The following is a 113,285-nucleotide window of genomic DNA, read 5'->3' on the forward strand; positions in this document are numbered from 1 at the left end:
TGTCTGACAATTCCCGTCGTCGTCCGGAGGGCGGCCTCGCGGCGTCAGGTGCGTGCTCTCGGCGTGCCGGGCGTAGGCCCTCGTACTGGACGTACTTGGGTCTGCGCCCGGTGCGGCGAGAGTGCGTGCATGGCGTCGCGAGGCGGACGGGAATTGTCAGACAGGCCCTAGCCCGGCCCGGCGACCCGCTGCCCCGGTGACCCACCGACCCGCCGGCTCAGCCCGCCAGCTCAGCCCGGGCCGCGACGAAGGCGTCCACCGCTCGGTTCACGTCGTCCGTCGAGTGGGCGGCGGACAGCTGGACCCGGATCCGGGCCTGCCCCTGCGGGACCACCGGGTAGGAGAAGCCGATCACGTACACACCGCGCTCAAGGAGCAGGTCGGCCATCCGGCCCGCCACGGCCGCGTCGCCGATCATCACGGGGGCGATGGCGTGGTCGCCGGGGAGGATGTCGAAGCCCTCCTCGGTCATCCGGCGGCGGAACAGGGCGGTGTTCTCGGCGAGCCGGACCCGCAGGTCGTCCGCCGCCTCCAGCAGGTCGAGGACCTTCAGCGAGGCCGCCGCGATCACCGGGGCGAGGGTGTTGGAGAAGAGGTAGGGGCGGGAGCGCTGGCGGAGCAGGGCGACGATCTCGGCGCGGGCCGCGACATAGCCGCCGGAGGCACCGCCGAGGGCCTTGCCGAGGGTGCCGGTGACGATGTCGACGCGGTCCATCACGCCGTGCAGTTCGGGGGTGCCGCGGCCGGACGGGCCGACGAAGCCGACGGCGTGCGAGTCGTCGACCATGACCATCGCGTCGTAGCGGTCGGCGAGGTCGCAGATCTCACGGAGCGGGGCCACATAACCGTCCATGGAGAAGACGCCGTCGGTGACGACCAGCCGGCGCCGGGCGCCCTGCGCCTCCTTCAGCTGTCGTTCCAGGTCGGCCAGGTCGCGGTTGGCGTAGCGGAGGCGGCGGGCCTTGGAGAGGCGGATGCCGTCGATGATCGAGGCGTGGTTGAGGGCGTCGGAGATCACCGCGTCCTCCTCGCCGAGCAGGGTCTCGAAGACACCGCCGTTGGCGTCGAAGCAGGAGGAGTAGAGGATCGTGTCCTCCTGGCCGAGGAACGCCGACAGACGCGCCTCCAACTCCTTGTGGACCTCCTGGGTGCCGCAGATGAAGCGGACCGAGGCCATGCCGTAGCCCCAGCGGTCCAGGGCCTCGTGCGCGGCGGCGATCACCTCGGGGTGGTCGGCGAGGCCGAGGTAGTTGTTGGCGCAGAAGTTGAGGACCTCGCCGGGGCGGCCGCCCGCGGTGACGGCGACGGTCGCGGACTGCGGGGTGCCGATCACGCGCTCGGGCTTGTGCAGTCCGGCAGCGCGGATCTCGTCGAGGGTGGCGCGCAGGTCGTCGCGCACGGAGTCGAACATCATCAGTCCTTGGGAGTCGTCAGCGGGTCCGTCAGCGGGTCCGTCAGTGGGTCCAGTCGAGGATGACCTTGCCGCCGCGGCCGCTCGCCGCGTCGGCGAAGGCCGCCTCGAAGTCGCGGTAGCCGTAGCGGCCGGTGATCACGGGGGCGAGGTCGAGTCCGCCTTCCAGCAGCACCGACATCGCGTACCAGGTCTCGAACATCTCACGGCCGTAGATGCCCTTGATGGTGATCATCGAGGTGACGATCCGGGCCCAGTCGACGGAGAACTCCTGGGCGGGCAGGCCGAGCACGGCGATCCGGCCGCCGTGCGTCATGTTGGCGATCATGTCGCGCATGGCCTCGGGCCGGCCGGACATCTCCAGGCCGATGTCGAAGCCCTCGCGCAGTCCCAGCTGCCGCTGCCCGTCGGCGATCCGCGCCTGCGACACGTTCAGGGCGAGGCTCACGCCGATCTTACGGGCGAGTTCGAGGCGCTCCTCGCTGACGTCGGTGATCACGACGTGCCGGGCGCCCGCGTGCCGGGCCACGGCGGCGGCCATGAGACCGATCGGCCCCGCACCGGTGATCAGGACGTCCTCGCCGACCAGCGGGAAGGAGAGCGCGGTGTGCACGGCGTTGCCGAACGGGTCGAAGATCGCGGCCACGTCGAGGTCGACGGGGACCCGGTGCACCCAGACGTTGCCGGCGGGCAGCGCGACGTACTCGGCGAACGCGCCGTCCCGGCCCACGCCGAGGCCGACCGTGGCGCGGCACAGATGGCGCCGCCCGGCCTGGCAGTTGCGGCACTTGCCGCAGACGAGGTGGCCCTCGCCGCTGACCCGGTCGCCCACCTTGATGTCGGTGACGTCCCGGCCGGTCGCCGCGACCTCGCCGACGAACTCGTGCCCGACCACGAGCGGAGTGGTGATCGCCTGCTTGGCCCAGCCGTCCCAGGCCCGGATGTGCAGATCGGTGCCGCAGATGCCGGTCCGCAGGACCTTGATCAGTACGTCACCGGGACCGACCGCGGGCTCCGGCACGTCCGTGAGCCACAGCCCGGGCTCCGCCTTCTGCTTGACCAGCGCCTTCAACGCTACGGCTCCTGTGCGTGAGGTCCCGGCCGCGGGGTCGCCGAGGCGGCCCGCGGCCGGGGAGGGGGGTGGAATCTCACTGCAATCTGCCGCACCCGGGCGCATCGGTCCATCGAGGATTTCTTAAGCGCCGCCACAGCTCCGCTTCACACCCCCGGAACGCCCGGCAGGACAGGGCTAGTCGAGGCGGGAGACCTGGTAGTGGGCGATGCGCCAGTCTTCGTCCGTCCGGATGATGAGGACGGAGAGCGTGACGTCCAGCGGGGGCCGGTCCGTGAACGAGAACTCGACGGCCAGGTAGCCGAGGACCACGCCGTCGGCGGGCCGCCTGGTCTCCAGGACGCGGTACGTGGCCTTCATGCCGAGGGGCTGGGAGTCGTAGTAGGCGGCGACGCCCTGCCGTCCGACGCTGTAGGGGTGCAGTCCCTGGAAGACGGCGTCCTCGGTGAACTCGGCCGCGACGCGCTCGGGTCGGTGTGCGCCGACGGCCGCCTTCCACCGGTCGAGCACGGCGCTCAGGATCGCGGTGTCGTCCGTCGTGCTGGTCATGTCCGCTCCTTGGTGGTGACGTGGTGACATGTGATGCCGTGTCGTGCTGTGTCGTGCCGTCAGTGTCCGGCGCTCATACCGCCGTCGACGTGCAGGATCTCGCCGGTGACGAACGGCGCGGTCTCCAGGAAGAGGACCGCGTCGACGATGTCGCTCACTTCACCCATCCGGCCGACCGGGTGCAGGGCGGCGAGGAACTCGTGGGTCTCGGCCGCGTGCATCGGGGTCCTGATGGTGCCGGGCGACACCGCGTTGACGCGGATGCCACGGGTGGCGTACTCGATCGCCAGGGACTTGGTCGCGGACTGCAGGCCGCCCTTGGTCAGCGAGGCCAGGGCGGAGGGGACCCGGGCGTCCGCGCTGTCGACCAGGCTGGTGGTGATGCTGACGATGTGCCCGCCGCCCTGGGCGAGCAGGTGCGGGACCGCCTGCTGGGTGAGGTGGAAGAAGCCGGCGACGTTGATGCCGGTCACGGCGGCGTAGTCCGCGGCCGTGTAGTCGGTGAACGGCTTCGCGACGAAGACACCGGCGTTGTTGACCACGGTGTCGATACGGCCGAACCGCTCGACGGCGGCGGCCACCACCCGCTCCGCAGTCGCCGGGTCGGCGATGTCGCCCTGGACGGCCAGGACGCCGGCGTCGTCGGCCGGGGCGATGGTGCGCGAGGTCGCGACGACCGCGAAGCCGAGCTTGCGGTAGCCCTCGACGAGGGCGGCACCGATGCCCTGCGAGGCGCCGGTGACGATCGCGACCTTCTGCTGCTGCGTGCTCATGATGACCTTCTCCGTAGTGGCTGACCGGTTACTAGCCGACCGGTCGACTATTTGGAAGGTAGGCCGGGTCCTTCGGGGGTGCCAGGATCGGCTTCCTCCCTGCTGGGAGGCACAGGCTCGCAGCGCAGCTCAGCCGTGGAGCGCGTACGGGTCGCCGGCGGGCAGCCAGGCGTCCGGGGCGTGGATCCCGAGGTCTCCGACGTCCTCGCACAGGGCGTCGACGGCGGCCAGGACGCCGGCTCGGTCCTCGCTCGCGCGCCAGACCAGGGACCAGGTCCAGTACACCTTCGGCGCGACGATCTCGCGGCGGACCAGGTCGGGCGGGAGCGGAGCGGTCTGGCCCTTGGGCGAGTTGAGGACGGGCCGGGTGCAGCGCCGGACGTGGTCGAAGTAGGCGGGGCCGGTGACGGCACCGTCGGAGATGCGCACCGCGCGGGCGCCGACGGTCTGTGTGAGCTCCTCGGCATACCCGTTCCAGGAGGCCCAGGAGGTGATGTCGTCGTCGATCAGGACGTCGGTGTCCCGGGCCGGCAGGTCGCTCGTGTCGGTGCCCTTCGCGACGGCGTACAGCCGGTCCGCGCCGATCAGCCGGGCCCGCAGCCCGAGCCGTTCGAGGTCCTCCGTACGCACCCAGCAGACGGCGAGGTCCAGGCTGCCGTCGGCGACCCGGGCGGCCTGGGTGTGGGAGGGCGCGACCCAGGCGTCCACATGCACCCGGGCCACCGCGGCCGTCCGCGATCCGAGGTCCGGCGGAAGCCAGTTGGCGTACCCGAGCCGTACCGGCTGGGAGCCCGAGAGCCGGCCCGCCCGGCGCTTGAGGTCGTCGGCCCGCTCCAGTAGGTCCCGGGTGTGCGGGAGCAGCTCGGCGCCGGCGGGGGTGAGGGAGACCGAGCGGCGGTCCCGGTCGAACAGCCGGACGCCCAGGTCCCGTTCGAGCGCCTTGATCTGCTGGGAGAGCGAGGGGCCCGCGATGAGCAGCCGCTCGGCGGCCCGGCCGAAGTTCAGCTCCTCGGCGACCGCGACGAAGTAGCGCAGCTGGCGCAGTTCCACGCGCGTCATGCTACGCGCGCTGGGAGGCTGCGCCTCTCAGCAGCGAGTCAGCCGGTCGTGGCACCGTTGCCGGCTGCGGCGCACGATGGAGTCAGCGACAACGGAGGGAGCACATCGTGCGAGAGTTCCTGGTCGAGATCACCACCGACATCCCCGAGGGAACGGGCCAGGACGAGGTCGACCGGCGGCGGGCGGCCGAGGCGGTCCGCGCCGGGGAACTGGCCGCCACCGGCCACCTGTTCCGGTTGTGGCGCCCGGTGGGCGAGCTGCGCAGCATCGGCGTGTGGCTGGCGGACGACGAGGCGGAACTCCACGAGAAGGTGCTGGGCACCCTGCCGCTGCGTCCGTGGATGACGCTCACCGTCACCCCGCTGGAGCCCCATCCCAACGACCCGGGCCGGGCCGACGGCACCCGATGACCGCACTGAGCGGAAGTACGGCCGCCGCCCTCGGCTCGGCCGTGCTGTTCGGCGCCACGTTCCTGGGCGTGAGCAGCCTCGCCCTGGCCACGGGCGCGCAGTTGCGCTTCCCGCGCTCCGTCGCCCTGCTGACCGGCGGAAACTCCGTCGGCCAGATCCTCGGCCCCCTGGTGGTCGCCCCACTGCTGCGCCACGGCCGCCACCAGGCCCTGCTGCCGGCCGCCCTGGTGGTCCTCGCGGCCGCCGTGCTGCGGATCGGTTTCCCACACCACATGGGCCGGGACCACACAGTGCCGGTACGACAGCGGCAACCGGCCGGGGCCGCCACCCGCTCCTAGGCCGCTGTCACGCCGAGCAGGGCCCGGCAGTTCTGCCAGAGCGGGCTCAGCCGCCCGGTGCTGTTGTACAGCTTGGCGAACATCACCTGGCCCTCCAGCTGGGCCACCACCGCCCGTGCCGCCTCTCTGGTGTCGGTCACGCCCACGTCGCCGCGCTCACGGGCCTCGGCGACGACCGACTCCACCATGTCGACCTGGGCGTCGAAGATCTCCTGGAGCCGTCCGCGGACCGCCTCGGTCTGGTTGCTCAGCTCCAGGGCGAGGTTCCCGAACAGACAGCCCGCCACGGTCCCGCAGCCCCGCTGGCCGGCGAGCTGGCCGGCCTCGGTCTCCTCAAGCAGCCGCCGCAGCCGCCGCAGGGGCTCCGCGTCTCCGGTCAGGGCCCGGGTCCAGTCGCGCTTCTGGGCGGCCCAGTGCTCGTCGACGACCGCGAGCGCGAGGGCCTCCTTGGACTCGAAGAAGTAGTAGAAACTGCCCTTCGGCACCCCGGCCGCCTTGCAGATCTCGGCGACGCCGAGCGCGGAGTAGCCACGCCCTTCGATCAGCGAGCGAGCGGCGTCGAGGATCTTCCGCCTGGCGTCACTGGTACGTCCCATGCCACCAGGGTACGGAGGTACTAGACCGGTCGGCTAGTGAAGGGGGTGTTCCCGTCGTCACAGCAGCGGCAGACCGTCGGCCTCGCGCCGCTCGATGCGGGCCACCAGCTCCGCCGCCGACGACTTGATCGTCTCCAGACCGGGCCGGCCCCAGGGCCGCGGCTCCACGTCGACCACGCACACCGTGCCGAGCACCGTCCCCGTGCTGTCGATCAGCGGGGCGCCCAGGTAGGAACGGATGCCGAAGTCGTCGACGACCGGGTTGCCCGCGAACCGCGGGTAGTCGCAGACATCCTCCAGGACCAGTGCCTTGCGCCGGACCACCACATGGGGGCAGAAACCGTGGCCGCGGGGCAGCTCCCGGCCCAGTACCGGTGTGCTGCCGTCGGGCCGCACCACGGGCGGTGCCACGTCTGGCAGGTGCAGACCCGCGAAGAACTGGCGGTTCACGTCGATGAAGTTGACCATGGCGTACGGCGCCCCGGTGACCTCGGCGAGCCGGTCCGCGTAGACGTCGAGGGCAGGGTCCGGGTGTGCGCCCAGGCGCAGTTGGCCCAGACGCCGGGTGCGCTCGGGTGCCTCCTTGTCCTCGGGCGTGAGCAGCAGCCGGCCGGCCGGGCGCGACGGGTCGTACCTCATGCGCGGGCTCCGTCGCAGTGGACGTGGGTCATATACGGGCTCCGTGAGGGGTGTTGGGGGTTCACATGTGGGCGCCGTGGCTCGGCGCGGAGACCGGAGCGTGGGCGATGAGATGGCGGACGAGGGTGAGGAGGGTCTGGACGCCGGAACTGGAGATCCGGGCGTCGCAGCGGACCACCGGGACCTCCGGGTCGAGGTCGATGGCGGCGCGCACCTCGTCGGGGTCGTAGCGGTACGAACCGTCGAACTCGTTGATGGCGACGATGAAGCCGAGGCCGCGCTCCTCGAAGAAGTCGACGGCCGCGAAGCAGTCCTCCAGGCGGCGGGTGTCGGCGAGGATGACCGCGCCGAGCGCGCCCTCGGACAGCTCGTCCCACATGAACCAGAACCGCTCCTGTCCGGGCGTGCCGAACAGGTAGAGGACGTGTTCCGGGTCCAGGGTGATGCGGCCGAAGTCCATGGCCACGGTCGTCTCGACCTTGTTCTCGATCCCTTCGAGGCTGTCGGTCGCGGCACTGACCGTGGTGAGGAGTTCCTCCGTGGACAGCGGGGCGATCTCGCTGACCGCGCCCACGAAGGTGGTCTTGCCGACCCCGAACCCACCGGCCACCAGGATTTTCAGCGCGGTGGGAAAGGGATCAGAGCTGTCGTCGTAGTCCATCGAGCACTGCCTCCAGGAGGGACCGGTCAGTGGGGTTGTGGTGGAACACGGGGGGCTTGGCGGTGAGCGCCCCGCAGTCGACGAGGTCGGAGAGCAGCACCTTGGCGACCACGGCGGGCAGTTTGAGGTGCGCGGCGACCTCGGCGACCGAGACGGGGGCACGGCACAGGTCGAGTGCCTGCGCGTGCTCGACGCCGAGGTAGCCGAGGGGCGTGGACCCGGTCGCCATCACCTGCGACATGAGGTCGAGGGCGATGCTGGGCTCGGTGCGGCCGTTGCTGACCGTGAACGGGCGCACGAGGCGTCCGGCCGCGTCGTCGAGCCAGGGCCCGTCGCCGGCTGCCGCCACCCTCAAGGCCTCATCGCCGTGGATTCGACGGCGTGCTGCCGGGGCGCGGTGACGAGGTAGGGGCGGACGCTCTTGACCAGCATCGCCATCTCGTAGCCGAGGACGGCGGCGTCGGCCTCCCGGCCCGCCAGCACGGCGAGGCAGGTGCCGGAGCCGGCGGTGGTGACGAACAGCAGCGTCGAGTCGAGTTCGACGACGACCTGGCGGACGTCCCCGCCGTCGCCGAACCTGACGCCCGCGCTGCGGCCGAGCGAGTACAGGCCGGAGGCGAGCGCCGCCATGTGGTCGGCGCTGTCGGGGTCCAGGCCGTGGACGGACTTCACCAGCCCGTCGCAGGACAGGAGCACCGCGCTGGTGGTGTGCGGTACGCGCTGCACTAGGCCGCTCATCAGCCAGTCGAGGTCGGATACCTGGGCGGTCGGCGCATCGCTCGCCATGGTGGATCGACTCCTTGGGGTACGAAGGTCTGCGGGAGCGGTGGGGGTGGGGGTGGAGACGGTGCTGGTCATCCGGCCGGTGCGCTCCCGTCGGGCCGGGTGGTGAAGTCGGAGGTGTGCACCGGGCGCAGGGCCTGGGAGTACGACTGGGGTCGGGACGCGGACGGGGTGTCGGCGGGGTCCCGGTGTGTCCGGCTCATGTGTGTGGGGGACATGTGGTCGGTGGCCGCCGGGTGACCTGTGGTCATGAGGTCCGGGGTCTTGTGATCCGAGGCCGTGTGGTCGGAGGTCAGGTGGTCGAAGGTCATGTGGCCTGCAACCAGGGGCTCCGGCGTCATGGGGGCCGGCGTCATGCGGTCCCGGGCCGACTGGTCCGGGGCTGTGTGGTCGGGAGCTGTGTGGTGCGGAGTCAGGTACCCGGCCTCCATGTACGTCACGTCCGCATGTGCCGCCCCCGTGTGCGTGGCATCCATGTGCGTGGCATCCATGTGCGTGGCATCCATGTGCGTGGAGTCCAGGTGCGTGGCATGGGATGTGTTGGTCGGCTGCTCGCCGGATCCGTCGCCGGCGGCCCTGTCGGCGAAGCCCGTACCGGTGAACCCGTCATGGAGGGATGCGCCACGTGTCCCGCCCACGGACTCGGCGGCGGTCGGCTCCGCCTGGGTGGCCTCCAGGTGCTGCTGGGCTTCGGCGAGGCCGATGCCGCGCTGGAAGGCGGCCATCAGGCCGGGGTCGTGTCCGGCCGGGACCTCGTTTTCCTGGCGGGGAGCCGGGCCGCCGCGGAGCTGGGGAACGATGTGCTCCTGGGCGCGGCGGCGCGGCAGCTGGGGTTTGCCCATGGTGCCGCGCACGGCGCCGACGCGCGGCACGGGCGGGCTGCCCGCGTGCTCGGCGACCGTGGACCGGTCCTCGGGCCGGATGCCGGGCAGCGCCTCGGCGGGGTTCGCGCGGGTCTCCTGGACGCCGCGCACCGGCAGCGGCGCGGGATCGCCCCCGTGCTGCGCGTGCCGGCGGCGGCCACCGGCGGCGGCCGTGGCGGCGGGACCTTGCTGCTGCCCGGGCCCTCGGCCGGCCGGCGAACCGCCGGCGGCGGCCCGGTTTCCGGCCCCCGTGTCCGGTCCGGCGGCGCCGCCGGGCCGCACGCCCTCCAGTGCCCCGGTGCCGTGGGACGGCCGTGCTCCCGCGGCTCCGGGCGCACCGCCACCGGGCGCACCCGGCGCGCCGCCCCCGGTCGCCGTGGAGCGCGGCTGCGGTAGGGCGGCGGGTGCACCGGGCGCGCCCGGTGCCGTGCCCAAGAGGCCCTGCGGGACGACAAGGACGGCCTGGACGCCGCCGTAGATGTTGGTCTGGAGGCGGACGTTGATGCCGTGCCGGCGGGCGAGCTGGGAGACCACGAAGAGGCCGATACGGCCGTCGGCCAGCAGGCTGGCGACGTTGACCTGGTCGGGGTCGGCGAGCAGGGCGTTCATCTTGGACTGCTCGCCGACCGGCATGCCGAGTCCGCGGTCCTCGACCTCGACCGCGAGGCCGGAGGTGACGAGGTTGGCGCGGAGCAGCACCTGGGTGTGCGGGGCGGAGAACACCGTGGCGTTCTCGACGAGTTCGGCGAGGAGGTGGATGACGTCGGCGACGGCGTGCCCGCGCAGTTCGCCGTCGATCGGCGGGACGAGTTTGACCCGGGAGTACTGCTCGACCTCGGCGATGGCGGAGCGCAGCACCTCGGTCATGGAGACGGGGTTGCTCCACTGCCGCCGGGAGACGGCGCCGCCGAGGACGGCGAGGTTCTCGGCGTGCCGTCGGATGCGGGTGGCCAGGTGGTCGACGTGGAAGAGGCCCTTGAGGAGGTCCGGGTCCTCGATCTCGTTCTCCAGTTCGTCGAGGATCGAGATTTCCCGGTGCACGAGGGACTGAAGGCGCCGCGCCAGGTTGACGAAGACCTCCAGCTTCTGTTCGCTGCCGGCCTGGCTGGAGAGCTGGGCCGCCTGCACGACGGCGGTGACGGCGCCGTCGTGCGCGCGGGACAGGTCGGCGGCGAGCAGCTCGAAGTCGTCCGCGTCCTCGGGCGGTCCGCCGCGCGGCTTGCGCGGGGGCGGGGTCTCGCCGCGGCGCAGCGCGTCGACGAGGGCCAGCAGATCGGCCTCGCCGCGGGCGGCGTTGCGGCGCAGGGCGGCGACGCGGTCGCTGACCGAGCGGGCGGCGCGATCAGCGGCCACGGCGGCGATGACGATGCCCGCGGCCGTCACCGAGACCGCTCCGGCGAGCACGGCCAGCAGGGTGAGGCTGGGCCGGGCGCCGGTGGAGCGGACGGTGAACAGGACGGCCGCGCAGCCGCTGAGCGCCACCGCGACCGGTGGCAGTACCGCCAGACGCATGAGCTGAGGCCGTATGTGGGTCTCGGGCAGCGCGGGAACGGGTCGGGCGACCGGCCGTCCGTGCCGGCCGCCCTCACGGCGGTCGGCGCGGGCGGCCGGTGCACGGAGGTGAGACATCTGCGTCCTCGTACTGGTCCGTCGGGCCTGGTTCCTCGCGCGGGTCGCGCGAGTTGGGCATGCGCCATCGCAGTGCCGGCCGAGGGGACCGCAAAAGAATTCGGCACCGCCTCGCCCGACGGGCACTCACAGTAGTCGCCACGGCATCATGTGCGGTGGGCAGTTGACAAAGTCCCCCGGAGATGGTCCCGCTCTGGTATGAGCCGTCGTACGAAAGACCGATGACCCCCTCGGCACTCCTCTCCCGAACAGTCATGGACCGATCCGACCTGCTCAGAAACGGTCACACGCGGAGGACGTGAGCCGGGGCTCCCGCCGCTCCGTCCCGCTCGCCGACCCCCGGTCCGCACGCCCGCGACAGGTCGGTCCGGACGCCCGCAGGGGCTTCCGCGCCCTCTCCGCCACCTCCAGATCATCACTCACGGTGACCCCTTTGGCCTCGACTGCTCTTCGTCGGTGCGTGGCGCGGGCCGTCGTGGGCGACGACGCCCGTCACCGCGTCGGTCGCGGCCCGGGTCAGGTCCGGGCGGCTCAGGACCTCCGCGCTGTCGATGAACTGGTCCACCGCGCCGGCCTTGCGCAACGCCCGTATGTCCGGGTCCTTGATGCGGGCGCTGAGGGCCCGGGCGAAGCGGTCGGCGCGCAGCACCCGGAAGGGCCGGGCGTGGTAGGTGCGCGTGGCCGGGTCGACCCGGTCGGTGAGCTCCAGTTCGTTGTGCAGGTGGGCGACGATCTCGTACGCCTGGACCAGATGGCGCTCGCGCAGGTGCCAGTCGGTGGCGGCGAGGACGGCGGTGAGTTCGGAGGTGAGCCGCGGGGCCGCGGGGGTGCGGGCGAAGGCGCTGCCGAGCCACTTGCCGTACGGCGGGTAGCGTCGGTCCATCAGCAGGGAGAGCCGCATGAGGTCGCGGACCAGGCGGGAGGCCTCGACAGCGGAACCCAGTTCGTCGCCGACCTCGCCGCAGCGGCCGACGAAGGCCTCCTCCTGGGCGATGCGCTGCCACTGGCAGGCGAGGACGTGGAGCCAGAGGTCGTGGGGGTACCAGCGCAGGGCGGTGCGGGCCGGGGTGAGCGTGTGGAGGCCGTCGTGGAACACGGCGCCGGCGGTGACCTCGGCGAGGAGCTGGGTGGGCAGGGCGAGCCAGTGCGCCGGGGTGACTCCGGACGCGGGGTCGAAGCCGAGGGTGGCGCGGAACCAGGAGGCGACGCCGGTCACTTCGACGCGGTGGTGCACCGGACCGTCGGTGACCCGCATGACGCGGATGTCCCGGTCCCCCGTGGCGGCGAAGTGGGTGGGCCAGCCGTGGAATGTCTTCGGGAGGTGTTCGGCGAGCACATGTCTTATGCGTCCGGCGTGGCGGCTCACATCGTGGGAGTGCAGGAACAGCTGGAGCCGCGGCCCCCATTCGTGGTCGGCGGAGCGTTCGGTGTCGTAACCGAGCACTTCGGACCCCGCGCCGATGCGGGCCGCGGAGTGGGGTATGCCGGGAGCGGCCTCCTCCAGCAGTGGGCGTACGGCCTCGGTGTAGAAGCGTCGGGAGAGCTCAAGTCCCGGTAAAAAAGCAGGGCTTGGCATATGTGCATGGCTCATGACGATGCCCCTGCCCAGGTTGTGCAGGGGCATGCACGCCATTTTCACGCCACCGCCACACCGGTGGCGGCGTCACAGGCCCTTCGTCACGGATTCCTCGCCGCTCGCGCCCGCCGCCCCACCGTCACCGGCCGCCCGCGAGGTCGAGGTCACACTTCGCCCGCGAGGTCGAGGTCCCCCTGCCCGGGCGCGGTCTCCGGCCGCTTCTCGCCGCGCCAGGTCCGGCCGATCGGCGCCGAGACCGTACGCCACCACGGGTCCGCGGGCAGCTTGCCGGACGGCTCGAAGGGCTCGCCCGGACGCGGCAGCGCGACCGCCTGGCCCGCCTCGTCGCCGGCGTCCTTGGTCCACTCCCCCGGCTCGGCCCAGGCGTGCGGGGCGAGGTTGAAGGTGCCCCAGTGGATCGGCAGCAGCACGCCGTGCGGCTGCCCGCCCTGGAGGTCGAGGTGGGCGCGCATGCCCTCCTGCGGCGTCATGTGTATGTCGGGCCAGAACTCGCTGTACGCGCCGATCTGGATCATCGTCACATCGAAGGGCCCGTGGTCGGCGCCGATGTCCTTGAAGCCGTCGAAGTAGCCGGTGTCACCGCTGTGGTAGATCCGGTGCTCCTCGCCGGCCACGGCCCAGGACGCCCACAGGGTGTGCTGGGTGTTGCGCAGCCCCCGGCCGCAGAAGTGACGGGCGGGGGTGGCCGTCAGGGTGAGTCCGCCGACCTTGGTCTCCTCGTGCCAGTCCAGCTCGCGCAGCCGGTCGGCGGAGACGCCCCACTGTTCGAGATGGGCACCGACGCCGAGCGGCACGGCGAACAGGGTGTCCGTGCCGGCCAGTGCCTTGATGGTGGGCAGGTCGAGGTGGTCGTAGTGGTCGTGCGAGATGACCACCACGTCGACGGGGCCCAGCGCGGCCAGCGGCAGCGGCGCCGGGTGCAGCCGCTTGGGCCCGGCGAACGGGAACGGGGAGCAGCGCTCGCCCCAGACGGGGTCGAACAGGACTCGGTGCCCGTCGATCTCCGCGAGGACGCTGGAGTGGCCCATCCACGTCACGCGCAGGCCGGTGGCGGCGGGCCTGCCGAGGTCGGCGACGGTGGTGGGGTACACCGGGATGGTGCCCCGGGGAGCTCTGCGGGCGCGCTGCTCCTTCTCGAAGTAGGTCTTCGCGAACTCCAGCATCGACCCCGAGGGCCGCATCCGGGTGGTACCGCCGGGGTTCTGGAAGACACCGTCCTTGAAGTGCGGGGAGCCCTGGATGCGGGCCAGGCGCTCGCCGCCGGGGTCCGCGCCGAAGGCAGCGGGCCGCAGCGCGCGGAGCCCGGAGCTCAGGGATCGCAAACCGGTCACGGTACCTCCAGTGGTGTCGCCGAGGTCCCCATTATGGTCGGCCCTTCCGACAGTCGGCGTTGACACCGCACCATCCGCCTCCCAATACTGACCCACTGTTCAGTAGCACCGTTTCTTCACACAGCTCCCGAGGAGCCCCCGTGACCGCTCCCCTGATGTCCCTGGTCTGGACCGACCACGTCACCGGCCGCCAGGGTTTCCTGGTCGTCGACCGGCTGGTGCGGGGCGTGGCCAGTGGCGGTCTGCGGATGCGGCCGGGCTGCACCCTGGAGGAGGTCACCGGACTCGCGCGCGGCATGACGATGAAGGAGGCCCTGCACTACAACCCCGAGGCCCGCTACATCCCGCTGGGGGGCGCCAAGGGCGGCATCGACTGCGATCCGCAGGACCCCGGGGCGTACGCCCTGCTGGTCCGCTATCTGCGCGCCATGCGGCCGTATGTGGAGAGTTCCTGGACCACGGGCGAGGACCTGGGGCTCACCCAGGACCTGGTGGACCGGGCGGCGGCCGAGGCGGGGCTGGTCTCCTCGGTCCAGGCCGTGTATCCGCTGCTGGACGACGAGGCGGCGGCCCGGCGGCGGCTGGCGGACGCCTTCGCCGTCGAGGTGGACGGGATCGGTCTCGACGAGCTGGCCGGCGGCTGCGGGGTCGCCGAGTCGGCGCTGACGGCCCTGGACCGGGCCGGGGTGCCGTACGCGGGCACGCGGGTCGCCGTGCAGGGCCTGGGCACGATGGGCGGGGCCACGGCGCGGTTCCTCGCCCGCGCGGGGCTCACCGTGGTGGCGGTCGCCGACATCAAGGGCACGGTCGCCAACCCGGCGGGTCTGGACGTCGAGGCGCTGCTGCGCGCGCGGGACGCGTACGGCACCGTCGACCGCGCGGTCCTGCGCCCCGGTGACGTGGAACTGCCGGGTGACGCGTGGCTGTCCGCCGACGCGGAGGTGCTGGTGCCGGCGGCGGTGTCGTACGCGATCGACACCGGCAACGAGCACCTGGTCACCGCCCGCTGGATCGTGGAGGCGGCCAACATGCCCGTGCTGCCCGCGGCGGAGGAACGGCTCACCGCGCGCGGGGTGACTGTGCTGCCGGACGTGGTGGTGAACTCGGGCACCAACGCCTGGTGGTGGTGGACCCTGTTCGGCGACATCGGGCCCGACGCCGACGAGGCGTTCGCCCACACCCGCCGCTCGATGCGGGCGCTGGTGGAGCTGATGCTGGACCGCGCGGAGTCCGACGGTACGACCCCGCGGGCCGCCGCCCATGCCCTGGTGACCGACCGGCTGCCGGTGATCGCGGAGCGGTACGGCTGGTATCGGTGACGCGACGCGTGCTCAGCGTCGCCCGGCCCTGAGGGTGCGGAGCAGGGCCAGCAGCAGGGCCAGGAGGGCCGTGAGCGCGGTGCCCTGCCAGCCGACGGCGTCGAGCAGGGGCGCGGCGACGGCCGTGCCGACGGCGCCGATCGTGAAGTACACCACGAGGTAGACGCTGCTGAGGCTGCCGGAGCGGGCGGGGTCGAGGGCGATGACACGGCTCTGGTTGGCGGCCTGGGCGGCGAAGCAGCCGGCGTCGAAGAGGGCCAGGCCGAGGGCGGTGCGCCACGGGGTGTCCAGGCCCGTGGCCAGCAGGGCGGTACCGGCCGCGGCGACGGCCATGGAGACGCCGATCACCGTGCGCGGGCCGTACCGGTCGGTGAGGCGGCCGGTGAACGGGAGCGCGGCGAAGCCGAGCAGCCCGGCCAGGCTGTAGAGGCCGATCGCGGCCGGGCCGAGGGAGTGCGGTGGCTGGGCCAGGTCCAGGGTGAGGGCGATCCAGACGAGGTTGAAGGCGAAGTACCAGAGCGCTCCGGTGGTCACCGCGCGGCGCAGCCGCGGCTGCTGCAGGAGCAGCGGCGGGAGGGCGGTCAGGGTGGCACGGTAGCCGCGGGAGGCGTGCGGCCGGTGCCGGGGCAGGAGCGTGGCCGCGGCGAGCGCGCCGAGCAGGGCGAGGGCGGCGAAGACCAGGAGCATCCGACGCCAGCCGAGGGCGTCGGTGAGGGCGCCGCCCGCCAGCCGGCTGAGCAGGATGCCGGCCGACATGCCGGCGGCCACGAGGGCGACGCCGGTTCCGCCGCGGCCCGGCCGGGCATGGCGGCCGGCGATGTTGCCGGCCTGGGCGGCCACGCTCGCGGCGGCGCCGATGAGCAGATAGGCGGCCAGGAGCACGGACGCGTCGCGCGCGGTCGCGGCCAGCGCGAGGGCCGCGGCCAGGGCGGTGAGCTGTGCGGTGACCAGGCGGTTGGGGGCGAGGTGGTCGGTGAGCGGCAGCAGCAGGGCGAAGCCGGTCATGCAGCCGGCGAGCGCGGCGGTGGGCACCAGGCCGATCACGGAGAGCGGCACGTCGAGGTCGGCGGCGACCGCGGTGAGCGCGGGCTGCACGGCGTAGTTGTTCGCGATCGCCGTCCCGGCCACGGCGGCCAGCAGGAGCGTGCCGCCGCGGGGCAGCGTCCGGCTCACGGCCGCGCGTCGCGGGTGAGGACGACGGCGTAACGGCACTCGGCGCCGGTGGTGTTGGCGAAGACGCGCTCGGCGGGCGCGCCGAGTTCGATGGTGTCACCGGCGTCGAGTTCGTGGACCGTGTCGCCGTCGTGGAAGGTCAGCCGGCCGTCCAGGACCCAGACGAGCTGCCGCACGAAGGCGAAGGCCGCCGCCGGATACGGGACGCGGGCGCCGGCGGGCAGCCGGATCTCGGCGATCTCCGCCGGGAAGCGCGGGCCGGTGATCTGGCGGCGCAGGTAGCCGGTGCCGGGGTCGCGCCACTCGGCGGCGTCGGTGACACGCCGCACCCCCGGGGTGTCGGCCACGGGCTCCTGCGCGCCCTCGGCGAGGGCCAGCAGCGAGGCGACGCTGAGCTGGAAGGCGGCGGACAGCTTGCCGAGCACGACCGCGGTGGGGCTGCTCTCCCCGCGCTCGATCCTGCTGATCATCGCCGGGGAGACCCCGGAGGCGTCCGCGAGCTGCGCCAGGGTCCAGCGGCGGCGCTCCCGTTCGGTGCGGACCCGGGCGGCGATCTGCCGTACCAGGGGATCCGCCGATGGTTCTACTATGTTGGACATGAATCCAATATACGAGAGAGGCGCGGTGACGGTACGCCCGGCCCGTCCCGGTGACGGGGAGGCCGTTCGCGCGATCCGCAATCACGCGATCGAGAACTCGACGGCCCTGTGGACCGAGACCCCGCAGTCCCCCGCCGAGGGGGCGGCCTGGTTCGCCACGCACCTGGAGCGCGGCTCGGCGCTCGTGGCCGAAGTCGCCGAAGCGCCGGGCGAGGTGGCCGGATTCGCGGTCTACGGCCCGTGGCGCGCGCTGGACGGCTACCGGCACACGGTGGAGAACTCCGTCTACGTCCGCGAGGGCAGGCACGGGCTCGGCATCGGCTCCGCGCTGCTGGGCCCCCTCGTCGCCGCGGCACGCGAGGCCGGCCACCATGTGATGATCGCCGGCATCGAGGCCGGGAACACCGCGTCGATCCGGCTGCACGACCGGTTCGGCTTCGAGCACGTCGGGACGGTCCGGGAGGTGGGCACCAAGTTCGGCCGCTGGCTGGACCTGACGATCATGCGGCTGCCGCTGTGACGGTCACGCGGCTGCCGCCCGCCCCGGGACGCCGACGCGGGCGGTGTGACAACCGATTAGGGTGACCGCGTGGCGAGAGTGCGGTTGAGTGTGGCCGAGCGGCGGGAGGAACTGCTGCGGGCCGCCATCGAGCAGATCGAGGTGCGGGGCGTGGCGGCGGTGCGGATCGCCGATGTCGCCTCGGCCCTCGGCGTGAGCAACGCGCTGGTGCTGTACCACTTCTCGACGAAGGAGAAGCTGGTCGCCGCCGCCTTCACCTACGCCGCCGAGGACGACCTGACGCATCTGCGCAAGCTCCTGGGCCGCCGTACGTCGGCGCTGCGCCGGTTGCGGGCGGCGGTGCGCTGGTACGCGCCGACGGGGCAGGCGAAGGGCTGGCGGCTGTGGATCGAGGGCTGGGCGGTGGCGTTGCGGGAACCCGCGCTGCGGGACGTCACCAAGGGCCTGGACCAGCAGTGGAAGGCGGCGATCGCCGAGGTCATCGCCGAAGGGGTGGCCGCGGGCGAGTTCCGGTGCCCCGACCCCACGGCGGCGGCGCTGCGGCTGACCGCCCTGCTCGACGGGCTCGCCGTCCAGCTGACCTCGTACCCGGGCGCCGTACCCCGCTCCCGAGCACAGGAGTGGGCGGACGAGGCCCTGGCGCGCGAACTGGGGCTCCCGGAGGAGAAGTAAGGGGCGGCCCGCAATGAGGCCACCCCTTACCCGTCGGCACCGCCTCAAGCCACGGAAGCGATCCGCATCTTGATGTCGTCCGGGGACAGCGCCCCCTTGGCCGTCACATGGTCGCCGGACGACTCGCCGCGCAGCCGGCGCCCGATCCAGGGCACCAGGTACTCACGGGCCCAGTGCACGTCGTCGCGGCGGACCTCCAGGGTGCCGCGGGGCGGCAGCGGCGGCCACGGCTGGTCCGGGTCGGCCGGCACCTCGACGCCGAGCACCTGTCCGGCGCGCAGCGCCACGCGCGTGTGGCCCTCGGGCGAGAGGTGCAGGCGGTCGCCGTCCCAGGCGCGGCGGTCCTGCACGGTCTTCAGGGACCACAGGTCCAGGACCGGGCAGCCGTACCGGTCGGCGATGGCCCGCACGTGCCCGTTGTACGTGGCGATCTTGCCGCGCAGATGCTTGAGGACGGGTACGCCCCTGGTGTCGAACCCGGTGGTCACCAGCACGGTGCCGACGGCCTCGGTCAGCTGGGCCACGGCCCGCTCGAACCGCTCGGCCACCTCGTCGGGGTCGGTGCCGGGGCGGATGATGTCGTTGCCGCCCGCGCAGAAGGAGACCAGATCCGGGGCGAGTGCCAGGGCCTGCGGCACCTGGTCCGCCACGATCTGGTCGAGCAGTTTCCCGCGCACGGCGAGGTTGGTGTACTCGAAGTCGCCCTCGGGCCGCCGGTCCGACAGCAGTACCGCGAACCGGTCAGCCCAGCCGACGAACGCCCCGTCGGGGCCGGGGTCGCCGACGCCCTCGGTGAAGCTGTCCCCCACCGCCGCGTACGACCCGATCACTGATGCATTGTCACTCTTCGAATCGTCTCCCACATCGGACCATGATTCACCTTCGGCTGTGACCTACGCGACCGTAATTAAGGGTTGACGTTCGGTGAGATAAGACACTTTTAAATACTTTGCCAAGCCTGGAATAAGGCTCTGATCAGCGGCGTTTACGTGTCGATCGCCAGACATTGAAGTCGCTGATCCGGAAGTGGCTCCAGGTGGTCCGGAACGCGAAGTGCCCGCTCGTATAGGGCTCCGGGTCGGTGTAGTCGAACACCAGCCGGCCGTTGTTCCACCATCGCACGGTCGGACCGTCGGAGACGATCTGGACGCGGTCGGGCCGGTTCGCGACGAGCAGCGGCTCGGTGTAGTCGCAGATCAACGGGCGCACGCCGGGCTCGCCGACGTAACGGCGCAGCCTGGTCGTCGTGTTGTAGTTCGCGCCGTAGCCCGCGTAGTACGTCGTGAGGTAGTCGTACTCGGCGAGCGCGCCGCCGCGCGGGGTGGCGAACAGGTCGTCCGGGGAGCGGACGTCGGTGGCGTTCCAGAAGTTGTTGAGGTCCGAGACACGGTCGTTGGCACCGCCCGCCGACACCGGTGTGGCGGTGTACTCCAGGACGTACGGCCCGTCGAGCCGCCGCCGGAACCATACGGTCGCACCGGCGGGCACGTCGACATCCAGGATCCCCTGCGCCGCGGTGACCGTGCCGCCCTGCTCCAGTTCCACGGACCACTGACCGAGGCCGTGGCGGAAGTCGTCGTGGGCGAGCAGCCGGCGGTGCCGGGGCGCGGCGCTCGCGGGCGCGGCGGAGGCCAGGGCCGCGAGGGCGGCTCCGGCGGCCAGGGCTCCGAAGGCTCGGCGGGTGGTCGTCATGCGGCGGTTTCCTTCCGGCGGGGCGGCAGTGGCGGACATCGCTGACAGAAAGCGCTTGCATCAACGGGGATCACTGTGCCGCCGTCCGCCGCCCGTGTCGATGCCCTGAGCACCCCTGCCACAAGAAGGAAACGCCGGAGGCCGGACCCGGGGATCGGGGGTCCGGCCTTCGGAGTGCGTGTCAGATCAGTGCGGGCGCCGGGTCAGCCGACAGCGAGGCCCTTCGAGCGGAGGTAGGCGACCGGGTCCACGTCCGAGCCGTAGTCGGGGGTGGTACGGATCTCGAAGTGGAGGTGCGGGCCGGTGACGTTGCCGGTGGCGCCGGAGAGGCCGATCTGCTGACCCGCGGTCACGGTCTGGCCGACCGAGACGGAGAGGGCGGAGAGGTGGCCGTACTGCGCGTAGTAGCCGTCGGCGAGCCGGATGACGACCTGGTTGCCGTAGGCGCCGCCCCAGCCTGCCGTGACGACCGTGCCCGCGCCGACGGCCTTGACCGGGGTGCCGGTCGGGACGACGAAGTCGACGCCCGTGTGGTAGCCGCTGGACCACATACCGCCGGCGACGTGGTAGCCGGTGCCGACGGTGGCACCGGTGACCGGAAGGGTGAAGCCGGACGCGGTCGCCGCCGAGTCGGCCGAACCGTCCGAACCGTCCGACGAAGCGGCCGAGGACGAGGTGGACGGCTGCGGGTCCGACGGCGTTCCGGAACGGGAGCCGGAGTCCGCGCCGTCCGTCGTGGCGGCGTGACGGCCGCCGAGCGTGAGTTTGAGGCCGGGGTGGATCAACGAGGGGTTGTCGCCGACGGCCTCCCGGTTGTCGGCGTAGAGCCGGTGCCAGCCGCCGCGGACGTCGTACTCACGGGCGATCTTCGAAAGACAGTCGCCGGGCACCACGGTGTAGACGCGGTGCGCGGAATGCACGGCGGAATTCTTCGCGGCCGTCTTCTTCACCGCGGTCTTCTCGACCGTCGGAAGTGACTGCGCGGCCTTTTCGAAAACGGACTGCGAGGTGGCCGCGTGGGCGCCGGCGGCCCCCATGAGCGGCAGCGCCAGCGCGGCGCCACCGGTTCCGGCGACGGCCATCGAGCGCGTGAGACGCTGGGACTTGGGGCGGCGGTGCTTACCCTTCGCGGGCATGGCGCATTCCTCTCCGACGCCTGCGAGGTGAGCTGTCGGGTTCGGGCTGGAGCTGCCCGGCCACGCACCATCGCGCGACTACACCCCAAGGACCTCCCTTTCGGATCAGCTCGGCGACGCGAGGCCTGGCACGCGCATCTGCCGCGTTGTCGTCGGTCGCCGACGTCCCCCAGCCTTCGGCCGGGAGGTGCCCCCACCGCGTCGACTCCCTCCTCCGCCTTGCAGCTGCACGCACCAGACCTCGCTCGGGTCGGCAGCGAAGCACCGTCCCTCTGCGCCGATCCGATCCGAAAGGCAGGCCCAGCCGTCCCGGGAACCGGAACAGGCGGTCATACCTGGTGGGTCCCCCGCTCCTGCCGGGCACGGGTGAGTGTGTGTGGGGACTCCGGGCGGCGGCAGGACTCGGCGTTCCGTCCGGAAGTGTGGCGAACGTAAGCGAGTGAGACGCACGCGGACAAGCGGTCGGTTCCGCCCGTCCGGGTTTTACTTGATCCGTTACCGGAAATCCCGGTCACCCTCCGTGAATTCCGGCCTATTCGGTTTTCCAACCTTCTTGCAAAGCACTGGAATTACGTGAGCATGACGCGCGACGGACGGTCACGAATATGACGCTCCTCACGCACGTCACGCCACGTCCCCTTATTCCAGAGCGAGTTGCAACGAAGACACCAATTCGGGCAGATGCATCAGATCCGACGGAGCCGGATGACCGACGCATCCAGGTCACCCTTCAGTCCGGTGCGCAGTCCGTGGTGCAACAGGACGGCACCCCGATGGACTTCGCCCGTTTCGAGGCATTCGTACGACGCCGCGGGGTCGAGGCCCTGCAGCCGCAGCGCCGGCGCCGGCTCGCCGTAGCTCTGGGCCTGCAGCCAGGCGAGGACGACCGTCTCGTCGCCGAGCGTGTACTGCACCGCGCTGAGCCCGCCGGCCGGCGGCCGCAGCCGGAACTGGTCGCCGCGCTGCACCAGGGGCCGGATCTCCTTGTAGAGCTCCACCCAGCGGCCGGCCTCGGCGAGCTCCTCCTCGGTCCACTGCGAGAGGTCGCCGCCGACCCCGAGCGCCCCGGCCATCGAGCTGACGAAGCGGAAACGCAGGCTGCTGACCCGGCCGTTGAGCTGGTGGTTCGGGCTGTCGGTGACCCAGGCGGACATCACCCGGGCGGGGTGGATCTGGCTGAAGCCGTGCTGGATGGCGAGCCGGTCCAGCGGGTCGGTGTTGTCGGAGGTCCACACCTCGTCGGTGCGGCTCATGATGCCGAGGTCGATCCGCCCGCCACCGCCGGAGCAGGACTCGATGGCGACGTTCGGGTGGGCCGCGCGGAGCCGGTCGAGGAGGGCGTACAGCCCGCGGACGTGGTCGACCCACAGGCGCTGCGGGTAGGGCTCGCCGGGCCAGCCCGCATCGGTGAAGCAGCGGTTGAAGTCCCACTTGACGTAGTCGATCGGGGCGCTGGACAGCAGGGTGTCGAGCTGCTCCCAGAGATACTCCTGGACGTCCTCGCGGGCCAGGTTGAGGACGAGCTGGTTGCGCAGTTCCGTCCGCTTTCGTCCCTGCTGGTACTGCACCCAGTCGGGGTGGGCGCGGTACAGGTCGCTGTCCGGGTTCACCATCTCGGGCTCGACCCAGATGCCGAACTGCATGCCAAGGGCGTGCACGTAGTCGGCGAGGGGCTTGAGGCCCTTGGGGAAGCGGTCCGGGTTGGGCGTCCAGTCGCCGAGGCCGGCCCGGTCGCTGGTGCGGGCGCCGAACCAGCCGTCGTCGACCACGAACAGCTCGACGCCGATCGCGGCGGCCCGCCGGGCGAGGGTGGCCTGCTGGTCCTCGGAGATGTCGAAGGTGGTGGCCTCCCAGGAGTTGAACAGCACGGGCCGGTCCCGGTCGGCGTCCGGGATGATGTACGCCCGCTGGTAGGCGTGCCAGGCACGGCTCGCCCCGCCGAAGCCGCCGTCGGTCCACAGGCCCGCGAAGACCGGGCTGGTGTACGACTCCCCCTCGGCCAGCATCAGCAGGCCCGAGTCGTCGTAACCGGCGCCGCCGGTGATCTGCACGCGCGCGTCCGGGAGTTGGGCGACGGCGATCCGCCAGGAGCCGGACCAGCCGAGGGCGCAGCCCCAGACCTCGCCGCGCTCCTCGGTGGCGTCGGTGTCGAGGGCGACCCAGGACAGGTGCTGGTGGCTGGTGTGGCCGCGGCGGCTGCCGATGACCTTCTCGCCGTAGGTGAGCGTGGCGCTGGTGAGGCGGGACTCGGCGGCCCAGCGGCCGTGCAGCTGGGAGAGCCGCCAGCCCTCGCGGTCGGGGAGCGTCCAGGCGGCGGGGTCGGCGCGCAGCAGCTCCACGCGCGCGTGCCCCTCGTTGCCGACGGTCACCCAGCGTTCCACGACGTCGCCGCGCATCCGGTAGTGCAGGGTGATGAGGATGCCGTCGTCCCGGAAGCGCAGCCGCAGCTCGTCGCCGTCCGCGCCGGCCTCCGTCTCGTAGGCCTCGAAGGCCCACTCGGTGCCGCGCCGCTCCTCGGTGCGCACGGACAGGGAGGGGCGGACGAACCGCGGCCCGCCCTCGACGGGGTACTCCTCCCGACCGTCGAGCGGGGACTCGAAGGCCCAGTAGCCGGGCAGCGCCCGGGTGCTGAGCTCCTCGGCGTCGGCGAGCTGGATTCTGGCGCCCCAGTGCAGGTGGAGCAGTTCGTCGGCCTCCGTGAGATGCAGCGCGTAGCTGCTGCCGGGGCCCGACAGGAGCCAGGTACGACCGTTTTCGGCGATGTCCACCATCGAGAAACCTCAAACCTCACACAGCTGCCAACAGATCCGCTCAAGCACCAACATCATCAAGGTCTGCGGGCTCCGGAAGCAAGGGCAACGGGCATGGAGGCGATGCCTGTGGACAACTCATTGCCCGTGGAAACCGATGTCGTATGGTCGATCCAGTGCCCGTCGACGAGCAGCGCCGACGGGGCCGACCGGGAGGAGCCCCCCGTGACGCAGCAGGTCCCGTCCACCGAGCCCGAGCTGGCCGGGGTGCGCAACTTCCGTGACGTGGGCGGCCTGCCGACCGTGGACGGGCGGCGGGTGCGGCCGGGCGTGCTGTTCCGCAGCGGGCATCTGGCGCACGCGACGGAGCAGGACGCGGAGTTCCTCGCCTCGCTCGGCCTGCACACGATCTTCGACTTCCGCAACGCGGCCGACCAGAAGCTGGAGGGCCCGGACGTCGAGCTGCCCGGCACGCGGAACGTGAACCTGCCGCTGACCGACCCGGCGCACGGCGCCGAGTTCTGGAAGATGGTCCGCGAGGGTGACATCGAGCAGCTGCACGGGCTCCTGGGGGACGGCAAGGCCGCGGCCCGGATGGTCAGCTCCTACCGCACGATCGTCAAGGAGCGCACCGACGAGCACTCCCGTGTGCTGCACTCGATCGCCGAGGACAGCGTCCCGGCGCTGATGCACTGCGCGGCCGGCAAGGACCGGGCGGGTATCTCCATAGCCGTGACGCTGCTCGCGGTGGGCGTGGAGCGGGACGCGATCCTCGCCGACTACCTGGAGTCCAACGCCAAGCACCGCCGCTACAAGGTGCGGCGCAGCGGCGGCGGGGACAGCGCGTACAGCCCCGAGGTGATGGACCTGCTGAGCCCGCTCTTCGACGCCCGCGCGGAGTACCTGACGGCGGCCTTCGAGAGCATCGAGGAGACGTGGGGCGACGTCGACACCTACCTGGAGCAGGGGCTGAAGGTGGCCCCGCAGACCCGGGAGCGGCTGCGCGAGCGCCTGCTCGACTGAGGCTCAGCTCTTCGCGCCGAGGGAGAACAGCAGGAAGAGGAACGCGGCCAGGACGTGCCCGAGGGCGATGTAGATGATCAGCCGGACCCACAGGGCCCGGGGGAACTTCTCCTCCATGTCGGTCATGGCATCTCTCCGGTGATCGGGCCCAGGCACAGCGCGGCCGTGGGACTCTGCAGCAGGGTGTGGACGAACAGGAGCTCGACACCGTCCTGGTCCTCGGCGGCCAGCCGGTGCGGGGTCAGCGAGTCGAAGTGCGCGCTGTCGCGGGGCGCGAGCACATGCGTGGCGTCACCGAGGCGCAGCCTCAGCCGGCCGCGCAGGACGTACAGCCACTCCTCGCCGGGATGCACCCGCACGATGTCGCCCTGGGAGCCGTACGGCACCCGGACGCGCAGCGCCTGCATCCCCCGGCCGGACGCCCCGGCCTGCCAGTACGTCCAGCCGCCGGCGTGGGTCGGCTCCATGTCGCCGGCGCGCACGATCGCGTCCCGGTCGGCGACGGTCTCGCCCAGCAGCTCCGAGACCGTCGTACCGTAGACACGCGCGAGCGCGAGCAGCATCGGCAGCGAGGGCTGCCGCTGCCCGGTCTCCAGCCGGGAGAGGTGGGCGGGTGACAGCCCCGCGTCCCGGGCCGCGGCCTCCAGGGTGAGACCGGCGCGGCGCCGCAGGGAGCGCAGCTGCGGGGCGACGGCCGGCAGGTCACCCACCGGCCCGCCCGTATGCTCTTTCTCGGAGGAGCTCATGCCTCCATTCAGCCGCAGCTTTGTCTCTGCGGCAATTTTCTTGCCTCAGAGACAAAAAGCTAGCGGTTGGCCACCGCCTGTTTGATCAGCGTCTTGCCGAAGTCCCACATCAGGCCGCCGCCGCTGTGGGCGTCGTCCATGACGTCCGTGAAGGCGTCCACGAAGCGGTCCACGTCCGTCTCGTCGACGATCAGCGGCGGGATGAGCTTGATCACCTCCAGGTGGTCGCCGGAGACCTGGGTGAGGATCCGGTGCCGTTGCAGCAGCGGTACGACGACCATCTGGGCGAACAGGCCCTTGCGGGCGGCCTGGAGCATGGTCCAGCGGCTGCGCAGCTTCAGCGAGCCGGGCCGGCCGAACTCGATGCCGATCATCAGGCCCCGGCCGCGCACGTCGGCGAGCAGCTCGTACTTGTCGGTCAGCGCGGCGAGCCGGGACCTGAGCTGCTCCCCCACTGCCCGGGAGTTGGCGACGATCTGGTCGTTCTCCATGACCGACAGGACGGCGAGCCCGGCCGCCATGGCCTGCGCGTTGGCGCCGAAGCTCGCCGAGTGGACCAGGACGCGGTCCATGGACGAGTAGACCTTCTTGAAGATCCAGTCCTTGCCGAGGGTGGCGCCGACCGGGACGTACCCGCCGGACAGCGCCTTCGCCACGCACACCAGGTCCGGTTCCACACCCTCCTCGTGCTGGTAGGCGTAGAAGTCGCCGGTGCGGCCGAGGCCGGTCTGCACCTCGTCGGCGATCAGCAGCGCCTTGTGCTTGTGCAGCAGCTCCTGGGCGGCGCGCAGGTAGCCGGGCGGGGCCTCGTGCACGCCCTTGCCCTGGATCGGCTCGACGATCAGGGCGGCGACATCGCCCTTCTTCAGTTCACGGGCGAGCGCGTCGAGGTCGCCGAGGGGGACGGCGGTGTCGGGGAGCAGCGGGGCGAAGCCGTCCCGGAAGCCGTCCTCGCCGTTGACCGACAGCGAGCCGGTGGTCAGGCCGTGGAAGGCGTGGTCGCAGTAGAGGACACGGGGTCTGCCGGTGGCGAAGCGGGCGAACTTCAGGGCTGTCTCCACCGACTCCGTGCCGCTGTTGCCGAAGAACACCCGGTCCAGGTGCGGGCTGTGCGCGAGGAGCCGCTCGGCGAGCAGTCCGGGCAGCGGCTGGCAGTCGAAGCGGGTGAGGTCGGCGAGCTGGGCGTCCAGGACGTCGTGCAGGGCCTTGCGGACGACGGGGTGGTGGCGGCCCAGGCCCATCACCCCGAACCCGGCGAGCATGTCCAGGTAGTCGTTGCCGTCCGCGTCCCAGAAGTGGGCGCCCTCTGCCCGCTCGTACACCTTGTCGAAGCCGATGGTGTGCAGCATGCGCGGCAGCTGATGGTTCAGGTACTTCCCGTGCAGCTCGTACCGCTCACCGCCACGCTCGGCCAGCAGCACACCGAGGTCGAACTCCTCAGTCATTCCTTCTCCTTGTAAGCGCCCTCACGGTCAGCGCCCCGTAGGGGCGCGGGGAACTGCGCGACCAGCCCAGACACCGCCGCACCCGCCACACGACCCCCTGCGGCACCCCCGTAGGCACTGTCGGCCCCCCGCCCCGCAAGACCGGACCCGATCCGCCCCGCGATCTCCACCGGCGTCAGCCCGATGTCGGCCAGCACCTCCCCCCGCTTCGCATGCGCCAGAAACTGCTCCGGAATCCCGAACCGCCGCACCGGCACGTCCACTTCGGCGTCGCCCAGCGCCAGCGCCACCGCCGCGCCGACCCCGGCCGCCCGGCTGTTGTCCTCGACGACGGCCACCAGTTCGTGCTGTGCCGCCAGACCCGGCAGCGCGGGATCCACGGGCTTGACCCACCGCGGGTCCACGACCGTGCAGCCGATGCCCCGGGCGGCCAGCAGCTCGGCCGCCTGGAGGCAGACCGGAGCCATCACGCCGACCGCGACCAGCAGCACCCGGGCGTCCTCCGCGCGGTGCAGGACGTCGATCCCGCCGACCCGATCGACCGCCGGGATCTCGGGCCCCACCGACTCCTTCGGGAAGCGGACCAACGTCGGCGCGTCGTCCACCGCGACCGCCTCGCGCAGCTGGAGCCGCAGCTGTTCGGCGTCGCGCGGGGCGGCGATCCTGAGGCCGGGTACGACCTGGAGGATTGACATGTCCCACATGCCGTTGTGCGACGCGCCGTCGACTCCCGTCACGCCCGCCCGGTCCAGGACGAACGTCACCCCGCAGCGGTGCAGCGCCACGTCCATCAGCAGCTGGTCGAAGGCACGGTTCAGGAACGTGGCGTAGACGGCGACGACCGGGTGCAGTCCCCCGGTCGCGAGGCCGGCCGCCGAGACCGCCGCGTGCTGCTCGGCGATGCCCACGTCCCACACGCGGTCGGGGAAGCGTTCGGCGAACTTGCCGAGGCCGACCGGGTGCAGCATGGCCGCGGTGATCGCCACGACGTCGTCCCGTTCCTCGCCGATCCGGACGATCTCGTCGCCGAACACCGAGGTCCAGGAGGGGCCGTTGGACGGCGCGAGCGGCTCGCAGGTGAGCGGGTCCATCACGCCGACGGTGTGGAAGTGGTCCTCCTCGTGGGCGAGGGCGGGTTCATAGCCGCGGCCCTTCTCCGTGAGGCAGTGCACCAGTACCGGCCCGTGGAAACGTTTCGCGCGCCGCAGCGCCGACTCGACGGCCTTGATGTCGTGGCCGTCGATCGGGCCGACGTACTTGAGGCCCAGGTCCTCGAACATGCCCTGCGGGGCGAAGGCGTCCTTGAAGCCCTTCTTCGCGCCGTGCAGGGACTCGTAGATGGTGTTGCCGACCACCGGGGTACGCAGGAGGACGTCCTTGCCCCAGGCCAGCACCTTCTCGTAGCCGTCGGTGGTGCGCAGGGTGGCGAGGTGGTTGGCGAGTCCGCCGATGGTGGGGGCGTACGACCGCTCGTTGTCGTTGACGACGATGATCAGCGGCCGGTCCTTGGCGGCCGCGATGTTGTTGAGCGCCTCCCAGGCCATCCCGCCGGTCAGCGCGCCGTCGCCGATGACCGCGACGACATGGCCCTTCTCCCCCTGCACCTGGCGGGCCTTGGCGAGGCCGTCGGCCCAGCCGAGTGCGGTGGAGGCGTGGCTGTTCTCGATGACGTCGTGCTCGGACTCCTCGCGCGAGGGGTATCCGGACAGGCCGCCCTTGCCGCGCAGCTTGGAGAAGTCCTGACGGCCGGTCAGCAACTTGTGGACGTAACTCTGGTGGCCGGTGTCCCAGAGGATGCGGTCGGCCGGGGACTCGAAGACCCGGTGCAGTGCGACGGTCAGCTCCACGACGCCCAGGTTGGGCCCGAGGTGGCCGCCGGTCCTGGCGACCGCGTGCACCAGGAACTCGCGTATTTCTTCGGACAGTTCACCGAGTTCCGCCTCGGACAGCGCCTTCAGGTCGCGTGGTCCCCGGATCTTCTCCAGAATCGTCACGCTCGGCCCCCTCTCGGTCCGTGCTGTTCAGCTCACCGTGACGGCGGGTGCTCCGGACCCGGCGCCGTCCTGCTCCATCTGTTCGGCGATCTTCATCGCTTCCTCGATGAGGGTCTCCACGATCTTCGACTCGGGGACGGTCTTGACGACCTCGCCCTTGACGAAGATCTGCCCCTTGCCGTTGCCGGAGGCGACCCCCAGATCGGCCTCCCGTGCCTCGCCGGGGCCGTTGACCACGCATCCCATGACGGCGACGCGCAAGGGCACTTCCATGCCCTCCAGTCCTGCCGTCACCTCGTCCGCCAGCTTGTAGACGTCGACCTGGGCGCGCCCGCAGGACGGGCAGGAGACGATCTCCAGGCGCCGCTGCCGCAGGTTCAGCGACTCCAGGATCTGGATGCCGACCTTGACCTCCTCGGCGGGCGGGGCGGACAGCGAGACGCGGATCGTGTCACCGATGCCCTGCGAGAGCAACGCCCCGAAGGCGACCGCGGACTTGACGGTGCCCTGGAACGCCGGGCCCGCCTCCGTGACCCCGAGGTGCAGCGGGTAGTCGCACTGGGCGGCGAGCTGCCGGTACGCCTCGATCATCACGACCGGGTCGTTGTGCTTGACGGAGATCTTGATGTCCCGGAAGTCGTGCTCCTCGAAGAGCGAGGCCTCCCAGAGAGCGCTCTCCACGAGCGCCTCGGGGGTCGCCTTGCCGTACTTCTCCAGGAGCCGCCGGTCGAGTGAGCCGGCGTTGACCCCGATCCGGATCGGCGTGCCGTGGTCCTTGGCGGCCCGCGCGATCTCCCGCACCTTGTCGTCGAACTGCTTGATGTTGCCGGGGTTCACGCGGACCGCCGCGCAGCCGGCCTCGATCGCCGCGAACACGTACTTCGGCTGGAAGTGGATGTCGGCGATCACCGGGATCTGGGACTTCTTCGCGATCGTCGCCAGGGCGTCCGCGTCGTCCTGCGTGGGGCAGGCGACGCGGACGATCTGGCAGCCGGACGCGGTGAGTTCGGCGATCTGCTGGAGGGTGGCGCCGATGTCCGAGGTGCGGGTCGTGGTCATCGACTGCACCGACACCGGGGCACCGCCGCCGACCGCCACCGGCCCGACCTGGATCTGCCGGGACACGCGGCGCTCGGCGACGGGCCGGGCCGGGACCTCGGGGAGGCCCAGGGAAATGGCGGTCATGCGGTCACTCCCGGTTCCCGGAGACCGTCTCGCGCATCGCGCGCAGCGACTCCTTGAGCGACCCCATGGTGGCGAGGACGGCGGTGGGCTCGTAGCCGCAGTGCGCCATGCAGTTGGCGCAGCGCGGGTCCTTGCCGCGGCCGTACTTGTCCCAGTCGGTCTCCTCGATGAGTTCGCGGTACGTCGGCACGTACCCGTCGCTCATCAGGTAGCAGGGGCGCTGCCAGCCGAAGAGCGAGTAGTTCGGGATCGCCCAGGCCGTGCACGGGAAGTCGACCTTGCCCTCCAGGAAGTCCAGGAAGAGCGGGGAGTGGTTGAGCCGCCACTTCTTGCGGTTGCCGCCCGCGAAGGCCTTCTTGAAGAGCTCGCGGGTCTGCTCCACGCCGAGGAAGTGCTCCTGGTCGGGTGCCTTCTCGTAGGCGTAGGCGGGCGAGATCATCATCTCGTCGACCTTGAGGTCGTCGTTGAGGAAGTTGAGCACCTCGATGATGGTCTGCGGAGTGTCCGTGTTGAAGAAGGTCGAGTTGGTGGTCACCCGGAAGCCGCGCCGCTTGGCCTCCTTGATGGCCTCCACGGCCTCGTCGAACACGCCTTCCTTCGCCACGGACTCGTCGTGCCGCTCGCGCAGCCCGTCGATGTGCACCGCGAAGGCGAAGTAGGGCGAGGGCGTGAACTTGTCCATCTTCTTGCGCAGCAGCATCGCGTTGGTGCACAGGAAGACGTACTTCCGCTTCGCCACCAACTGCCGCACGATCTCGTCGATCTGAGGGTGCATCAGGGGCTCGCCGCCCGCGATGGATACCATCGGGGCACCGGACTCCAGCACCGCCCCGACCGCCTGCGCGACCGGCATGCGCTGCTTCAACACCCCCGCCGGATGCTGGATCTTGCCGCAGCCCTCACACTTCAGGTTGCAGGCGAAGAGCGGTTCCAGCTCCACGATCAGCGGGAACTTGTCCCGCTTGCGGAGCTTCTGTTCGGCCAAGTAAGTAGCGACCTTGATCGACTGACGCAGCGGCATGGCCATCTGGCTCACCTCCGGGGGAGCAGCAAAGAACGGTGCCATTCGAAGAAAGCTGGAAGAACGGATCGAAGAACGCGGAAAGCAGATATTCCACCGCGCACCGTGCCGATCCGGACGAGTTCATGTTCAGGAGCGTCCACGACCACCCTTACGGCCGCAACAGGGCGCTCGCCCGCGCGTACGGCGCTCAGGAGCGTGGCCGCCGATTCCATGTCGACCGCGATTGCGCCGGTCGCGAGCAGATCTGATCGCTCGTGACCGCGGACGACGTGATCGGAGCCGGTGACGGGTCCGGTGTGGACAGTGCGGCCGGGCAGGGTCCGCACGAGCTCCTTCACGAGGAGCTCGGTGCCGACGCACGGGACACTGCCGCGGGGGTCCCGGGTCTCCTCGGCGACGACCAGGTCGCCGGGGTGCATCCCGGGGGCGAGCCCCGCGCAGAAGCCCGTCGCCAGCACCGCGGCACCGGCGAGTGCGGGATCGGCCAGGACCCGGGTGACGGACCGTTCCGCCGCCTTGGGACCCATGCCGGTGCGCAGCACGGTGACGGGGCCGCCCGCGCCCCCGCGTTCACCGGCGCGCAGGGCGAGGTGCTCGATGCCGAGTGCGCAGGCGATCAGCAGCGGGGCCGGCGCGGGCGTGGGGTTCATCAGTCCCCCTCGGCCTCGGGGGTGGGCTCGCCGTGCACGTAGCGGCCGAGCGCGGTGAGCGGGAAGACCTGCCGGTAGAGGTGGTAGTTGATGGAGAAGTCCCAGGGGAAGCCGGTGCCGGTGAAGTACGGCTCGTCCCAGGAGCCGTCCTCGCGCTGGGTCTCGGCGAGCCACCGGATGCCCCGCTCGACGGCCTTGGCGTCCTTCTCCCCCGCCGCGAGCAGCGCCATCAGCGCCCACGCGGTCTGGGAGGCGGTGGAGGCGCCGCGCCCGCTCCAGCCGTCGGCGTACTTGTAGGAGCGCAGGTCCTCGCCCCACCCTCCGTCCTCGTTCTGGACCTGCTCCAGCCAGGTCACCGCCCGCCGGATCGCCGGGTGCGAGGCGGGCAGCCCGGCCGCGGTGAGCGCGGGCACCACGGAGCCGGTGCCGTAGACGTAGTTGACGCCCCAGCGCCCGAACCAGGCGCCGTTCGGCTCCTGTTCGGCGAGCAGCCACTCGATGCCGCGCCGGGTGCGCGGGTCGTGGGACATGCCCTCGAAGGCGAGCATCTCCACGACGTGCGCGGTGACGTCGGCCGACGGCGGGTCGATGACCTCGCCGAAGTCGCAGAACGGCAGCCGGTTGGGGAACGGGCTGGTGTTGTCGACGTCGAAGGCGCCCCAGGCGCCGTTCTTCGACTGCATGCCGAGGTTCCAGCGCACCCCGCGCCCGATGGCCTTCTCCATCCGCTCGGGGTCGTGGTGCCTGACCCGGCGCAGGGCGAGGACCACCTCGGCGGTGTCGTCGATGTCGGGGTAGTTGTCGTTGTGGAACTCGAACGCCCAGCCGCCCGGGGGCAGTTGGGGCCGCTTGACCGCCCAGTCGCCAGGGCGGACGATCTGCTCGCCGAGCATCCAGTCGGCGGCCTTGACCAGCTGCGGGTGGTCGGCCGGCAGGCCCGCGTCGGCGAGCGCGATCGTCGCCAGACAGGTGTCCCACACCGGGGACTGGCAGGCCTCGATCATCCGGGCACCGTCCTCGCGCCACACGGCGTAACGATCCAGCGATTCCAACCCCGCGCGCATCACGGGGTGTTCGAGGTCGTAGCCGAGCAGGTACAGGGCGATCACCGAGTACACGGCCGGGGGCTGGATGCCGCCCCAGGCGCCGTCGTTCTCCTGGCGCTCGACGATCCAGCGGGCGGCGGACTTCAGGGCCGAGCCGCGCAGCCGGCCCAGCGCGATCCTGCGGTACCCGCGGACAACCTTGTCGAGTCGCTGGAAGACGCCCTCCCAGCTCGCCACCGGTGCCAGCGGCTGGGGCGGGTTCGGGTCGGCCGGGTCGGTGTGGAGCTCGTCCAGCGGGAAGGGGGCGGGGCGCACCGGGCGCTTGGCCGAGACCACGGTGAGCGGCACGATGGTCTGCCGGGCCCACTGGCCGAAGTTGTAGATGCTGAGCGGGAACCACTTGGGGAAGTACAGGAGTTCCGGCGGGAGTTCGGGCAGGTCCTCCCATTTCCACCAGCCGAACAGGGCCAGCCAGATCCGGGTGAAGACCCGGGCGGCGGCGATGCCGCCACGCTCGCGGATCCAGGCCGACGCCTTCGCCATGTGGGGTGCGTCCGGCGCGTCCCCGGCCAGCCGCAGGGCGACGTACGCCTCGATGGTGGTGGAGAGTTCGCCGGGACCGCCGTAGAAGGTGGCCCAGGTGCCGTCCTCGCGCTGCTCGCCGCGGATGAAGAGCGCCGCGGCGGCGGTCGTGGACTCGTCGCGGATGCCCAGGAACTGACGGAGCAGCAGGTCCTCGGCGTCCATGGTGACGTTGGTCTCCAGGTCGCCCTTCCACCAGCCCTGCGCGTCCTGCTGGGCGAGCAGATGGTCGGTGGCGCGCCGGACAGCGCGTGCGGCGGCTTCTTGTACCCCGGTCGCCACGGGGGTGGTGATCTTGGTGCTGGCCGAGTCGGCCCGGGGCGGCAGGGTGGCCCCGGTGCTTCCGTCGGTCGTCGCTGTCATGGCTTCCCCTTCGTGCAGTCGTGCGAAATCGTTCTGCTGTGGGTCCGCCGTCGGCCGGTGCTGGCTGCGCGCTCGCACCGGCCGGCGACTACGCGAGGGCTATTCGACCGATAATGATCATCTCTTTCGTACGACGACGAAGTCCGCGAGCGCCGTGAACTGTGCCCGTACCCGGTCGGGCATGTCGATGGCGTGCAGGGCCTCGATGGCGATGGTGTGCTGGCGACGCGCCTCTTGGGCGGTCCACTCGCGGCCGCCGGCCTCCTCGATGAGGGCGGCGCGGGCGGCGAACTCCTCCTCGGAGAAGTTCTCGAAGTCGCTGCTCTTGGCGTCGGCGGCGAGGATCTCGCCGAGCCGCTCGGAGGCGGGCCCGCCCGCGGCGAGCGCGGCGACGACCGGGAGGGACTTCTTGCGCTGGCGCAGGTCGCTCCAGGTCTGCTTGCCGGTGGCGTCCGGGTCGCCCCAGATGCCGAGCAGGTCGTCGACGGCCTGGAAGGCGAGGCCGAGGTGGTAGCCGTACTTCTCCAGGGTGTCGGCGGTGCGGTCGTCGGCGCCGCCGAGCACCGCGCCGATGGAGCTGGAGGCGGCGAGCAGGGCGCCGGTCTTGTTGCCCTCCATCTCCAGGCACTCCTCGACGCTGACCCGGTCGCGGTGCTCGTAGGAGATGTCCTGGGCCTGGCCGTCGATCAGGGCGCGGGTGGCGGTGGTGAGCCGACGGGTGGCACGGCCGGCCTCGACGGTGCCGAGTTCGAGGAGGACCTCGTTGGCGAGGGCGAACAGTGCGTCGCCGACCAGGATGGCCTGGGCGGGGCCGTGCACCTTCCAGACGGTGTCGCGGTGCCGGCGCTGTTCGTCGCCGTCCATCAGGTCGTCGTGCAGCAGGGAGAAGTTGTGGACGAGTTCGACGGCGACGGCACCGGGGATGCCGACCTCGGGGGCGGCGCCGGTGACCTCGGCGGAGAGCACGGCGAGCGCGGGCCGTACGGCCTTGCCGCCGTCGCCGTCGGCGGGGTTGCCCTCGGCGTCGATCCAGCCGAAGTGGTAGGCGGCCACGGTGTCCATGGGGGAGGCCAGGCGGTCGACGGCCGCCCGCAGTACCGGTGTGGCAAGGGTCCGGCCGCGCTCCAGGAGCGCGGTCACGTCCACCGCGTCGGCAGCCGTCTCGGCCGGGGGCACAGTGGGCACAGTTTCTCCTCTTGTTGCGGTACCGGGGGTGCGGGGACCTGCCGCCTGCTGATCGAGCGTCACGCCGCCTCCTCGAACTCGAAGAGGTGACGGGGGCGGGGCCGGCCCAGAGTGCTCAACGCGGCATCGGCCGCGCTGACACCGCTGCGGACCGCACTCTCCATGGTCGCGGGCCACCCGGTGGCGGTCCACGCTCCGGCCAGGTAGAGGCCGGGTGCCTTGGTGCGGGCGCCGGGCCGCAGCCGCCCGACGCCGGGGGCGGGGGCGAATGTCGCGGTGCGCTCCCTGGTCACGAAGAAGTCCTGCACCCCGGCGCCGCGTGCACCGGGCAACAACCGTTCCAGCTCGGGCAGATAGCGCTCGCGCAGGTCGGCCACGGGGGTGTCGATCTCGTCCTGGGCCGCCGACTGCGACAGCGCCAGGTACTGGCCCTCGCGCAGCCCGGAGGCGTGGGTGCGGTCGAACACCCACTGGACCGGGGTGCCGAGGGCCGCGAAGAACGGCTTGGTGAGCACCGTGCGGTCGTAGACCACATGGACGTTGAGGATCGGTGCGGTGCCGATCTCCAGAAGATTCCCGGGGGCGTCGAGGGCGCCGGCGGGCAGCAGGTCGTACGCCTCGCGCGGGGCGACGGCGAGCACGACGGCGTCGGCGGTGAGTGTCTCGCCGGGAACCTGAACGCTCCAGGTTCCGTTCTCGTTAGTGGAGACGGAGGTGACGCGTGTACGGACCTCGGTACGCACGCCCGCGGAGTCGAGCGCCTTGCGGGCCAGCCGGTCGTGCAGTTCGCCCAGCGGCACATGGGCCCAGCCGATGTCGGCCGCGCCCGGGTCGGACAGCAGACCGGTCTTGAACACCATCGCGGCGAGCCCCAGCGAGGCGTCGCCCGCGACCGCGTTGAGGGTGGCGACCCCGACCAGGTCCCACAGGGCCTCGACGGCACGCGCCGACTGGCCGTGGGCGGCCAGCCAGCTGCCGAAGTCCTGTGCGTCCAGGCTCGGATCGGCGAGGTCGAGCCCCTTGAGCGCGAGCGCGGCACGCCCGACCCTGGCCCGCTCGGCGAGCGAGAGGTGCGGATAGGCGGCCAGGCTGCGTCCCAGATGCAGGGGCACCGGCAGCGGGTCGCGACGGAGCCTGCCCAGGCGCCGCCCCTCCGGCTTGGCGAGGTCGAGCACGGGCACGTCGAGGCGGTCCTGCAGCGGTGCCAGCGCCGTGCCCTCGATGCGGTCGAGGAACCAGCGGTAGGCGGTGCAGCAACGCAGGTACACGTGCTGGCCGTTGTCCACGGTCAGGTCGCCGCGCTGGAAGGAGAAGGCGAGCCCGCCGAGCCGCGGCCTGCCTTCGAGCAACGTCACGCGCACCCCCGCGTCGGCGAGCGCGAGCGCGGCCGTGATGCCCGCGAGCCCGCCGCCGATCACGACGGCGGTGCGCCCGGACGGGATGTCGTCGTGCGTCCGTTCGGATCGCGTGCCGTCGGTCATCGTGCCGCCTCTCCTGGCCGCCCGCGGTGCCGGTGGAACGGGGCAGGGCGGGCCGTCGCAGTCAGGGACGCCATGCCGCGCCGGAGGGTTGCCTGCCGTTTTCCTCCGGTGGAGTCACCTTGGCCCACTTTGTCCATCAGGCGCGCCTCCTGACGGTCAGACGGGAGGTGTGGCGCCGGGTGTCGAGCCCGGACAGGCCGCGCACGGCGACGTACGCCTTCTCGCGTCCGGGCAGCGAGACCCGGCCGCGCAGCACCGCCTCCGGTTCGCGCTCGATGCGGTCGAGCAGGCGGCGGTAGATGCCGGCCATGGCGGCGACACAGGCGCCGCTGCGCCGGTCGAGCATGGGCAGCAGCCGGTAGCCCTCGGCGAAAAGGGCACGGGCGCGCCGTACTTCGAAGTGCACGAGGCCCGCGAAGTCGGAGCCCTCCGGCGGGGTCGGCCCGTGGAACCCGGCCGAGCAGCCGAACTTGGCGAGGTCGTCGGCGGGCAGATAGGTACGGCCGTTGCCGGCGTCCTCGCGGATGTCCCTGAGGATGTTGGTGAGCTGGAGCGCGAGACCGAGCGTGTCGGCGTACTCCGGCGCGCGCTCGGCGCCGCGCGCCCCGGGTTCCGTACCGAACACGCCGAGCGAGAGCCGGCCGATGGCGCCGGCCACGCAGCGGCAGTAGACCTTGAGGTCGTCCCAGGTCTCGTAGTGCTCGCCGCGTACGTCCATCAGCACGCCGTCGATCAGCTCGTCCAGGCCGCCGAGCGGGATCGGGAAGGCCTGGGCGGCATGCGCGAGGGCGACCGCGACCGGGTCGGTGTCGTCCTCGGCGACCCCGCCCTCCTGGACCCGGGCGAGCAGCGCCCGGGTGTCCTCCAGGCGGGCCGCCTTCACGTCGCCGGCCAGCTCGCCGTCGCCGATGTCGTCGACGCGCCGGGAGAAGGCGTAGAGCGCCGACATGGCACGCCGCTTGGGCGCCGGGAGCAGCCTGATGCCGTAGGCGAAGTTCCGTGCCTGCTGTCCGGTCACGGTCTCGCAGTAGCTGTAGGCGGCGAGTACCGGTGCGGACACATGTGTGGGAGAGTCCACGGTCCGGATCACCCCTCTCCTCGCAGAGTCACGCCCACCTCACGCAGCAACCGGCCCTTGCCGGGCTTGGGCGGGCCTGGAAGTACGTCGTATTCGGCGGCGGCGATCGCGTGGACCGCCGCCCTTCCCCCCGCCACGAACCCCGCGAGCAGCAGCTTCAACCTGCCGTGGACGCTACCCACAAGGGGGGCGCCTTCATTCAGGAGATCGCGGGCGCGTTGTGCTTCGTATGCAACCAGTGCACGCACCGATGCGCCTGCGGTTTTCCTGGCGAGATCCGCCTCCTGGACGTGAAAGCGCTTCATGTCCTCGGCGGGCAGATAGATCCGGTCGCGGCCGAGGTCCTCGGCCACGTCCTGGAGGTGTTCGACGATCTGGAGTGCGGTGCAGATCGAGTCGGAGAGCCGGGTCCGCTCAGAGGACGAGGTGCCGGTGACGGCGAGGACCAGGCGGCCGACGGGGTTGGCGGACAGCTCGCAGTAGGCGAGGAGGTCGTCGTAGGTCTCGTACCGCTTGACGAGCTGATCCTGACGGTTGGCGGCGATCAGTCCGAGGAACGGCTCGGGGGTCAGTTCGCAGCGGCGGACCGTGGGCTGAAGGCGGCGCAGCAGGGGATGGTGCGGGGTGGCGTCGAAGACGCGGCGCAGGTCGGCCTCGAAGGCGTCGAGCAGGACCAGGCGGTCCTCGGCGTCCTCCGGCGACACCCCCAGCAGCCGTGCGTCGCCGCCGCCGGGGGCCAGGTCGCCGTCGCCGATGTCGTCGACGAGGCGGGCGAAGCCGTACACCGCCATCAGGTCGTCGCGCCAGGCTTTCGGCAGGAAGAAGGGGGCCACGGGGAAGTTCTCGTCCGCGGCCTTGTCCAGGGTGCCGCGCTCCGGGTCCCCGGTGCGCACCGGGCCGGCTGCCGTCACCGTTCGCTGCCCGGGGCGGGGACGGCGCGGCCTGCGTTGAGCTGGGGAGTTTCCGTAGCCATTGCCGTCACATCTCCCGTTCTACACTGCCGACCCAATACGCACTATTTCGGACACGCCGCCCAGCAGTCCGCGGGGCGGCCCGGCGGAGGGTGTCGCGCATTATCGCCCCACTTGCCGCTTTCCGGGACCGGTACAGCTTACGTTGTACAACGCATCGAGGTTCGTCGGGGTGTCCCCCAGATCACAACAACACACCGATTGCCGTCAAGATTCCTAAGGCGAGCCGGAGTTGACGTTTCCTTTGCAGACGCCGGGCCCCACCGGAAAGGTTCCGGCGGGGCCCGGGGCGTGGCGGGCTACTTGCCCGTGAACTTCTCGTACTCCTGGAGCACCTCTTCGGTCGGGCCGTCCATGCGCAGCTCACCGCGCTCCAGCCACAGGACGCGGTCGCAGGTGTCGCGGATCGACTTGTTGTTGTGACTGACCAGAAACACCGTGCCGGCGTGCTCGCGCAGTTCGCGGATCCGGTCCTCGGAGCGCTTGCGGAAGGCCGCGTCACCGGTGGCCAGCGCCTCGTCGATCATGAGGACGTCGTGGTCCTTGGCGGCGGCGATGGAGAAGCGGAGCCGGGCCGCCATGCCGGAGGAGTAGGTCCGCATGGGCAGGGTGATGAAGTCGCCCTTGTCGTTGATGCCGGAGAACTCGACGATCTCCTGGTAACGGGCCCTGATGTCCTCGCGGGACATGCCCATGGCCAGGCCGCCCAGGATGACGTTGCGCTCACCCGTGAGGTCGTTCATCAGGGCCGCGTTGACGCCGAGCAGCGAGGGCTGGCCGTTGGTGTACACCCGGCCCTTCTCGGCGGGCAGCAGGCCGGCGATGGCGCGCAGCAGGGTGGACTTGCCGGAGCCGTTGGAGCCGATCAGGCCGATGGCCTCGCCGCGGTAGGCCACGAAGGAGACCCCGCGGACCGCGTGCACCTTGCGCACGCCCCGGTCGTCGCCGCGCTTGAAGATGCGGCTGAGGGCGGCCGTCGCGCTGCCCTTGCCGCTCTTGGCGCCGTTGACCCGGTAGACGATGTGCACGTCCTCCGCGATCACGGTGGGGATCCGCTCCCCCTGGCTCTGCTCCACGTCGTTCAGGTCAGCCACGGCCGTACCGCTCCTCCGCCTTCCAGAAGTACACGAAACCGCCGGCGAACACGACCACGGCCCAGGACAGGGCGACGGCCCAGACGTGCGGCGGCAGGTTCGAGGCGCCATAGCCGTCGATGAGGGCGAAGCGCATCAGGTCCATGAAGACGGTGGCGGGGTTCACCTGGAGGAGCGTGCGCGCCCACTCCGGCCGGCCCTCCATCATCTTGGTGATCGAGAACATCACACCGGACATGTACATCCAGGTGCGCAGCATGAACGGCAGCAGCTGGGCGAGGTCCGGGGTCTTGGCTCCCATCCGGGCCACGATCAGGGCCAGTCCCGTGTTGAAGAGGAACAGCAGGAACAGGATCGGGACGACCAGCACCCACGAAAGACCCGGGCGGCTGCCGAACCCGACCACCACGGCGACCATGACGATCATCGAGAACAGCAGCTGCTGGAGCTGCTGGAGCGCGAAGGAGATCGGCAGCGAGGCGCGCGGGAAGTGCAGCGCGCGCACCAGACCGAGGTTGCCGGAGATCGCCCGCACGCCCGTCATGATCGAGCTCTGCGTGAACGTGAAGGTGAACACGCCGGTGACCAGGAACGGAATGTAGATGTCCTGCGACATGCCACGGCTGGCGTGCAGGATGACGCCGAAGATGAAGTAGTACACGGCCGCGTTCAGCAGCGGCGTGGCCACCTGCCAGAGCTGGCCGAGCTTGGCCTGGCTGTACTGGGCGGTGAGCTTCGCCTGCGAGAAGGCCAGGATGAAGTGGCGCCGTCCCCAGAGCTGGCGTACGTACTCGACGAGCGAGGGGCGTGCGCCGCTCACCGCGAGCCCGTACCTGGCGGCGAGCTGCGCCGCCGTGAGGCCTTCGTCGGGCGACGGCACCGCGCTCACCGCGATCCCGCCGTCATGCGTTGTCTCACTCAAGGGTGGAAGCCTTCGTCTCCGGATCCGTCCGCGGATGCGCCTTCGGATTCGCCTTCGGATGCATCGTGGATGCGTCTTACGTTCGTCTTACGGAATTGTGCTATCGGACGCGACACGTCTCCGCCATCGGACACGTTCCCGCGGGCTTCCGCGCGCCGTGCGCGGCCGTTCCCGGGCGTGTCCGCACGCCGTACGCGCGGACACGCACCTTCGAGCTTGTCAGATCACCGGGGGACGGCCCAGTCGCGTGAGCTTCCACACGGTGCGCCAGCGCATCGGGCGGCGGGGTCCGCACGGGGTGGTCCAGCCCTCCCGGAAGCCGGCGAACCAGGCGTGCAGGGCCGGGCGGGAGGGGCGGCGCACCAGGGTCAGCAGCATCCACACCCCGAGGTAGACCGGGACCAGGAGGGCGGGCAGGTTGCGGCGGGCCAGCCAGACCCGGTTGCGGGCGACCATCCGGTGGTAGACCGCGTGCCGGGAGGGAGCGGTGGTGGGGTGGTTGAGGACCATGTCGGAGCGGTAGTCGATCATCCAGCCGGCGTCCAGGGCCCGCCAGGCCAGGTCGGTCTCCTCGTGGGCGTAGAAGAACTCGTCCGGCAGGCCGCCGACCTCGGCGAGGACCTGGGTGCGGACGGCGTTGGCGCCGCCGAGGAAGGTGGTGACCCGGGAGGAGCGCATCGGGTCGGAGGCCCGCAGCCGCGGCACGTGCCGGCGCTGGGTCTGCCCGGTGTCCGGGTCGGCGATGCGGAAGCTGATGATGCCGAGCCGCTGGTCGTCGGCGAAGGCCCGGCGGCACAGTTCGGCGGTGTCGTGCTCGGCGAGCAGTCCGTCGTCGTCGAGGAAGAGCAATATGTCGACATCGCGGCCGCTCGGGCCGAAGGCCTCTATGCCGACGTTGCGCCCGCCGGGGATCCCGAGGTTCTCGGGCAGCTCCAGGGTGCGGACGCCGTCCGGCACCTCCGGGACGGGCGAGCCGTTGCCGACGACGACCACCTCGACCCGCTCGCCGTCCTGCTTGGCGACCGAGTCGAGGAGGGCGCGCAGTTCGTCCGGGCGGTTGCCCATGGTGATGACGACCGCGCCGACCTTCAGCCCGGCGCTCACCGCAGCCTGCTCGACGCGAGGACCGAGACCAGGTGCAGCAGGGTCTGGAGCAGCGCGATGCCGGCCAGCACGGCGGTGCCGAGGCGGGTGAAGAAGAGGTCGCCGCGGACGTGGTCGACGATCGCGAGGACCAGGATCAGCAGGGACGCCTCGATGCCGAGGATCAGCCGGTGGAACCGGAGCAGGGCGGCGGCCCGGCGGGCCAGCGCCATCCCGGAGGAGCGCATCTCGGCGGCGGCCTCCTTGACCACCGGCAGCCCGGCCTGGTGGCGGGCGACGCCGACCAGGTCGGTCTCGGCCTTGATCAGGATCGCGCCGAGCGCGGCCAGGGTGCCGAGGAAGGCCCACAGCCAGTCGATACGGCCGCTGCCGAACAGGTCGGCGGCGCGCAGGCCGAGCCCGACAAGAACGGCCGCGTCAGTCAGATACGCACCCACCCGGTCGAGGTAGACCCCGCCCAGCGAGTACTGCTGCTTCCAGCGGGCGACCTCGCCGTCGACGCAGTCGAGCAGCAGGTACATCTGGACGCAGACCACGCCGAGCACGGCGCCCGTGATCCCCGGCACCAGCAGGGCCGGGGCCGCGAGCACGCCGAAGACGGTCATCAGGTACGTGAGCTGGTTGGGCGTGACCCTGGTGTTCACCAGGTAGCGGTCCACCCGCAGGGACACCTCACGCATGTAGAGGCGCCCCATCCAGTGCTCACCGCTGCGCCGGTCCTTGACCCCTGCGGGGTGCACGACCGGACGGAGTTCAGCTACCGATGGCCTTGACATAGTCGACGTAGAAGTCCTTGATCTGGTGGGTCTTGAGGTCGAGGTGTTCGAGGATGGTGTAGCGGCCGGGCCGGGTCTCCGGAGCGAACTCCACGACCCGGACGAACTCGTCCACGGTGAAGCCGATCTCCTCCGGCAGCACCGGCAGTCCGTGCCGGCGCAGCACATCGGCCATGTACACGGACTGCTCGTGGGCTCCGCGCAGGTACATCGCGAAAGCCGCGCCGAGCCCGCACTGCTCGCCATGGCTGGCGGCACGCCTCGGGAACAGCAGGTCGAAGGCGTGGTTGATCTCGTGGCAGGCGCCGGAGGACGGACGGGAGTCGCCCGACACCGACATGGCGATACCGCTGAGCACCAGCGCCTCGGCGAGGACCTGGAGGAAGTCGTTCTCGCCGATGCCGCCGGGGTGGCGCAGCACCGCCTCGCCGGCCTGCCGGGCCATGGCGGCCGCCAGACCGTCGATCTTCTCGCCGTTCACGCGGTGGGACAGCTCCCAGTCCGCGATCGCGGAGATGTTGGAGACGGCGTCGCCGATGCCCGAGCGCACGAAGCGCGCCGGGGCCTCCCGGATGACGTCGAGGTCGATGACGACCGCGATCGGGTTCGGCACACCGTAGGAGCCGCGGCCCGCGTCGTTGTCGAGGGTGGCGACCGGCGAGCACAGGCCGTCGTGCGCGAGGTTCGTCGGCACGGCGACCAGCGGCAGGCCGACCCGGGCGGCGGCGAACTTGGCGCAGTCGATGATCTTGCCGCCGCCGAGGCCGACGACCGCGTCGTAGTGGCCGGCCTTGATGTCGCCGGCCAGCCGGATCGCGTCGTCGAGGGTGCCGCCGCCGACCTCGTACCAGGTGGCGCCGGGCAGGCTCGGCGAGACGCGCTCGCGCAGCTTCGAGCCGGAGCCGCCGCTGACGGCGACGGCGAGCCGCCCCGAGTGCGAGATGCGTTCGTCGGCGAGCACGCCCGCCAGGTCGTCGAGGGCACCCGGGCGGATGTCCACGACGACCGGCGAGGGGATCAGCCGGGTCAGTACTGGCACGCGATCTCCCGTCCCCTGGCGAGATCGTCGTGGTTGTCGATCTCGACCCACCGGACGTCGCCGATGGGCGCCACGTCGATCCGGAAACCGCGGTTGACCAGCTCCTGGTAGCCGTGCTCGTAGAACTGCTGCGGGTCGGTCTCCCAGACCGCCTTCAGCGCGTCGGCCAGCTCGGGGGCCGCGTCGCCCTCGATGAGCGTGACGCCGATGTACTCGCCGGTGGCCTCGGCGGGGTCCATCAGCTTGGTGATCTTCGTCATGCCCTTGTCGGCGTCGACGACGACCTTCATCTCCTCGTCCGCGAGGGACTTCACGGTGTCCAGGGCGAGGATGATCCGCTTGCCGTCGCCGCGGGAGGCGAGCAGCGTCCGCTCGACGGAGACCGGGTGCACGGTGTCGCCGTTGGCGAGGATCACGCCGTCCTTGAGGGCGTCACGGCCGCACCACAGGGAGTAGGCGTTGTTCCACTCCTCGGCCTTGTCGTTGTCGATGAGGGTGAGCTTGAGGCCGTACTTGGCCTCCAGGGCCGCCTTGCGCTCGTAGACGGCCTCCTTGCGGTAGCCGACGATGATCGCGACCTCGGTCAGGCCGATCTCGGCGAAGTTGCCGAGGGTCAGGTCGAGCACCGTGATCGAGTCCTCTATCCCGGCGGGCCCCACCGGCACCAGCGCCTTGGGCAGGCTGTCGGTGTAGGGGCGCAGACGCCGTCCGGCGCCGGCCGCCAGCACGAGGCCGATCATGCGGGTTCTCCTTCATCGTGTACGGCGGGTGCCCCTGCGGACACCCAGAAGCGGATGCTCTCGACGAGCACCAGCCCGGCCACGGCCACGGCCAGGACCGTGAGCGCGACCTTGAACTGTGCGGCGGTGAGCGCCGCGGCCAGAACGGTGACCAGCAGCGTTCGCCCTTCCTGCCCCCCGATGGCGCGGACCAGCCAGGCCGGCGGCGCCCCGGCGTCGCCGCGGATGCGGTACACCGTGTCGTAGTGATGGTAGGCGACGGCGGCCACCAGGCCGAAAGCTGCAGGAAGGGCTCCGTTCACCCCGGATTTGCTTGCGAGGACCAGGACGGTGCCGTACTCGGCGGCCCGGAAGAGGGGCGGGACCAGCCAGTCGAGGGCGCCCTTGAGAGGGCCGGCCAGGGCCCGGCCGGAGGCGACGGCGTAGACGAAGGCGCCCACGACCGGCGCCCAGGTCACCCCGGAGAGAAGGGAGGCAGTGAGAACCGCCACTCCGGCGAGCGCCAGCACGAGCGGGGGGCCGAGCGGGGTACGCCCGCCGGTGCGGGACACGAATCCCGCGAGGGGGCCGTTGTCCGCGAGGTCCGCCAGCGCCTGCGCCGCCCGGTCGGTGCGCTTCGCCTTCCGGGTCAGCGACCGCAGGACCCGCCCTGCCGTGGTGTACGTGGCCGCGAAGGCGCAGCCGATCAGCAGTACAGAGAAGGTGATGCGGGGGGTCGTGGCCGCCGTGAGGACGGCTATCAGTGCCCATCGTTCGCCGATGGGCAGGACTATCATCCGGCGCACCCAGACCGTCCAGCCGACGCTGTCGAGGCGTCCGGAGAGGGCGGCGGTGGGGCTGGTGTTGGCGGTGGCGTCGTGGTTGGCCTCATTGAAGGAGAAGTCGACCACGTGCCGGCAGGTCTGGAGGATCATCGCGCCCAGTGCCAGCGCCCATACATCGTCGTGGCCGCCGCCGCGGGCGGCGCCCAGGGCGAGGCCCGCGTAGTAGGCGTACTCCTTGGCCCGGTCGAAGGTGGCGTCCAGCCAGGCGCCGAGCGTGGAGTACTGCAGGGAGTAGCGGGCGAGCTGGCCGTCGGTGCAGTCCAGGACGAAGGACGCGATCAGCAGGACGCCCGCGGCGACGAACCCGGCCCGGGTGCCGGTGGCCGCGCAGCTCGCCGCGATCAGGGCGGTGACCAGCGAGGCGGTGGTGACCTGGTTGGGGGTCAGTCCGCGCCTGGCGCACCAGCGGGCGAGGTACCGGGAGTACGGGCTGATGAAGAAGGTGGTGAAGAAGCCGTCGCGGGACTTCACGGCCGACTTCAGGCGTACGGCCTCGTCGTCGACGGCGGCGACGGCCTGCCGCGCCTCGTTGCGGGCCTGCGGGTCGGCGGGGACGGCGGCGACCAGGCTGCCGAGCTCGGGGTGGTGGACGTCCGCGTCCAGGGCGGAGACGAGACCGTCGACGGCGAGGGCGGTACCGCCGCCCGCGGAGGCTTCCCCGGCCAGCGCGCGGCTCAGGGCCTGACGGCCGGCCGGCTGGGCGGTGACGGCGCCGGGGATCGCGGCGAGCGGGAAGCGGGGGTCGGTGAGACCGAGCCGCAGGGCGTGCACATGACCGACGAAGCGGGCGTCGACGACGGCGACGCGCCGGTCGGCGGGGACGGCGGTGAGCAGGGCCTCGGTCTCGGCGGTGTCCGACGCCGTCCACACCTCGAAGCCGAGCGCCCGCAGATCGCTCTCCAGTGACGATCCGGGGACCGGCGGACCGGTGACGATGGCGGTCGACAACCGAACTCACTCCCTGGGTGCCGGCCTATGGGCGCCGGTCTGCTGCGTGGTCGAGCGGGGTGTGCCCGGTGGCCCCCGGGCGGCATTCGGCAGAGGTTAGCGGATGGTGAGGACTGCTTGTTCACCGGCCGTTCACGGCACGGTCGACCCACTCTGTCCCGGCCTTTGCCGAGATCATCATCCGTGATCCGGGCCCCGGCCCACAAACCGCGTTCACGGAACGGACATTGAGGACACCCGCCCGCGGGGCCGCGAGCGTCCACCCGCACGGCCCGACCCCTCACGGAAGGTAACTGAGGCTGCCCTGACCTGGGATTCGTTTCCGCAGGTCAGGGCACATGACAACGGTGTTCAGTGCCGCGTTGCCGGATACCCCCCACCCGTAGTTCACTGTGATCCCGGGCGGAACACAGGAGGCGTATCTCATGGGGGCAGGGCACGACCACGGCCACGGGCACACCCACGCGCCGGCCACCGGCACGGCCGCGGCGGCTTACCGCGGACGGCTTCGGGTGGCGCTCGCCATCACCCTCGGGGTGATGGTGGTCGAGATCGCCGGCGGTCTGGTGGCCGACTCGCTCGCGCTGATCGCGGACGCGGCCCACATGGCGACCGACGCGCTGGGCCTCGGCATGGCCCTGCTGGCGATCCACTTCGCCAACCGCCCGCCGAGCACCAACCGCACCTTCGGCCTCGCCCGCGCCGAGATCCTCGCCGCCCTGGCGAACTGTCTGCTGCTGCTCGTGGTCGGCGGATATGTGCTGTACGAGGCGATCCAGCGGTTCGTCACGCCCGCGGACACCCACGGCGGCCAGATGATCGTGTTCGGTCTGATCGGCCTGGTCGCCAACATGATCTCGCTCACGCTGCTGGTGCGCGGCCAGCAGGAGAGCCTGAACGTGCGCGGGGCCTTCCTGGAGGTGGCGGCCGACGCGCTGGGCTCGCTGGCGGTGCTGATCTCGGCGGTGGTGATCCTGACCACCGGCTGGCAGACGGCCGACCCGATCGCCTCGCTGGTCATCGGCCTCATGATCGTGCCGAGGACACTGAAACTGCTGCGCGAGACCCTGGACGTCCTGCTGGAGGCGGCACCGCGGGACGTCGACATGGCGGAGGTACGGACGCACATCCTGGCGCTTGACGGCGTGGAGGACGTCCACGATCTGCACGCCTGGACGATCACCTCGGGGATGCCGGTGCTCTCGGCGCACGTGGTGGTCCGCTCGGACGTGCTGAGCGCCATCGGCCACGAGAAGATGCTGCACGAGCTGCAGGGCTGCCTGGGCCACCACTTCGACGTGGAGCACTGCACCTTCCAGCTGGAGCCGGGCGGGCACGCGGAGCACGAGGCCCGGCTCTGCCACTGACCCCGTCACGGTCAGATACCGGAACGCAGCGCTCCGCACTCCCCCGGCGTCCTTGTGTTCGAGACCCCCGGACGGTTCCCTCCGGCACCCGTAGGGCACGATCAACTACCGGGTCCCTCTTCCGGCGTGCCCGTGCCGGGAAGTGCCGGGAGTGTCGGATTCGTACGGCAGACTTGGTGCGAAGACCGAGGCGAAGGATGGGTATGCCGATCACACCTGCCACCGCGACGCACAGCACGTCGGAAGGGACCGCAGACGCGATTTTCCTTGAACTCGTCGACGAGAAGGGTGTGACCATCGGCACCGCGGAGAAGCTGGCCGCGCACCAGCCGCCCGGGCAGCTGCACCGGGCGTTCTCCGTCTTCCTCTTCGACGAGCACGGCAGGCTGCTGCTCCAGCAGCGGGCACTGGGCAAGTACCACTCCCCCGGCGTGTGGTCCAACACCTGCTGCGGCCACCCCTACCCCGGTGAGGCCCCCTTCGCGGCGGCCGCCCGGCGGACCTTCGAGGAGCTGGGGGTCTCCCCGTCGCTGCTCGCCGAGGCGGGCACGGTCCGCTACAACCACCCGGACCCGGCCTCCGGCCTGGTCGAGCAGGAGTTCAACCACCTGTTCGTCGGCATGGTCCAGGCGCCGCTCGCGCCGGACCCGGAGGAGGTCGAGGCGACCGTCTTCGTGACGGCCGCCGAGCTGGCCGAACGGCACGCCGAGGACCCCTTCTCGTCCTGGTTCATGACCGTGCTGGACGCGGCCCGCCCCTCGGTCAGGGAGCTGACGGGCCCGTCCGCCGGCTGGTGAACCTCCTCAGGGCAGCGTCGCGGGTTTGAGCGGCAGGGCGGCCCAGATCACCTTGCCGCCGCTCGACGTGTGCTCCACGTCCACGACTCCGCCCGCCTCCCGGGCCACCTCGCGCACCAGCAGCAGCCCCCGGCCGCCGAGCCGGCCGTGGTCGGCCTCCAGGGCGGTCGGGCGGTAGGGGTGGTTGTCCTCCACCGACACCCGCACCCACTCGGCGCCGACGGCGACCTCGACGGCGAGCATCGGCGACAGCAGCGCCGCGTGCTTGACCGCGTTGGTGACCAGCTCGGAGACGATCAGCAACAGCCCGTACACCAGGTCCTCCGAGACCGGGACGCCCTGGCGCTGGAGCAGGTCCCGTACGGCGCGCCGCGCCTGCGGGACCGAGGCGTCCACGGCGGCGGCGGTGAACCGCCAGACTCCTTCGTACGGCAGCGGATCCGGCGGCGCAGCGCCGCCTCCCTCTGGACGCGGGTCGTGCCCACGCCCGTGGTTCTCCATCGTCCGGTCGCCACCCTCGCGCTCGATTGTCACCACACGTCGAGTGTTGGTAACGACCCGCTCCGCTCCGGATGACTGAACACAAGTCAGCAACTATCGAACGGATCTGACCGTTGGCGTATGACAAGGTCAGTTGTGGAGCGACTCTTGCCCTCCTCAGTGCCGACTTCGCGAACTATTCGGGTTGTACGGGTATGAGAACTTTCCGACGGGACGCGGTGCGGCTCCCCGGACACCACCGGAATTCCGCTCCACCCGGGCGCGGATACCATCCCGCACTATGGAGCCCCGCCTCGACCACCAGGTCAGAAACGCCGTTGCCACGGTAGTCATCGGCAATGCGGCCAAACGCAACGCGATGACCGCGGACATGTGGCGCGCCCTCCCGCCCCTCCTCGACGCCCTCGCGGCCGACCCCGCCGTGCGGGCCCTCGTCCTCACCGGCGAGGGCGGCACCTTCTGCGCCGGCGCCGACATCTCCGGCCTCCGGGGCTCCTCCGCCGAGGCACAGACCCTCGCCGTCGCGGCCGAGGAGGCGCTCGCCGCGTTCCCCAAGCCGACCCTCGCCGCGGTGCGCGGCCACTGCGTCGGCGGCGGCTCGCAGCTCGCCGCCGCCTGCGATCTGCGGTTCGCCGAGGAGGGCGCGCTGTTCGGGGTGACACCGGCCAAGCTCGGCATCGTCTACCCGGCCGCCTCCACCCGGCGCCTGGTGTCCCTCGTCGGCCCGGCCACCACCAAGTACCTCCTCTTCTCCGGCGAGCTGATCGACGCGGCGCGGGCGCTGCGCACCGGGCTGGTCGACGAGGTACTGCCGGAGGGCGAACTGGACAAGCGGGTGGCCGAGTTCACCCGGACTCTGGCGGCCCGCTCGCAGCTGACGCAGGCCGCCGCGAAGGAGTTCGCGAACGGCCGTACGGACCGGGACGCGCACTGGGCGGAGCAGGCACGCGGCAGCGGCGACACCGCCGAGGGCGTCGCCGCGTTCCTGGAGCGCCGTCAGCCGCGGTTCACGTGGGCTGTTCCCGGCCGACGATGAACCGGCTCGCCGAGCGGAGCAGCTCCACGACCTCGGCGGGCGCCTTCTCCGGGGAGCCGCGTCGTAGGGCGACTGCGGGTCCGTACTCGATCCCGAGCTGTACGGCCTGGGCGACGGCGTACGGGAGCGCCGTCCAGGGAGGCGGTACGGATGCGGTAGCTGCCCGGGGTATGGGTCTCGGCTCCCGCGAAGACCTCCACCGGGCCGGTGACGTCGAGGCTCTGGACACCGTCGAAGAGGACGACGAGAACGGTTCGCTGCGCCATGTCATCGATTGTTGGCCGGTCCGGTGATGGCCGCAATGACGAACAGCCCACCTTTCCTGCCATGCCGGACGGCGGAACGGGCAGGTATCGGGCCGGACACTGGAGTCCGTACCAACCAGTCAGTAGCGTGCCGCCCATGACAACCGCCGCCCTGGAGCCGCGCGCCGGCCGCCGCTGCCACACCCTGCTCAACTCCCTGCACGCGACCCACTTCTTCAGCCCCGAGCTGGCCGAGGAACTGGCCGCGCTCGGGGTCACCCACCCGCGGGCCGTCAACTTCGCGGTGCGGGCGGCCGCGCTGGGCGCGGTCGGGGCCGGCACGGTGACGGCGACGTTCTACAACTACAAGCACGAGCTGGTGGCCCGGCATGTGCCGGCCGTCTGGGAGATCGCCTCCCCGAAGGACGTCCTCGCCGCACGCGCGCGTGCCGTCGACGCGTCCATGCGGCGGCTGCTCGGCGCGGACGCGGTGGTCTCCGACGGAATGGCCGAGGCCGCGAGGCTCGCGCTGCGCGCCACCGAGGCCTGCTCGCGCTCCGGCCGCCCGCTGTACGCCGCGCACGCGGACCTGCCGGTGCCTCAGGAGCCCCACCTCGCCTACTGGTACGCGAGCACGCTGCTGCGCGAGCACCGCGGCGACGGGCACCTCGCGGCGCTGCTGGCGGCCGGTCTGGACGGGCTGGAGGCGGTGGTCACGCACACGGCGACCGGCAAGGGCATGACTCCGAAGTGGGTGTTCGCCACGCGCGGCTGGAGCCAGGACGACTGGGACGCGGCGGTGGCACGGCTGCGGGAGCGCGGGCTGCTCGACGCGACGGGTGAACTGACCGGGGCAGGGGTGGAGCTGCGGGCGGAGATCGAGGCGGAGACGGACCGGCTGGACCGGGCGCCGTACGAGCATCTGGGGGCCGAAGGGGTGGCCCGGCTGACGGAGCTCGCGGCGGGATTCGCGAGGGCGGCGGTGGCCGCGGGGGCTTTTCCGGCGGATCTTGTCGGCAAGGGGTGAGGGGGCCGGGTGTCGGTGTCGGGGGCCGGTTCGGCACCGCCGGACGACGCCGTCGGGGCTGAGCGCCGTTGCGGCGGATCAAAGGGAGCAGGCGCTCCAAGGGGTGGGCGATCGAGGAGGGCGGGCGGACCGGAAGGAGCGGGCGATCGCGGGGGGCGACAGTCGGTGATCCTTTGGTCTGGTGGGCGGCGGATTCGCTCGGGTGTGTGATCGGTTCCCCGGGTGGGCGACGGATTCACGGAGAGTCCGTGTCGCGGAAAGGCGCCCTGGGGCCCGGTTGTCGGTGTCACCTGCCACAATTGCGGCGCAACCTCAGTGGAGAAGGCGGTACGGGATCGTGACGACACCCGGGTCCCTGGTTCCAGGGTCCATCGAAGGCAGGATCGCCGAGGAGCTCGGCGTACGGGAGCGGCAGGTCAAGGCTGCCGTGGAGCTGCTCGACGGCGGTTCGACGGTGCCCTTCATCGCCCGCTACCGCAAGGAAGCGACCGAGATGCTCGACGACGCGCAGCTGCGCACGCTCGAGGAGCGGCTGCGCTATCTGCGGGAGCTGGAAGAGCGGCGGGCGGCGATCCTGGAGTCGGTGCGGGAGCAGGGCAAGCTCACCGACGAGCTGGCGGCGCAGATCCGGGGCGCCGAGACCAAGGCGCGGCTGGAGGACATCTACCTGCCGTACAAGCCGAAGCGGCGGACCAAGGCGCAGATCGCGCGGGAGGCCGGCCTGGAGCCGCTGGCCGAGGGGCTGCTCGGGGACCCGGGCGTGGAGCCGCTGGCGGCCGCCGCCGCCTTCGTCGATGCCGACAAGGGTGTCGCCGATCCGCAGGCCGCCCTGGAGGGTGCCCGCGCGATCCTCACCGAGCGGTTCTCGGAGGACGCCGACCTCGTCGGTGAGCTGCGTGAGCGCATGTGGGTGCGCGGCCGGCTCGCCGCGAAGGTGCGGGACGGCAAGGAGGAGGCGGGCGCGAAGTTCGCCGACTACTTCGAGTTCGCCGAGCCGTTCACCGAGCTGCCCTCGCACCGCATCCTGGCGATGCTGCGCGGCGAGAAGGAGGAGGTCCTCGACCTCGTCCTGGAGCCGGAGGAGCCGACGGAGGGCCCGTCCTCGTTCGAGGGGATCGTCGCCCACAAGTTCGGGATCGCCGACCGCGGCCGCCCGGCCGACAAGTGGCTGTCGGACACGGTCCGCTGGGCCTGGCGCACCCGCCTCCTCGTCCACCTCGGCATCGACCTGCGGCTGCGCCTGCGTACGGCCGCCGAGGACGAGGCGGTCGACGTCTTCGCGGCGAACCTGCGCGACCTGCTGCTCGCCGCCCCGGCCGGCACCCGCGCGACGCTGGGCCTGGACCCCGGTTTCCGGACCGGCGTGAAGGTGGCCGTCGTCGACGCCACCGGCAAGGTGGTCGCCACCGACGTCATCTACCCGCACGTCCCGGCCAACAAGTGGGACGAGGCGATCGCCAAGCTGGCCCGGCTCGCCAAGGAGCACGCGGTCGAGCTGATCGCGATCGGCAACGGCACGGCGTCCCGCGAGACCGACAAGCTCGCCGGTGAGCTCATCACCAGGCACCCGGAGCTGACGGTCACCAAGGTGATGGTGTCCGAGGCCGGCGCGTCCGTGTACTCGGCCTCCGCGTTCGCCTCGCAGGAGCTGCCCGACATGGACGTGTCGCTGCGCGGCGCCGTGTCGATCGCCCGCCGGCTCCAGGACCCCCTGGCCGAGCTGGTGAAGATCGACCCCAAGTCCATCGGCGTCGGCCAGTACCAGCACGACCTGTCCGAGATGAAGCTGTCCCGCTCGCTGGACGCGGTGGTCGAGGACTGTGTGAACGGCGTGGGCGTGGACGTCAACACGGCGTCGGCCCCGCTCCTCGCCCGCGTCTCGGGCATCACCTCCGGGCTCGCCGAGAACATCGTCGCCCACCGCGACACCAACGGCCCGTTCACCTCCCGCGGCCAGCTGAAGAAGGTGGCCCGGCTCGGCCCGAAGGCGTACGAGCAGTGCGCGGGCTTCCTGCGCATCCGCGGCGGCGACGACCCACTGGACGCGTCGAGCGTCCACCCGGAGGCGTATCCCGTCGTACGGCGCATGGTGAAGACGTCGGGTCAGGAGGTGGCCGCACTCATCGGCAACACGGGTGCGCTGCGCTCGCTGCGGCCGACGGACTTCGTGGACGAGACGTTCGGTCTGCCGACCGTCACCGACATCCTCAAGGAGCTGGAGAAGCCGGGGCGCGACCCGCGTCCGGCCTTCAAGACGGCCACGTTCAAGGAGGGCGTCGAGAAGATCGCCGACCTGTCCTCGGGAATGGTCCTGGAGGGAGTCGTCACGAACGTGGCGGCGTTCGGCGCGTTCGTCGACATCGGTGTGCACCAGGACGGCCTGGTCCATGTCTCCGCGATGTCCAAGACGTTCGTCAAGGACCCGCGGGACGTGGTGAAGCCGGGTGACATCGTCAAGGTGAAGGTCCTCGACGTGGACATCCCGCGCAAGCGGATCTCGCTGACGCTGCGGCTGGACGACGAGGCCGCTCCGCAGCAGGCGGGCCGACAGGGCGACGGCGGCGAACGGCGCCAGCGGGGCGGGCGTCCGCCGCAGCAGCGGCAACAGCAGCAGCGTCAGGGCGGCGGTGCTCGTCAGGCGTCGGCGACGCCGCCGGCGAACAGTGCGATGGCCGATGCGCTGCGCCGGGCCGGGTTGCTGGGCGGGAAGGACGGCAAGCGCTGAGGGTGCCTTGCGGGGGTGGTCGGGGAACTGCGGGTCCGTTGTGGCTGGTCGCGCAGTTCCTCGCGCCCCTTAAGGGGCGCATTTCGCCGGAGATCCGCGGGCCGGGTGACCGTCGGTGAACTTGAGGCGAAAGGGGCATGTCAGCTCGCCGCCGTATCTGTGCGTGCCCCATGATCGTGCATAGCGTTCGCCTCATGCGCACACGAGGTGGGAGGCAGTTGCTGTTGACCGGGCTACTGATGGCCGCAACAGCGGCCTGTGATTCGGGAGTTCACTATTCCGTTCCCGATACGCAGGTCAGTTCCCGGACGACGGCGCGGCCTGGCGCGGCCACGACGCCGGTCTCTCCCGCTCGGCGCCACGCCAAGGCCACCGCAGCCGCCGAGGCACCTGCTTCCAGCTCGACGGCCGCTCCCTCGAACACCCGGTCCCGCACCACCACGGCACCCAGCGCCCCCACCTGCACGACGCACGACCTCGCAGCCTCGGAGGGGCGGACCAGTCCTCAGGTGGGCGGCGGCCAGGGGTTCGCCGCGGAGATCGTGTTGCGCAATCGCTCGCACTCGACGTGCCGGCTGAGTGGTTGGCCCGGTCTCACCTTCTTCGGTGACGCCACCATCTACGTCTGTACGACAGCCGACCCCCCGGGCTGCAAGGGCGGGCCGGTGAGCACCTCGGGCACCCGCCCGTTCAAGGTCAGCAGGTCCGGAGCGGCCGCCCCGCCTGTCGTCCTGCTCGCCCCGGGTCACACCACGTCGTTCGTGCTGCACTCGAACGACTTGTGCATGGGGGTGGGCGCCCCCTACGGCGTGGACATCCGTCTGCCCGGCGGCTCCCGGCCGCTGCCCCTGGTGCCCGGTCCCAACCTCTCCCCCTGTGACGACAAGCTCGACGTCACCGCATTCGGCTCCACCGCCTGACCCAGCCGCAACCCGGCGCCGGACCGTGCCTGTCAGACGTATCCGCGGCGCTGTACGAAACCGAGCGCGGCCGCCCCCAGCGGGACGTTGAGCCAGAACGTGAGCAGCCGGTAGACCAGGACCGCCGAGGTCGCCGGGCCGGCCGGCACGCCGAGGGCGGTCAGGCCCGCGATGAGGCCCGCTTCGAGCGCGCCGAGACCGCCGGGGACCGGGGCCGCGTTGGCGAGCAGGCGGGCCGCCATGTAGGCGGCACCGAGCTGGACGAACGGGAGGTCGCCGCCGAGCGCGTGGAGGCTGAGGGCGAGCCCGACGATCTGGATGACGGGCAGGCCGAACATGCCGACCACGCCGAGGGCCAGCTTGGCGGGGTCGGCGGCGATCCCGGTGAGCGTCGTGCCCGCCGCGCGCAGGAACGGCCACACCTTCTCGCGCAGGAGGCGCCGGCCGGGCGGGGTCAGGCCGAGCAGCCCTCCGGCGGCCAGCACGAGGACGATCGCGGGCAGGGTGTACTTGCCGACGGGCAGGTCCAGATGCACCCCGCCGTGACGCTGTCCGGCCGCGGCGAAGAACACGGTGGCGACCACCACGTTGGAGACCGCGCCGGCCAGGCTCTGGAGCCCGACGGAGGCCGTCGCCGCGCCGGTCTCGATCCCCGTCTTCTGGAGATAGCGCAGGTTGAGCGCCATACCGCCGACGTTGCCCGGGGTGATCCGGTTCAGGAAGGAGCTGGCGAACTGCACCTGGTAGGTGGCCCGGAACGGCAGCCGCCCGGGGATGCTGCCCAGTTGCAGACAGGTCGAGAACCCCTGCGAGACGAAGGTGACGGGCACGACCGCGAGCAGCCACCACCAGTTGGCGTCGCGCAGCGCATGGAGGGCGGCCGGGGCGTTGGCGAGCTGTGGCAGCACGAGGTGGAGCACCAGGAACGCGCCGGCCAGGCCCAGGACGCTCTTCCAGGTGAACCGGGCGAGCGGGGCCGGTTTGGCGGCCGGGACCTCGCATGCGCCGCGCACCTCCGCGGCGAGGTCGTGCATCAGGTTCGGCCGGCCGCCGGGGCGCAGCGTGCGGCGCCGGGTGCCGGCCGTGGCCTCCCGGGCGCGGGCCTGGTCGTAGCGGGCCACCTCGCGGCGGGCGGGGCCGAGCAGGGCGAGCGGTTGCAGGTACGGCAGGGCGGTCGCGAGCCGTTCGGGGCCGAGGCCGGCCAGGGCGCAGGCGGTGGCGCGGGCCGGTCCGACGCGTACGGCGGTGGTGGCGAGCAGTTCGGCGAGGTCACTGCCCAGCGTCTCGGGCGGCGCGTTGAGCTGGGCCCGGGCGAACGCGGTGAGCCTGGGGCCGCCGTCCGGTGCGACGAGGATGTGCTCGGGGCGCAACGCCCGGTGCGCGAGGCGGTGTTCCTGGATGCGGGCCACGGCCGCCCAGGCCTCGCCGAGCAGGGTGTCGGTCAGCTCCTCGTCGGGGAGCGCGGACAGCGGACGGGCGTCCGTCCCGACCGTCACCACCACCGCACCGCCCCCGGCCACGGGGTAGGCGATGACGGGGTCGGCGACCCGGGCGCCGGTGCGGGCGGCGAAGACCAGCATGAGCAGTTCGTGCTCGGCGGCCCCGAGCGGCGTCTGCTCGCCGGGGTCGGCCGGGTGGCGCAGCAGGACGCGCCGGGCGAGCCGGTGGAACAGGTCGCGGCCCCGGTCCTCGGCGGCGAGGGCGCGTACGGTCAGCTGCGCGCCCTCGGCGGTCTGGGCGCCGTAGAGGACGCCCTCGCCGAGGAGCTGGCGGTCCGCCGGGAGTTCGCGGAGGGTGGCAAGGGGGATCCCGCAGGCGACCAGGGCGTCGGCCACGGCCTGGGCCGGCGGACGGTCGGGCGGGCCGCCTGCCATGAGCAGGACGGCCGATCCGGCGACGCCGCCGACGACCAGGGCCCCGAACGCGTCCAGCGGGACCAGCGAGGCGGCCAGCGCGCCGAGCGCGGCGCACCCGACGGTCAGGGCCCACAGCGTCCGCCGCCACGGCCGGGCCAGCCAGGGGCCCGCGGCGACGACCGCGGAGGCGCAGGCCGCCAGGTACACCGCCGACGGCCAGCCCGCGTGCACCAGTCCGCCACGGCCGACGAGCACCTCCGGCCACAGTTCGGGTCTGCTCTCGGCCAGCGCGAGCCGGGTGAGCGTCCAGCCGACGGCCGCGCCCAGGGCCGCGGCGGGCAGCACCCTCGACACCGCGTCGAACCGGCGCCGTACGACGAGGACGGCCAGGGCGGCGAGCGGTGCGAGCATGGCGACCGCCTGCACCGTGCCGAGCAGTGCGTCGCGCAGGTCAGGCGGCAGCGCGGTGGCCGCGCTGAGCAGGCCCTGCTGCGCCCTGCGGGCGAAGTCCCGGGTGGCGACCGCCACCAGGACCGTCAGGGCGAGGACGGCCAGGGAGACCAGCAGCCGCAGCAGGTCGGCCGCGCGGCGCACGTCCTGGGGCGGCGGGGCGTCGACGGTGGGCGCCGCCCCGCCGCTCCCGGCCGCGCCCACGATGTCGGAGGACAGCAGCATGCCGTGCCGGTCGGTCATGTCCCGCCCCCGGCGGGGTTGCGAGGACGGCCCATGCGCGCGCTCCTTCGGGCACAGGTCCGGCTCCCCCGGACGTCGGCCCATGGTTCCATGCGGCCGGAGTTCCGCGCCTCCGTCGAATGACTGTGGTCAGACGCAGTAGGCCGACGGATCATGTCTCCTTCGGAGGCTGGACGGTGCCGTTCATCCGGGCGCGGTTCTCCGCGAGCAGTTCCTGGACGCGCTTCTCTACCTCCACGGGGTCGACGCCGAGGGCACGGCCCATGTGGATGGACCACACCTCCGAGCGCACGTTGGTCTCGAAGTCCAGGTCGGCGCGGACGTTCTCGCGGGCGGCCTGCCGGTTCTGGCTCACCATCACGAACGTGGACAGGAAGATCGCCTCCAGGCTGACGATCATCGTGAGCAGCCCGAAGGGGAACGGGTCCCAGATCGCGCCTTCGCCGAACACGCCCTCGTTGCACACGATCCAGACCGCGAACCACAGGGCGTGCAGATACACGAACGTCATGGTTCCGGCGAAGGCGGTGATCGCGTCCGCGATGCGGTCCTGGGTGCCGCGCAATTGCGCGAGGACGTCCTGTTCGTTCACGATCCGTAGGGCCGGTCGCTTCGGTGTACCCATGGTCCCTCCCTGCCCTGTGTCCGATGATGATCGCAGCGTACGGTGCGGGGCCGACAGCGCCGTAGGGGGTGTCGGGTCGGGTAGTTCGGCGGCTGCGGGTGCGTGGGGGCTGGTCGCGCAGTTCCCCGCGCCCCTGAAGGGGCGCCTGCAGTTGGGGAGCTTCTAGCGTTCCGTGACCTTGCCTGCTGCAACTTCCAGGCGGCGGCTGACTCGGACCGCGTCCAGCATGCGGCGGTCGTGGGTGACCAGGAGGAGGGTGCCCTCGTAGGAGTCGAGCGCCGTTTCCAGCTGCTCGATCGCCGGCAGGTCCAGGTGGTTCGTCGGTTCGTCCAGGACGAGGAGGTTGACGCCGCGGCCCTGGAGCAGGGCCAGGGCGGCGCGGGTGCGCTCGCCCGGTGACAACGTGGCCGCGGAGCGCAGCACATGGTCCTGTTTGAGGCCGAACTTGGCGAGCAGGGTACGGACTTCGACCGGTTCGGTGTCCGGTACGGCCGCGCAGAAGGCGTCCAGCAGGGACTCGGTGCCGTGGAAGAGCTTGCGGGCCTGGTCGACCTCGCCGACCAGCACGCCCGAGCCCAGGGCCGCGTGCCCGGCGTCCAGCTCCACCCGGCCCAGCAGCGCGGCGAGCAGCGTCGACTTGCCCGCGCCGTTCGCCCCGGTCACCGCGACCCGGTCCGCCCAGTCGATCTGGAGGGACACCGGGCCGAAGGTGAAGTCCCCGCGCCGTACCTCCGCGTCCCGCAGGGTGGCGACGACGGCGCCGGAGCGCGGGGCGGCCGCGATCTCCATGCGCAGGTCCCACTCCTTGCGGGGCTCCTCGACGACGTCCAGGCGTTCGATCATGCGCTGGGTCTGGCGGGCCTTGGCGGCCTGCTTCTCGCTGGCCTCGCTGCGGAACTTGCGGCCGATCTTGTCGTTGTCGTTGGACGCCTTGCGCCGGGCGTTCTTGACGCCCTTGTCCATCCAGCCGCGCTGCATCTGCGCGCGGTCTTGGAGGGCGGACTTCTTGTCGGCGTACTCGTCGTAGTCCTCGCGGGCGTGCCGGCGGGCCGTCTCGCGTTCCTCCAGGTAGGCGTCGTAGCCGCCGCCGTAGAGGTTGATCTGGTTCTGGACCAGGTCGAGTTCGAGGACCTTGGTGACCGTGCGGGTGAGGAACTCGCGGTCGTGGCTGACGACGACCGTGCCGGCGCGCAGGCCGGTCACGAAGCGTTCGAGGCGTTCCAGGCCGTCCAGGTCGAGGTCGTTGGTGGGCTCGTCGAGGAGGAAGACGTCGTAGCGGGAGAGGAGCAGGGAGGCGAGGCCGGCGCGGGCGGCCTGGCCGCCGGAGAGGGAGGTCATCGGCTGGTCGAGGTCGACGGCCAGGCCGAGGGAGTCGGCGACCTCCTCGGCCCGCTCCTCCAGGTCGGCGCCGCCGAGGTCGAGCCAGCGTTCCAGGGCGGTGGCGTAGGCGTCGTCGGCGCCCGGTGACCCGTCGACGAGGGCCTGGGTCGCCTCGTCCATCACGCGCTGGGCCTCGGCGACCCCGGTGCGCCGGGCGAGGAAGTCGCGGACGGTCTCGCCCGGCCGCCGCTCCGGCTCCTGGGGCAGGTGGCCGACGGTCGCGGTCGGCGGGGAGAGCCGCAGTTCGCCCTGTTCGGGAGCGGTGAGCCCGGCGAGCAGCCGGAGCAGGGTGGACTTGCCCGCGCCGTTGGCACCGACCAGCCCGATCACGTCACCGGGCGCGACGACGAGGTCGAGCCCGGAGAAGAGCGAGCGGTCGCCGTGCCCGGCGGCGAGGTTCTTGGCGACGAGGGTGGCAGTCATCAGAACGCCGATCCTAATGTCCGCGGGGCAGGGCGGTCAGCGCGCCGTCGCCTGCACCAGGACGCTCCCGGCGGTGCGGGCCACCAGGAAGGACCCGCCCTTGGCCGTCCTGCCGTCCAGGGGGATGCGGTGGCTGCCGGGTTCCAGGACGCCGTCGAAGAGTTCGTGGACGTGGGGGCGGGAGAGCCAGTCCAGGCGGTAGGCCGTGAGCCGTACCCGGCAGGGCGAGGTGACCTCGATGCCGGCGGTGCCGTCGGAGGCGACCAGCCGGGCCAGCCGGCGCTGCGGGAGCGGGCTGCGGTCGAGGGCGTGTTCGATCTGGGCGACGAGGAGCGGGACGATCGGGGCGAGTCCGTCCACGTAGGCCACCGCCACGCCGGCCCGCTCGAACGCCTGGCGTACGGCGGTCCGCTCCGCCTCGCCGGCCGCGGGGCCGAAGGCGACGGCTGCGTAGCCGCGGAGTTCCTCGGCGGGGACGCCGTCGGCGTCGCGGGTGATGTCGGCGCCGATGCCGATGGTGCGCAGCGCTGCGGCCAGCTTGGCGAGGAGGGCGACACGGGGGCCGATCAGCAGCACCCGGCGGCCGGGCGGCGGGCCGGAGTCTTCGAGGAGGGCACCGAGGGCCTCGCGGTACTCGGGGCCGTGGAAGCGGAACGGGCCGATGCCGTGGTAGCCGTTGAGCTCCAGGTCGGCGTGTTCGCCGGTCTGCCAGGCGAAGTCCCGCCAGATGTAGTCGTCGCCGTCGTGCTCGATGACCGCGGTGACCGCGCCGCAGGCCAGGTCCTCGCACTCGGGGCAGCCGTAGACGACGTAGCGGCCGTCGGGCAGCGGGGCCTCGGACTCCAGTAGGAGGCTGCGGACCTGCGCGGTGAAGATCGCGGGCGGCACGTCGGAGGCGAGCGGGGAGACGGCGTCCAGGTCGGAGAGCTGGAACAGCAGCGGGTGACCGTCGACGACGAAGTCCACGAAGTCCCGGTGGAGCTGGTACCCGCCGTCGGCGAGGACAGCGCCGGCACGCATCGCCGGGGCCAGGCCGAAGGTCGCGTATGCGGCAGACATGCTGTGAGTATCCCCAGAGCGGGACGATCTGAGCGCGGCATGACATATTCCGCTAACGTCACGGTGTGCGGTCTGAGCTGAGTGACGAAGTGATCGTGGTCGGCGGCGGGGTCGTCGGACTGACCACGGCGGTGGTGCTGGCCGAGGGCGGGCGGCGGGTGCGGGTGTGGGCCCGGGAGACCGGCGGGCGTACGACCTCGGCGGTCGCCGGCGCGCTGTGGTGGCCGTACCGGATCGAGCCGGAGGCGCTGGTCGGGGAATGGGCGCTCGCCTCCCTTGTCGTGTACAGGGAGCTGGCGGCGCGGCCGGAGGAGACGGGCGTACGCCTGGTCGAGGGCGTACACGACGGCCTGCGGCTGGACGGGCTGGGTGCGTGGGCGGCTCAGGTGCCGGGACTGGCCGAGACCGCCGAAGGTCTTGCGGCCCGGCTGCCGTTGATCGACATGCCGGTCCATCTGGCGTGGCTGCGGAAGCGGTTGGAGCGGGCGGGCGGGACGGTCGAGGAGCGGGTGGTGGAGGCGCTGGACGAGGTGCCCGCGCCGGTCGTGGTCAACTGCACCGGGCTCGGGGCCCGTTCGCTCGTCCCGGATCCGGCGGTGCGTCCGGTGCGCGGGCAGCTGGTCGTGGTGGAGAACCCCGGGATCACCACCTGGTACACGTCCGACGAGGTGGCGGGCGGCGCGTCCGCGTACTTCTTCCCGCAGCCCGGCGGGCTGCTGCTCGGGGGTACGGCGGAGGAGGACGCCTGGTCGCTGGAGCCGGATCCGGAGGTCGCGGCCGGGATCGTGGCGCGGTGTGCGGCGGTCCGGCCGGAGATCGCCGGGGCGCGGGTGCTGGCGCACCGGGTGGGGCTGCGGCCGTACCGGGCGGCGGTCCGGCTGGAGCACGAACTGCGGCCGGACGGGCGGGTGCTGGTCCACAACTACGGGCACGGCGGGGCCGGCGTCACGGTCGCCTGGGGCTGTGCGCGGGAGGCGGCCGGGCTGGTGGACACCGGCCCGGCCGCCTGAGCGGTCAGCTCGCGGGGACGCGCTGGACGGTGCGCGGGGCGCGGACGCCGTGCAGGGCGGTCTTCTCGGGAGCGGTCCACCGGGCGGAGGTGGCGCGGGTGAACGCGGCCGCACCGCCGACCAGCGGGACCCTGGCCGTCGTACGGGACAGGTCCACGGTGAGCGTCGGGGTGGTGGACGGCGGATCGATGAGGTCCTTGTCCGTGCCCGCGACGATCAGCGCGAGGCGGTGGCCCTTGGGTACGACGTGGTCGGTGGCCGCCAGGTCGAGCGTGATCGTGTAGGCCTTGCCCGGGGTGAGCGGGACGCCCTTGCCGGGGTCGGCGTAGGTGCCGAGGTCGGCCCAGCCACGGCTGAAGACGGTGTAGTCGACGGCCTTGGTGCTGGCCGCGGTCTTCAGGAAGCAGGCGCTGTCACCGGCCGTGCTCTCGCCCCAGCAGGTGCGGTCGGTGAGGGTGGTGATGCCCTCGGCGGCGTCGGCGTAGTCCCGGATGGTGTCCGGGCCGAGGTCGACCAGGACGGCGGTCAGGTGGGCCGTCGAGGTGGTCGGGGTGGCGGTGACGGTCACCTTCGACGAGCCGGACAGCCTCAGGTCGCGGGTGAGCGGCGCGGTGAGGAAGCCGGCCTTGTCCGCGGTGGGGGTGGCGAGCTGGGCGGCCCAGTCGGTCTCGCTCTGCTGCGGGTCGTCGGTGAACGTCTCGGTGCCGGAGCCCTTGTGCAGGCCGAGGGTGCCGACGCCCGCCTGGGTGCCGGTGGCGGGGCGCAGGGTGGTGGTCTGCGTGCCGCTCGGCGGCCAGACGGAGGAGGTCGCCCACTGGTCGGGGTGGCGCTCGATGTCGGCCATCGGCTCGCGGTCGATGCCGTTGTCGTAGCCGAGGAGTTCGTGGTCGAACCAGCGGTGCAGGGTGTCGACCCAGGCGCCGCGCCGGTAGTCGAAGGGGTCGACGTGCCCGGTCTGGGAGAGCCAGATCTTGCGCTCGACGCCGTTCTTGGCGAGGGCGTCCCACCACTGGCCGAAGTGCTTGGTGCGGACGTTGAGGTCCTGCATGCCGTGCACGAGGAAGACGCTGGCCTTCACCTTGGACGCGTCCTTGACGTAGTCGCGCTCGGTCCACAGGCCGGTCCAGTCGCCGCTGCGCGGGGCGCCGTCGACCAGCTTCTGCTGGACGGCACCGCACTTGGCGTAGGCGTCGTCGCTCTCGACGGCGCCGGCCAGCCAGTCGGGGCCCGAGTCGTAGAGCGGGGCGCCCTGGGCGAAGTAGTAGTCGTACCAGGAGGAGATGGCGCTGATCGGGACGATCGTCTTGAGTCCCTTGACGCCGGTGGCGGCCACGCCGTTGGCGATGGTGCCGTCCCAGCTCTTGCCGATCATGCCGGTCTTCCCGTTGGTCCAGCTCGCCTTGACCGCGGTGGTGCCGGTGCGGCTGCTGTACGCCTTGGCCCGGCCGTTCAGCCAGTCGACGACGGCCTTCGCGGACTGGATGTCGGAGCGGCCGCCGATGTCGACACAGCCGTCGGAGCGGTTGGTGCCGGCCAGGTCGACGCCGACGAAGGCGTAGCCGCGGGGCACGAAGTAGTTGTCGTAGAAGAGCGGCATCTGGACGACGTTCCCGTTGGCGTCGTACGTCTTCAGCTGGCTCTCGTTGCCGCGTCCGCAGCAGGAGTAGTAGGGGCTGGCGTCCATGATGACCGGCACCTTGCGGCCCTGCGCGGCGGGTTCGGCGGGCCGGACGATGTCGGCGGCGACCCGGTCGGCCTTGCCGTCGCCGTCGGAGTCGAGGCCGGTGTCCACCCAGACGGACTCGCGGATGGCGTTCGCGTACGAGTAGACGGGTTGGCTCTCGCGAGGGGCGCCGGAAGCCTGGGCCGCGGCCGGGGTGAGGAAGGCGGCGATCAGGGCTGCGACGGCCGCGACGGCGAGCGGTCTCCAGATCGTGAAGCGCGTGCGTTTCGGCATGCGGCGGACGCTACCCCGGTCAACTCCCGTACAGAAGGGGGCATCTGGGGGACGGGCGGGGCGGATTGCGGCCGAATGGCGATCGTGTGACAGCAGGGGCCATGGACAGGCCAGGGGGCACAGGGACTGAATAGGCTCCGAACAGTTTCGTGCTCCATCGACTTGGCGCTGCCCGCCGCGGTGTGGCGGGTGTGCCTCGGCCCCCTACCGACCTGGAGTTCTCGTGCACCGCAGAATCCTCGCGCCGGGCGCCCTCGCGGCGGCCTCCCTGCTGCTGGCGATCCCGGCATCGGCCGCGAGCTACAGCCCCGGCGCACCGGGCATCGGCGACCCCTACTACCCGTACTACGGCAACGGCGGTTACGACGTCTCCCACTACGACCTGCGGTTGCAGTACCAGCCGGCCACTGACGAACTGGCCGGTACGGCGACGATCCTGGCGCGCACCACGCAGGACCTGTCCAGCTTCGACCTGGACTTCCTGCTGGACGTCAGCGAGGTACGGGTCAACGGGGTGAAGGCCGACTTCGCCACGTCCGGTCAGCACGAACTGGTCATCACCCCCAAGTCGCCGCTGGCCCAGGGCACGCAGGTCACCGTCGTCGTCCGCTACAGCGGGGTGCCGTCGACGAAGAGCGCGTACGGCTTCGACACATGGCACCGCACCCCGGACGGGGCGGTCGCGGCGGACGAGCCCGAGTCCGCGTGGTGGTGGTACCCGAGCAACGACCACCCGCTGGACAAGGCGACCTACGACGTGTCGGTGGCCGTTCCCGACGGCACCCAGGTCATCTCCAACGGCCTGCTCCAGTCGACGAGTTCGAAGCTCGGCTGGACCCGCTACAACTGGCGGCAGAACAAGCCGCAGGCGACCTATCTGACCACGCTGGCCGTCGGGAAGTTCGACATCACGACGAGCACCTCCGAGGGCGGGGTGCCGGTCGTCAACGCCTACAGCAAGGACCTCGGCGACAACGACGGGGCGGCGCGGGCGAGCGTGGAGCGCACCGGGGAGCTCGTCGACTGGCTCTCCGGCTACTTCGGGCCGTATCCCTTCAGCTCGGCCGGCGGGTACGTGCCGAACACCACCACCGGGTACGCGCTGGAGACGCAGACCCGGGTCTACTACAGCCCGAAGCAGTTCGCGAACGGCGCCAACACCTCCGTGGTCGTGCACGAACTGGCACACCAGTGGTACGGCGACGATGTCTCCCTCAAGGGCTGGAAGGACATCTGGATCAACGAGGGCTTCGCCCGCTACGCCCAGTGGCTGTGGTCCGAGCACGAGGGCGAGGGCACGGCGCAGGAGCTCGCCGACTACGTGTACGCGTCGCATCCGGCCGACGACGCGTTCTGGACGGTGAAGCCGGGGGATCCCGGCCCCGACGACCAGTTCGACATCGCTGTCTACGACCGAGGGGCACTGGCGATCCAGGCGCTGCGGAACGAGGTCGGTGACGACGCGTTCTTCGCCATTCTGAAGGGGTGGCCGAAGGAGCACGCGTACGGGAACGCTTCGGTGGCCGACTTCGAGGAGTACGCCGAGAAGGTGTCCGGGAAGTCGCTGTCGGCGTTGTTCGACGCGTACCTGTTCGAGCCGACGAAGCCGGTGGCTCCGGCTGTCAAGGCCGTGGGGGCCGTGGCGGCCGTTGCGCAGCCGAAGTCCTGGAAGCAGATCGAGGCTACGAACGACGTGCACTAAGCGGTTGCCGGGTGCGGTGGGGTGGGGGCTGCGGGCCGTGGGCGGCTGGTCGCGCAGTTCCCCGCGCCCCTGAAGGGGCGCTATACGGAGGCGTCTTCCCCGTGGTCGTACACCGTGACCGCTATGCCTCGCTCCACCAGCCGCTCCCTTATCAGCGGCTCGACGCGGGACCACCTGCCGCCCGCCAGGCCGCAGCCGATGCGGGGCATGTGGACGGACGCGCCGCGTTCGGTCGCCTCGTCGGCGAGTCTGGCCAGGGCCGTGTCGATCGCCTCGTAGCGGACCGGTACACCCTTGCTGCCGGTTCTGGTCCCCCGCTGGCCGATCATGTTGGCCACCCAGATGTACCGGTCGACGCGGACCAGTTGGACCGCGCCCAGGCCGAAGTCGTTGTTCGCGCGGTCGCGGTGCCAGGCGCGGTATGCCTTCTCCGGCTCCGGCCAGCGGCGTGAGAGGGCCAGCACGAAGCCCTTTCCCCAGCCCCCAGGTCGTTGCAGACGTGGGCGATCACCTTGACGCCCTTGCCCGACGGCGTGGTGGCGTCCCCCCGGATGTATGTGATCTCCGACATGACGCCACCGTAGGCGATGCCACTGACAACGGCGCCGACCTGCTACTTCGTGAGCTGGGACAGCTCCTCGTCGGCCGTCTGGGAGACCCGGCGGCGGACGCCGAACCAGCCGGCCACCAGCAGTGCGGCGATCACCGGGATGAGGAGGAGGGTCTTGCGGCCGACCTCGGGGTCGTTCCCCATCATGCCGAGGCAGACCAGCAGGAAGGCGATCGTGGCGATCTCGGTCGCCGGGCTGAAGCGGAGGCGGAACGTGGGGCGGTCGAGCAGGCCCGCCCTGGCACGGCGGACGAAGGCCAGGTGGCAGAGCATGATGATCACCCAGGTGCTGATGATGCCGAGGGAGGCGACGTTCAGCACGATCTCGAAGGCCTGGCTGGGCATGAGGTAGTTCAGGCCGACGCCGAGCACGCAGACCGCACAGGTCAGCAGGATGCCTCCGTAGGGGACCTGGCTGCGGTTCATGCGGGCGGTGAACTTCGGGGCCGAGCCGGCCACCGCCATGGAGCGCAGGATGCGGCCCGTGGAGTAGAGGCCGGAGTTGAGGGAGGACATCGCCGCGGTGAGGACCACCAGGTTCATCACGTCACCGGCGCCCGAGACGCCGATCTTGGAGAGGACCGTGACGAAGGGGCTCTCGTCGGCCGAGTACACCGAGCCGGGGAGCAGCAGGGCGAGCAGGACGACCGAGCCGACGTAGAAGAGTCCGACGCGCCACATGATCGAGTTCACCGCGCGCGGGACGACCTTCTCCGGCTCGGCGGTCTCGCCGGCCGCGACGCCGACCAGTTCCAGGGCCGCGTAGGCGAAGATCACGCCCTGCATGACCAGAACGACCGGCATCAGGCCGTGCGGGAGGACACCGCCGTGGTCGGAGACGACGCTCAGGCCCGGGGTCCGCCCGTCGACCTTGTGCTGGGTGGCGAGCAGGAAGATGCCGATCAGCATGAAGCCGACGAGGGTGGCGACCTTGATGATCGCGAACCAGAACTCCATCTCGCCGAAGATCTTCACCGAGATCAGGTTCACCGCCAGGACGACGGCCAGGGCGATCAGCGCCAGCGTCCACTGCGGGACGCTGGTGAACATGGACCAGTAGTGGGTGTAGAGCGCGATCGCGGTGATGTCGGCGATGCCGGTGGTCGACCAGTTCAGGAAGTACATCCAGCCGGCGACGTAGGCGCCCTTCTCGCCGAGGAACTCGCGCGCGTACGACACGAAGGAGCCGGAGGAGGGGCGGTACAGGACCAGCTCGCCGAGGGCGCGGACCACGAAGAAGGCGAAGATTCCGCAGACCAGGTAGGCGAGGGCGAGGGCCGGGCCCGCGTTGTGGAGGCGGCCGCCGGCGCCGAGGAAGAGGCCGGTGCCGATCGCGCCGCCGATGGCGATCATGTTGACGTGGCGGGCCTTGAGGTCCTTGCTGTAGCCGGCGTCGCCCGCGTCCGCGGGCGCCTGGGCCGCTTCGGTCCGGGTGACGGCGGCCTGTGCCGTGTCCACGGCGTCCTTGCTCACAGGTGGTTCCACTCTCTGGTGCGCCCGGGCGGGTCGCGCTCGGGTGTCCGGACGCACTCGGTCGGCGCGCTCGGTGGAGGGCACGGGCCAAGGCGCCACCTTCCCCCGGGCACCGGCGCGTATGCGATGGCACAGTTCACAGAGCGGCGCTTCTCACAAGGTCACGATCATGAGATCCAGGTGAACACCGGACGAACGCGCCCCACGTGTCGCCTGGTGTCACAGTGCCGGTGTGACAGCGATACTGCTGCACATGACGACCGACGCCGACGGCGACTTCGGGGAGCCCGCGCTCACGATCGACGAACTGGCCGCGCGGGCCGGCACCACGGTCCGCACGGTCCGCTTCTACGGCACCAGGGGGCTGCTTCCGCCACCCGTGATCGGTCCGCGCCGGGTGGGCCGCTACGGGCGCGAGCACCTGGCCCGGCTGGCGCTGATCGAGGAGTTGCAGCACCAGGGCATGACGCTGGCGGCGATCGAGCGCTATCTGCAACAGCTGCCGCCCGGCCTGAGCCGGCACGACCTGGCCATCCACCGGGCCGTGGTGGCCTCCTGGGCCCCGGACAGCGAGGAGACCGTGACGGCAGGGGAGCTGCGGCGGCGGGCCGGGCGGCCGCTGGACGACGAGGACGTCGAACGGCTCGTCGCCATGGACGTCGTACGGCCCGACGGGGACGCCTACCGCATCGACCCCGGCCTGCTCAGGCTTGCCGTGCAGCTCCTCGACGTGCCGCTGTCCGAGAAGGCGATCCTGGCCGCGCGCACGGTCCTGACCGAGCACGCGCGGGCGGCCGCGCACGAGCTGTCCCTGCTGTTCCGGGCCGAGGTGGCGGAGCGGACCGAGGCGGACGTGAAATCCCTGTCCGCGCACATGCAGCCGCTGGTGGTCCAGGCACTGCTGACCGCCTTCCAACGGTCTCTCAGTGCGGAGGTGCACCAGTGGCTCGACGGCTCCTGAGAAGGGTCCGCTCCGCGCACTCGGCTCGGCGTCGGCTCAGCGGCCGTCCGTGAAGGTCTCCCCCTTCTCCGCCTTCTCCACCAGCAGCGCGGGCGGCGTGAACCGCTCGCCGTAGGTCTCGGCGAGTTCACGCGCGCGTGCGACGAAGCCGGGCAGGCCGGCACCCGCCCCGCCGTAGGCGTCGTAGCCGTTGATGTACTGGAGGACGCCGCCGGTCCAGCCGGGGAAGCCGATGCCGAAGAGCGAGCCGATGTTGGCGTCGGCGACCGAGGTGAGGACGCCCTCCTCCAGGAGGCGGACGGTGTCGAGGGCCTCGGAGAAGAGCATCCGCTCCTGCATGTCCCGGAACGGGATCTGCCGGCCCGGCTTCGTGAAGTGCTCGCGCAGACCGGGCCAGAGCGCGGCGCGCTTGCCGTCCTCGGCATAGTCGTAGAAGCCCGCTCCCCCGCTGCGGCCGGGGCGGCCGAACTCGTCGACCATGCGGTCGATGACCGCCTCGGCGGGGTGCGCGGTCCAGGTGCCGCCGGCCTCCTCGACGGCCAGCCGGGACTCGCGGCGGATCTTCTGCGGCAGGGTGAGGGTCAGCTCGTCCATCAGGGAGAGCACCTTGGCCGGGTAGCCGGCCTGGGCCGCCGCCTGCTCGACCGACGCGGGCTCGATGCCCTCGCCGACCATGGCGACGCCCTCGTTGATGAAGTGGCCGATCACCCGGGAGGTGAAGAAGCCGCGCGAGTCGTTGACGACGATCGGCGTCTTGTTGATCTGCCGGACCAGGTCGAAGGCGCGGGCCAGGGCCTCGTCGCCGGTGCGCTCGCCCTTGATGATCTCGACGAGCGGCATCTTGTCGACGGGCGAGAAGAAGTGCAGCCCGATGAAGTCGGTCTGGCGCTCCACGCCCTCGGCGAGGGCGGTGATGGGGAGCGTGGAGGTGTTGGAGCAGAGCAGGGCGTCGGGGGCGACGACGGACTCGATCTCCTGGAAGACCTTGTGCTTGAGGGAGGTGTCCTCGAAGACGGCCTCGATGACCGCGTCGCAGCCGGCCAGGTCCTGCGGGTCTCCGGTGGGCGTGATCCGCGCGAGCAGCGCGTCGGCCTTCTGCTGGCTGGTACGGCCCTTGGCGACGGCCTTGGCGCACAGCTTCTCGGAGTAGCCCTTGCCCTTCTGCGCGGCCTCGGCCGAGACGTCCTTGAGGACGACGTCGATGCCCGCGCGGGCGCACGAGTAGGCGATGCCGGCGCCCATCATGCCCGCGCCGAGGACAGCGACCTTGGTGACCTTGCGGGGCTCGACGCCCTTGGGGCGGTTGGCGCCGGAGTTGACGGCCTGGAGGTCGAAGAAGAACGCCTGGATCATGTTCTTCGAGGTCTGCCCTGCGGCCAGCTCCACGAAGTAGCGGGCCTCGATGACCTGGGCGGTCTCGAAGTCGACCTGGCTGCCCTCGACGGCGGCGGCGAGGATGCGGCGCGGCGCCGGGTAGGGGGCGTTGTTGGTCTGCTTGCGCAGGGTCGCCGGGAAGGCCGGCAGGTTGGCGGCGAACTTCGGGTTGGCGGGGGTGCCGCCGGGGATCCGGTAGCCCGGGGTGTCCCAGGGCTGGCGGGACTCGGGGTTGGCGTCGATGAAGGCGCGGGCCTTGGCCAGCAGGTCCTCCGGCGACTCGGCCACCTCGTGGACGAGCCCGTTCTGCAACGCGCGCGTGGCGTTGTACTGGGTGCCCTGGAGGAGGACCTTCAGCAGGGCGTCGGCGATACCCAGGAGGCGGACCGTGCGGACGACTCCGCCGCCGCCCGGGAGCAGGCCGAGGGTGACCTCGGGGCAGCCGATCTTGGTGCCGGGGGTGTCGAGGGCGACGCGGTGGTGGCAGGCGAGGGTGAGTTCGAAACCACCGCCGAGGGCCGCACCGTTGATGGCGGCGACGACCGGCTTGCCGAGGGTCTCGATGCGGCGCAGGTTGCGCTTGACGCCGAGGCCGCCGTCGAAGAGGTCCTGGGCGGTCTCGGGGGTGACGCGGATGAGGTCGCGGAGGTCGCCGCCGGCGAAGAAGGTCTTCTTGGCGGAGGTGAAGATGATCCCCCGGACCGAGTCCTGCTCGGCCTCCAGGCGGTCGGTGACCGCGGCCAGGGACTCGGCGAAGGCCGCGTTCATGGTGTTGGCGGACTGGTTGGGGTCATCGAGGACGAGGGTGACGACACCGGTGTCGTCCTGCTCCCAGCGGATGGTGGTGCTCTCGGTCATGTGAGGGATCTCCGTGAAGTCTCTTGGTTCCGCCGGGGTTTCAGACGCGCTCGACGATCGTCGCGATGCCCATGCCGCCGCCGACGCACAGCGTGGCGAGGCCGTAGCGCTTGTCCTGGCGCTCCAGTTCGTCGACGAGCGAGCCGAGGATCATCGCGCCGGTGGCGCCCAGGGGGTGGCCCAGCGCGATGGCGCCGCCGTTGACGTTGACCTTGTCCAGGGACAGGCCCATGTCCTTCACGAAGCGCAGCACGACCGCCGCGAACGCCTCGTTGATCTCGACCAGGTCGATGTCGTCGATGGTGAGGCCGGCCTTGGCGAGGGCCTTGCGGGTGGCGGGGGCGGGGCCGGTGAGCATGATGGTCGGCTCGGAGCCGGAGACGGCGGCCGAGACGATCCGCGCGCGCGGGGTGAGGCCGTAGCGCTCGCCGATCTCCTTGGAGCCGATGGCGACCAGGGAGGCGCCGTCGACGATGCCGGAGGAGTTGCCCGCGTGGTGGACGTGGTCGATCTTCTCGACCCAGTGGTACTTCTGCAGGGCGACCGCGTCGAAGCCGCCCAGTTCGCCGATGTCGGCGAAGGAGGGCTTCAGCTTGGCGAGCGAGTCGGCGGTGGTGCCGGGCCGCAGGTGCTCGTCGTGGTCGAGGACGACGAGGCCCGCGCGGTCCTTCACGGGGACCACGGAACGCTCGAAACGGCCCTCCTTCACCGCCGTCGCCGCCCGCTCCTGGGAGAGCGCCGCGTACTCGTCGACGTCCCGCCGGGAGAAGCCCTCGATGGTGGCGATCAGGTCGGCGCCGATGCCCTGCGGCACGAAGTTGACGGCCAGGTTGGTCATCGGGTCGTTGAACCAGGCGCCGCCGTCCGAGGCCATCGGCACCCGGGACATCGACTCGACGCCACCGGCGAGGACGAGGTCCTCGAAGCCGGAACGGACCTTGGCGGCGGCCATGTTGACGGCCTCCAGGCCGGACGCACAGAAGCGGTTCTCCTGCACACCGGCGACCGTGTCCGGCAGCCCGGCGGCGATCGCGGCGATCCGCGCGATGTCGGAGCCCTGGTCGCCGACCGGGCCGACGACACCGAGCACGACGTCGTCGATGGCGGCCGGGTCGAGGTCCGGGAAGCGGTCGCGGATCTCGTGGATGAGTCCGACGACCAGGTCGATGGGCTTCGTGCCGTGCAGGGCGCCGTTCGCCTTGCCGCGGCCGCGCGGGGTGCGGATCGCGTCGTACACGTACGCTTCGGTGCTCACTGACAAGCCTTTCAACGAGGGTTTTTCAAGAGACGAGGGTCTTTTCAGGAGAGTGAGGGTCAGAGCCAGTTCTTGACGGTCTCGACCAGGCGGGCCGGATCCGGGCCGACGGGGGTGATGTCCAGCATGGTCACGCCGGCCTCGCGGAAGGCGGCGATACGGTCGCGGACGTAACCCTCCGGGCCGCACAGGGATATGAGCTCGCAGAACTCGTCCGGTACGGCCGCCGCGGCGTCCCGCTGCCGGCCGTCGAGGTACAGCTCCTGGATGAGCCGGGCCTCCTTCTCGTAGCCGTAGGCGACGGCGAGGTCGTTGTAGAAGTTCTTGCCGGGTGCACCCATGCCGCCGACGTACAGGGCGATCCTGGGGCGGACCAGGTCCCGGGCGGCGGCCGCGTCCGCGCCGATGGCGAGCAGGCCGCCGGCGACGATCTTCAGCTCGCCGAGGGCCGGGTCCCGGCGGGCGGCGCCCTCCGCCAGGGGCGTGCCCCAGACCTGGTGGGCCTTCTCGGGGATGAACAGGGTGGGCAGCCAGCCGTCGGCGATCTCGGCGGTCATCCGGACGTTGGCGGGGCCCAGCGAGGCCACGTAGAGCGGGACGTCGGGGCGGACCGGCCTGGTGAGGATCTTCAGGGGCTTGCCGAGGCCGCCGGGGCGGGGCATGTCGGTGATGCCGTGGTGGTCGATGGTCTCGCGGCGCAGGATCCGCCGGGTCAGCTCGATCGTCTCGCGGGTACGGCCGAGGGGCTTGTCGTACGCCTTTCCGTGCCAGCCCTCGACCACCTGCGGGCCGGAGGCGCCGAGTCCGATGATCGCGCGACCGCCGGAGATCGCGTCGAGGCCGGCGGCCGTCTGGGCGATGAGGGCGGGGGTGCGGGAGTAGACGTTGAGGATCGCGGAGCCGATCTTCATCCGTTCGGTGCGGGCGGCCAGGTAGCCCATGATCGTGGGCGAGTCGAAGCCGTAGGCCTCCGCGACCCAGACCGCGTCGAGGCCCGCCGACTCCAGCGCGGCCGCCTGGTCCGCGGCGGTGCGCGGGTCGCCCGCGTAGTCGAGGAAGGTCGAGAGCTCCATCAGGTGGCGTCCTTGTCGTGGTCGTCGGCGTGATCGTCGGCTTGGTCGTCGGCGTGGTCGTGGTCGTCGGCGTGGCCGTCGAGGAGGGCCGGCAGGTCCCAGTCGCGGGCCACCGCGCCGGTGTCGGCGCCGGGCCGGGCGGGAGGGGTGCGCACGGTCGTGGGGGTCGCGGAGAAGCGCGGGGCGGGGGCCGGCTGGGTGATGCCGCCGTGGTCGGTGAAGGTGCCGCGGGCGGCGAGGTGGGGATGGTGCGGGGCCTCGCGGAGGGAGAGGACGGGGGCCACGCAGGCGTCGGAGCCGTCGAAGACCGCCGTCCACTCGTCCCGGGTACGGGCCTTGAAGCGGGCGGCGACGCGCTCGCGCAGCTCGCCCCAGCGGGTCCAGTCCTTGCGGGCGTCGGCCAGGTCGTCCAGGCCGCCGAGCAGTCGGAGGAACTCGGCGTAGAACTGGGGTTCCAGGGCGCCGACCGCCATGTACCCGCCGTCGGCGGTCTCGTAGGTGCCGTAGTACGGGCAGCCGCCGTCCAGCAGGTTGGCCGCGCGCCGGTCCTGCCAGCGGCCCGCGGCCACCATGCCGTGGATCATCGCGGCGAGGTGCGCGGAGCCGTCCACGATGGCGGCGTCCACGACCTGGCCGGTGCCGGTCGCGCGCGCGTGGTGCAGGGCCGCCAGGACCCCGACGACGAGGTAGAGGGAGCCGCCCGCGTAGTCGCCGAGCAGGTTGGCGGGGACGGCCGGGGGCTCGTCGGGACGGCCGATCATGCCGAGGGTGCCGGTGAGGGCGATGTAGGCGATGTCGTGGCCCGCGCGCCGGGCGAGGGGCCCCTCCTGGCCCCAGCCGGTCATCCGGCCGTAGACGAGGCGGGGGTTGCGGGCGTGGCAGTCCCCCGGGCCGACGCCGAGCCGTTCGGCGACGCCGGGGCGGTAGCCCTCGATCAGGATGTCGGCGCGTGCGGCCAGGTCGAGGACGCGGGCGGGGCCGTCCGGGGACTTCAGGTCGACCAGCACCGAGCGCTTGTTGCGATTGGTGACGTCGTAGGCCGGGTCGACGGCGAGACCCGGGCCGCCGGGCCGGTCGACGCGGACCACGTCGGCGCCGAGGTCGGCGAGGAGCATGGCGGCGAACGGGCCGGGGCCGATGCCGGCCAGCTCGACCACCCGCACGCCGGAGAGCGGGCCCTGTCCTGGCGTCCCTGCCGTGGTCATGCCGCCCCCAGTCATGTGACACAACTGATGTAACACCGCTGATGCTAAGAACACGTTCCACTGGGCACAAGGGTGGACGAGCAAGCGCTTAGTCAAGATACCCCGTGGGGGTGCGTCCGCACTCCTCACGCTAGCCTCAGCCACCGACAACGGCGCGGGTTGCAGGACCGAGAGGTGTCATGAGCAGGCTGAAGACGACGGACCGTCCCTACGACCTCGTGCTCTTCGGAGCCACCGGCTTCGTCGGCGAGCTCACCGCCGAGTACCTCGCCGCCCACGCGCCGGCAGGCCTGCGCTGGGCCCTCGCGGCCCGGGACGAGCGCAGACTGGAGGCGCTGCGCGAGCGGCTGCCGGGCGGCGCGGAGGTCGGGGTGCTGCGCGCCGACGCGGCGGAGCCCGCCACGATCCGCGCCCTCGCCGAGCACGCGCGCGTGGTGGCCACGACGGTCGGCCCCTACGGCCGTTACGGCGAGGACCTGGTCGCGGCCTGCGCGGACACCGGCGCCGACTACCTGGACCTGTGCGGCGAGCCGGAGTTCGTGGACCTGATGTACGTCAGGCACGACGCACGCGCGCGTGAGACGGGCGCCCGCCTGGTGCACGCGTGCGGCTTCGACTCGGTCCCGCACGACCTGGGCGCGTACTTCACGGTCCGGCAGCTGCCCGAGGGCGTGCCGCTGACCGTGGACGGGTTCGTGACCGCCGACGCGGCCTTCTCCGGCGGCACCTTCGCCTCCGCGCTGGACCAGTTCGCGCGCCCCCGGCAGATGATCGCCGCCGCGCGGGACCGCGCCCGGCACGAGCCCCGGCTGCTGAGCCGCCGGGCAAGCGCGCCGACGAGTGTCCCGCGCTTCGCACCCGAGGTCGGGGCCTGGGCGCTGCCGCTGCCCACCATAGACGCCCAGATCGTGCGCCGTTCGGCGAAGGCGCTGGACCGCTACGGCCCCGACTTCCGCTACCGGCACTACGCGGCCGTCAGGCACCTGCCGATGGCGCTCGGCGGGGTCGCGGCCGTCGGTGCGGTCGCCGCGGCCGCCCAGCTGCCGCCGGCCCGGCGCTGGCTCTCGGACCGGCTCAGGCCCGGGGACGGACCGGACGCCGAGAAGCGGGCCCGCAGCTGGTTCAGGGTCCGGTTCGTCGGCGAGGGCGGCGGACGGCGGGTGTTCACGGAGGTCTCGGGCGGGGATCCCGGCTACGGCGAGACGGCGAAGATGTTCGCCGAGGCCGCCCTGTCGCTGGCCTTCGACGACCTGCCGCCGACGTCCGGCCAGGTCACCACCGCGCAGGCGATGGGCGACGCGCTGACCGAGCGGCTGCGGGCGGCCGGGATCGGGTTCCGGGTGGCTGCAACGTTCTAGATGACTCGGGCGCCGTCAGGACTGCCACTGCACCACGGTGTAGAGCATCCCGGCGATCCAGGCGAACCCCGCCACGGCGGCGAGGACCAGCGCCGCGTTCACGGCGCGCTCGGCGGACTGGGCGGGGTCGGCCGCGGGCTTGGGTGCACGGTGTGTCGTCATGCGGGCCAGCCTGCCGTCGAACGGTAACAGCGGCATCCGTACTCGTACTCAGAATAGCTACTCAGGCCTGGGCTTCACGCAGCGCGCTGCGGCACAGCGCGTCCGCGCGGCGGGTGGTCTCCGGCAGGCGGTACTTCGGAGTGAGCGCGAGCGTGTGGGCGCAGGCGTTGTCGAGGCTCACCCGGTGGCCGACGGAGACGAAGACCGGTTTCACGGCGTCCCGGGTGCGCAGGGCCCGGCCGACCTCCTCGGTGCCGGCGAGCAGCGGCGTGTGACTGCCGCGCGGGGCGTCCGGGTCGTGGTACGCGAAGGTGAAGGGGTTCTTGGCGACGCCGACGGTGGGCAGGCCGGTGAGGACGCCCAGGTGGCTGGCGAGGCCGAAGCGGCGCGGGTGGGCGAGGCCGTAGCCGTCGCAGACGACCAGGCCCGGCGGGCAGGGCAGGGCGTCGAGGGCGGCCCGTACGGTCGGGATCTCGCGGAAGGCGAGCAGCCCCGGCACGTACGGGAAGGACACCCGGCCGACGGCGGTCGCCTCGGCGACGACCTCCAGGGTCGCCGCGTCCAGGACGACGGCCGCGGCTGCCACCAGGTCGCGCTCGTCGTCGTAGGCCACGTCGACGCCGGTGACATGCCCGGTGCCGGGCGCCGGGCCCGGCTCGTCGAGGACCACCCGCCCCCGCAGCTCGTCCTGCACGGCCAGGGCCGCTTCCTCGGTCGCGGGCCAGCCCGCGGGCACACGTACGGTCGTCGTCATGGTGGGCACGAGCGTACGACGCCGCGCGCGCGTGCGGTGGGCGGTTCAGTTCTCCAGGCGTGCCGCCCGCCCCTGCTCGCCGGACGCCCAGCAGCTGAGGTCCGGTGTGCAGGTCACCGTGTCGTACGAGCCGGTGTCGAGGGTCCGCCAGGTGCGGCCGCCGTCGGTGGTCAGGTCGGTGCCGGTGGGGCCGACGGCGAGGGCCGTGGTGCGGCTGTGCGGGAGCCAGGCGGCACCGGAGCGGTAGGCGGGCGGCGGGGTGGCGGCGGGCCGCCAGCTGCGGCCGCCGTCCGGGGTGACCGCCGCCGCCTGCGGTGAGGCCTGGCCGGCGCGGTAGTCGCCGCCGACCGCGAGGCCGTGGGTGCGGTCGCGGAAGGCGAGGGCGAAGACGCCCTTGGCCGGATCGCCCGCCGGGACGGGTGTGTCGGCGGCGGTCCAGGTGAGGCCGCGGTCGGTGGAGTGCAGCACGCGCGCGTGGGCGCCGCCGCCGGTGGCCAGCCAGGCGTCCTCGGGCCCGGAGGTGACCAGGCACTGGCCGCTCGCCGCGAAGCCCGCCTCGCCGTCGAGAGCGGCCGGCATGCCGTCGGCCGGCAGCACCCGCCACGAACGGCCGCCGTCGCTCGTCGACAGGATGCGGAACTTCCCGTCGACCGGGTCGCTCATGGCGAGGCCGTGGCGGCGGTCGAAGAAGGCCATGCAGTCGTAGAAGGCGGCGGGGTCGGTGTTGCGGAAGGACTCCGTCCAGGTCCGGCCGCCGTCGTCGGTGCGGTAGACCCGGGACGCCTCGCCCTCGCCGATGGCCAGGACCACCGCGCGGCGCGCGTCGAACGCCTCGACGTCGCGGAACTGGAGGTCGCCCGCGCCCGGCGGGGAGACGTTGCGCCAGTTCGTCCCGCCGTCCGTGGTGCGCAGCACGGTGCCGCCGGTACCGGCCAGCCAGGCGGTGTTCCGGTCGACGGCGGCCAGGCCCCGGAACCGCACGTCCGGGGTGCCGGTGTCCTTGAGCACCCAGTGCGGTGCCCGCGTCGTGGCCTGTGCGGAACCGGCGGTCAGCGCGGCCAGCGCCGCCGTGCACGCCACCCCCACCGCGACCACTCGGCCGGTACGTCGGGCTCGTCCTGTGCGTCGCATGCTCCCCAAGCGCCTCATGGCGCGCGAAGCTAGCCGACCGTCACGGCGCCGTCCAGAGGGCCCGGCAGTCCCTCGCGGCAGGTAAGCCGCGGGTGTGAATGAGGCCGGTGACGGAGGTCACTCGCACTTCGCGTGCACGGATCGGCCGCTTCTGTCGTCTCTTCCAGTGCCAGGTCTCACACGCCCGGAAGTTCGTACAGCCGTCACGAGGGAGCAAGGCGTTGTCCACCGTCATCGAGCAGCCCGTAGAGGCCCGCCTGGTCGCCGCGTCACCGCGCATGCCGAGCATTCCCGCCACCCTGTGCTACGACCGCGAGGACCCCTTCGCCGTGCGGATGACCTTCCCGGCCCCGGCCACCCTGGAGGGGGTCGACGTCTGCTGGACGTTCTCCCGCGAGCTGCTGGCGGCCGGCCTGCACGCTCCCGAGGGAAGCGGGGACGTCCGGGTACGGCCCTACGGCTACGACCGGACCGTGCTGGAGTTCCACGCCCCCGAGGGCACCGCCGTCGTCCACGTGCGCACGGGCGAGATACGCCGGTTCCTGGAGGCGACCGGCGACCTGGTCCCCACCGGTCTCGAACACCTCCAGCTGGACCTGGACCACGACCTGGCCGAGCTGATGCGGGACGCCTGCTGACCTGACGCTCCGCGCCGGTGATTAATTGCGTTGACACTCCAGGTGACCCCTCCTAGCGTTGACGTCGGTCCTGTTGCCGTCGATTGGAGAAGGACGTTGCTCGTCTGAGGTCCTGAGACACCGCGTCACACCCGTGAGGTGTGTCTGTGGCGTTCGACCTCGGCGTGTGAGCCGTCCTCCCGGCGCAGGATCTCTCCCTGGCCCTTCCGGCTTCTGCCTCGCGGTGTCTCGACACGCGTTTGCCCCCCGACACCGCAAGCAACCGCGAGGCGCCCATGTCTGCATCCGTCACCGTCACGTCCCTGTCCTTCGCCTGGCCCGACGGCTCCCCCGTCTTCGACGGCCTGGACACCTCCTTCGGCCCCGGCCGCACCGGCCTGGTCGGCGTCAACGGATCAGGGAAATCAACACTTCTGAAGCTCGTCGCCGGTGAGCTCACCCCGTCCGACGGCACCCTGAAGGTGGCCGGAGAGGTCGGCCACCTCCCGCAGAACGTCACGCTCGACACCGCGCTGCGCGTCGACGAGGCGCTCGGCATCGCCGCCCGGCGGGCCGCGCTGCACGCCATCGAGGCGGGTGACGTGTCCGAGGCGCACTTCGAGACGGTCGGCGACGACTGGGACGTCGAGGAGCGCGCCCTGGCCACCCTCGGCGAACTCGGGCTCGGCCACATCGGCCTGGACCGGACCGTCGGCGAGGTGTCCGGCGGCGAGTCGGTGCTGCTGCGCCTGGCCGCGCTGCTCCTTCGGCGGCCGGACGTGCTGCTGCTCGACGAGCCCACCAACAACCTCGACCTGTACGCCCGCAAGCGCCTGTACGCAGCTGTCGCGTCCTGGCCGGGCGTGCTGGTCGTGGTCAGCCACGACCGCGAACTCCTCGACCTGGTCGACCAGATCGCCGACCTGCGCACCGGGGAGGTCACCTGGTACGGCGGCAACTTCTCGGCCTACGAGGAGGCCCTTGCCGTCGAGCAGGAGGCGGCCGAGCGCATGGTGCGGGTCGCCGAGGCCGATCTCCGCAAGCAGAAGCGCGAACTGTCCGACGCCCAGGTCAAACTGGCCCGCCGCAAGCGGTACGGGCAGAAGATGTTCGAGCAGAAGCGCGAGCCGAAGATCGTCATGGGGGCGCGCAGACGTGCGGCACAGGAGTCCGCGGGCAAGCACCGCATCATGCACGAGGAGCGGCTCAGCGAGGCGAAGGAGCGGCTGGACGAGGCGGTGGAGGCGGTACGGGACGACGACGAGATCCGCGTCGAACTGCCGTACACGGCCGTACCGCCGGGCCGCAACGTGCTGACGCTGGAGAAACTGGAACTCGCGCACGGCTCGCGGGTGAAGGGGATCGTCGACCTGCGCGGGCCCGAGCGGATCGCGCTGATCGGGCGCAACGGCGCGGGCAAGACGACGCTGCTGCGGACGATCGCCGGGGAGCTGGCGCCGGTCGCGGGCGAGGCGCACGCGCTCGTGCCGCTGCGTTTCCTGCCGCAGCGGCTGGACGTTCTCGACGACGGGCTGACCGTCGCCGAGAACGTGGCCCGGTTCGCGCCGGACGCCGGCAACAACCGGATCCGGGCGCGGTTGGCCCGCTTCCTGTTCCGGGGCGCCCGGGCCGACCAGAGGGCGGGGACGCTCTCCGGCGGCGAACGCTTCCGGGCGGCGCTGGCCGCGCTGCTGCTGGCCGAGCCCGCTCCGCAGCTGCTGATGCTGGACGAGCCGACGAACAACCTCGACATGGCGAGCGTCCGGCAGCTCACCACGGCCCTGGAGGCGTATGCGGGCGCCCTGATCGTGGCCAGTCACGACCTGCCGTTCCTGGAGTCGATCGGGATCACGCGGTGGCTGCTGATGGCGGACGGGGAGCTGACGGCCGCGTCACCGGAGGAGGTGGCGCATCTCGGGGAGGGCACAGCCTGACAACGGGGGGTTTTGTCGACACGGACCCGCCCTGCATGATGGCGGTCCGGCGCCCCGCAATGGGCGCCGGACCGAACCCCGACCCCGGAGACCCGTCGTGCCCAGCAAGAAGGCCCTCATCCGCCGCCCCAGCCCGCGCCTCGCCGAAGGCCTGGTGACGCACATCGAGCGGGAGAAGGTCGACGTCGAGCTCGCCCAGGAGCAGTGGGAGGCGTACGCGGAGACACTGCGCGCGCACGGCTGGGAGACCGTCGAGGTGGACCCGGAGGACGACTGCCCGGACTCGGTGTTCGTCGAGGACACGGTCGTCATGTACAAGAACGTCGCGCTGATCACCCGGCCCGGCGCCGAGTCCCGGCGCGAGGAGACGGCCGGCGTCGAGGAGGCGGTGGCCCGCCTCGGCTGCTCGGTGAACTGGATCTGGGAACCGGGCACCCTGGACGGCGGTGACGTCCTCAAGGTCGGCGACACCGTCTACGTCGGCCGCGGCGGGCGGACCAACGCGGCCGGGGTGCAGCAGCTGCGGGCCGCGTTCGAGCCGCTGGGCGCGCGCGTGGTCGCCGTACCGGTGAGCAAGGTGCTGCATCTGAAGTCGGCGGTGACCGCGCTGCCCGACGGAACGATTCTGGGGCACATCCCGAACGTGGACCGGCCCTCGCTGTTCCCGGGTTTCCTGGCGGTGCCCGAGGACGCGGGCGCCCATGTGGTGCTGCTCGGCGGCGGCAAGCTGCTGATGTCGGCGAGCGCCCCCAAGACGGCGGAGTTGCTGACCGACCTCGGCCACGAGGTGGTCCCGGTGGACATCTCCGAGTTCGAGAAACTCGAGGGATGTGTGACGTGCCTCTCGGTGCGACTGCGGGATCTGTACGCCTGACGGGTGCTCATTTCACCTCTTCAACCCTGGGACCTGCGGGTCCCGGGGCTGGTTGGCATGTCCTGATTCGCCATGCGCACCTGGCCTGATCAGCGGTCTTTACAGCGCACTTAACCTACGGCTTCGTAACCTACGGCTTCGTAGCCTACGATCGCGTAGGTTCCGGCTCCGCTCGCCGGTCTTCTCCCGTTCATCCGCTCTTGTTCGACGTCCCCCTGGAGTTCCCGTGACGATCACTTCTCCCCATCTCGGCAGCTCGTCCGCCTGGACCGACGCGCGGCTGCTGTACGCCCTGGAGGAAGTGGTCGAGAAGGAGCTGAACCGGCATCTGCAGGTCGCCAAGGACTGGATGCCGCACGAGTACGTGCCGTGGACGGACGCCCGTAACTTCCCCGGTCTCTTCGAGGACGGCCAGGCCTGGGAGAAGGAGCAGTCCAAGGTCACCGAGATCGGCCGGATCGCCCTGGTGGTGAACCTGCTCACCGAGGACAACCTGCCCAGCTACCACCACGAGATCGCCTCGCTGTTCGGCCGGGACGGCGCCTGGGGCACCTGGGTGCACCGCTGGACCGCCGAGGAGGGCCGGCACGGCATCGTGATGCGCGACTACCTGCTCGCCTCGCGCGCGGTGGACCCGGACAAGCTGGAGCAGTTCCGGATGTCGCACATGAGCGAGGGCTTCGAGTCGGACAACCGGCACTCGATGCTGCACTCGATCGCCTACGTCGCCTTCCAGGAGCTCGCGACCCGCATCTCGCACCGCAACACCGGCCACCAGTCCGGCGACCCGGTCTGCGACCGTATGCTGGCCCGCATCGCGACCGACGAGAACCTGCACATGGTCTTCTACCGCAACCTCCTGAAGTCGGCGTTCGAGCTGGCCCCCGACCTGACCATGCAGGCGGTGCGGGACGTCGTGGTCGATTTCCGCATGCCCGGCCACGGCATCCCCGGCTTCGAGCGCGCCGCCGCCCAGATGGCGATCGGCGAGGTCTACAACCTGCGTATCCACCACGACGACGTGCTCCAGCCGGTGCTGCGCCACCTGAAGGTCCTGGAGATCGACGGCCTCGGCCCGGAGGGCCTGCAGGCGCAGGAGGAGCTCGGCCTGTTCATGGGCGGACTGAACGCGGAGGCCACGAAGTTCGACGAGAAGCTGGCCGCGCGCAAGGCACGGATGGCGGCGCGCGCCGGCGCGTGACGCCACGACGGGCGGGCGCCCGGAATTCCCGGTGCGCCCTGTCGGTGGCCTGCGGCATCATGCGCGCATGCGTGCTGACACCACCTCCGGCCGGGCGGTCGGCTTCCTCCTGGACCTGATCGACTCCACGGACGCCGACCGGGTACGCGCGCGTGTCGGGCTGCCCCGGCCGGCGCCGGAGGACCTCCGGGAGGCCAGGCGCCGGATCCCCTGGGGGCTGCCGGCGCTGCCGTCATCGGTGGTGCTGTGGATGCTCCAGGAGGACGACCCGGATCTCAACACCGTCGTCTGGCGGCTGCTCACGGACCGGGACACGGCACTGCAGCGGGCGATCCTGGACGGCGTGCCCTTCGCACCGGGGCGATTGCAGGCGGTGGAGGTCGACCCGGTCCTGCGCGACGACTACGAGGCACCGCCGGTCCCGGACCGGGTCGCCCGCCTCGGACTGGTGCCGGCCCTGCGCGAGTCGGACTCCATGGCCGCCGCGCGGGAGGCCACCTCCATGGTCTACCGGCGTGAGCACTGGCAGACGGTCGCCGAGGCGGACCGTGAGAACTCCCTGCCCGGCTACGTCCGCTGGGCGCTGGCCGTCCGCCCGGACTGCCCGCCCTCGCTGCGCGCCCAGTTCGGCACGCACCGCAAGTTCGATTTCCGCGTCCGCCAGGCGGGGATCCTGGACGGGCCCGCCGTGTACGCCCTGGACCACGGACCGGCCCTGGACGTGCTGAAGGTCCTCTCCCTGGGGCACGTGATGTTCCCGTGCCGCGCCGCCGAGGCCGAGGACGCGCTGCGCCCGCTGGTCCGGGACCATCTCGGCGACCGCGAGGAGGCCTGGGCGGTGCTGGCCCAGCTCCTCGACGGCTTCCACGGCACGACCGGGGAGCTCGTCGTGACCGCGGGGGCCATCGCCTAGGGCGCCGTCCGCTGCTCGTACCGGTCCGGATAGCGCTCGGTGAATTTCACCGCCCAGACCAGCAGGGCGATGGGGATGACCCAGTTGAACCAGTCGCTGCCCGCCGGGATCAGGATGGCCAGCCAGGTGGACAGGGCCATCAGCGCGAAGACCGCTCCCCAGGCCGCGGTCAGCACCTTGTTGACGTGCTCGAAGACGGGCGAGTCCCAGTACTCGCGCGGCACCGAGTGACGGGCGTACTGCGCGGTGAAGGGGTCGGACAGCAGGGAGCCGAGCGCCACGACGGCCACGACCGCGCTGGAGATGACCTGGGCGTACGTCTCCAGCCAGATCAGCTCGTGGCGGTCCAGGGCGAGGGCGAGGACGCAGAGCACGGCGAAGAACACGATGGCGACCATGTCCAGAAGGAAGAACCGGCCCCGGAGCATGTCCTTGCCGGAGAGCACGGCGGCGGCGATCAGCGCGGCCAGTGCCGCGTACTCCCAGGTGCTGGGGCTGGCCACGACGCCGAAGATGATCCACGGGGCGAAGGAGAGGAACACGCTCCCGGCGCCTACGGGCTTCTCGGCCCGGGTCCGGGTGGCGGGCCGGTGTTCGGTGTGTCCCATGGGAACTCCTCCCATCGCCACGTCGCTCTCCTACCAGCGTGCCGCGCGGGCGGGCCGCTCGCATGCCTGCCGGCGCGAGGGTCGCCGCCCGCCGACCGGTCGGCGATGCGCGCGGCCCGGCCGCACGGCTCCTGGCGTGGGAAAGGCGGGCGCTCCTGGCGCCGGGACGGTCCCGGTGCCCGAGGGGCCCGCATCCGGTGCCGGGAGCAGCCGTGCCCCGCCGGCCGAGCAGGACCTCCTCGCCCGCCTCCACGTCGACGGACGACGGACGACGGATCGTGCCGGCCGGCATCGGCCGGGCCAGCTGCCGGGCACCGCACGCGCCGACGGTCGAGCACCGGATCGCCGCCGCCGTCACCGACCCGGGCGTCCCTCCGGAAGCTCTTCCCGGAAGCTCTTCGAGGGGGGCAAGACGGCGACGTTCTTCTCGCACCTGGCCCGCGCACACCCGGACACCACGCTGGTGTACGTGCCGGCGGCGAACCTGACCCCGGACGACCTGCTGGTCAACGCACCGGTCCGGGACCCCCACACGGGCGAACTGGTGCTGCGCCAGCTGGTGATGAGCCAGCTCAAGCCGGGCCGGCCGTTCGTGCTGCTGATCGACGACTCGCTGCAGGCGGGCGACACGATCCAGTCGCAGCTGATGCAGATCGCCTGCAACTGGTCGCTGGGCGAGCACGATCTGCGCGCCCTGGGCTGCACAGGCGTGTTCCTCACCGACAACGAGTCACTGTCGGAGACCTCGACACGCCGTGGTGACCTGGCGCTCCTGGACCGCATGGTGACGATGCGGATCACGGCGAACGACACCTCGTGGCGCCGGCACCTCGCGGCCAAGTACCGCCCGTGGGACCTGCGTCCGGTGTTCTCCCTGTGGGCGTCCCTCTCCCCCGCGCTGCGCGAGCTGCTCTCTCCGCGCACCCTCGACCATGTGCTGGCCAACGCGCGCGAGGGCTTCCCGCTGCGCTGGGGCCTGCCGCTGCTCGACGGCGAGCGGCTGCGGCTGGCCGAGCCGGGCCCGGACGGACGGCCGGGGCAGAACCGCACGGCCGAGATCCTCGACCGGATCGCCGCGAGCGTGGGCGTGGCCAACCCGGCGACGGTCGCGGACCCGGTGCGGCAGGTGGTGCGGGCGGCGCTGCGCAACCGCTGGACGGTGCTGCTCCAGGGGCCGCCGGGCTGCGGCAAGACGGAGCTGGTCCGGGAGACCCTGCGCGCGGGGCTGGGCCGGGACGCCCTGTACTTCTCGCTGCCGGTGACGAACGTCGAGGACCTGTGCGCACCGGTGCCGTCCCCGGACGGCACGCTCGACAACCTCCTCGCCGCGCCCTTCACGGGTCCGGAGCCCAAGGCGATCGTGTGGGACGAGTACAACCGGCCCAAGGACCGGGCCGCGTTCGCCAAGCTGATGGAGGTCACCCAGGAGTGGTCGCTGGCGGGACGCCGGATCGAGAACCTGCGCGCCCAGATAGCCGTGCAGAATCCGCCGTACCACCTGGGCCGCAAGCTGCTGGTGTCGCGGAACAACATCGCCCAGTCGACCAGGTTCACGGCGTCGCTGCTGGTCGAGCCCGAGGACATCCCGGCCAACGAGTGGCTGCTCGCGCGGTACGGCCGGGACGCCGAGACGGTTCTGGAGTGGTGGAAGCACGACATCGACGACGAGGGCCGGGCCTGGATCACCAAGCGGACCCTGGAGCGGCTCGTCAAACTGCACCGCAAGGGCCTGCCGCTGGAGATGGGCACGGTCTACCTCGGCGACGGCGAGTACGCGCCGGTGCCGCTGACGGCCCTCATCGACCGTTTCAGGGGCCGCCCGGTCACCGGGCTGCGCGAGCTGGCCCGGGACGTCGACGCCTGGGAATCCCAGCTGCGCAGGGCCGCCGCGCACTCCGACGAGGGCGGTGACGACAGCGACGTGGTGCACCAGATCTCGCCAACGCGGAGCTGTCCCAGCTGAAGAGAGACCGTGCGGCGGTGGGCCGCCTGGTGGCGCTGCTCCCGGCCAAGCTGCGCGCGACCTACCTGGTGGGGGCGTCCGAGCGGCAGCAGCGGTTCTGGATGGAGGTCTTCACGGAGCTGCGGCGGAGCTGACGGTCAGGCCTCCGGCGGCGCGGTCCGGTGGACGCTGCGCACGGCGGCCACGTCGGCCGGGACCGCGGGTGCCGGGATGTGAGCGCTGAGGTCGTCCAGGCGGCGCTTGACGCTCGCGGCGATGCCTGCGCCGAGGCGGTAGCGGGTGGCCGTGCCGGCGTGCACCGCGTGGTCGAGGAGGCGGTGGGCCTCGCGGCTGCGCATCCCGGTGTGGGTCAGCACCAGGTGGGCGAGTCGGTGCCCGGAGCCGGACAGGGCCCGGCCGATCGTGTCGGCGGCGGCCAGGTCGATCTGGTTGTCGCCCGCGGCGAGCACGGCCGCCGCGCGGACCCGCCCCAGGTCGAGCAGGGTCACCCCGGCGCCGGAACCGGCCACGGCTTCCGCGCCTTCGTCGCCGAGCGCGTCCGTGCCGAGCAGCAGGTGCCGTACCGGAGTGGGCCCTTCGCCGAGGGCCTCGGCGATCAGGGCGGCGCCCGCCGCGCCGACGCCCTGCTTGCACAGGTCGAGGCGGCCGTCCGGCAGGGCGGTGCCCGCGGTGAAGTCCAGCCGTTCCCCGGCCGGGCGGCCGGCCCGCAACCAGTCGAGCAGCGGGGCGAGTTCGGCGGCCGGGCGCGGCACGACGGGCGGAACACCGGCGAAGGTCTCCCGCTGAGAGTCCTGCGGTTCCTCGTTCACCACGCCGCCTCCCGGTAGTCCTTCAGGAACACCCCGGACACCGGGTCCCCGGCCTCGCCGCGCACGATCGGGTCGTAGACGCGGGCCGCCCCGTCGACGATGTCGAGGGGGGTGCGGAAACCGGCGCCCGCCATCCGGGCCTTCTTCGGCGCCGGGTTCTCGTCGGTGATCCAGCCGGTGTCGACGGCGCACATGTGGACGCCCCGCTCGGCGAGTTCGGCGGCGCTGGTGCGGGTGAGCATGTTGAGCGCCGCCTTGGCCATGTTGGTGTGCGGATGACCCGCCATCTTGTTGCGGACGGTGAAACGGCCCTCGACGGCGGTCACGTTGACCACATAGCGGCGCGGGTGCGGCGAGGCCAGCAGCAGCGGCAGCAGCCGGTCGCAGAGCAGGGCCGGGGCCAGGGCGTTGACGAGCTGGGTCTCCAGGACCTCGGCCGGGTCGAGGTCGCCGAGCCGGGCCGACCAGGAGTTCTCGGGTGACGGGTCGGGCAGCAGTCCGGCCTCGTCGGCCTCGCGCAGCGCGACGGGCAGGGCCGCGGCCGAGCCCGCCAGCCGGCGCATGGGGGTGAACCCGGGGGCCTGCCGGGTACCCGGGGGCAGGGCATCGCGCTCGCCGGCGGCCAGCAGGGCGTACGACTCGGGCGGTCTGCGCACGGTCTGGGCCGCGTTGTTGACGAGGATGTCCAGCGGCTCGCCCTCCTGCCGCAACTCCTCGCACAGGCCGAGGACCTGGCGCGGGTCGCGCAGGTCGACGGCGAGGACGGTGAGCCGGTCCAGCCACCTGTCGCTGCCCGGCACCGCCTCGAAACGCCGCCGGGTGTCGTACGGGAAGCGCGAGGTGACGAGGACGTCGGCGCCGTCGCGCAGCATCATCAGCGCCAGCTGGAAGCCGATCTTCACCCGGCCGCCGGTGAGCAGCACCCGACGGCCGTCGAGGTCGGTGCTCAGGGCGCGGCGTGCGGTGTTGTCGGCGGCGCAGGCGGGGCAGAGCCGGTGGTAGAAGGTGTCGACCTGCCGATAGGGCGACTTGCAGACGTAGCAGGTACGCGGCTTGCGGAAGACACCCCCGGCGCCGGGCACGGCCAGCGGCGCGTCCTCGCGGCGGTCCAGGGCGCCGGTCGCGGTCGCGGCCATCACTGCGGCGTCGGCCGTCGACGTCTCGGTGCCGCGCGTCTTACGGCGGCGCAGCCGGCCGTCGCGGGCGATGGAGGCGGCGACCTGCTCGGCACGCAGCCGCACCGGATCGTCGACGGGCAGCGCCCGCAGCTTCCCCACGACCTCGTGGAAAGCGGCCAGTTCCGCCTCGGTGATCGCCTCGCCCATCCGCCCCGCCCCGTGTCCGCCGTACCGCGGTCCCGGCCGGATTCGAACCGGCGTATCCGCCTTGGCAAGGCGGCGAGTCTGCCTCTGCTCTACAGGACCTCGTCACGCGGCCCGGACGACCGGATTCGAACCGGCGTGTCCCGCATGCCATGCGGTGCGCCTGCCTCTGCGCTACGTCCGGCCGCGTCCCCGGATGGTATCCGGACCTGGGCGTACGGCCGTACCGCATTTCCCGGGCGGGCGTGGGTTCAGCGGGACGCGCGGCGCAGTTCCAGGCGTTCCTTCTCGGACAGGCCGCCCCAGACACCGAAGCGTTCGTCGTTGTCCAGCGCGTACTCCAGGCAGGCCGAACGCATCTCGCACATACCGCAGATGCGCTTGGCCTCGCGTACCGAGCTGCCGGGCTCGGGAAAGAAGAAGTCCGCCCCGGTCTGCGCGCACAACGCCTGCGCCTGCCAGGCCGGGACGGGCGTGCGGGGCGGGGTGATGGTGTCGAAGTGCATGGCCAGGATCGTGCCGGGCGGCGAAAAACGTTCGATCAACGCCCGCTCAACGCCACAGCGGCAGAGTGCGGCAGCCTCGATCATGCGCCTCGGCACCACGCCCGCGCACGGCGGCACGCGGAACGAGTTCGAAACTCGGCGATTGTGTCGGGTGACCCACGGTAACCGGACTCGGTGGGCGTGGTCGGGCAGCGATTGTCAGTGGACGGTGGAAGACTCGGCGCAGCAGAGAACAGGACCCTTCCGAGGAGGGCGATGATGCTCACCACCCGTTTCGTCAACGGCGCTCCCAACTGGATCGACCTCGGCACACCCGAGATCGACGGCGCCGTCTCCTTCTACAAGGGTCTCTTCGGCTGGGAGTTCCAGTCGGCGGGGCCCGACGCCGGGGGTTACGGATTCTTCCAGCTGGACGGCAGGACCGTCGCCGGCGGTATGCAGACCACCCCGGAGCAGGGTCCGCCGTCCTGGACCGTGTACTTCCAGAGCGAGGACGCGCAGGCCACCGCGAAGGCGGCCGAGCAGGCGCACGGCAGCGTCCTCGCCCAGCCGATGGACGTGATGGGCCAGGGGCACCTGGCGATCCTCGCCGACCAGGCGGGCGTGCCCTTCGGCATCTGGCAGCCGGCGCTGACCAAGGGGGTCGACGTGGCGGGCGATCCGGGTTCGCTGTGCTGGGTCGAGCTGTACACCCCGGACATCGCGGCCGCCGCGGCCTACTACCACAAGGTGCTGGGGCTGGAGACCTCCGGCGTGCCCTTCCCCGGCGGCACCTACACCTGTGTCAACCCGGCGGGCGGCGACGACGCGTCGATGTTCGGCGGGATGGTCCCGCTGGCCGAGGACCCCGCCGAGGCGCAGGTCGGCGCGTACTGGCTGCCGTACTTCGAGGTCGAGGACCCGGACGCGGTGGTCGAGAAGGCCCAGCAGACGGGCGGCAGGGTGCGGATGCCGGCGACCACGCTGGAAGGTGTGGGCCGGATGGCCAAGCTGGCCGACCCGTACGGCGCCCGCTTCGCGGTGATCAAGGGCGAGCCGCAGCAGACCTGAGGGCAGCCCTGGGGCGGAGACGGGTCAGGCGGTCGCGCGCCGTATCAGTGTCGTGGGCAGGACGACGCCGGTCGGCGCGCCGGTCGGCGACTGGCCGCGGTTCAGCGTGGACAGCAGCAGCCGGGCCATCAACCGGCCCATCTCCTCGATGTCCTGACGGACCGTCGTCAGCGCCGGCTCGGTCTGCCCGGCGACGGGCAGCACGTCGTCGAAACCGATCACGGCGACGTCCTCGGGCACCCGGCGGCCGCGCTCGCGCAGGACGCGCAGGGCGCCGAGCGCGGTGAGGTCGTTGGCGGCGAACACGGCGTCCACGTCCGGGCAGCGGTCGAGGAGTTCGCCCATGGCACGCTCGCCGCCGGACGGGGTGAAGTCGCTGGCGACGACCAGCCGTGGATCGGTCTCCCCCATGACGTCCCGGTACCCCTGGAGGCGGTCGGCCGCCGACGTCTGGTCCAGCGGCCCGGTGATGTGCGCGATCCGGGTCCTGCCGAGGCCGACGAGATGGCGTACGGCGTCCTCGGCACCGCCCCGGTTGTCGCAGTCGACGTACACGGCGCTCTTCGAGCCGCCGCTCCAGCCGGGCCGGCCGCCGAACACGGTGGGGACACCGGCGCCCTCGATCAGACCGGGCAGCGGGTCGTCGAGGTGGAGCGAGAAGACCAGTGCGCCGTCGACATGGCCGCCGGCGAGATAGCGGGCCACCCGTGCGTGGTCGTCCCGTCCCTCGGTGAGCAGCAGCACGAGCTGGTTGTCCTGGGCGGTCAGCTCCTTGCTGATACCGCGCAGTTGGAGGGCGAAGAAGGGGTCGGTGAAGATCCGGGTCTCCGGTTCGGCGATGACGACGGCGACGGCGTCGTGCCGTTTGGTGACGAGGCTGCGGGCCGCCTGGTTGGGGACGTAGCCGAGTTCCTCGACCGCCCGGCGCACCCGCTCGACGAGGGGCTCGCGCACGCCGTCCCCGCCGTTGACGACCCGTGACACGGTGGCCCGGGAGACCCCGGCCCGCGCGGCCACGGCCTCCAGCGTGGGGCGGGACACTGCCTCGGACACCTCGGCCCTCCTCCTCGGCGGCTGGCGATCAGCATAGTCCCGGGCGCCAGGAGGCGGTGGGAGCGCTCTCGGGGCCGTGCCGCCCGCCGACCACCGCCGGAGTGCCGCCGACCACCGCCGGGATGCGGCCGGGGTGCCGCCAAGTCCCGCTGTCAGGACCGCTGTTCGGGTCGCGCCCGGCTGGGCTGGACGCGTTTGGGCTCGCCCGGCATCTTCGGGTACTCCGGCGGATAGGGCAGGTCGCCGAGACCGTGGTCCTGTTCGTCGCGGCGGGCGAGTTCCAGGAGGGCGTCGAGGGAGTAGGCGTGGTCGTCCATGTCGGCGTGCACATCGCCGACTTCGGCGAACCGGGCCGGCATCGTGGCCAGGTCGAAGTCCGCGGGCCGCACGTCGTCGACCTCCTCCCAGCGCAGCGGCGCGGAGACGGGGGCGTGCGGGCGGGGCCGCAGGGAGTAGGCGGAGGCGATGGTGCGGTCGCGCGCGGTCTGGTTGTAGTCGACGAAAATGCGCTCGCCGCGCTCCTCCTTCCACCACTTGATGGTCACCCGGTCCGGCATCCGGCGTTCCAGCTCCCGGCCCACGGCGATCGCCGCCCGCCGGACCTGGGTGAAGGTCCAGCGGGGTTCGATGGGCACGAAGACGTGCAGGCCACGGCCGCCGGAGGTCTTGGGCCAGCCCCGCAGTCCGCCGAACTCGTCCAGGACGGCGCGCAGTTCGTGGGCGGCGCGGACCGCGTCGGCGAAGTCGGTGCCGGGCTGCGGGTCCAGGTCGATACGGAGCTCGTCGGGACGGTCGACGTCGTCGCGCCGCACCGGCCAGGGATGGAAGGTGAGCGTGCCGTACTGCGCCGCCCACACCACTGCGGCCTCCTCCGTGGGGCACATCTCGTCGGCGGTACGGCCGCTGGGGAAGGTGATGTGGGCGGTGGGGATCCAGTCGGGCATGCCCTTGGGTGCGCGCTTCTGGTAGAACCACTCGCCCTCGATGCCGTCCGGGTAGCGCTGGAGGGTGGTGGGGCGCTCGCGCAGGGCGCGCAGGATGCCCGGGGCGACGGCCGCGTAGTAGCGGGCGACGTCCAGCTTGGTGAAACCGCGCTCCGGGAAGAACACCTTGTCCGGGCTGGACAGCCGTACGGTCCGGCCGGCCACCTCCAGTTGCACCGCATCACCCATGCGGCCACGGTAGGCGCACCGCCCCCACCGCGCATATCGGCTCGACACGGTCTCCGGGCCCGGGAGACGGCGGACCCCGGGCCCGTACCGGAGGTGTGCCGCGTGGCGAGCGCGCGCCGGGGACCGCTCGTAGAGTCGTGGCATGGATCTGCCGGTGATGCCGCCCGTGAAGCCGATGCTCGCCAAGTCGGTGGCGGCGATCCCGCCGGACATGCAGTACGAGGCGAAGTGGGACGGCTTCCGTGCGATCGTGTTCCGGGACGGCGCCGAGGTCGAGCTCGGCAGCCGTACCGGGAAGCCGTTGACCAGGTACTTCCCCGAGCTGGTGGCGGCGCTGAAGGAGCGGGTGCCCGAGCGATGCGTGCTGGACGGGGAGATCGTCATCGCCCGGGAGGGCCGGCTGGACTTCGACGCGCTGACCGAGCGGATCCATCCGGCGGACTCCAGGGTGCGCACGCTGGCGGAGCGGACGCCCGCCTCCTTCGTCGCCTTCGACCTGCTGGCGCTGGCCGACGAGTCACTGCTCGACGTGCCGCTCACCGACCGCCGCGCGCTGCTCACGAGGGCGCTGGAGGGGGTGACCCCGCCGGTGCATCTGGCGCCGGCCACGACCGATGTCGAGGTGGCCCGGCGGTGGTTCGAGCAGTACGAGGGGGCCGGTCTCGACGGGGTCATCGCCAAGCCGCTCGACCTGCGCTACCGGCAGGACGAGCGCGCCATGTTCAAGGTCAAGCACGAGCGGACGGCCGACGTCGTGGTGGCCGGCTACCGCCTCCACAAGAGCGGCCCGGTGGTGGGCTCGCTGCTGCTCGGCCTGTACGACGACCGCGGCGCCCTCCAGCACGTGGGCGTGTCGGCCGCGTTCCCGATGAAGCGGCGGGCCGAGCTGGTCGAGGAGCTGGAGCCGCTGCGCATGGATGACGTCTCCGGGCATCCGTGGGCGGCCTGGGCGGAGGAGGCCGCCCATGAGTCGGCCCGGCTGCCGGGTGCGCCGAGCCGCTGGTCGGGCAAGAAGGACCTGTCCTGGGTGCCGCTGCGGCCGGAGCGGGTGGCCGAGGTGGCGTACGACCACATGGAGAACGGGGCGCGCTTCCGGCACACGGCCCGGTTCCGCCGCTGGCGCCCGGACCGCACACCGGACAGCTGCACCTACGCCCAGCTGGAGGAGCCGGTGCGCTACGACCTCACGGAGATCCTGGGGTCCTGACCGCTGGGCTGCGGCCTCCGGCGCCCGCGATCGGATTCGACCGGGTATGGCCACCGATGAACCGATGAGCACACAATCAAGGGGGCGAACAGGGGCCGGACCGGGGGGACAGCGGTGGGCATGGGACTGGGCACGGGACACGGGGCGCCGACGGGACACGGGGCGCCAACGCGCCGGGCCGTGCTGACGGCAGGGCTGGCGGCGGCCGCCGTGACGGCCTCGCTCACGGCGGGCTGCACCCGGCACGGCACGGCGGGCGACGACGGCCGCGCGCCGCAGAGCAGCACCCCGGCACCGGGCCGGCGGCAAGCCACCGGATCCGTACTGGCCGTGAAGATCGACAACGTGGCCGCGGCCCGCCCCCAGACCGGCCTCGACGCGGCGGACGTGGTGTACGCGGAGCAGGTGGAGGGCGGGCTCAGCAGGCTGATGGCGGTGTACGCCACCCGGCTCCCCGAGGTCGTCGGCCCCGTCCGCAGCGCCCGCGAGTCAGACCTGGAGCTGCTGCGCCAGTTCGACCGGCCGACGCTCGCCTTCTCCGGCGCCCAGAAGAGACTGCTCCCCTTGATCCGCCGGGCGCCGTTGCGGCCGGAGTCACCCGCTCAGGCGTCCGGCGCCTACTACCGGGGCAGCGGCCGACCGGCCCCGCACAACCTGTACCTCCGCCCGGCCGAGCTGATGCCGGACGGGGCGCCGGGCAGGGCGGCGCTCACCACCGGTTTCCGCTACGGCCCGGCCCCGGCCGGCGGCACGGTCACCGCCTCCCGCACCGTGCGGTACCCGGCGGCCCGCTTCACCTTCACCTGGTCCGCCGGCCGGAACGGCTGGCTGGTGTCGATGGACGGCACGCCGGCGAGGACGACGGCGGGCAACCGGCCGGCACCGGCGACGGTCGTGGTGCAGCACGTGCGGGTGACGAAGTCGGCGTATCACGACGTGCTCGGCAACTACACGCCGTTCACCGAGACGGTCGGTACGGGAAAGGCGGAGGTGCTGCGCGACGGCCGGTCGTACGAAGCGACCTGGTCACGCCCGCAGGCCACCGACGGGACGACGTTCACGGGCGCGGACGGCAGCCCGGTGAACTTCGCCGACGGTCAGGTGTGGGTGGTGTTCGCCAAGGCCTGACCCTGCGGCACGGCCGGCTCGGCCGGGTTGCGCAGGCCCTCCGCCGCGTCCGAGACGCGTCGGATCAGGTCGAAGAACAGGCTCTGCTCCGCGGCCGAGAGCGGGGCCAGGAAGACCTGGTTCATCCGGGCGGTGCGCACGGCGAGCTTGCGGTGGGTGCGCAGACCGTCGTCGGTGAGGCGCAGCAGGAAGCGGCGCCCGTCCTGCGGATCGCGCACCTTGTCGAGGAGCCCGCGCCGGCCCAGCCGGCTGATGACCTCGGCGATGGTCGACCGGTCCAGGCCCACCCGCTCCCCCACGGTTCGCTGGTCCAGGCCCGGCTCGGCGACGAGCGCGTTCAGCACGGCGAACTGCGGCGAGGTGATCTCCTCCGAGACCATCGTGTTCCACAGCAGGTAGTGGGCCTGCTGGAGCCGCCGGGCCAGGTGCCCGGGGTGGGTGGTGAGGTCCACCGCGGCCATATGCGCTCCCAGGTTCCGAATTCGTTGGTGCACTGAACGATACCGGCAGTCATCCTTCCTGTCTGTACACCCGTCTGCCATCACCCCAGGTCTTGACGGGTGGCGACGCCAGTGGCAGCGTGGCAGACATCTCGCTGAAATACTCAGTGCCCTGATTAATTCGCTGAGAGATGAGGCTGCACGGATGGACAAGGTGGTCGCCACGGCCGCGGAGGCGGTGGCCGACGTGCCGGAGGGCGCGTCGCTGGCGGTGGGCGGGTTCGGGCTCAGCGGTGTGCCGAACGTGCTGATCGGGGCGTTGTACGAGCGGGGGGTGAGTGGCCTGTCGGTGGTCTCGAACAACTGCGGAGCGATGGACACGGGCCTGGCCGTCCTGCTCGCGGCCGGTCGGATCGCCCGGGTGACGGGGTCCTACATCGGGGCGAACAAGGAGTTCGCGCGGCAGTATCTGGCGGGTGAGCTGGAGGTGGAGCTGATCCCGCAGGGCACGTTGGCGGAGCGGTTGCGGGCGGGTGGTGCCGGGATCCCTGCGTTCTACACGCCCGCGGGGGTGGGCACGCAGGTCGCGGAGGGCGGACTGCCGTGGCGTTACGACGGCTGCGGTGGGGTGGCTCTGGCCTCACCCGCGAAGGAGGTGCGGGACTTCGACGGCACCGAGTACGTGCTGGAGCGGGGTATCCGTACGGACTTCGCGCTGGTGCGGGCGGCGAAGGGCGACCGGCACGGGAACCTGGTGTTCAACAAGTCCACCCGCAACTTCAACCCGCTCGCGGCGATGGCCGGGAAGATCACCGTCGCGGAGGTGGAGGAACTGGTGGAGCCGGGCGCGATCGATCCGGACGCGGTGCATCTGCCGGGGATCTTCGTGCAGCGGGTGGTGGCGCTGACCGCGCAGCAGGCCGGGGACAAGAAGATCGAGCAGCGGACGGTGAGCAGCTGATGGCCTGGACGCGCGAGGAGATGGCCGCGCGGGCGGCCCGCGAACTTCAGGACGGCCAGTACGTCAACCTCGGGATCGGGCTGCCGACGCTGATCCCGAACTATCTGCCCGAGGGGGTGGAGGTGGTCCTGGAGTCGGAGAACGGCATCCTGGGCACCGGCCCCTACCCCGCCGAGGACGCCGTCGACCCTGACCTGATCAACGCCGGGAAGGAGACCGTCACCGTACTGCCCGGGGCGTCGTTCTTCGACTCGGCGCTGTCGTTCTCGATGATCCGCGGCGGGCACATCGACGTCGCCGTGCTCGGCGCCATGCAGGTCTCCGCGCGCGGCGACCTGGCGAACTGGGCGATCCCGGGAAAGCTGGTCACGGGGATCGGCGGTGCGATGGACCTGGTGCACGGCGCCCGCACGGTCATCGTCGTGATGACCCACACCGCGAAGGACGGCTCGGCGAAGATCCTCACCGAGTGCGCGCTGCCGCTGACCGGGAAGGCCTGCGTGGACCGGATCATCACCGACCTCGCCGTCCTGGACGTCACCGGCGAGGGACTCGTCCTCGTCGAGACCGCGCCCGGGGTCGGCGTCGAGGAGATCATCGCCAAGACCGACGCCGAACTCACTGTCCCGGAGGGTCTGCTGTGAACACGGTGTACATCGTCGACGCGGTCCGCACACCGATCGGCCGCTACAACGGCGGCCTCGCCGGCGTACGCCCGGACGACCTGGCCGCCCACGCCATCCGTGAACTCCTCGCCCGCACCCCCGACCTGGACCCGGCCCGGGTCGAGGACGTCTACTTCGGAAACGCCAACGGCGCCGGCGAGGAGAACCGCAACGTCGGCCGGATGGCCGCGCTGCTCGCCGGTCTGCCGACGTCCGTGCCGGGGGTGACGGTCAACCGGCTGTGCGCCTCCGGGCTGGAGGCGGTCGTCCAGGCCGCCCGCGCCATCGCCGTCGGCGACGCGCACATCGCCGTGGCCGGCGGTGTGGAGTCCATGACCCGGGCACCGTACGTCCTGCCCAAGAACGACCGGCCGTTCCCCGCCGGGCACGCCGAGCTGTACTCGACCACCCTCGGCTGGCGCATGGTCAACCCGAAGATGGATCCGCAGTGGACCATCCCGCTGGGCGAGTCCGCGGAACGCATCGCCGACAAGCACAAGATCAGCCGGGAGCAGCAGGACGAGTTCGCCCTCGCCTCCCACCAGAAGGCGGCCGCCGCCCAGGAACAGGGCCTGTTCGACGCCGAGCTGGCACCCGTGCCCGTCCCGCAGCGCAAGGGCGACCCCGTCCCCTTCGCCGCCGACGAATGCGTACGTGCCGACGCCTCCCTCGCCGCGATGGCCAAGCTCAAGCCGTCCTTCCGCACGGAGGGCGGCACGGTGACCGCGGGCAACGCCTCCCCCCTCAACGACGGTGCGGCCGCCGTGCTGCTGACCGACGAGGAGGGTCTGAGGACGATCGGGCGGGAGCCGCTGGCCCGGGTCGGCGCGACCGGGGTGTCCGGGATCGACCCCGACTACTTCGGACTCGCCCCGGTCGAAGCGGTGCAGCGGGCGCTGGGCAAGGCCGGCAAGGGGTTCGGGGATCTGTCGGTGCTGGAGCTGAACGAGGCGTTCGCCGCGCAGGTGCTGGGATGTGTCGCCGAGTGGCCCGAGTTCGACCCGGCCATTCTCAACCCGCAGGGCGGGGCGATCGCGTTGGGGCATCCGCTGGGTGCGTCGGGGGCGCGGCTGGCGGGGACCGTGGCGCATCAGCTGGCGCGGCGTGGCAGCGGTATCGGTGTTGCCAGCCTTTGCATCGGCGTCGGGCAAGGGCTCGCGCTTGTTCTTGAGCGATAGGTCGTAGGGCACCTGCGGGTGCTTCGTGGTTGATCGCGCCCACGCGGCGGAGCCGCATATCGATACAGCCCCGCGCCCCTAAAAGCAGGGCGCTTCACCGAGGACTTTTCATGACACTCACCCAGGCCGACATCGACCTCGAAATCGCCGCCGAACGTGCCGCGTACGAAAAGCGTGTCGCCGACGGCGCTCCCGTCGAGCATCACCCCCGCAGGGATTACGCCCCCTACCGGTCCTCCGTTCTCCGGCATCCGAAACAGCCCCTGGTCGCCATCGACACGGCCAAGGATCCGGAGCTGGTGGAGCTGCACTCCCCCGCGTTCGGGGAGCGGGACATCACCGGCATAGACAATGACCTGACCCGGCAGCACAACGGTGAGCCCATCGGTGAGCGGATCACCGTCTCCGGGCGGCTCCTGGACCGCAGCGGCCGGCCGGTCCGGGGCCAGCTGATCGAGGTCTGGCAGGCCAACTCGGCCGGCCGCTACGCGCACCAGCGCGAGCAGCACGACGCCCCGCTGGACCCCAACTTCACGGGTGTCGGCCGTACGATCACCGACGCCGACGGCGGCTACCACTTCACCACCATCCAGCCGGGCCCCTACCCCTGGCGCAACCACCTCAACGCCTGGCGTCCGGCCCACATCCACTTCTCGATGTTCGGTACGGCGTTCACGCAGCGGCTGGTGACGCAGATGTACTTCCCGAGCGACCCGCTGTTCCCGTACGACCCGATCATCCAGTCGGTGACGGACGACGCGGCCCGGCAGCGCCTGGTCGCCACCTACGACCACGGCCTGTCCGTGCCGGAGTTCTCGATGGGCTACCAGTGGGACATCGTGCTGGACGGCCCGAACGCCACCTGGATCGAAGAAGGACGCTGAGCTGCCATGACGAAGATCGACACGAGCAGCCCTGAGAACGTGCTGCCCACGCCGTCGCACACGGTCGGCCCCTTCTACGGGTACGCGCTGCCGTTCCGCGGCGGCGAGGACATCGCGCCCCTCGGGCACCCGGACACGGTCACGGTCCACGGGTACGTCTTCGACGGCGAGGGCACACCGCTGCCCGACGCCCTCGTGGAGCTGTGGAGCGCCGATCCCGACGGAAACGTCTCCACGACCGACGGTTCGATCCGCCGCGATCCGGCGACCGGTGACTACCTCGGCCGCAACGGCGTGGAGTTCACCGGCTGGGGCCGGATCCAGACGGACACCAACGGGCACTGGTACGCGCGGACGCTGCGGCCCGGCGTCCGCGGCGGCGGCGCGCCCTACATCAGCGTGTGCGTGTTCGCGCGCGGGCTGCTGATGCACCTCTTCACCCGGATCTACCTGCCGGGCGACGACGCGGCGCTCGCCGCCGACCCGCTGCTCACCCGGGTGGGCGAGCGACGCGACACGCTGATCGCCGCCGACGAGGGCCGGGGGACCTACCGTTTCGACATCCGCCTTCAGGGAGAGGGCGAGACGGTCTTCCTGGAGTTCCGGTGACAACAGTGGATCACGGCGGCGGTGACGCCGGGCTGCTCGGTCCCGGGTGGTCCGGTTCGGCCGCCGCGGCCGCGGCGAGCGACGGCGCGTACCTGCGGGCGCTGCTCGACGCGGAGGCGGCCCTCACCCGTGCCCAGGCCGCCCTGGGTCTCGCCCCGGCCGGGGCCGCGACGGCGGTGACCGAGGCGGCCGACCCCGGCCGCTACGACGTCGGCGCCCTCGCCGAGCGGGCCCGTGGCGGCGGCAACCCGGTCATCCCGCTGGTCGCCGGCCTGACGAGGGCGGTCGGCGCGGAGTACGGGCCCTACGTGCACCGGGGTGCGACCAGCCAGGACATCATGGACACGGCGACGATGCTGGTCGCCGCCCGCACCCTGGATCTCGTGCTCGCCGACCTCGGACGGACCGAGCGGGCGCTGGCCCTGCTGGCCGCCGAGCACCGCGACACGCCGATGGCGGGCCGCACGCTCACCCAGCACGCGGTACCGACGGCCTTCGGGCTCAAGGCGGCCGGCTGGCGCTCGCTGGTCCTCGACGCCCGGGACCGAGTGACCCTGGTCCGGGGTTCGCTGCCCGCCCAACTGGGCGGCGCGGCAGGCACGCTGGCCGCCTTCGGGGTGTACGGCGCGGAGCACGCCGAGCAGCTGCCGGCCGCGTACGCCCGTGAACTGGGCCTCGCCGCCCCCCTGTTGCCCTGGCACACGCTGCGGACGCCGATCGCCGATCTCGCCGGGTGTCTCGCCTTCGCGGCCGGGGCACTGGGGAAGATCGCCGCGGACGTGCTGACCTTGTCCCGTACCGAGATCGGCGAGGTCTCGGAGGGCAGCGGGGGCGGTTCCTCGGCGATGCCGCACAAGGCCAACCCCGTGCGCTCGACGCTGATCGCGGCGGCCGCCCGGCGGGCCCCGCAGCTCGCGGCCGTCCTGTACGGCTCGATGGCGGCGGAGGACGAGCGGCCGGCCGGTGCCTGGCACGCCGAGTGGGAGCCGTTGCGGGATCTGCTGCGGACCGTCGGGGGTGCGGCGCGGGACGCGGCGGAGCTGGCGGCGGGGCTGCGGGTGCACCCGGAGGCGATGCGCCGGAACCTCGACCTCACAGGCGGGCTGATCGTCTCGGAGCGGCTCTCCGCCGAGCTGACCCCCGTGCTCGGCCGGGCCCGCGCCAAGGAGCTGCTCACCGAGCTGGCCCGCCGCACCCACACCGAGCACCGGACGCTGCATGAACTCCTCGCCGAGGAACCCGACTTGAGGGACGTCGAGCTCGACAGCCTGACCGATCCCGCCCGCTACACCGGTTCCGCCGGTGTGCTCACCGACCGTGCTCTGGAGCGACGTTGACCGAGAACCTCCTCAACCACCGCGTCGAGGGCCCCGCTTCGGCTCCCCCGCTGCTCCTCGGGCCGTCGCTCGGCACCTCGTACGCCCTGTGGGACGCCGTGGCGCCCGAACTGTCCACCGCCCACCGGGTGGTGCGCTGGAACCTGCCGGGCCACGGCGGTTCGGCACCCGACCTGATCAAGGCGGGGGCGACCGTCGGTGACCTCGCCGACCTGGTGCTCGCGCTCGCCGACTCGCTCGGCATCGAGCGGTTCGCTTACGCGGGCGTGTCGCTGGGCGGTGCCGTGGGACTGCACCTGGCCGTCCACCACCCGGACCGGCTGGAGAACCTGGCGGTGATCTGCTCCTCGGCCCACTTCGGCGGGTCCAGGCCGTGGGAGGAGCGGGCCGGGCGGGTGCGCCGGGAGGGCGTGGAGTGGCTGGCGGAGAACGCCCCCAGCCGCTGGTTCACCCCCGGCTTCACCGTGCCGCGGCTGGTCGAGGACCAGCGGGCGGCCGACCCGGAGGCGTACGCCGCCTGCTGCGACGCGCTGGCCGCCTTCGATCTGCGGGACCGGCTCGGCGAGATCGCCGTCCGCACCCTGCTGATCGCCGGCCGGCAGGACCCCGCGACCCCGCCGCCGCATCTGCGGGAGATCGCGGACGCGGTTGTCGCGTCCACGCTGGTGGAGCTTCCGGGCGCCGCTCATCTGGCGCCCGCACAGTGCCCGGACGCCGTCCTGACCGCGCTCCGCTCCCACCTCGACGGGGGCGCCAGGCGCGGGATGGCGGTACGGCGCGAAGTGCTAGGCGACGCGCACGTCGACGGCGCCCAGGCCCGGCAGACGCCGTTCACGGCCCGCTTCCAGGACTTCATCTCGCGCTACGCCTGGGGCGAGATCTGGACCGACCCCACCCTCTCCCGCCGTGAACGCAGCATGATCACCCTCACCGCGCTGGTCGCCCACGGCCACTACGACGAACTGGCCATGCACGTACGGGCCGCCCGGCGCAACGGGCTGACGCCGGAGGAGATCGGCGCGGTGCTGCTGCAGACGGCCGTGTACTGCGGGGTGCCGGCGGCGAACTCGGCGTTCGCGACGGCGCAACGGGTGCTGGCGGAAGAGGAAGGGTGACCCTGCCGGTCGTACCTCCAGCGGCACCACCCACCCGGCGCCGTCCCGCGCCTAGGCTGGCGGCATGTCCACTGTTCTGATCACCGGTGCCACCTCCGGGCTCGGCCGGTACGTCGCCTTCGAACTGGTCCGCGCCGGACACCTCGTCCTCGCCCACGGCCGCGATCCGGGCCGTACCGAGCGGCTGGTCGACGAGCTGCGCACCGAGGGCGCCGCGGAGGGGTTCGTCGCGGACCTGGCCTCGCTGGCCCAGGTCCGCGAACTGGGCCGGCGGGTCGCCGACGCGCATCCCGAGCTGGACGTGCTGGTCAACAACGCGGGCGTCGGCGCCGGCACACCCGGCTCAGGCCGCGAACTGAGCACCGACGGCCACGAGTTGCGCCTGGCCGTCAACTACCTGGCCCCGGTGACCCTCACCCACGCCCTCCTCCCGGTACTGCGCACGCACACCCCCGCCCGCATCGTGAACGTCGGCTCGGCGGGCCAGGAACCCCTGGACTTCGACGACCCCGAATTCACCCGCGGCTACCAGGGCTTCGCGGCGTACTGCCGCGCCAAGTTCGCCCTGGCGGCCCATACCTTCACCTTGGCGGAGGAGTTGGCGGGCACGGGCGTCGCAGTGAATGTCCTGCACCCCGCCACCTTCATGGACACGGCGATGGTGAGGGAGGGCGGGGTGGCACCGTGGAGCACGGTGGCGGACGGCGCGCCGGGGGTACTGGCCCTGACGACGCAGAACCTGGGAACGGGCGGCTACTTCGACGGCACGAGCCCGGCCAGGGCACACGAGGCGACGTACGACCGAGAGGTGCAGAAACGCCTCTCAGCGGTAACTGATCAACTTCTCGCGCTGTAGCGCCCCTTCTTTAGGGGCGCGGGGCTGTATCGATATGCGGCTGCCGCCGCGTGGGCGCGACCAGCCACATACAACCCGCACCCGTCAACGCAACCCCCGCCCCGTATCCAAAACCTCCCGAGCCTGAGCAACCAGCCCATCGGCTCCACACGACCGAGCCAACGCCAGCCCCCGATTCAGCTCGGCCACCGACCGCGCAGCGATCCCGTACTCCACCCGCGCCGCCGCATGCTCGTACTGGCAGGGCGAGGCCTCCAGATAGGCCACCGCCTGCGAGGCGAGCCGCACCTGGCGTTGCCCGGTCTCCAGCGCGGCAGCGCACCGCAGCGCCTCGCCGATCGCGGTGTCCGTGCCGAACCGCTCGGCCTGCCGCCGCGCGTCGCCCGCCAGCTGGGCCGCCCGCGCCGGGTCCTCGTTGGCGAGGGCCCGGGCCAGGTCGAGTGCCCAGGGCACGACCACGGGGTTGAAGTGGCCGCGCGCGGCGGCCGCCTTCTCCGCCGCCTCCAGTTCGTTCACGGCCTCCTTCGTGCGGCCGACGGCGAGCAGCAGCCGGCCGCGCACCGACCGCGGGTCCGGCATGACGATGGTGGAGGGGTACGGCGGTGCGAAACCGTACTGTTCGGCGGTCTCCCAGGCCTGCTGGACATGGCCGCGGGCGAGCAGCGTGTCGACGAGGTTGCAGGTGGCGGTCCAGTACAGGGGCAGCCGGCGGCCGACCCGCTCGGCGATCCGCAGGGACTCCCGCAGGGAGGTCTCCGCGTCCCGCAGCCGGCCGCGCCTGCGGTGGCCCAGGCCGACGTAGGCATGGGCCAGGGCGAGGTGGCCGCCGCTCCAGCCGGAGGACTCGTAGGCGCGCAGGCCCTCGTTGTACAGGCTCTCCGCGCGGTCGAGGCGGTCGGTGTAGACGTAGGAGTTGGCGAGCATCAGCAGGAGTTCGATGCCCCACTCGCTGTCGGTCCAGCCGAGGCCGGGCGCGAGCCGGCCGTTGACGAGGGCGCGGTCGCACAGCTCGACGACCTCCTCGGCGCTCTCGCCCTGGATCAGCATGTCGAAGCCGCGCAGCATCAGCAGGGCGCGCTCGGAGTTGTCGCGGCCGGTGCAGGTGGCGGCGAGGCCGGCGAGCCGTTCGGAGCGGTGCGGGGAGACGGCCTCGCCGGCGATGCCCTCCCACATGAACTGGACGGCCTGGAGCCGGAGTCTGGCGGGTCCTTCCTCGTGCCGGGCGGCCTCCGCCTCGACCGTGCGGACGGCTTCCTCCAGCTGGTCGTTGTGGAGGAGGGCCTGGGAGAGCCGGAAGACGGCGTCCACGCGTTCGGGCCCGGCGAGGCCGGACATGCCGAGCGCGCTCTGCAGATGGCCGATGGTGACGGCGGGCTTGGTGAGGAGGGTGGCGCAGCCCAGTTCGTAGAGCACGCGGGCGTGGACCTCGGGGACGGGCGGTTCGAGGAGAGCGCGTTCGAGGCAGCGGCGGGCCGCGTCCGGAGCGCCGACGGCGAGGTGTTCCTTGGCGGCGTCACGCAGCTGTTCGACGAGTTCCTCGTCGTCGTCCGGGTGCACCTTCAGCAGATGGCGGGAGGCCTCGGCGATGCCGCGGCCGTCGTCGATGACGATCTGGGCGGCGATGCCGTGCATGGCGGTGCACATCGCGGGCGGGATGGAGTTGTAGACGGCGGTGGCGATCAGCGGGTGGACGAACTCCAGGTCGCCGGTGTGGGACCGGGAGCCGGCCGGGTCGGGCTCGGTGAGGATACGGGCGCTGCGCAGCAGTTCGGCACAGCGCTCGGCGTCGTCCACGGCCATGCTGGCGAGCTGGGCGACGAGGCCGACGGAGATGCCGGTGCCGAGGATGGCGGCGGCCCAGGCGAACCGGGTGGCGTCGACGCCGAGGCCTTCGAGGCGGGTGACGAGGCCGCCGCCTCTGGCCGAGCGGTTGAGGGCGCGCAGTTCGCCGGCCCGGGACTCGACGGGTTCGACCTCGCTGTCCTGGACCTTGGCGAGGAGTTCGACGGTCTCGTAGGGGTTGCCGCCGGTGACGGCCCAGACCTCGCGGCAGAACGGGGCGTCGGCGTGCTCGCCGAGGGTGGCGCGGGTGAGGCCGGCGGTGGCGTCCGGGGTGAGGGCGCTGATGGTGCGGACGGGGCGGCCGGCCGCGGCGGCCACGGCGTCGAGGTAGCGGGCGCTGTCGCCGTTGACCTCGCCGGGGCGGCGGGCCACCAGGACCAGCACGGACAGATCGTCCAGGCGTTCGACGAAGGCGGCGAGCCAGGCCAGGGTCTCCTGGTCGGCCCAGTGCGCGTCGTCGATCAGCAGGACCAGCGGCCAGTCGCGTTTGGCGAGCCGGCGGACGGCGGCGACCAGGCCGTCGCAGACGCCCTGCGGGTCGGCCAGGCGGTCTCCGGGGTCCGTTATGCCGAGGGCGGGGCCGGCGATGTCGTACCAGTCGCCGAGGTACTCCCGGGCCTCCTCGGGCAGCAGGGAGACCAGGGCGGGCTGTAACAGCTGCCGTACGACGTGGAAGGGCACGCTGCGCAGGGTCTCGACGCCGCGGGTGGACCAGACGGTGCAGCCCAGGCGTTCGGCGATGCGGCGGGTCTCGGCCAGCAGCGCGGTCTTGCCGAGCCCGGCCTCGCCGCGCAGCACCAGCAGGTTCCCGGAGGTGGAATGGTCGGCGCCCAGGGCGTCGAGCGCCTCGGTGATGGCGGCGATCTCCTCCTCGCGCTCCCAGAGGTGAGCCGAGGCGCCTCCCGGGAGCTGCTCCTCCGTCATCCCGTTACCTCCCCAAGTCGCCCGAACGACGTACAGACCACGAGCGTAGCCGTCCGGTTGGCTGTCCGGAGGCGGGTCCGGGCAGCTCTTGCCTCGACGGGTGAAAGCGGATGCGGCCGAGCGACGCGGGACGGCCCCGACCTGCCGCTGTACAGCGAACGGACCGTCAACGGGCAGGGACATGAGGCTGACTTTCGAAGATCGGGCAGTACGGGAGCGGAACCGGCCCCTGCGGGCGCTGGCGGCGGGCTCGGTCGGGAACTTCATCGAGTGGTACGAGTTCGGTGTCTACGGCTATGTCGCGACCGTCGTCGCCGAGCGGTTCTTCACTCCGGCGGGCGGGAGTGCGGCCGAGGGGCTGGTGCGTACGTACGCCTCGTTCGGGCTGGCGTTCTTCTTCCGTCCGCTGGGCGCGGCCCTGTTCGGCCGGCTGGCGGACCGGCTCGGCCGGCGGCCGGTGCTGATCCTGGTCGTGGCGCTGATGACGGGCGCGACGGCGCTGATCGGCGTGGCGCCGACGTATGCGCAGGCGGGTGCGCTCGCGCCGTGGCTGCTGACGTTCCTGAGGGTGGTTCAGGGGTTGTCGGCGGGCGGGGAGTTCGGGGGTGCGGTGGCGATGCTGACCGAGTTCGCGCCGCCGGGGCGGCGGGGGCTGTACGGGGCGTGGCAGTCGTTCACGGTGGCGTTGGGGCTGCTGGGCGGGGCGGGGGTCGCGGTGGGGCTGTCCGTGGTCCTGACGGCGGATCAGTTCGGTTCCTGGGGGTGGCGGCTGCCGTTCCTGCTGGCGTTGCCGCTGGGTGCGCTGGCGCTGTGGCTGCGGATCGGGCTGGACGAGACACCGGAGTTCCGGGAACCGGCCGGGGGCGCCGTGCGCGTGCCGGTCGGGGCGATCGCGCTGGCCGCCGCCCGGGTGATGGGCTGGTCGGCGGCCGGGTACACCTTCCTGGTGGTGCTGCCGTCGTACCTCCAGGCCGCGCTGCACACCGGCTTCCGGCAGGCGCTGCTGGCGACCGTGGTGGCGAACCTGGGGTTCGCGGCGGCGATCCTGCCTGCGGGGCTGCTCAGCGACCGGGTGGGGCGGCGGCCGGTGATGCTGGCGGGCGCCGGGCTCGTGGTGCTGCTGGCGCTGCCCCTGCTCGGCCTCCTCCAGGACCCGGGGGCCCCGGCCGCCGTGAAGGGGGCGGCCCTGTGCGGTGCGGGTGCGGTGGTGGGGCTGATGGCCGGGCCGGGGCCCGCGATGCTGGCCGAGATGTTCCCGGCGCGGGCCCGCTGCACGGGCCTCGGACTCGCCTACGCGCTGTCCAATGCCGTGTTCTCGGGCTGTGCGGGCCTCATCATCACGGAGGCGGTGCGGCGCACCGGGAATCTGGACGTTCCGGGCTACTACGCGGCGGCGACCTGCGCGGTCAGCGTGCTCGCGCTCGTCAGGTCACCGAAGAGGAAGGCGGGTTGAGACGTTGCTGGTGATCGGCCTGATGTCCGGGACGTCCTACGATGCGGTGGACGCGGCGGCGGCCGAGCTGCGGCTGCTGGACGGCACGCTGCTGCTGAAGCCGCTGGGGATGGTGAGCACGCCGTACGACGAGGAGCTGCGCGAGGCGCTCGCGGGGGCGTTGCCGCCGGCCGCCGTGCCGCTGGCGCGGGTGTGCCTGCTGGACACCCGGATCGGGCAGGCGTTCGCGGCGGCCGCGGTCCGGGCGAACCGTGAACTGTGCGGCGGGCGTGCGGAGTTGCTGGCCTCGCACGGACAGACGGTCTACCACTGGGTGGCGGACGGCCGGGTGCACGGCACCCTGCAGCTGGGGCAGCCCGCCTGGATCGCAGAGGCGACCGGGCTGCCGGTGGTCGCCGACTTCCGGCCACGGGACGTGGCGGCCGGGGGCCAGGGCGCTCCCCTGGTGAGCCTGGTCGACCTGCTGTGGCTGCGCGGGCGGCCGGGGACACCGGTGGCGCTGAACATCGGCGGGATCGCCAACCTCACCGCGCCCGACGGCACGGCCTTCGACACCGGGCCCGGGTGCGCGCTGCTGGACGCGGCGGTCCGGGAGTTCACCGGCGGGCAGCTGGCGTACGACGTGGACGGGGCGCTGGCGGCGCGCGGCCGGCCGTTCGGACCGCTGCTGGACCGGCTCCTGGAAGAGCCGTACTACGCGCTTCCCGCGCCCAAGACGACCGGCAAGGAGCTGTTTCACGCCGAGTACTGGCGAGCCGTCGAGCGGCTGCCCGCCGAGGACGCGCTGGCGACTCTCACCCTGCTCACCGCGCAGACGGTGGTGGACGCGGTGCGCGGCCTGGACGCCACAGAGGTGATCGCCTCGGGCGGCGGCACCCGCAACCCGGTGCTGATGGCGATGTTGCGCACCAGGCTGCGGGAGATCCCGGTCCGCGTCTCCGACGAGCTCGGTCTGCCCGCGGCGGCGAAAGAGGCGTACGCCTTCGCGGTGCTCGGCTTCCTCACCGCACACGGCCTCGCGGGCACGGTCCCGACCGCCACCGGCGCCCGCCACCCGAGCATCCTGGGCTCTCTGACCCCCGGCCGCAACGGCCTGCGCCTGCCTCCGCCGGCACCGGGGCCGCCGGTGCGGCTGCGGATCGAATGAAGTGTGCCGGATCCTCTCATCCGACTTTCACCCATGCCTCATACGGTGGGGGCATGACGCAGGTGACTCCTCCCGGGTGGTACCCCGATCCCGGGCAGACAAGTGACGGTCCGGCCACCGAACGCTGGTGGGACGGCAAGGCCTGGACGGAGCAGACCCGGCCCGCCGGGTCGGCCGCCGGCTGGGGTCCCCCGCCGCAGCCGCCGGCCGACGGGGCGCAGCCGGCGTACCCGGCCGATGGGGCGTACCCCGCGTACCCGGGTTATCCGGGGTATCCGGCGCCGCCGGCGACCGCCAAGCGCGGGCTGCGTACCGGCGTTGCCGTCGGCATCGCCGTGGCGGTCCTCGCCGCCATCGGGGTGGGCGCGTGGGCGCTCACCAGCGGCGGCGGCGACAGCGGCAACCAGCAGGCCTCGCAGCAGGGTTCGGGCGGCCAGGGCGGTCCCGAGGGGCAGAACGGCGGCCAGGGCTTCCCGTTCGGCGGGTCGGGCGGCAGCTCGGGTTCCGGTGGCACCGACGGGGGCGCGTCGCCGTCGCCGGGCCAGTCCGAGGCGCCGAAGGTCAAGGGCGGCGGCACGGTGGCGGACTCGATCAACGCCATCAGCATCCCGGTGCCGGACGGCTGGACCGGGCAGGCGCTCAGCTACGGCGCCAACGTCAGCTCCGACGACTCCTACAAGTGCCCGGGCGACACCTCGCAGACCTGCACCGCCGGCGGTGCCTACTCGGCGCCCGCGGTGGTGCTGGGCACCAAGGGGACCACGGCCGAGGCGGTCGCCAAGGCGGACATCTCGGCCAACGCCACGGAGTCGTACGGGGGCAAGACCTACGGCTCGATCACCTCGCACGAGGTGCTCGCCTCCAAGGCGGTCACCGTGGCCGGACAGAAGGGCTACCTGGTCCGCTGGAAGGCGATCACCAGCAAGGGTGCCGACGGCTACGTCGAGTCGCTGGCCTTCCCGTCGCCCGCGAACTCCGCGCAGATCGTCGTGGTCCGGTTCGGCGTCGACGTCGGCCAGAAGGAGTCGATCATCGACACGATCACCAGTGGCATCAAGGTGTCCTCGGGCAGCGGCAGCGGTTCGAACGTCTGACCCGGTCGGACCGGGTCTGCCCCGGTCCGGTCCCGGAACAGCAGTCGGCCGGGTGGAGCGCCCCTCCGCTCAAAGGGGCACCCCACCCGGCCGGGGGGTGCGCGCCGCCCCCGTCCCCACGGTGCGGCGCGAGCAGGTCACCGTCCGGTCATCCCGTGGACGGCGGCCTGGGTCCTAGGTCAGTCCGAGTGCGGGCAGCGCGACGGCCTCCACGAACCGGACGAGATAGTCGGCGTCGGCGTACTCGCCGGTGAGCACGGGCCGCACCCGCAGGACGCCGAACATCATGGCGGGCACGTAGTCCAGCGCGGGATGCCCCTCGGGCACCTCGCCGCGCGCGACTCCGCGGTGCAGGATCTCCTGGAGCGCGGCGATCTCGGGTTCCACGAGCGCCTCGCGCAACGCCTGCGCCAGTTCCTCGTCCGAGTGCACCGCGTGTCCCAGCGCCGCGAGCAGCTTGGTGTCCTTGCGGGACCAGTCGCCCGCGGCCCGCGCCACCTCGCGCAGGTCCTCGGCGAGTGACCCGGTGTCGATGCCGACGAAGCGCACCTCGCGCTTGGCCCGCAGCGCGGCCGCGACGAACTGCGGCTTCGTCTTCCACTGCCGGTAGAGCGTGGACTTGCTGCACCGGGTGCTGGCGGCGACCCCCTCCATGGACACGGAGTCGTAACCGCACTCGCGGATCTGTTCGAGCACGGCGTCGAAGAACTCCCGCTCACGCTCCGGCGTGATCTTGGAGCGGCGCGAGGCGGCGACCGTGTCCGGTCCGTCCGCGGCCTGCGACGTCATGTGCCCTGCTCCTCACTCGTTCATCACGTTCGGATCACTTCCGCCCCGCCCTGCGTTCGGCCGGCGCGGAAACCTACAACCAGTGTGGCCTACGTCTATCGATACGCCACTGTACCGGTACTCGACCGTATCGGTACAGTGGCGTATCGGTACGCTTTCGTATCGAAGAGTTCGGGCCACCGCCCGGGACTCGGCACAGCACCACCGTCAGTGAGGGGGCCTGGGATGAGATCCCAGTCCGAGCCTGCTTCAGCGGAGCCGGGCGCGATAGCCCGGCCGCCGCTCGTCCGTGAGCTCCTGCTCGTCGCAGGGCTCTTCCTCGTCTACAAATTCGGGCGGCAGCTGGCCACCGGCCATACCGCCGAGGCCCTGCACAACGCCCACCGGATCTGGGACCTGGAACGGACGCTGCACCTGCCCTCGGAGGTCGACGTGCAGTCCGCGCTGCTGCACGGCGACACCCTCGCCCACCTGGCCAACACCTACTACGCGACGATTCATTTCCCGGCCACGCTGGCCTTCCTGGTCTGGCTCTACCTGCGGCGGCCCGCGCACTACGTCTGGGCCCGCCGGGTCCTCGCCCTGGTGACCGCGGCCGCGCTGGTGCTGCCGTTCACGTTCCCGCTGGCGCCGCCCCGGATGCTGGCCGCGACCGGCCTCGTCGACACGGCCCGGGTCTACGGCCCCTCCGTCTACGGCCCGCCCTCCAGCGACCACCTCTCCAACCAGTTCGCGGCGATGCCCTCACTGCACTTCGGCTGGGCCCTGATGGTGGCGATCGGCCTGATCGTCGCCACCCGCTCACGCTGGCGCTGGCTGTGGCTGCTGCACCCCGCGATCACCCTTCTGGTGATCGTCGGCACCGCCAACCACTACTGGCTGGACGCGATCGTCGCCACCGCGATGCTCGGCGTCGCCCTGGCCCTGATCCACCCGCCGCACCGCACGGCCACCACGGCCGGGCGCGGCACCCGGCACCTCGTCTCCGAGGAGCCCGCACTGGTGGGGGCGGGCCGATGAGCGCCGCGGCCCTGATCGCCGTCGTCCTCTCCCTGGTCTCGGCCGTCGCCTACGCGGCCGCCGCCGTCGCCCAGGAGCGCCTCGCCTCGAAGACCGACGGCGCGGGCCTGCTGCGGCTGCTCGGCTCCGGTGCCTGGTGGGCGGCGGTGGGCCTGAACGCCGGCGCGGCACTGCTGCACGTCGTGGCCCTCAAGTACGGCCCGCTCACCCTCGTCCAGCCACTGGGTGCGCTCACCCTCGTGGCGGCCGTACCGATGGGCGCGCGGGTGGCCGGCCGCAGGGTCACCGCGACGGAGTGGCGGGGCACCGCCCTGACCCTGCTCGGCCTCGGCGCCCTCCTGGTCACGGCCTCCGGCCCCGCGCCCCATCAGGTGCTGAGCCTCACCGAAGCCCTCGCGGTGGCCGGTACGACGGCTGCCCTGATCGGCGCCCTCTCCCGCCCCGGCAGCCGCCCGGGCCTGCGCCACGCGACCGCGTCCGGCTTCGCCTCGGGCGTCGCCTCGGCACTCACCCAGACGGTGACGGTGGCGGCGACGGACCGCTCGGGCCCGGCCCTGAGCGTCGAGGTGGTCGTGGTGGCCCTGCTGGTCGCCGCCTTCGCGGTCGGCGGCCTGCTGCTCTCCCAGACGGCCTACCGCGGCGGCCTGGGCGCCCCGCTGGCCATGGTCACCCTCTCCAACCCACTGGCGGCGGCGATCATCGGCCTGACCCTGCTGGGCCAGGGACTCCAGGGCGGAGTCTGGGGCATCCTGCTCGCCCTGACAGGCGCGGGCCTGGCCTCATGGGGCGTGGTCCTGCTCACCCGGGTGACACCGCCGGCCCCGGTCATCGAACTGGACGACGACGAACACCCGGTGGCAGCAGTCCTGGCCCTGGACCCGACCTTGCTCCCCCGACAAACACCGGAGCCGAAAAAACTCACGGCCCTGTAGCGCGCCCCAAAGGGGCGCGGGGCTGTATTTGCTGTGCGGCTGCCGCCGCGTGGGCGCGACCAGCCACGCACCACCCGCAGCCGCCTGACAACAGTCCCCCACGCCCCCTTGGGCGCACTCTCACACCGTGATGATCGCCGGGTCGCTGACCCCCGGCTCCCCGTTCTCCACGTGCCCCGCGAACCGCCGCACAAAGCTCGCGTCGGCCTCGGACGTGACCGTCAGGTCGTACCACCGCTCGCTGTGGTTGAGGTGCACGATGTGCGTCACGGTGGCCCCGGCCCGCACCGTGAACGTACGGCCCCGGCCGCCGTACCCGTCGGCCACCTTCAGCTTCACCGTGCCGCTGCCCTTGTTGGTGAAGGTCAGCTCGATGTCGTCGCCGTGCGGCCGGGCGGTGACCTCGGGTCCTGCCACCTTGCCGGGACCCTGGAAGGTGCGCAGGAAGCCGTTCGGGCCGTGCACGGTCAGGTCGTACGAGCCGCCCGAGTACACCGAGTTCCAGGTGTCCGAGACGGACTTGCCGGCCTCGGTGGTGTAGCTCCAGGGGCCGTCGGCGCGGTTGTTGGAGGTCACCAGGAAGGCGGCACCGGCCTGCGCGCCCGACGCGAAGGCGAGCGTGAACTTCCCGGCCGCCGCGTCCAGCGAACCGTCCACCAGCGGGGCGTACTTGAGCGGCCGGGTGGGCCGCGAGCCGCGCTCCTGCTTGGGCAGCGCCGGGTTCGCGGGCGGGGTGGGCACGTAGTCGGGGTGGCGGTTGCCGTCCGGCGGCCGGTAGCCGTCCGTGGAGGGCAGCGCGACCGGCTTGGTGTCCTTGCGGGAGAAGTCGAACGCGGCGGTCAGGTCACCGCTGACGGCGCGCCGCCAGGGCGAGATGTTCGGCTCGTGGACGCCGAAGCGGGCCTCCATGAACCGGATGATCGAGGTGTGGTCGAGCGTCTCGGAGCAGACGTAGCCGCCCTTGCTCCACGGGGAGACGACGAGCATCGGGACGCGCTGGCCGAGGCCGTAGGCGCCAGCGGGGTGGCTCGCGTTGCCCGCGAAGAGGTCCAGGGCCGGGTCGACCGTGGACTTGCCCTGCGCCGCGGAGGACGGCGGGAACGGCGGGATCAGGTGGTCGAAGAAGCCGTCGTTCTCGTCGTACGTGATGAACACGGCCGTCTTCGCCCACACCGCGGGGTCGGCGGTGAGCGCGTCGAGGACCTGCGAGACGTACCAGGCGCCGTAGTTGGCGGGCCAGTTGGGGTGCTCGGTGAAGGCCTCGGGGGCGACGACCCAGGAGATCTGCGGCAGCTTGCCGGCCTTGACGTCGGCCTTCAGCTGGTCGAAGAAGCCCTCGCCCTTGGTCGCGTCGGTGCCGGTGCGGGCCTTGTCGTACAGCGGGTCGCCGGGCTGGGCGTTCTGGTACTGCTTGAAGTAGAGCAGCGAGTTGTCGCCGTAGTTGCCGCGGTAGGCGTCCTGGATCCAGCCCCAGCCGCCGGCCGCGTCCAGGCCGTCGCCGACGTCCTGGTAGATCTTCCAGGAGACGCCCGCCTTCTCCAGGCGCTCCGGGTAGGTCGTCCAGCTGTAGCCGGCCTCGTCGTTGCCGAGGACCGGGCCGCCGCCCTGGCCGTCGTTGCCCGTGTAACCCGTCCACATGTAGTAGCGGTTCGGGTCGGTGGAGCCCATGAACGAGCAGTGGTAGGCGTCGCAGATGGTGAAGGCGTCGGCGAGCGCGTAGTGGAACGGTATGTCGTCGCGGTTCAGGTACGCCATGGTGGTGGTGCCCTTGGCCGGCACCCACTTGTCGTACTTGCCGGCGTCGACGGCGGTGTGCGTGTCGTTCCAGCCGTGCGGGAGGTCCTGGATGAAGGCGAGGCCCAGGTCGTCGGCGTCCGGGTGGAAGGGCAGGATGTCCTTCGTGCCGTTCGACTGCTTCCACACGGACTTGTTGTTCTGGGTGACCGAGCGGGGGTCGCCGAAGCCGCGGACGCCGTTGAGGGTGCCGAAGTAGTGGTCGAACGACCGGTTCTCCTGCATCAGGACGACGATGTGCTCGACGTCCTCGATCGACCCGGTGCGGTGGTTCGCGGGCAGTGCGGCGGCGCGCTGGATGCTGCTGGACAGCGCGGTGAACGCCGTGGTGGCGCCCGCGAGTTGGAGGAATCGGCGCCGGTTTACTTCGGGCATGGGTGAGCGACCTCTCATCCTGACGCACGGGTTGGCCGGAACAGGGCGGATTGTGCGCGGTGCGAGTGTTCCAAGGGCATCGAACGTCAGGGAAGGGTCGGGTGTCGCGGATGTGAAAGTCGGCGGTACGTGAGGTAGGTAGTCGGTAAGGAGACGGCGCCGGCCGCGAGCGGGGGAACGGTGA

The 113,285-nt window shown here is 72.0% G+C and carries 98 protein-coding genes, 2 tRNA genes, 5 pseudogenes and 1 riboswitch; of the genes and pseudogenes, 38 read left to right on the forward strand and 67 right to left on the reverse strand.

The genetic code is table 11. The features are described 5' to 3' along the window. Positions 1-217: 217 nt before the first annotated feature. From SSP29_RS47370 to SSP29_RS47390, 5 genes are all read right to left on the reverse strand, one after another. On the reverse strand, positions 218-1,411 hold the full coding sequence (locus SSP29_RS47370; RefSeq protein ID WP_089107215.1) for a glycine C-acetyltransferase: 1,194 nt from the start codon (positions 1,409-1,411) through the stop codon (positions 218-220). A 43-nt stretch (positions 1,412-1,454) separates the two neighbouring features. Then, on the reverse strand, positions 1,455-2,483 hold the full coding sequence (gene tdh / locus SSP29_RS47375; RefSeq protein ID WP_089107216.1) for an L-threonine 3-dehydrogenase: 1,029 nt from the start codon (positions 2,481-2,483) through the stop codon (positions 1,455-1,457). A 177-nt stretch (positions 2,484-2,660) separates the two neighbouring features. Next, complete coding sequence (locus tag SSP29_RS47380; RefSeq protein ID WP_089107217.1) at positions 2,661-3,032, reverse strand: SgcJ/EcaC family oxidoreductase; 372 nt, start codon at positions 3,030-3,032, stop codon at positions 2,661-2,663. A 59-nt stretch (positions 3,033-3,091) separates the two neighbouring features. Beyond that, the gene (locus tag SSP29_RS47385) at positions 3,092-3,805 is read right to left on the reverse strand and encodes an SDR family NAD(P)-dependent oxidoreductase (RefSeq protein ID WP_089107218.1); all 714 of its coding nucleotides are present in this window, start codon (positions 3,803-3,805) and stop codon (positions 3,092-3,094) included. A 129-nt stretch (positions 3,806-3,934) separates the two neighbouring features. Beyond that, positions 3,935-4,864: a LysR family transcriptional regulator gene (locus tag SSP29_RS47390; protein WP_089107219.1), complete on the reverse strand. Its 930-nt coding sequence runs from the start codon at positions 4,862-4,864 to the stop codon at positions 3,935-3,937. A gap of 107 nt (positions 4,865-4,971) precedes the next feature. Between SSP29_RS47390 and SSP29_RS47395 the strand changes: the two genes are divergently transcribed. Both SSP29_RS47395 and SSP29_RS47400 read left to right on the forward strand, forming a co-directional pair. Continuing rightward, positions 4,972-5,274: a muconolactone Delta-isomerase family protein gene (locus tag SSP29_RS47395; RefSeq protein WP_089107220.1), complete on the forward strand. Its 303-nt coding sequence runs from the start codon at positions 4,972-4,974 to the stop codon at positions 5,272-5,274. Then, a pseudogene (locus SSP29_RS47400) lies at positions 5,271-5,612 on the forward strand (MFS transporter); the annotation flags it as partial. The gene SSP29_RS47395 and the pseudogene SSP29_RS47400, both read left to right, overlap by 4 nt. Here the strand turns inward: SSP29_RS47400 and SSP29_RS47405 are convergent. From SSP29_RS47405 to SSP29_RS47440, 8 genes and pseudogenes are all read right to left on the reverse strand, one after another. After that, positions 5,609-6,208: a TetR/AcrR family transcriptional regulator gene (locus tag SSP29_RS47405; protein ID WP_089107221.1), complete on the reverse strand. Its 600-nt coding sequence runs from the start codon at positions 6,206-6,208 to the stop codon at positions 5,609-5,611. The pseudogene SSP29_RS47400 and the gene SSP29_RS47405 sit on opposite strands and share 4 nt — an antisense overlap. Positions 6,209-6,265: 57 nt before the next feature. Then, positions 6,266-6,847 (reverse strand): GAF domain-containing protein, encoded by a 582-nt coding sequence (locus SSP29_RS47410; protein ID WP_089107222.1) that lies wholly within the window; start codon positions 6,845-6,847, stop codon positions 6,266-6,268. Between the two features lie 61 nt (positions 6,848-6,908). Then, positions 6,909-7,508: a GTP-binding protein gene (locus tag SSP29_RS47415; protein WP_089107223.1), complete on the reverse strand. Its 600-nt coding sequence runs from the start codon at positions 7,506-7,508 to the stop codon at positions 6,909-6,911. Beyond that, positions 7,486-7,857, reverse strand: a complete 372-nt coding sequence (locus SSP29_RS47420; RefSeq protein WP_089107224.1) for a DUF742 domain-containing protein — start codon at positions 7,855-7,857, stop codon at positions 7,486-7,488. Before SSP29_RS47420 ends, SSP29_RS47415 begins: the two co-directional genes overlap by 23 nt. A gap of 2 nt (positions 7,858-7,859) precedes the next feature. Beyond that, the gene (locus tag SSP29_RS47425) at positions 7,860-8,294 is read right to left on the reverse strand and encodes a roadblock/LC7 domain-containing protein (protein WP_089107225.1); all 435 of its coding nucleotides are present in this window, start codon (positions 8,292-8,294) and stop codon (positions 7,860-7,862) included. A 68-nt stretch (positions 8,295-8,362) separates the two neighbouring features. Continuing rightward, positions 8,363-10,783, reverse strand: a pseudogene (locus SSP29_RS47430) (sensor histidine kinase). A gap of 415 nt (positions 10,784-11,198) precedes the next feature. Beyond that, a complete protein-coding gene (locus SSP29_RS47435) occupies positions 11,199-12,359 on the reverse strand; it encodes a DUF4037 domain-containing protein (protein ID WP_089107226.1) in 1,161 nt (386 codons plus the stop codon). Positions 12,360-12,523: 164 nt separating this feature from the next. Beyond that, the gene (locus tag SSP29_RS47440) at positions 12,524-13,711 is read right to left on the reverse strand and encodes an MBL fold metallo-hydrolase (protein ID WP_089107227.1); all 1,188 of its coding nucleotides are present in this window, start codon (positions 13,709-13,711) and stop codon (positions 12,524-12,526) included. A 140-nt stretch (positions 13,712-13,851) separates the two neighbouring features. Between SSP29_RS47440 and SSP29_RS47445 the strand changes: the two genes are divergently transcribed. Then, positions 13,852-15,030 (forward strand): glutamate dehydrogenase, encoded by a 1,179-nt coding sequence (locus tag SSP29_RS47445; protein WP_089107228.1) that lies wholly within the window; start codon positions 13,852-13,854, stop codon positions 15,028-15,030. A 12-nt stretch (positions 15,031-15,042) separates the two neighbouring features. On the opposite strand, the gene SSP29_RS47450 is transcribed toward SSP29_RS47445, so the two are convergent. After that, on the reverse strand, positions 15,043-16,203 hold the full coding sequence (locus tag SSP29_RS47450) for an MFS transporter (protein ID WP_089107229.1): 1,161 nt from the start codon (positions 16,201-16,203) through the stop codon (positions 15,043-15,045). Continuing rightward, the gene (locus SSP29_RS47455; protein ID WP_089107230.1) at positions 16,200-16,802 is read right to left on the reverse strand and encodes a helix-turn-helix domain-containing protein; all 603 of its coding nucleotides are present in this window, start codon (positions 16,800-16,802) and stop codon (positions 16,200-16,202) included. Before SSP29_RS47455 ends, SSP29_RS47450 begins: the two co-directional genes overlap by 4 nt. Here SSP29_RS47455 and SSP29_RS47460 point away from each other — a divergent pair. Then, entirely contained in the window at positions 16,801-17,322 is a 522-nt protein-coding gene (locus SSP29_RS47460) for a GNAT family N-acetyltransferase (protein WP_089107231.1), read from the forward strand. The two genes, SSP29_RS47455 and SSP29_RS47460, sit on opposite strands and share 2 nt — an antisense overlap. A 69-nt stretch (positions 17,323-17,391) precedes the next feature. After that, entirely contained in the window at positions 17,392-17,994 is a 603-nt protein-coding gene (locus SSP29_RS47465) for a TetR/AcrR family transcriptional regulator (RefSeq protein ID WP_150136332.1), read from the forward strand. Between the two features lie 44 nt (positions 17,995-18,038). Here SSP29_RS47465 and SSP29_RS47470 read toward each other — a convergent pair whose 3' ends face one another. From SSP29_RS47470 to SSP29_RS47485, 4 genes are all read right to left on the reverse strand, one after another. After that, the gene (locus tag SSP29_RS47470; protein ID WP_089107233.1) at positions 18,039-18,824 is read right to left on the reverse strand and encodes an SGNH/GDSL hydrolase family protein; all 786 of its coding nucleotides are present in this window, start codon (positions 18,822-18,824) and stop codon (positions 18,039-18,041) included. Positions 18,825-18,969: 145 nt separating this feature from the next. Further along, complete coding sequence (locus tag SSP29_RS47475) at positions 18,970-19,686, reverse strand: DUF6250 domain-containing protein (RefSeq protein ID WP_089107234.1); 717 nt, start codon at positions 19,684-19,686, stop codon at positions 18,970-18,972. Positions 19,687-19,889: 203 nt separating this feature from the next. Further along, positions 19,890-20,822 (reverse strand): M23 family metallopeptidase, encoded by a 933-nt coding sequence (locus tag SSP29_RS47480; RefSeq protein ID WP_089107235.1) that lies wholly within the window; start codon positions 20,820-20,822, stop codon positions 19,890-19,892. Between the two features lie 2 nt (positions 20,823-20,824). Continuing rightward, a riboswitch (cyclic di-AMP (ydaO/yuaA leader) is annotated at positions 20,825-20,948 on the reverse strand. 560 nt (positions 20,949-21,508) lie between these two features. Further along, on the reverse strand, positions 21,509-23,593 hold the full coding sequence (locus SSP29_RS47485) for an alpha-galactosidase (protein WP_089107236.1): 2,085 nt from the start codon (positions 23,591-23,593) through the stop codon (positions 21,509-21,511). A 204-nt stretch (positions 23,594-23,797) separates the two neighbouring features. Between SSP29_RS47485 and SSP29_RS47490 the strand changes: the two genes are divergently transcribed. Beyond that, positions 23,798-24,595: a tyrosine-protein phosphatase gene (locus SSP29_RS47490; RefSeq protein ID WP_089107237.1), complete on the forward strand. Its 798-nt coding sequence runs from the start codon at positions 23,798-23,800 to the stop codon at positions 24,593-24,595. 3 nt (positions 24,596-24,598) lie between these two features. Here the strand turns inward: SSP29_RS47490 and SSP29_RS47495 are convergent, their stop codons facing one another. The 20 genes from SSP29_RS47495 to SSP29_RS47585 all read right to left on the reverse strand — a co-directional run bounded on the left by SSP29_RS47495 (position 24,599) and on the right by SSP29_RS47585 (position 45,792). Next, the gene (locus SSP29_RS47495) at positions 24,599-24,721 is read right to left on the reverse strand and encodes a DUF6126 family protein (protein WP_089107238.1); all 123 of its coding nucleotides are present in this window, start codon (positions 24,719-24,721) and stop codon (positions 24,599-24,601) included. Continuing rightward, positions 24,718-25,341: a helix-turn-helix domain-containing protein gene (locus SSP29_RS47500; protein WP_089107239.1), complete on the reverse strand. Its 624-nt coding sequence runs from the start codon at positions 25,339-25,341 to the stop codon at positions 24,718-24,720. The genes SSP29_RS47495 and SSP29_RS47500 overlap by 4 nt, the downstream gene beginning before the upstream one ends. A gap of 59 nt (positions 25,342-25,400) precedes the next feature. Then, a complete protein-coding gene (locus SSP29_RS47505) occupies positions 25,401-26,786 on the reverse strand; it encodes an aspartate aminotransferase family protein (protein WP_089107240.1) in 1,386 nt (461 codons plus the stop codon). Further along, the gene (dxs, locus tag SSP29_RS47510; RefSeq protein ID WP_150136335.1) at positions 26,783-28,780 is read right to left on the reverse strand and encodes a 1-deoxy-D-xylulose-5-phosphate synthase; all 1,998 of its coding nucleotides are present in this window, start codon (positions 28,778-28,780) and stop codon (positions 26,783-26,785) included. Before dxs ends, SSP29_RS47505 begins: the two co-directional genes overlap by 4 nt. A gap of 27 nt (positions 28,781-28,807) precedes the next feature. Beyond that, positions 28,808-29,965 carry a flavodoxin-dependent (E)-4-hydroxy-3-methylbut-2-enyl-diphosphate synthase gene (gene ispG / locus SSP29_RS47515; protein ID WP_089107241.1) on the reverse strand — a complete coding sequence of 386 codons (1,158 nt, stop codon included), beginning with the start codon at positions 29,963-29,965 and terminating at the stop codon, positions 28,808-28,810. A 4-nt stretch (positions 29,966-29,969) separates the two neighbouring features. After that, entirely contained in the window at positions 29,970-30,992 is a 1,023-nt protein-coding gene (hpnH, locus tag SSP29_RS47520) for an adenosyl-hopene transferase HpnH (RefSeq protein WP_089107242.1), read from the reverse strand. Positions 30,993-30,997: 5 nt separating this feature from the next. Then, complete coding sequence (locus tag SSP29_RS47525) at positions 30,998-31,639, reverse strand: phosphorylase family protein (protein WP_089107243.1); 642 nt, start codon at positions 31,637-31,639, stop codon at positions 30,998-31,000. Continuing rightward, entirely contained in the window at positions 31,639-33,630 is a 1,992-nt protein-coding gene (gene shc, locus SSP29_RS47530; protein WP_089107244.1) for a squalene--hopene cyclase, read from the reverse strand. The genes SSP29_RS47525 and shc overlap by 1 nt, the downstream gene beginning before the upstream one ends. A gap of 117 nt (positions 33,631-33,747) precedes the next feature. Then, positions 33,748-34,815 carry a polyprenyl synthetase family protein gene (locus SSP29_RS47535; protein ID WP_150136337.1) on the reverse strand — a complete coding sequence of 356 codons (1,068 nt, stop codon included), beginning with the start codon at positions 34,813-34,815 and terminating at the stop codon, positions 33,748-33,750. Between the two features lie 59 nt (positions 34,816-34,874). After that, positions 34,875-36,296 carry a hydroxysqualene dehydroxylase HpnE gene (hpnE, locus tag SSP29_RS47540; RefSeq protein WP_089107246.1) on the reverse strand — a complete coding sequence of 474 codons (1,422 nt, stop codon included), beginning with the start codon at positions 36,294-36,296 and terminating at the stop codon, positions 34,875-34,877. Next, positions 36,293-36,433, reverse strand: coding sequence for a DUF6380 family protein (locus SSP29_RS61475; RefSeq protein WP_368669297.1), 141 nt, complete (start codon positions 36,431-36,433; stop codon positions 36,293-36,295). The genes hpnE and SSP29_RS61475 overlap by 4 nt, the downstream gene beginning before the upstream one ends. Beyond that, positions 36,433-37,386 carry a presqualene diphosphate synthase HpnD gene (gene hpnD / locus SSP29_RS47545; protein ID WP_150136338.1) on the reverse strand — a complete coding sequence of 318 codons (954 nt, stop codon included), beginning with the start codon at positions 37,384-37,386 and terminating at the stop codon, positions 36,433-36,435. Before hpnD ends, SSP29_RS61475 begins: the two co-directional genes overlap by 1 nt. Beyond that, positions 37,383-38,285: a squalene synthase HpnC gene (hpnC, locus tag SSP29_RS47550; protein WP_089107247.1), complete on the reverse strand. Its 903-nt coding sequence runs from the start codon at positions 38,283-38,285 to the stop codon at positions 37,383-37,385. The genes hpnD and hpnC overlap by 4 nt, the downstream gene beginning before the upstream one ends. Before the next feature lie 359 nt (positions 38,286-38,644). Further along, on the reverse strand, positions 38,645-39,439 hold the full coding sequence (locus SSP29_RS47555; protein ID WP_245883568.1) for an ABC transporter ATP-binding protein: 795 nt from the start codon (positions 39,437-39,439) through the stop codon (positions 38,645-38,647). After that, complete coding sequence (locus SSP29_RS47560; protein WP_089107248.1) at positions 39,432-40,361, reverse strand: ABC transporter permease; 930 nt, start codon at positions 40,359-40,361, stop codon at positions 39,432-39,434. The genes SSP29_RS47555 and SSP29_RS47560 overlap by 8 nt, the downstream gene beginning before the upstream one ends. A 219-nt stretch (positions 40,362-40,580) precedes the next feature. After that, complete coding sequence (locus tag SSP29_RS47565) at positions 40,581-41,453, reverse strand: glycosyltransferase family 2 protein (RefSeq protein WP_089107317.1); 873 nt, start codon at positions 41,451-41,453, stop codon at positions 40,581-40,583. Between the two features lie 8 nt (positions 41,454-41,461). Beyond that, a complete protein-coding gene (locus SSP29_RS47570; protein ID WP_089107249.1) occupies positions 41,462-42,205 on the reverse strand; it encodes a CDP-alcohol phosphatidyltransferase family protein in 744 nt (247 codons plus the stop codon). 13 nt (positions 42,206-42,218) lie between these two features. Next, positions 42,219-43,280 carry an iron-containing alcohol dehydrogenase family protein gene (locus tag SSP29_RS47575; RefSeq protein WP_089107250.1) on the reverse strand — a complete coding sequence of 354 codons (1,062 nt, stop codon included), beginning with the start codon at positions 43,278-43,280 and terminating at the stop codon, positions 42,219-42,221. Continuing rightward, entirely contained in the window at positions 43,268-44,020 is a 753-nt protein-coding gene (locus SSP29_RS47580; protein ID WP_089107251.1) for a phosphocholine cytidylyltransferase family protein, read from the reverse strand. The genes SSP29_RS47575 and SSP29_RS47580 overlap by 13 nt, the downstream gene beginning before the upstream one ends. Beyond that, a complete protein-coding gene (locus tag SSP29_RS47585; protein WP_089107252.1) occupies positions 44,017-45,792 on the reverse strand; it encodes a DUF5941 domain-containing protein in 1,776 nt (591 codons plus the stop codon). The genes SSP29_RS47580 and SSP29_RS47585 overlap by 4 nt, the downstream gene beginning before the upstream one ends. A 425-nt stretch (positions 45,793-46,217) precedes the next feature. Between SSP29_RS47585 and SSP29_RS47590 the strand changes: the two genes are divergently transcribed. Together SSP29_RS47590 and idi are read left to right on the forward strand one after the other, a co-directional pair. Continuing rightward, the gene (locus SSP29_RS47590) at positions 46,218-47,159 is read left to right on the forward strand and encodes a cation diffusion facilitator family transporter (RefSeq protein ID WP_089107253.1); all 942 of its coding nucleotides are present in this window, start codon (positions 46,218-46,220) and stop codon (positions 47,157-47,159) included. 203 nt (positions 47,160-47,362) lie between these two features. Beyond that, complete coding sequence (idi, locus tag SSP29_RS47595; protein ID WP_089107254.1) at positions 47,363-47,956, forward strand: isopentenyl-diphosphate Delta-isomerase; 594 nt, start codon at positions 47,363-47,365, stop codon at positions 47,954-47,956. A gap of 6 nt (positions 47,957-47,962) precedes the next feature. Here idi and SSP29_RS47600 read toward each other — a convergent pair whose 3' ends face one another. Next, positions 47,963-48,457 (reverse strand): ATP-binding protein, encoded by a 495-nt coding sequence (locus SSP29_RS47600; protein ID WP_089107318.1) that lies wholly within the window; start codon positions 48,455-48,457, stop codon positions 47,963-47,965. A gap of 280 nt (positions 48,458-48,737) precedes the next feature. Here SSP29_RS47600 and SSP29_RS47605 point away from each other — a divergent pair, with 280 nt between their 5' ends. Then, positions 48,738-49,493 carry an enoyl-CoA hydratase/isomerase family protein gene (locus tag SSP29_RS47605; RefSeq protein WP_089107255.1) on the forward strand — a complete coding sequence of 252 codons (756 nt, stop codon included), beginning with the start codon at positions 48,738-48,740 and terminating at the stop codon, positions 49,491-49,493. Positions 49,494-49,596: 103 nt separating this feature from the next. Here the strand turns inward: SSP29_RS47605 and SSP29_RS60710 are convergent. Continuing rightward, a pseudogene (locus SSP29_RS60710) lies at positions 49,597-49,759 on the reverse strand (GlxA family transcriptional regulator); the annotation flags it as partial. 136 nt (positions 49,760-49,895) lie between these two features. On the opposite strand from SSP29_RS60710, the gene SSP29_RS47615 reads away from it, so the two are divergent. From SSP29_RS47615 to SSP29_RS47625, 3 genes are all read left to right on the forward strand, one after another. Next, positions 49,896-50,765 (forward strand): SCO6745 family protein, encoded by an 870-nt coding sequence (locus SSP29_RS47615; RefSeq protein ID WP_089107257.1) that lies wholly within the window; start codon positions 49,896-49,898, stop codon positions 50,763-50,765. Between the two features lie 337 nt (positions 50,766-51,102). Then, complete coding sequence (locus SSP29_RS47620) at positions 51,103-53,490, forward strand: Tex family protein (RefSeq protein ID WP_089107258.1); 2,388 nt, start codon at positions 51,103-51,105, stop codon at positions 53,488-53,490. Between the two features lie 239 nt (positions 53,491-53,729). Further along, positions 53,730-54,410, forward strand: coding sequence for a DUF4232 domain-containing protein (locus tag SSP29_RS47625; protein ID WP_107436452.1), 681 nt, complete (start codon positions 53,730-53,732; stop codon positions 54,408-54,410). 32 nt (positions 54,411-54,442) lie between these two features. Here SSP29_RS47625 and SSP29_RS47630 read toward each other — a convergent pair whose 3' ends face one another. From SSP29_RS47630 to SSP29_RS47645, 4 genes are all read right to left on the reverse strand, one after another. Next, positions 54,443-56,959, reverse strand: coding sequence for a lysylphosphatidylglycerol synthase transmembrane domain-containing protein (locus tag SSP29_RS47630; RefSeq protein ID WP_107436455.1), 2,517 nt, complete (start codon positions 56,957-56,959; stop codon positions 54,443-54,445). Positions 56,960-57,110: 151 nt separating this feature from the next. After that, positions 57,111-57,584, reverse strand: coding sequence for a DUF1003 domain-containing protein (locus SSP29_RS47635; protein WP_089107261.1), 474 nt, complete (start codon positions 57,582-57,584; stop codon positions 57,111-57,113). 162 nt (positions 57,585-57,746) lie between these two features. Next, positions 57,747-59,387, reverse strand: coding sequence for an ABC-F family ATP-binding cassette domain-containing protein (locus SSP29_RS47640; protein WP_089107262.1), 1,641 nt, complete (start codon positions 59,385-59,387; stop codon positions 57,747-57,749). Between the two features lie 36 nt (positions 59,388-59,423). Continuing rightward, the gene (locus tag SSP29_RS47645; RefSeq protein ID WP_089107263.1) at positions 59,424-60,446 is read right to left on the reverse strand and encodes an oxidoreductase; all 1,023 of its coding nucleotides are present in this window, start codon (positions 60,444-60,446) and stop codon (positions 59,424-59,426) included. A gap of 65 nt (positions 60,447-60,511) precedes the next feature. Between SSP29_RS47645 and SSP29_RS47650 the strand changes: the two genes are divergently transcribed. Next, positions 60,512-61,456, forward strand: a complete 945-nt coding sequence (locus SSP29_RS47650) for an FAD-dependent oxidoreductase (protein ID WP_150136346.1) — start codon at positions 60,512-60,514, stop codon at positions 61,454-61,456. 4 nt (positions 61,457-61,460) lie between these two features. On the opposite strand, the gene SSP29_RS47655 is transcribed toward SSP29_RS47650, so the two are convergent. After that, a complete protein-coding gene (locus SSP29_RS47655) occupies positions 61,461-63,413 on the reverse strand; it encodes a Xaa-Pro dipeptidyl-peptidase (protein WP_089107265.1) in 1,953 nt (650 codons plus the stop codon). 223 nt (positions 63,414-63,636) lie between these two features. On the opposite strand from SSP29_RS47655, the gene SSP29_RS47660 reads away from it, so the two are divergent. Continuing rightward, on the forward strand, positions 63,637-65,115 hold the full coding sequence (locus SSP29_RS47660) for a M1 family metallopeptidase (protein ID WP_089107266.1): 1,479 nt from the start codon (positions 63,637-63,639) through the stop codon (positions 65,113-65,115). Positions 65,116-65,195: 80 nt separating this feature from the next. On the opposite strand, the pseudogene SSP29_RS47665 reads toward SSP29_RS47660, so the two are convergent. After that, positions 65,196-65,686, reverse strand: a pseudogene (locus tag SSP29_RS47665) (macro domain-containing protein). Positions 65,687-65,728: 42 nt separating this feature from the next. Beyond that, positions 65,729-67,198, reverse strand: a complete 1,470-nt coding sequence (locus SSP29_RS47670) for an amino acid permease (RefSeq protein WP_089107267.1) — start codon at positions 67,196-67,198, stop codon at positions 65,729-65,731. A 253-nt stretch (positions 67,199-67,451) separates the two neighbouring features. On the opposite strand from SSP29_RS47670, the gene SSP29_RS47675 reads away from it, so the two are divergent. Further along, positions 67,452-68,159, forward strand: a complete 708-nt coding sequence (locus tag SSP29_RS47675) for a MerR family transcriptional regulator (RefSeq protein ID WP_089107268.1) — start codon at positions 67,452-67,454, stop codon at positions 68,157-68,159. A gap of 36 nt (positions 68,160-68,195) precedes the next feature. Here the strand turns inward: SSP29_RS47675 and SSP29_RS47680 are convergent, their stop codons facing one another. The 4 genes from SSP29_RS47680 to SSP29_RS47695 are packed head-to-tail and all read right to left on the reverse strand — an operon-like array spanning position 68,196 to position 73,924. Next, positions 68,196-70,391 carry a 3-hydroxyacyl-CoA dehydrogenase NAD-binding domain-containing protein gene (locus SSP29_RS47680; RefSeq protein ID WP_089107269.1) on the reverse strand — a complete coding sequence of 732 codons (2,196 nt, stop codon included), beginning with the start codon at positions 70,389-70,391 and terminating at the stop codon, positions 68,196-68,198. Between the two features lie 40 nt (positions 70,392-70,431). Further along, positions 70,432-71,646, reverse strand: a complete 1,215-nt coding sequence (locus SSP29_RS47685; RefSeq protein WP_089107270.1) for an acetyl-CoA C-acetyltransferase — start codon at positions 71,644-71,646, stop codon at positions 70,432-70,434. Positions 71,647-71,705: 59 nt separating this feature from the next. Continuing rightward, complete coding sequence (locus SSP29_RS47690; RefSeq protein WP_089107271.1) at positions 71,706-72,719, reverse strand: LLM class F420-dependent oxidoreductase; 1,014 nt, start codon at positions 72,717-72,719, stop codon at positions 71,706-71,708. After that, a complete protein-coding gene (locus SSP29_RS47695) occupies positions 72,719-73,924 on the reverse strand; it encodes a CaiB/BaiF CoA transferase family protein (RefSeq protein ID WP_245883569.1) in 1,206 nt (401 codons plus the stop codon). The genes SSP29_RS47690 and SSP29_RS47695 overlap by 1 nt, the downstream gene beginning before the upstream one ends. A 179-nt stretch (positions 73,925-74,103) precedes the next feature. On the opposite strand from SSP29_RS47695, the gene SSP29_RS47700 reads away from it, so the two are divergent. Further along, positions 74,104-75,282, forward strand: a complete 1,179-nt coding sequence (locus tag SSP29_RS47700) for a saccharopine dehydrogenase family protein (protein WP_089107272.1) — start codon at positions 74,104-74,106, stop codon at positions 75,280-75,282. Positions 75,283-75,297: 15 nt separating this feature from the next. On the opposite strand, the gene mmpA is transcribed toward SSP29_RS47700, so the two are convergent. The 3 genes from mmpA to SSP29_RS47715 all read right to left on the reverse strand — a co-directional run bounded on the left by mmpA (position 75,298) and on the right by SSP29_RS47715 (position 77,329). Further along, positions 75,298-75,444, reverse strand: a complete 147-nt coding sequence (gene mmpA / locus SSP29_RS57940; protein ID WP_174856069.1) for a morphogenic membrane protein MmpA — start codon at positions 75,442-75,444, stop codon at positions 75,298-75,300. Positions 75,445-75,505: 61 nt separating this feature from the next. Then, positions 75,506-76,198: an endonuclease V gene (locus tag SSP29_RS47710; RefSeq protein ID WP_089107274.1), complete on the reverse strand. Its 693-nt coding sequence runs from the start codon at positions 76,196-76,198 to the stop codon at positions 75,506-75,508. A gap of 45 nt (positions 76,199-76,243) precedes the next feature. Next, complete coding sequence (locus SSP29_RS47715; RefSeq protein ID WP_089107275.1) at positions 76,244-77,329, reverse strand: WD40/YVTN/BNR-like repeat-containing protein; 1,086 nt, start codon at positions 77,327-77,329, stop codon at positions 76,244-76,246. A gap of 221 nt (positions 77,330-77,550) precedes the next feature. On the opposite strand from SSP29_RS47715, the gene ssgD reads away from it, so the two are divergent. From ssgD to SSP29_RS47740, 5 genes are all read left to right on the forward strand, one after another. Continuing rightward, entirely contained in the window at positions 77,551-77,967 is a 417-nt protein-coding gene (ssgD, locus tag SSP29_RS47720) for a spore wall synthesis regulator SsgD (protein WP_089107276.1), read from the forward strand. A gap of 275 nt (positions 77,968-78,242) precedes the next feature. Continuing rightward, positions 78,243-79,880 carry an ABC-F family ATP-binding cassette domain-containing protein gene (locus SSP29_RS47725; protein WP_089107277.1) on the forward strand — a complete coding sequence of 546 codons (1,638 nt, stop codon included), beginning with the start codon at positions 78,243-78,245 and terminating at the stop codon, positions 79,878-79,880. A gap of 97 nt (positions 79,881-79,977) precedes the next feature. Next, complete coding sequence (ddaH, locus tag SSP29_RS47730; RefSeq protein WP_089107278.1) at positions 79,978-80,754, forward strand: dimethylargininase; 777 nt, start codon at positions 79,978-79,980, stop codon at positions 80,752-80,754. Positions 80,755-80,980: 226 nt separating this feature from the next. After that, the gene (locus tag SSP29_RS47735) at positions 80,981-81,955 is read left to right on the forward strand and encodes an acyl-ACP desaturase (RefSeq protein ID WP_089107279.1); all 975 of its coding nucleotides are present in this window, start codon (positions 80,981-80,983) and stop codon (positions 81,953-81,955) included. Positions 81,956-82,022: 67 nt separating this feature from the next. After that, a complete protein-coding gene (locus tag SSP29_RS47740) occupies positions 82,023-82,868 on the forward strand; it encodes a hypothetical protein (RefSeq protein ID WP_089107280.1) in 846 nt (281 codons plus the stop codon). Here SSP29_RS47740 and SSP29_RS47745 read toward each other — a convergent pair. After that, positions 82,865-83,476 (reverse strand): hypothetical protein, encoded by a 612-nt coding sequence (locus SSP29_RS47745; protein ID WP_089107281.1) that lies wholly within the window; start codon positions 83,474-83,476, stop codon positions 82,865-82,867. The genes SSP29_RS47740 and SSP29_RS47745 overlap by 4 nt on opposite strands. A gap of 406 nt (positions 83,477-83,882) precedes the next feature. On the opposite strand from SSP29_RS47745, the pseudogene SSP29_RS47750 reads away from it, so the two are divergent. Further along, positions 83,883-85,573 (forward strand): annotated as a pseudogene (locus SSP29_RS47750) (P-loop NTPase family protein); the annotation flags it as partial. 3 nt (positions 85,574-85,576) lie between these two features. On the opposite strand, the gene SSP29_RS47755 reads toward SSP29_RS47750, so the two are convergent. From SSP29_RS47755 to SSP29_RS47775, 5 genes are all read right to left on the reverse strand, one after another. Then, positions 85,577-86,251: a hypothetical protein gene (locus SSP29_RS47755; RefSeq protein WP_089107282.1), complete on the reverse strand. Its 675-nt coding sequence runs from the start codon at positions 86,249-86,251 to the stop codon at positions 85,577-85,579. Further along, a complete protein-coding gene (locus tag SSP29_RS47760) occupies positions 86,245-87,573 on the reverse strand; it encodes an SDR family NAD(P)-dependent oxidoreductase (protein ID WP_089107283.1) in 1,329 nt (442 codons plus the stop codon). Before SSP29_RS47760 ends, SSP29_RS47755 begins: the two co-directional genes overlap by 7 nt. A gap of 27 nt (positions 87,574-87,600) precedes the next feature. Further along, positions 87,601-87,672, reverse strand: a tRNA-Gly gene (locus tag SSP29_RS47765). An 11-nt stretch (positions 87,673-87,683) separates the two neighbouring features. Then, positions 87,684-87,754 (reverse strand) — tRNA-Ala (locus SSP29_RS47770). 67 nt (positions 87,755-87,821) lie between these two features. Further along, positions 87,822-88,076, reverse strand: a complete 255-nt coding sequence (locus tag SSP29_RS47775; RefSeq protein WP_174856072.1) for a WhiB family transcriptional regulator — start codon at positions 88,074-88,076, stop codon at positions 87,822-87,824. Between the two features lie 258 nt (positions 88,077-88,334). On the opposite strand from SSP29_RS47775, the gene SSP29_RS47780 reads away from it, so the two are divergent. Beyond that, a complete protein-coding gene (locus SSP29_RS47780) occupies positions 88,335-89,126 on the forward strand; it encodes a VOC family protein (protein ID WP_089107319.1) in 792 nt (263 codons plus the stop codon). A gap of 24 nt (positions 89,127-89,150) precedes the next feature. Here SSP29_RS47780 and SSP29_RS47785 read toward each other — a convergent pair whose 3' ends face one another. Next, positions 89,151-90,179: a LacI family DNA-binding transcriptional regulator gene (locus SSP29_RS47785; RefSeq protein WP_089107285.1), complete on the reverse strand. Its 1,029-nt coding sequence runs from the start codon at positions 90,177-90,179 to the stop codon at positions 89,151-89,153. A 152-nt stretch (positions 90,180-90,331) separates the two neighbouring features. Further along, on the reverse strand, positions 90,332-91,351 hold the full coding sequence (ligD, locus tag SSP29_RS47790; protein WP_174856070.1) for a non-homologous end-joining DNA ligase: 1,020 nt from the start codon (positions 91,349-91,351) through the stop codon (positions 90,332-90,334). A gap of 142 nt (positions 91,352-91,493) precedes the next feature. Between ligD and SSP29_RS47795 the strand changes: the two genes are divergently transcribed. Together SSP29_RS47795 and SSP29_RS47800 are read left to right on the forward strand one after the other, a co-directional pair. Continuing rightward, positions 91,494-92,558: an ATP-dependent DNA ligase gene (locus tag SSP29_RS47795; protein WP_089107286.1), complete on the forward strand. Its 1,065-nt coding sequence runs from the start codon at positions 91,494-91,496 to the stop codon at positions 92,556-92,558. Positions 92,559-92,678: 120 nt separating this feature from the next. Then, entirely contained in the window at positions 92,679-93,686 is a 1,008-nt protein-coding gene (locus SSP29_RS47800) for a DUF3048 domain-containing protein (protein ID WP_089107287.1), read from the forward strand. Here the strand turns inward: SSP29_RS47800 and SSP29_RS47805 are convergent. After that, on the reverse strand, positions 93,656-94,147 hold the full coding sequence (locus tag SSP29_RS47805; protein WP_089107288.1) for a MarR family winged helix-turn-helix transcriptional regulator: 492 nt from the start codon (positions 94,145-94,147) through the stop codon (positions 93,656-93,658). The genes SSP29_RS47800 and SSP29_RS47805 overlap by 31 nt on opposite strands. Before the next feature lie 184 nt (positions 94,148-94,331). On the opposite strand from SSP29_RS47805, the gene SSP29_RS47810 reads away from it, so the two are divergent. The 8 genes from SSP29_RS47810 (at position 94,332) to SSP29_RS47845 (ending at position 101,731) form a co-directional block, all read left to right on the forward strand. Then, positions 94,332-95,087, forward strand: coding sequence for a CoA transferase subunit A (locus tag SSP29_RS47810; protein WP_089107289.1), 756 nt, complete (start codon positions 94,332-94,334; stop codon positions 95,085-95,087). Beyond that, positions 95,087-95,731, forward strand: a complete 645-nt coding sequence (locus SSP29_RS47815) for a CoA transferase subunit B (protein ID WP_089107290.1) — start codon at positions 95,087-95,089, stop codon at positions 95,729-95,731. Before SSP29_RS47810 ends, SSP29_RS47815 begins: the two co-directional genes overlap by 1 nt. Next, complete coding sequence (locus tag SSP29_RS47820) at positions 95,728-96,930, forward strand: thiolase family protein (RefSeq protein WP_089107291.1); 1,203 nt, start codon at positions 95,728-95,730, stop codon at positions 96,928-96,930. Before SSP29_RS47815 ends, SSP29_RS47820 begins: the two co-directional genes overlap by 4 nt. Before the next feature lie 110 nt (positions 96,931-97,040). Continuing rightward, positions 97,041-97,814, forward strand: a complete 774-nt coding sequence (pcaH, locus tag SSP29_RS47825; protein WP_089107292.1) for a protocatechuate 3,4-dioxygenase subunit beta — start codon at positions 97,041-97,043, stop codon at positions 97,812-97,814. A 6-nt stretch (positions 97,815-97,820) separates the two neighbouring features. After that, complete coding sequence (pcaG, locus tag SSP29_RS47830) at positions 97,821-98,423, forward strand: protocatechuate 3,4-dioxygenase subunit alpha (protein WP_089107293.1); 603 nt, start codon at positions 97,821-97,823, stop codon at positions 98,421-98,423. 5 nt (positions 98,424-98,428) lie between these two features. Next, positions 98,429-99,760, forward strand: a complete 1,332-nt coding sequence (gene pcaB / locus SSP29_RS47835) for a 3-carboxy-cis,cis-muconate cycloisomerase (protein WP_167450188.1) — start codon at positions 98,429-98,431, stop codon at positions 99,758-99,760. Continuing rightward, a complete protein-coding gene (gene pcaDC, locus SSP29_RS47840; RefSeq protein WP_089107295.1) occupies positions 99,757-100,875 on the forward strand; it encodes a bifunctional 3-oxoadipate enol-lactonase/4-carboxymuconolactone decarboxylase PcaDC in 1,119 nt (372 codons plus the stop codon). Before pcaB ends, pcaDC begins: the two co-directional genes overlap by 4 nt. A gap of 64 nt (positions 100,876-100,939) precedes the next feature. Further along, positions 100,940-101,731: an SDR family NAD(P)-dependent oxidoreductase gene (locus SSP29_RS47845; RefSeq protein ID WP_089107296.1), complete on the forward strand. Its 792-nt coding sequence runs from the start codon at positions 100,940-100,942 to the stop codon at positions 101,729-101,731. Between the two features lie 84 nt (positions 101,732-101,815). Here the strand turns inward: SSP29_RS47845 and SSP29_RS47850 are convergent, their stop codons facing one another. Beyond that, the gene (locus tag SSP29_RS47850; protein ID WP_089107297.1) at positions 101,816-104,497 is read right to left on the reverse strand and encodes an ATP-binding protein; all 2,682 of its coding nucleotides are present in this window, start codon (positions 104,495-104,497) and stop codon (positions 101,816-101,818) included. A 181-nt stretch (positions 104,498-104,678) separates the two neighbouring features. Between SSP29_RS47850 and SSP29_RS47855 the strand changes: the two genes are divergently transcribed. From SSP29_RS47855 to SSP29_RS47865, 3 genes are read left to right on the forward strand one after another with little or no spacing between them, the layout of a single operon-like run. Beyond that, the gene (locus SSP29_RS47855; RefSeq protein WP_089107298.1) at positions 104,679-105,950 is read left to right on the forward strand and encodes an MFS transporter; all 1,272 of its coding nucleotides are present in this window, start codon (positions 104,679-104,681) and stop codon (positions 105,948-105,950) included. A 4-nt stretch (positions 105,951-105,954) separates the two neighbouring features. Continuing rightward, a complete protein-coding gene (locus tag SSP29_RS47860) occupies positions 105,955-107,097 on the forward strand; it encodes an anhydro-N-acetylmuramic acid kinase (protein ID WP_089107299.1) in 1,143 nt (380 codons plus the stop codon). 53 nt (positions 107,098-107,150) lie between these two features. Next, entirely contained in the window at positions 107,151-108,191 is a 1,041-nt protein-coding gene (locus SSP29_RS47865) for a DUF2510 domain-containing protein (RefSeq protein ID WP_089107300.1), read from the forward strand. A gap of 174 nt (positions 108,192-108,365) precedes the next feature. On the opposite strand, the gene SSP29_RS47870 is transcribed toward SSP29_RS47865, so the two are convergent. Continuing rightward, complete coding sequence (locus tag SSP29_RS47870) at positions 108,366-108,980, reverse strand: TetR/AcrR family transcriptional regulator (protein WP_089107301.1); 615 nt, start codon at positions 108,978-108,980, stop codon at positions 108,366-108,368. A gap of 225 nt (positions 108,981-109,205) precedes the next feature. Between SSP29_RS47870 and SSP29_RS47875 the strand changes: the two genes are divergently transcribed. Continuing rightward, positions 109,206-110,000, forward strand: a complete 795-nt coding sequence (locus tag SSP29_RS47875; RefSeq protein ID WP_089107302.1) for a phosphatase PAP2 family protein — start codon at positions 109,206-109,208, stop codon at positions 109,998-110,000. Then, positions 109,997-110,932 (forward strand): DMT family protein, encoded by a 936-nt coding sequence (locus tag SSP29_RS47880; protein WP_089107303.1) that lies wholly within the window; start codon positions 109,997-109,999, stop codon positions 110,930-110,932. The genes SSP29_RS47875 and SSP29_RS47880 overlap by 4 nt, the downstream gene beginning before the upstream one ends. A 120-nt stretch (positions 110,933-111,052) precedes the next feature. On the opposite strand, the gene SSP29_RS47885 is transcribed toward SSP29_RS47880, so the two are convergent. Next, entirely contained in the window at positions 111,053-113,101 is a 2,049-nt protein-coding gene (locus tag SSP29_RS47885; RefSeq protein ID WP_089107304.1) for a phosphocholine-specific phospholipase C, read from the reverse strand. Positions 113,102-113,285 lie beyond the last annotated feature (184 nt).

Source organism: Streptomyces hyaluromycini (assembly GCF_002217755.1).
Classification (GTDB): Bacteria; Actinomycetota; Actinomycetes; order Streptomycetales; family Streptomycetaceae; genus Streptomyces; species Streptomyces hyaluromycini.

Coding starts and splice junctions, on each gene's coding strand:
- SSP29_RS47425 (WP_089107225.1), bottom strand. CDS start 8,294: ATGGCGAGCGATGCGCCGACCGCCCAGGTATCCGACCTCGACTGGCTG.
- SSP29_RS47525 (WP_089107243.1), bottom strand. CDS start 31,639: ATGAACCCCACGCCCGCGCCGGCCCCGCTGCTGATCGCCTGCGCACTC.
- SSP29_RS47870 (WP_089107301.1), bottom strand. CDS start 108,980: ATGACGTCGCAGGCCGCGGACGGACCGGACACGGTCGCCGCCTCGCGC.
- pcaG (WP_089107293.1), top strand. CDS start 97,821: ATGACGAAGATCGACACGAGCAGCCCTGAGAACGTGCTGCCCACGCCG.
- SSP29_RS47640 (WP_089107262.1), bottom strand. CDS start 59,387: ATGACTGCCACCCTCGTCGCCAAGAACCTCGCCGCCGGGCACGGCGAC.
- SSP29_RS47500 (WP_089107239.1), bottom strand. CDS start 25,341: ATGAGCTCCTCCGAGAAAGAGCATACGGGCGGGCCGGTGGGTGACCTG.
- SSP29_RS47880 (WP_089107303.1), top strand. CDS start 109,997: ATGAGCGCCGCGGCCCTGATCGCCGTCGTCCTCTCCCTGGTCTCGGCC.
- SSP29_RS47460 (WP_089107231.1), top strand. CDS start 16,801: ATGAATCCAATATACGAGAGAGGCGCGGTGACGGTACGCCCGGCCCGT.
- SSP29_RS47415 (WP_089107223.1), bottom strand. CDS start 7,508: ATGGACTACGACGACAGCTCTGATCCCTTTCCCACCGCGCTGAAAATC.
- SSP29_RS47630 (WP_107436455.1), bottom strand. CDS start 56,959: ATGACCGACCGGCACGGCATGCTGCTGTCCTCCGACATCGTGGGCGCG.
- SSP29_RS47625 (WP_107436452.1), top strand. CDS start 53,730: ATGGCCGCAACAGCGGCCTGTGATTCGGGAGTTCACTATTCCGTTCCC.
- SSP29_RS47885 (WP_089107304.1), bottom strand. CDS start 113,101: ATGCCCGAAGTAAACCGGCGCCGATTCCTCCAACTCGCGGGCGCCACC.
- SSP29_RS47745 (WP_089107281.1), bottom strand. CDS start 83,476: ATGGGACACACCGAACACCGGCCCGCCACCCGGACCCGGGCCGAGAAG.
- hpnE (WP_089107246.1), bottom strand. CDS start 36,296: ATGACCGACGGCACGCGATCCGAACGGACGCACGACGACATCCCGTCC.
- SSP29_RS47875 (WP_089107302.1), top strand. CDS start 109,206: ATGAGATCCCAGTCCGAGCCTGCTTCAGCGGAGCCGGGCGCGATAGCC.
- SSP29_RS47390 (WP_089107219.1), bottom strand. CDS start 4,864: ATGACGCGCGTGGAACTGCGCCAGCTGCGCTACTTCGTCGCGGTCGCC.
- ligD (WP_174856070.1), bottom strand. CDS start 91,351: ATGGGTGATGCGGTGCAACTGGAGGTGGCCGGCCGGACCGTACGGCTG.
- SSP29_RS47580 (WP_089107251.1), bottom strand. CDS start 44,020: ATGATCGGCCTCGTGCTGGCGGCCGGCGCCGGACGGCGTCTGCGCCCC.
- ispG (WP_089107241.1), bottom strand. CDS start 29,965: ATGACCGCCATTTCCCTGGGCCTCCCCGAGGTCCCGGCCCGGCCCGTC.
- SSP29_RS47690 (WP_089107271.1), bottom strand. CDS start 72,719: ATGGAGCTCTCGACCTTCCTCGACTACGCGGGCGACCCGCGCACCGCC.
- mmpA (WP_174856069.1), bottom strand. CDS start 75,444: ATGACGACACACCGTGCACCCAAGCCCGCGGCCGACCCCGCCCAGTCC.
- idi (WP_089107254.1), top strand. CDS start 47,363: ATGCCGATCACACCTGCCACCGCGACGCACAGCACGTCGGAAGGGACC.
- SSP29_RS47370 (WP_089107215.1), bottom strand. CDS start 1,411: ATGTTCGACTCCGTGCGCGACGACCTGCGCGCCACCCTCGACGAGATC.
- SSP29_RS47380 (WP_089107217.1), bottom strand. CDS start 3,032: ATGACCAGCACGACGGACGACACCGCGATCCTGAGCGCCGTGCTCGAC.
- SSP29_RS47725 (WP_089107277.1), top strand. CDS start 78,243: ATGTCTGCATCCGTCACCGTCACGTCCCTGTCCTTCGCCTGGCCCGAC.
- SSP29_RS47495 (WP_089107238.1), bottom strand. CDS start 24,721: ATGACCGACATGGAGGAGAAGTTCCCCCGGGCCCTGTGGGTCCGGCTG.
- SSP29_RS47780 (WP_089107319.1), top strand. CDS start 88,335: ATGCTCACCACCCGTTTCGTCAACGGCGCTCCCAACTGGATCGACCTC.
- SSP29_RS47695 (WP_245883569.1), bottom strand. CDS start 73,924: ATGACCACGGCAGGGACGCCAGGACAGGGCCCGCTCTCCGGCGTGCGG.
- SSP29_RS47385 (WP_089107218.1), bottom strand. CDS start 3,805: ATGAGCACGCAGCAGCAGAAGGTCGCGATCGTCACCGGCGCCTCGCAG.
- SSP29_RS47865 (WP_089107300.1), top strand. CDS start 107,151: ATGACGCAGGTGACTCCTCCCGGGTGGTACCCCGATCCCGGGCAGACA.
- SSP29_RS61475 (WP_368669297.1), bottom strand. CDS start 36,433: ATGGACAAAGTGGGCCAAGGTGACTCCACCGGAGGAAAACGGCAGGCA.
- hpnH (WP_089107242.1), bottom strand. CDS start 30,992: ATGGCCATGCCGCTGCGTCAGTCGATCAAGGTCGCTACTTACTTGGCC.
- SSP29_RS47600 (WP_089107318.1), bottom strand. CDS start 48,457: ATGGAGAACCACGGGCGTGGGCACGACCCGCGTCCAGAGGGAGGCGGC.
- SSP29_RS47635 (WP_089107261.1), bottom strand. CDS start 57,584: ATGGGTACACCGAAGCGACCGGCCCTACGGATCGTGAACGAACAGGAC.
- SSP29_RS47855 (WP_089107298.1), top strand. CDS start 104,679: ATGAGGCTGACTTTCGAAGATCGGGCAGTACGGGAGCGGAACCGGCCC.
- SSP29_RS47700 (WP_089107272.1), top strand. CDS start 74,104: ATGAGCAGGCTGAAGACGACGGACCGTCCCTACGACCTCGTGCTCTTC.
- SSP29_RS47655 (WP_089107265.1), bottom strand. CDS start 63,413: ATGCCGAAACGCACGCGCTTCACGATCTGGAGACCGCTCGCCGTCGCG.
- SSP29_RS47850 (WP_089107297.1), bottom strand. CDS start 104,497: ATGACGGAGGAGCAGCTCCCGGGAGGCGCCTCGGCTCACCTCTGGGAG.
- SSP29_RS47800 (WP_089107287.1), top strand. CDS start 92,679: ATGGGACTGGGCACGGGACACGGGGCGCCGACGGGACACGGGGCGCCA.
- SSP29_RS47775 (WP_174856072.1), bottom strand. CDS start 88,076: ATGCACTTCGACACCATCACCCCGCCCCGCACGCCCGTCCCGGCCTGG.
- SSP29_RS47715 (WP_089107275.1), bottom strand. CDS start 77,329: ATGCGACGCACAGGACGAGCCCGACGTACCGGCCGAGTGGTCGCGGTG.
- SSP29_RS47710 (WP_089107274.1), bottom strand. CDS start 76,198: ATGACGACGACCGTACGTGTGCCCGCGGGCTGGCCCGCGACCGAGGAA.
- SSP29_RS47505 (WP_089107240.1), bottom strand. CDS start 26,786: ATGACTGAGGAGTTCGACCTCGGTGTGCTGCTGGCCGAGCGTGGCGGT.
- SSP29_RS47455 (WP_089107230.1), bottom strand. CDS start 16,802: ATGTCCAACATAGTAGAACCATCGGCGGATCCCCTGGTACGGCAGATC.
- SSP29_RS47590 (WP_089107253.1), top strand. CDS start 46,218: ATGGGGGCAGGGCACGACCACGGCCACGGGCACACCCACGCGCCGGCC.
- SSP29_RS47810 (WP_089107289.1), top strand. CDS start 94,332: ATGGACAAGGTGGTCGCCACGGCCGCGGAGGCGGTGGCCGACGTGCCG.
- SSP29_RS47740 (WP_089107280.1), top strand. CDS start 82,023: ATGCGTGCTGACACCACCTCCGGCCGGGCGGTCGGCTTCCTCCTGGAC.
- SSP29_RS47845 (WP_089107296.1), top strand. CDS start 100,940: ATGTCCACTGTTCTGATCACCGGTGCCACCTCCGGGCTCGGCCGGTAC.
- SSP29_RS47760 (WP_089107283.1), bottom strand. CDS start 87,573: ATGGGCGAGGCGATCACCGAGGCGGAACTGGCCGCTTTCCACGAGGTC.
- SSP29_RS47605 (WP_089107255.1), top strand. CDS start 48,738: ATGGAGCCCCGCCTCGACCACCAGGTCAGAAACGCCGTTGCCACGGTA.
- SSP29_RS47680 (WP_089107269.1), bottom strand. CDS start 70,391: ATGACCGAGAGCACCACCATCCGCTGGGAGCAGGACGACACCGGTGTC.
- SSP29_RS47435 (WP_089107226.1), bottom strand. CDS start 12,359: ATGCCAAGCCCTGCTTTTTTACCGGGACTTGAGCTCTCCCGACGCTTC.
- SSP29_RS47480 (WP_089107235.1), bottom strand. CDS start 20,822: ATGCCCGCGAAGGGTAAGCACCGCCGCCCCAAGTCCCAGCGTCTCACG.
- SSP29_RS47475 (WP_089107234.1), bottom strand. CDS start 19,686: ATGACGACCACCCGCCGAGCCTTCGGAGCCCTGGCCGCCGGAGCCGCC.
- SSP29_RS47645 (WP_089107263.1), bottom strand. CDS start 60,446: ATGTCTGCCGCATACGCGACCTTCGGCCTGGCCCCGGCGATGCGTGCC.
- SSP29_RS47485 (WP_089107236.1), bottom strand. CDS start 23,593: ATGGTGGACATCGCCGAAAACGGTCGTACCTGGCTCCTGTCGGGCCCC.
- SSP29_RS47795 (WP_089107286.1), top strand. CDS start 91,494: ATGGATCTGCCGGTGATGCCGCCCGTGAAGCCGATGCTCGCCAAGTCG.
- SSP29_RS47815 (WP_089107290.1), top strand. CDS start 95,087: ATGGCCTGGACGCGCGAGGAGATGGCCGCGCGGGCGGCCCGCGAACTT.
- shc (WP_089107244.1), bottom strand. CDS start 33,630: ATGACAGCGACGACCGACGGAAGCACCGGGGCCACCCTGCCGCCCCGG.
- SSP29_RS47410 (WP_089107222.1), bottom strand. CDS start 6,847: ATGAGGTACGACCCGTCGCGCCCGGCCGGCCGGCTGCTGCTCACGCCC.
- SSP29_RS47405 (WP_089107221.1), bottom strand. CDS start 6,208: ATGGGACGTACCAGTGACGCCAGGCGGAAGATCCTCGACGCCGCTCGC.
- SSP29_RS47675 (WP_089107268.1), top strand. CDS start 67,452: ATGACGACCGACGCCGACGGCGACTTCGGGGAGCCCGCGCTCACGATC.
- pcaH (WP_089107292.1), top strand. CDS start 97,041: ATGACACTCACCCAGGCCGACATCGACCTCGAAATCGCCGCCGAACGT.
- SSP29_RS47615 (WP_089107257.1), top strand. CDS start 49,896: ATGACAACCGCCGCCCTGGAGCCGCGCGCCGGCCGCCGCTGCCACACC.
- SSP29_RS47805 (WP_089107288.1), bottom strand. CDS start 94,147: ATGGCCGCGGTGGACCTCACCACCCACCCCGGGCACCTGGCCCGGCGG.